General features: G+C 75.1%; 108 protein-coding genes (1 of these 108 cut by a window edge). 57 read left to right on the top strand and 51 right to left on the bottom strand.

Annotated features, from left to right (window positions below):
• The 3 genes in view from Ae331Ps2_RS23405 to Ae331Ps2_RS23395 are tightly spaced (at most 55 nt apart) and all read left to right on the top strand, a layout consistent with a single transcriptional unit that may run on beyond the window.
• On the top strand, positions 1-199 hold the end of the coding sequence (locus tag Ae331Ps2_RS23405) for a CaiB/BaiF CoA-transferase family protein (protein ID WP_075329795.1). Its footprint begins 986 nt before the window's first position; the window shows 199 of its 1185 coding nt (coding positions 987-1185); the start codon falls outside the window, past its left edge; its stop codon occupies positions 197-199.
• 55 nt (positions 200-254) lie between these two features.
• Entirely contained in the window at positions 255-737 is a 483-nt protein-coding gene (locus Ae331Ps2_RS23400; protein WP_075306533.1) for a DUF4188 domain-containing protein, read from the top strand.
• Positions 738-780: 43 nt separating this feature from the next.
• Complete coding sequence (locus tag Ae331Ps2_RS23395) at positions 781-2178, top strand: sugar porter family MFS transporter (protein WP_075306534.1); 1398 nt, start codon at positions 781-783, stop codon at positions 2176-2178.
• Here the strand turns inward: Ae331Ps2_RS23395 and Ae331Ps2_RS23390 are convergent.
• Positions 2168-4462, bottom strand: a complete 2295-nt coding sequence (locus Ae331Ps2_RS23390; RefSeq protein WP_249265566.1) for a molybdopterin-dependent oxidoreductase — start codon at positions 4460-4462, stop codon at positions 2168-2170. The two genes, Ae331Ps2_RS23395 and Ae331Ps2_RS23390, sit on opposite strands and share 11 nt — an antisense overlap.
• Before the next feature lie 63 nt (positions 4463-4525).
• Here Ae331Ps2_RS23390 and Ae331Ps2_RS23385 point away from each other — a divergent pair, with 63 nt between their 5' ends.
• Both Ae331Ps2_RS23385 and Ae331Ps2_RS23380 read left to right on the top strand, forming a co-directional pair.
• Positions 4526-5041: a DUF664 domain-containing protein gene (locus Ae331Ps2_RS23385; RefSeq protein WP_075306536.1), complete on the top strand. Its 516-nt coding sequence runs from the start codon at positions 4526-4528 to the stop codon at positions 5039-5041.
• 27 nt (positions 5042-5068) lie between these two features.
• Positions 5069-5992: a LysR family transcriptional regulator gene (locus tag Ae331Ps2_RS23380; protein WP_075306537.1), complete on the top strand. Its 924-nt coding sequence runs from the start codon at positions 5069-5071 to the stop codon at positions 5990-5992.
• 24 nt (positions 5993-6016) lie between these two features.
• Here Ae331Ps2_RS23380 and crcB read toward each other — a convergent pair whose 3' ends face one another.
• The 8 genes from crcB to Ae331Ps2_RS32730 all read right to left on the bottom strand — a co-directional run bounded on the left by crcB (position 6017) and on the right by Ae331Ps2_RS32730 (position 11766).
• On the bottom strand, positions 6017-6385 hold the full coding sequence (crcB, locus tag Ae331Ps2_RS23375; RefSeq protein WP_075306538.1) for a fluoride efflux transporter CrcB: 369 nt from the start codon (positions 6383-6385) through the stop codon (positions 6017-6019).
• Positions 6382-6771, bottom strand: a complete 390-nt coding sequence (locus Ae331Ps2_RS23370; protein WP_233147533.1) for a CrcB family protein — start codon at positions 6769-6771, stop codon at positions 6382-6384. The genes crcB and Ae331Ps2_RS23370 overlap by 4 nt, the downstream gene beginning before the upstream one ends.
• The gene (locus Ae331Ps2_RS23365; RefSeq protein ID WP_075306539.1) at positions 6768-8003 is read right to left on the bottom strand and encodes an MFS transporter; all 1236 of its coding nucleotides are present in this window, start codon (positions 8001-8003) and stop codon (positions 6768-6770) included. Before Ae331Ps2_RS23365 ends, Ae331Ps2_RS23370 begins: the two co-directional genes overlap by 4 nt.
• Positions 8000-8440 carry a MarR family winged helix-turn-helix transcriptional regulator gene (locus tag Ae331Ps2_RS23360; RefSeq protein WP_020626519.1) on the bottom strand — a complete coding sequence of 147 codons (441 nt, stop codon included), beginning with the start codon at positions 8438-8440 and terminating at the stop codon, positions 8000-8002. The genes Ae331Ps2_RS23365 and Ae331Ps2_RS23360 overlap by 4 nt, the downstream gene beginning before the upstream one ends.
• 84 nt (positions 8441-8524) lie before the next feature.
• On the bottom strand, positions 8525-8992 hold the full coding sequence (locus tag Ae331Ps2_RS23355; protein WP_075306540.1) for a MarR family winged helix-turn-helix transcriptional regulator: 468 nt from the start codon (positions 8990-8992) through the stop codon (positions 8525-8527).
• Positions 8993-9338: 346 nt separating this feature from the next.
• On the bottom strand, positions 9339-9848 hold the full coding sequence (locus Ae331Ps2_RS23350) for an SRPBCC family protein (RefSeq protein WP_170918282.1): 510 nt from the start codon (positions 9846-9848) through the stop codon (positions 9339-9341).
• A gap of 61 nt (positions 9849-9909) precedes the next feature.
• Positions 9910-11007, bottom strand: a complete 1098-nt coding sequence (locus tag Ae331Ps2_RS23345) for a hypothetical protein (RefSeq protein WP_075306541.1) — start codon at positions 11005-11007, stop codon at positions 9910-9912.
• A gap of 48 nt (positions 11008-11055) precedes the next feature.
• Positions 11056-11766 carry an IclR family transcriptional regulator gene (locus tag Ae331Ps2_RS32730; RefSeq protein ID WP_083695894.1) on the bottom strand — a complete coding sequence of 237 codons (711 nt, stop codon included), beginning with the start codon at positions 11764-11766 and terminating at the stop codon, positions 11056-11058.
• An 85-nt stretch (positions 11767-11851) separates the two neighbouring features.
• On the opposite strand from Ae331Ps2_RS32730, the gene Ae331Ps2_RS23335 reads away from it, so the two are divergent.
• Genes Ae331Ps2_RS23335 through Ae331Ps2_RS23320 form a run of 4 tightly spaced genes read left to right on the top strand, consistent with a single transcriptional unit; the run spans position 11852 to position 15894 of the window.
• Entirely contained in the window at positions 11852-13042 is a 1191-nt protein-coding gene (locus Ae331Ps2_RS23335; protein ID WP_075306543.1) for a CaiB/BaiF CoA-transferase family protein, read from the top strand.
• The gene (locus Ae331Ps2_RS23330; RefSeq protein ID WP_075306544.1) at positions 13039-13773 is read left to right on the top strand and encodes an acetoacetate decarboxylase; all 735 of its coding nucleotides are present in this window, start codon (positions 13039-13041) and stop codon (positions 13771-13773) included. The genes Ae331Ps2_RS23335 and Ae331Ps2_RS23330 overlap by 4 nt, the downstream gene beginning before the upstream one ends.
• Position 13774: 1 nt before the next feature.
• Entirely contained in the window at positions 13775-14677 is a 903-nt protein-coding gene (locus tag Ae331Ps2_RS23325) for a 3-hydroxyacyl-CoA dehydrogenase NAD-binding domain-containing protein (RefSeq protein WP_075306545.1), read from the top strand.
• Positions 14674-15894: an acyl-CoA dehydrogenase family protein gene (locus tag Ae331Ps2_RS23320; RefSeq protein ID WP_075306546.1), complete on the top strand. Its 1221-nt coding sequence runs from the start codon at positions 14674-14676 to the stop codon at positions 15892-15894. Before Ae331Ps2_RS23325 ends, Ae331Ps2_RS23320 begins: the two co-directional genes overlap by 4 nt.
• Here the strand turns inward: Ae331Ps2_RS23320 and Ae331Ps2_RS23315 are convergent.
• Entirely contained in the window at positions 15848-16765 is a 918-nt protein-coding gene (locus Ae331Ps2_RS23315) for a hypothetical protein (protein ID WP_075306547.1), read from the bottom strand. The two genes, Ae331Ps2_RS23320 and Ae331Ps2_RS23315, sit on opposite strands and share 47 nt — an antisense overlap.
• Before the next feature lie 107 nt (positions 16766-16872).
• Here Ae331Ps2_RS23315 and Ae331Ps2_RS23310 point away from each other — a divergent pair, with 107 nt between their 5' ends.
• From Ae331Ps2_RS23310 to Ae331Ps2_RS23285, 6 genes are all read left to right on the top strand, one after another.
• Positions 16873-17202: a hypothetical protein gene (locus tag Ae331Ps2_RS23310; RefSeq protein WP_020626529.1), complete on the top strand. Its 330-nt coding sequence runs from the start codon at positions 16873-16875 to the stop codon at positions 17200-17202.
• A 44-nt stretch (positions 17203-17246) separates the two neighbouring features.
• Positions 17247-17642, top strand: coding sequence for a hypothetical protein (locus Ae331Ps2_RS23305; protein ID WP_075306548.1), 396 nt, complete (start codon positions 17247-17249; stop codon positions 17640-17642).
• Between the two features lie 234 nt (positions 17643-17876).
• Positions 17877-19034: a polyprenyl synthetase family protein gene (locus Ae331Ps2_RS23300; RefSeq protein WP_249265567.1), complete on the top strand. Its 1158-nt coding sequence runs from the start codon at positions 17877-17879 to the stop codon at positions 19032-19034.
• 84 nt (positions 19035-19118) lie between these two features.
• A complete protein-coding gene (locus tag Ae331Ps2_RS23295) occupies positions 19119-19877 on the top strand; it encodes a class I SAM-dependent methyltransferase (RefSeq protein ID WP_083695892.1) in 759 nt (252 codons plus the stop codon).
• Positions 19874-21511 carry an FAD-dependent oxidoreductase gene (locus Ae331Ps2_RS23290; protein WP_075306549.1) on the top strand — a complete coding sequence of 546 codons (1638 nt, stop codon included), beginning with the start codon at positions 19874-19876 and terminating at the stop codon, positions 21509-21511. Before Ae331Ps2_RS23295 ends, Ae331Ps2_RS23290 begins: the two co-directional genes overlap by 4 nt.
• Before the next feature lie 20 nt (positions 21512-21531).
• The gene (locus tag Ae331Ps2_RS23285) at positions 21532-22539 is read left to right on the top strand and encodes a DUF5914 domain-containing protein (protein WP_020622461.1); all 1008 of its coding nucleotides are present in this window, start codon (positions 21532-21534) and stop codon (positions 22537-22539) included.
• Here the strand turns inward: Ae331Ps2_RS23285 and Ae331Ps2_RS23280 are convergent.
• A complete protein-coding gene (locus Ae331Ps2_RS23280) occupies positions 22536-23333 on the bottom strand; it encodes an enoyl-CoA hydratase/isomerase family protein (RefSeq protein ID WP_249265316.1) in 798 nt (265 codons plus the stop codon). The genes Ae331Ps2_RS23285 and Ae331Ps2_RS23280 overlap by 4 nt on opposite strands.
• Before the next feature lie 70 nt (positions 23334-23403).
• Positions 23404-24456: an AraC family transcriptional regulator ligand-binding domain-containing protein gene (locus tag Ae331Ps2_RS23275; protein WP_075306551.1), complete on the bottom strand. Its 1053-nt coding sequence runs from the start codon at positions 24454-24456 to the stop codon at positions 23404-23406.
• 118 nt (positions 24457-24574) lie between these two features.
• Between Ae331Ps2_RS23275 and Ae331Ps2_RS23270 the strand changes: the two genes are divergently transcribed.
• The 5 genes from Ae331Ps2_RS23270 to mtnA all read left to right on the top strand — a co-directional run bounded on the left by Ae331Ps2_RS23270 (position 24575) and on the right by mtnA (position 30569).
• Complete coding sequence (locus Ae331Ps2_RS23270; protein WP_075306552.1) at positions 24575-26179, top strand: NAD(P)/FAD-dependent oxidoreductase; 1605 nt, start codon at positions 24575-24577, stop codon at positions 26177-26179.
• The gene (locus Ae331Ps2_RS23265) at positions 26179-27066 is read left to right on the top strand and encodes an SDR family oxidoreductase (RefSeq protein ID WP_075306553.1); all 888 of its coding nucleotides are present in this window, start codon (positions 26179-26181) and stop codon (positions 27064-27066) included. The genes Ae331Ps2_RS23270 and Ae331Ps2_RS23265 overlap by 1 nt, the downstream gene beginning before the upstream one ends.
• A complete protein-coding gene (locus Ae331Ps2_RS23260) occupies positions 27063-27950 on the top strand; it encodes an alpha/beta fold hydrolase (protein WP_075306554.1) in 888 nt (295 codons plus the stop codon). Before Ae331Ps2_RS23265 ends, Ae331Ps2_RS23260 begins: the two co-directional genes overlap by 4 nt.
• Positions 27951-28059: 109 nt before the next feature.
• Complete coding sequence (locus tag Ae331Ps2_RS23255; protein WP_075306555.1) at positions 28060-29412, top strand: sorbosone dehydrogenase family protein; 1353 nt, start codon at positions 28060-28062, stop codon at positions 29410-29412.
• A 101-nt stretch (positions 29413-29513) separates the two neighbouring features.
• Positions 29514-30569 carry an S-methyl-5-thioribose-1-phosphate isomerase gene (gene mtnA / locus Ae331Ps2_RS23250; protein WP_083695889.1) on the top strand — a complete coding sequence of 352 codons (1056 nt, stop codon included), beginning with the start codon at positions 29514-29516 and terminating at the stop codon, positions 30567-30569.
• On the opposite strand, the gene Ae331Ps2_RS23245 is transcribed toward mtnA, so the two are convergent.
• Positions 30487-31164 carry a class II aldolase/adducin family protein gene (locus Ae331Ps2_RS23245; RefSeq protein WP_075306556.1) on the bottom strand — a complete coding sequence of 226 codons (678 nt, stop codon included), beginning with the start codon at positions 31162-31164 and terminating at the stop codon, positions 30487-30489. The two genes, mtnA and Ae331Ps2_RS23245, sit on opposite strands and share 83 nt — an antisense overlap.
• A 190-nt stretch (positions 31165-31354) precedes the next feature.
• Here Ae331Ps2_RS23245 and Ae331Ps2_RS23240 point away from each other — a divergent pair, with 190 nt between their 5' ends.
• Positions 31355-31666 (top strand): hypothetical protein, encoded by a 312-nt coding sequence (locus tag Ae331Ps2_RS23240; protein ID WP_075306557.1) that lies wholly within the window; start codon positions 31355-31357, stop codon positions 31664-31666.
• A 7-nt stretch (positions 31667-31673) separates the two neighbouring features.
• Here Ae331Ps2_RS23240 and Ae331Ps2_RS23235 read toward each other — a convergent pair whose 3' ends face one another.
• The 3 genes from Ae331Ps2_RS23235 to Ae331Ps2_RS23225 form a co-directional block, all read right to left on the bottom strand.
• Positions 31674-32522 carry a CBS domain-containing protein gene (locus Ae331Ps2_RS23235; RefSeq protein ID WP_083695886.1) on the bottom strand — a complete coding sequence of 283 codons (849 nt, stop codon included), beginning with the start codon at positions 32520-32522 and terminating at the stop codon, positions 31674-31676.
• Positions 32523-32562: 40 nt separating this feature from the next.
• Positions 32563-35973, bottom strand: a complete 3411-nt coding sequence (locus Ae331Ps2_RS23230) for a bifunctional proline dehydrogenase/L-glutamate gamma-semialdehyde dehydrogenase (protein ID WP_075306559.1) — start codon at positions 35971-35973, stop codon at positions 32563-32565.
• An 81-nt stretch (positions 35974-36054) separates the two neighbouring features.
• On the bottom strand, positions 36055-36732 hold the full coding sequence (locus tag Ae331Ps2_RS23225) for a maleylpyruvate isomerase family mycothiol-dependent enzyme (RefSeq protein ID WP_233147531.1): 678 nt from the start codon (positions 36730-36732) through the stop codon (positions 36055-36057).
• A 183-nt stretch (positions 36733-36915) separates the two neighbouring features.
• Here Ae331Ps2_RS23225 and Ae331Ps2_RS23220 point away from each other — a divergent pair, with 183 nt between their 5' ends.
• Positions 36916-37608 carry a DUF4190 domain-containing protein gene (locus tag Ae331Ps2_RS23220; RefSeq protein WP_083695885.1) on the top strand — a complete coding sequence of 231 codons (693 nt, stop codon included), beginning with the start codon at positions 36916-36918 and terminating at the stop codon, positions 37606-37608.
• 26 nt (positions 37609-37634) lie between these two features.
• Here the strand turns inward: Ae331Ps2_RS23220 and Ae331Ps2_RS23215 are convergent, their stop codons facing one another.
• Entirely contained in the window at positions 37635-38822 is a 1188-nt protein-coding gene (locus tag Ae331Ps2_RS23215) for an SGNH/GDSL hydrolase family protein (protein WP_075306560.1), read from the bottom strand.
• A 107-nt stretch (positions 38823-38929) separates the two neighbouring features.
• On the opposite strand from Ae331Ps2_RS23215, the gene Ae331Ps2_RS23210 reads away from it, so the two are divergent.
• Positions 38930-39697 carry a PIG-L deacetylase family protein gene (locus Ae331Ps2_RS23210; protein WP_075306561.1) on the top strand — a complete coding sequence of 256 codons (768 nt, stop codon included), beginning with the start codon at positions 38930-38932 and terminating at the stop codon, positions 39695-39697.
• Between the two features lie 27 nt (positions 39698-39724).
• Here the strand turns inward: Ae331Ps2_RS23210 and Ae331Ps2_RS23205 are convergent, their stop codons facing one another.
• Positions 39725-40687 carry an MEDS domain-containing protein gene (locus tag Ae331Ps2_RS23205; protein ID WP_075306562.1) on the bottom strand — a complete coding sequence of 321 codons (963 nt, stop codon included), beginning with the start codon at positions 40685-40687 and terminating at the stop codon, positions 39725-39727.
• Positions 40688-40885: 198 nt separating this feature from the next.
• Here Ae331Ps2_RS23205 and Ae331Ps2_RS23200 point away from each other — a divergent pair, with 198 nt between their 5' ends.
• On the top strand, positions 40886-41107 hold the full coding sequence (locus Ae331Ps2_RS23200; protein WP_139318721.1) for a hypothetical protein: 222 nt from the start codon (positions 40886-40888) through the stop codon (positions 41105-41107).
• A 38-nt stretch (positions 41108-41145) separates the two neighbouring features.
• A complete protein-coding gene (mdlC, locus tag Ae331Ps2_RS23195; RefSeq protein ID WP_075306563.1) occupies positions 41146-42735 on the top strand; it encodes a benzoylformate decarboxylase in 1590 nt (529 codons plus the stop codon).
• 25 nt (positions 42736-42760) lie between these two features.
• Here mdlC and Ae331Ps2_RS23190 read toward each other — a convergent pair whose 3' ends face one another.
• Complete coding sequence (locus Ae331Ps2_RS23190) at positions 42761-44563, bottom strand: ABC transporter ATP-binding protein (RefSeq protein WP_020623806.1); 1803 nt, start codon at positions 44561-44563, stop codon at positions 42761-42763.
• A gap of 75 nt (positions 44564-44638) precedes the next feature.
• Here Ae331Ps2_RS23190 and Ae331Ps2_RS33865 point away from each other — a divergent pair, with 75 nt between their 5' ends.
• The gene (locus Ae331Ps2_RS33865) at positions 44639-45094 is read left to right on the top strand and encodes a MarR family winged helix-turn-helix transcriptional regulator (protein WP_020623805.1); all 456 of its coding nucleotides are present in this window, start codon (positions 44639-44641) and stop codon (positions 45092-45094) included.
• 126 nt (positions 45095-45220) lie between these two features.
• Here the strand turns inward: Ae331Ps2_RS33865 and Ae331Ps2_RS23180 are convergent, their stop codons facing one another.
• A complete protein-coding gene (locus Ae331Ps2_RS23180; protein ID WP_075311832.1) occupies positions 45221-46492 on the bottom strand; it encodes an APC family permease in 1272 nt (423 codons plus the stop codon).
• Positions 46493-46546: 54 nt separating this feature from the next.
• Between Ae331Ps2_RS23180 and Ae331Ps2_RS23175 the strand changes: the two genes are divergently transcribed.
• Both Ae331Ps2_RS23175 and hchA read left to right on the top strand, forming a co-directional pair.
• Positions 46547-46834, top strand: a complete 288-nt coding sequence (locus Ae331Ps2_RS23175; RefSeq protein WP_075306564.1) for a YrhK family protein — start codon at positions 46547-46549, stop codon at positions 46832-46834.
• A gap of 133 nt (positions 46835-46967) precedes the next feature.
• Entirely contained in the window at positions 46968-47846 is an 879-nt protein-coding gene (hchA, locus tag Ae331Ps2_RS23170; RefSeq protein WP_075306565.1) for a glyoxalase III HchA, read from the top strand.
• A 9-nt stretch (positions 47847-47855) separates the two neighbouring features.
• Here hchA and Ae331Ps2_RS23165 read toward each other — a convergent pair whose 3' ends face one another.
• The 3 genes from Ae331Ps2_RS23165 to Ae331Ps2_RS23155 are packed head-to-tail and all read right to left on the bottom strand — an operon-like array spanning position 47856 to position 52775.
• Complete coding sequence (locus Ae331Ps2_RS23165; protein ID WP_075306566.1) at positions 47856-50579, bottom strand: molybdopterin-dependent oxidoreductase; 2724 nt, start codon at positions 50577-50579, stop codon at positions 47856-47858.
• Positions 50576-51382, bottom strand: a complete 807-nt coding sequence (locus Ae331Ps2_RS23160) for an FAD binding domain-containing protein (protein WP_075306567.1) — start codon at positions 51380-51382, stop codon at positions 50576-50578. Before Ae331Ps2_RS23160 ends, Ae331Ps2_RS23165 begins: the two co-directional genes overlap by 4 nt.
• 4 nt (positions 51383-51386) lie before the next feature.
• A complete protein-coding gene (locus tag Ae331Ps2_RS23155; RefSeq protein WP_075306568.1) occupies positions 51387-52775 on the bottom strand; it encodes an 8-oxoguanine deaminase in 1389 nt (462 codons plus the stop codon).
• 93 nt (positions 52776-52868) lie between these two features.
• Here Ae331Ps2_RS23155 and Ae331Ps2_RS34010 point away from each other — a divergent pair, with 93 nt between their 5' ends.
• Positions 52869-54422, top strand: a complete 1554-nt coding sequence (locus tag Ae331Ps2_RS34010) for a PucR family transcriptional regulator ligand-binding domain-containing protein (protein WP_075306569.1) — start codon at positions 52869-52871, stop codon at positions 54420-54422.
• On the opposite strand, the gene yidC is transcribed toward Ae331Ps2_RS34010, so the two are convergent.
• From yidC to Ae331Ps2_RS23135, 3 genes are all read right to left on the bottom strand, one after another.
• Positions 54379-55329, bottom strand: a complete 951-nt coding sequence (gene yidC / locus Ae331Ps2_RS23145) for a membrane protein insertase YidC (protein ID WP_075306570.1) — start codon at positions 55327-55329, stop codon at positions 54379-54381. The two genes, Ae331Ps2_RS34010 and yidC, sit on opposite strands and share 44 nt — an antisense overlap.
• 96 nt (positions 55330-55425) lie before the next feature.
• A complete protein-coding gene (locus Ae331Ps2_RS23140; RefSeq protein WP_212611720.1) occupies positions 55426-55764 on the bottom strand; it encodes a DUF6412 domain-containing protein in 339 nt (112 codons plus the stop codon).
• Between the two features lie 86 nt (positions 55765-55850).
• Positions 55851-57797 carry a solute carrier family 23 protein gene (locus Ae331Ps2_RS23135; RefSeq protein ID WP_075306571.1) on the bottom strand — a complete coding sequence of 649 codons (1947 nt, stop codon included), beginning with the start codon at positions 57795-57797 and terminating at the stop codon, positions 55851-55853.
• Positions 57798-58046: 249 nt separating this feature from the next.
• Between Ae331Ps2_RS23135 and Ae331Ps2_RS23130 the strand changes: the two genes are divergently transcribed.
• From Ae331Ps2_RS23130 to Ae331Ps2_RS23105, 6 genes are read left to right on the top strand one after another with little or no spacing between them, the layout of a single operon-like run.
• Positions 58047-58349, top strand: coding sequence for an urease subunit gamma (locus tag Ae331Ps2_RS23130; protein ID WP_020622559.1), 303 nt, complete (start codon positions 58047-58049; stop codon positions 58347-58349).
• Positions 58346-58672 (top strand): urease subunit beta, encoded by a 327-nt coding sequence (locus Ae331Ps2_RS23125; RefSeq protein WP_075306572.1) that lies wholly within the window; start codon positions 58346-58348, stop codon positions 58670-58672. The genes Ae331Ps2_RS23130 and Ae331Ps2_RS23125 overlap by 4 nt, the downstream gene beginning before the upstream one ends.
• Positions 58669-60384, top strand: a complete 1716-nt coding sequence (locus tag Ae331Ps2_RS23120) for an urease subunit alpha (protein WP_075306573.1) — start codon at positions 58669-58671, stop codon at positions 60382-60384. Before Ae331Ps2_RS23125 ends, Ae331Ps2_RS23120 begins: the two co-directional genes overlap by 4 nt.
• Positions 60381-61061 carry an urease accessory protein UreF gene (locus Ae331Ps2_RS23115; protein WP_075311836.1) on the top strand — a complete coding sequence of 227 codons (681 nt, stop codon included), beginning with the start codon at positions 60381-60383 and terminating at the stop codon, positions 61059-61061. The genes Ae331Ps2_RS23120 and Ae331Ps2_RS23115 overlap by 4 nt, the downstream gene beginning before the upstream one ends.
• Positions 61051-61779 carry an urease accessory protein UreG gene (gene ureG / locus Ae331Ps2_RS23110; RefSeq protein ID WP_075306574.1) on the top strand — a complete coding sequence of 243 codons (729 nt, stop codon included), beginning with the start codon at positions 61051-61053 and terminating at the stop codon, positions 61777-61779. The genes Ae331Ps2_RS23115 and ureG overlap by 11 nt, the downstream gene beginning before the upstream one ends.
• 1 nt (position 61780) lies before the next feature.
• Entirely contained in the window at positions 61781-62536 is a 756-nt protein-coding gene (locus tag Ae331Ps2_RS23105; RefSeq protein ID WP_075306575.1) for an urease accessory protein UreD, read from the top strand.
• A 19-nt stretch (positions 62537-62555) separates the two neighbouring features.
• Here the strand turns inward: Ae331Ps2_RS23105 and Ae331Ps2_RS23100 are convergent, their stop codons facing one another.
• The gene (locus tag Ae331Ps2_RS23100) at positions 62556-64205 is read right to left on the bottom strand and encodes a cytosine permease (protein WP_139318722.1); all 1650 of its coding nucleotides are present in this window, start codon (positions 64203-64205) and stop codon (positions 62556-62558) included.
• A 410-nt stretch (positions 64206-64615) separates the two neighbouring features.
• Here Ae331Ps2_RS23100 and uraD point away from each other — a divergent pair, with 410 nt between their 5' ends.
• Genes uraD through Ae331Ps2_RS23080 form a run of 4 tightly spaced genes read left to right on the top strand, consistent with a single transcriptional unit; the run spans position 64616 to position 67898 of the window.
• Entirely contained in the window at positions 64616-65122 is a 507-nt protein-coding gene (gene uraD, locus Ae331Ps2_RS23095) for a 2-oxo-4-hydroxy-4-carboxy-5-ureidoimidazoline decarboxylase (protein ID WP_075306576.1), read from the top strand.
• Positions 65119-65424 (top strand): hydroxyisourate hydrolase, encoded by a 306-nt coding sequence (locus Ae331Ps2_RS23090; RefSeq protein WP_020623896.1) that lies wholly within the window; start codon positions 65119-65121, stop codon positions 65422-65424. Before uraD ends, Ae331Ps2_RS23090 begins: the two co-directional genes overlap by 4 nt.
• Before the next feature lies 1 nt (position 65425).
• Positions 65426-66340 carry a factor-independent urate hydroxylase gene (gene pucL / locus Ae331Ps2_RS23085; protein WP_020623895.1) on the top strand — a complete coding sequence of 305 codons (915 nt, stop codon included), beginning with the start codon at positions 65426-65428 and terminating at the stop codon, positions 66338-66340.
• Between the two features lie 34 nt (positions 66341-66374).
• The gene (locus Ae331Ps2_RS23080) at positions 66375-67898 is read left to right on the top strand and encodes a nucleobase:cation symporter-2 family protein (protein WP_075306577.1); all 1524 of its coding nucleotides are present in this window, start codon (positions 66375-66377) and stop codon (positions 67896-67898) included.
• A 45-nt stretch (positions 67899-67943) separates the two neighbouring features.
• On the opposite strand, the gene Ae331Ps2_RS23075 is transcribed toward Ae331Ps2_RS23080, so the two are convergent.
• From Ae331Ps2_RS23075 to Ae331Ps2_RS23055, 5 genes are all read right to left on the bottom strand, one after another.
• Positions 67944-68840 (bottom strand): type IV toxin-antitoxin system AbiEi family antitoxin domain-containing protein, encoded by an 897-nt coding sequence (locus Ae331Ps2_RS23075; protein WP_075306578.1) that lies wholly within the window; start codon positions 68838-68840, stop codon positions 67944-67946.
• Between the two features lie 323 nt (positions 68841-69163).
• The gene (locus Ae331Ps2_RS23070) at positions 69164-69985 is read right to left on the bottom strand and encodes an IclR family transcriptional regulator (RefSeq protein ID WP_075306579.1); all 822 of its coding nucleotides are present in this window, start codon (positions 69983-69985) and stop codon (positions 69164-69166) included.
• A gap of 9 nt (positions 69986-69994) precedes the next feature.
• Positions 69995-71422: an allantoinase AllB gene (gene allB, locus Ae331Ps2_RS23065; protein ID WP_233147530.1), complete on the bottom strand. Its 1428-nt coding sequence runs from the start codon at positions 71420-71422 to the stop codon at positions 69995-69997.
• Positions 71419-72153 carry an aspartate/glutamate racemase family protein gene (locus tag Ae331Ps2_RS23060; RefSeq protein ID WP_075306580.1) on the bottom strand — a complete coding sequence of 245 codons (735 nt, stop codon included), beginning with the start codon at positions 72151-72153 and terminating at the stop codon, positions 71419-71421. The genes allB and Ae331Ps2_RS23060 overlap by 4 nt, the downstream gene beginning before the upstream one ends.
• Entirely contained in the window at positions 72153-73691 is a 1539-nt protein-coding gene (locus Ae331Ps2_RS23055; RefSeq protein WP_075311840.1) for an NCS1 family nucleobase:cation symporter-1, read from the bottom strand. The genes Ae331Ps2_RS23060 and Ae331Ps2_RS23055 overlap by 1 nt, the downstream gene beginning before the upstream one ends.
• Positions 73692-73916: 225 nt before the next feature.
• Here Ae331Ps2_RS23055 and Ae331Ps2_RS23050 point away from each other — a divergent pair, with 225 nt between their 5' ends.
• The 6 genes from Ae331Ps2_RS23050 to alc are packed head-to-tail and all read left to right on the top strand — an operon-like array spanning position 73917 to position 79967.
• Complete coding sequence (locus Ae331Ps2_RS23050; protein ID WP_075306581.1) at positions 73917-74309, top strand: amidase; 393 nt, start codon at positions 73917-73919, stop codon at positions 74307-74309.
• Between the two features lie 37 nt (positions 74310-74346).
• The gene (locus Ae331Ps2_RS23045; protein ID WP_075306582.1) at positions 74347-75135 is read left to right on the top strand and encodes a hydroxypyruvate isomerase family protein; all 789 of its coding nucleotides are present in this window, start codon (positions 74347-74349) and stop codon (positions 75133-75135) included.
• Entirely contained in the window at positions 75132-76028 is an 897-nt protein-coding gene (locus Ae331Ps2_RS23040) for an NAD(P)-dependent oxidoreductase (RefSeq protein WP_075306583.1), read from the top strand. Before Ae331Ps2_RS23045 ends, Ae331Ps2_RS23040 begins: the two co-directional genes overlap by 4 nt.
• Entirely contained in the window at positions 76025-77815 is a 1791-nt protein-coding gene (gene gcl, locus Ae331Ps2_RS23035) for a glyoxylate carboligase (protein WP_075306584.1), read from the top strand. The genes Ae331Ps2_RS23040 and gcl overlap by 4 nt, the downstream gene beginning before the upstream one ends.
• Entirely contained in the window at positions 77812-78978 is a 1167-nt protein-coding gene (locus Ae331Ps2_RS23030) for a glycerate kinase (RefSeq protein WP_075306585.1), read from the top strand. Before gcl ends, Ae331Ps2_RS23030 begins: the two co-directional genes overlap by 4 nt.
• Positions 78975-79967, top strand: a complete 993-nt coding sequence (alc, locus tag Ae331Ps2_RS23025; RefSeq protein WP_075306586.1) for an allantoicase — start codon at positions 78975-78977, stop codon at positions 79965-79967. Before Ae331Ps2_RS23030 ends, alc begins: the two co-directional genes overlap by 4 nt.
• 31 nt (positions 79968-79998) lie before the next feature.
• On the opposite strand, the gene Ae331Ps2_RS23020 is transcribed toward alc, so the two are convergent.
• The 4 genes from Ae331Ps2_RS23020 to Ae331Ps2_RS23005 form a co-directional block, all read right to left on the bottom strand.
• The gene (locus Ae331Ps2_RS23020) at positions 79999-80484 is read right to left on the bottom strand and encodes an STAS domain-containing protein (protein ID WP_075306587.1); all 486 of its coding nucleotides are present in this window, start codon (positions 80482-80484) and stop codon (positions 79999-80001) included.
• A gap of 342 nt (positions 80485-80826) precedes the next feature.
• Entirely contained in the window at positions 80827-81345 is a 519-nt protein-coding gene (locus Ae331Ps2_RS23015) for a hypothetical protein (protein WP_075306588.1), read from the bottom strand.
• Positions 81342-81542 carry a hypothetical protein gene (locus Ae331Ps2_RS23010; protein ID WP_075306589.1) on the bottom strand — a complete coding sequence of 67 codons (201 nt, stop codon included), beginning with the start codon at positions 81540-81542 and terminating at the stop codon, positions 81342-81344. The genes Ae331Ps2_RS23015 and Ae331Ps2_RS23010 overlap by 4 nt, the downstream gene beginning before the upstream one ends.
• Positions 81543-81820: 278 nt before the next feature.
• The gene (locus Ae331Ps2_RS23005) at positions 81821-82360 is read right to left on the bottom strand and encodes an oxaloacetate decarboxylase (protein ID WP_233147529.1); all 540 of its coding nucleotides are present in this window, start codon (positions 82358-82360) and stop codon (positions 81821-81823) included.
• A gap of 134 nt (positions 82361-82494) precedes the next feature.
• On the opposite strand from Ae331Ps2_RS23005, the gene Ae331Ps2_RS23000 reads away from it, so the two are divergent.
• The 4 genes from Ae331Ps2_RS23000 (at position 82495) to Ae331Ps2_RS22985 (ending at position 87096) form a co-directional block, all read left to right on the top strand.
• Positions 82495-83442 (top strand): acyl-CoA desaturase, encoded by a 948-nt coding sequence (locus Ae331Ps2_RS23000; protein WP_043281069.1) that lies wholly within the window; start codon positions 82495-82497, stop codon positions 83440-83442.
• Between the two features lie 163 nt (positions 83443-83605).
• Positions 83606-85603, top strand: a complete 1998-nt coding sequence (locus Ae331Ps2_RS22995) for an MFS transporter (protein WP_233147528.1) — start codon at positions 83606-83608, stop codon at positions 85601-85603.
• Positions 85596-86222, top strand: a complete 627-nt coding sequence (locus Ae331Ps2_RS22990) for a TetR/AcrR family transcriptional regulator (protein ID WP_075306591.1) — start codon at positions 85596-85598, stop codon at positions 86220-86222. The genes Ae331Ps2_RS22995 and Ae331Ps2_RS22990 overlap by 8 nt, the downstream gene beginning before the upstream one ends.
• Positions 86223-86253: 31 nt before the next feature.
• Positions 86254-87096, top strand: coding sequence for an alpha/beta fold hydrolase (locus Ae331Ps2_RS22985; protein ID WP_075306592.1), 843 nt, complete (start codon positions 86254-86256; stop codon positions 87094-87096).
• 76 nt (positions 87097-87172) lie between these two features.
• On the opposite strand, the gene Ae331Ps2_RS22980 is transcribed toward Ae331Ps2_RS22985, so the two are convergent.
• The 11 genes from Ae331Ps2_RS22980 to Ae331Ps2_RS22930 form a co-directional block, all read right to left on the bottom strand.
• The gene (locus tag Ae331Ps2_RS22980; RefSeq protein WP_083695883.1) at positions 87173-88027 is read right to left on the bottom strand and encodes an ABC transporter permease; all 855 of its coding nucleotides are present in this window, start codon (positions 88025-88027) and stop codon (positions 87173-87175) included.
• Between the two features lie 4 nt (positions 88028-88031).
• Positions 88032-88898 (bottom strand): ABC transporter ATP-binding protein, encoded by an 867-nt coding sequence (locus Ae331Ps2_RS22975; protein ID WP_075306593.1) that lies wholly within the window; start codon positions 88896-88898, stop codon positions 88032-88034.
• Positions 88899-88945: 47 nt separating this feature from the next.
• Positions 88946-89977, bottom strand: coding sequence for an ABC transporter substrate-binding protein (locus Ae331Ps2_RS22970; RefSeq protein ID WP_075306594.1), 1032 nt, complete (start codon positions 89975-89977; stop codon positions 88946-88948).
• The gene (locus Ae331Ps2_RS22965) at positions 89974-91137 is read right to left on the bottom strand and encodes an amidohydrolase family protein (RefSeq protein ID WP_075306595.1); all 1164 of its coding nucleotides are present in this window, start codon (positions 91135-91137) and stop codon (positions 89974-89976) included. Before Ae331Ps2_RS22965 ends, Ae331Ps2_RS22970 begins: the two co-directional genes overlap by 4 nt.
• Positions 91134-92264, bottom strand: coding sequence for an amidohydrolase family protein (locus Ae331Ps2_RS22960; RefSeq protein ID WP_075306596.1), 1131 nt, complete (start codon positions 92262-92264; stop codon positions 91134-91136). Before Ae331Ps2_RS22960 ends, Ae331Ps2_RS22965 begins: the two co-directional genes overlap by 4 nt.
• Entirely contained in the window at positions 92261-92701 is a 441-nt protein-coding gene (locus tag Ae331Ps2_RS22955; protein ID WP_075306597.1) for a Rieske (2Fe-2S) protein, read from the bottom strand. The genes Ae331Ps2_RS22960 and Ae331Ps2_RS22955 overlap by 4 nt, the downstream gene beginning before the upstream one ends.
• Positions 92698-93150: an aconitase X swivel domain-containing protein gene (locus tag Ae331Ps2_RS22950; protein WP_020626400.1), complete on the bottom strand. Its 453-nt coding sequence runs from the start codon at positions 93148-93150 to the stop codon at positions 92698-92700. Before Ae331Ps2_RS22950 ends, Ae331Ps2_RS22955 begins: the two co-directional genes overlap by 4 nt.
• Entirely contained in the window at positions 93147-94427 is a 1281-nt protein-coding gene (locus tag Ae331Ps2_RS22945; RefSeq protein ID WP_075306598.1) for an aconitase X catalytic domain-containing protein, read from the bottom strand. Before Ae331Ps2_RS22945 ends, Ae331Ps2_RS22950 begins: the two co-directional genes overlap by 4 nt.
• A gap of 57 nt (positions 94428-94484) precedes the next feature.
• Positions 94485-95792 carry an FAD-dependent oxidoreductase gene (locus tag Ae331Ps2_RS22940; protein ID WP_075306599.1) on the bottom strand — a complete coding sequence of 436 codons (1308 nt, stop codon included), beginning with the start codon at positions 95790-95792 and terminating at the stop codon, positions 94485-94487.
• 85 nt (positions 95793-95877) lie between these two features.
• Complete coding sequence (locus tag Ae331Ps2_RS22935) at positions 95878-96837, bottom strand: LysR family transcriptional regulator (RefSeq protein ID WP_020624605.1); 960 nt, start codon at positions 96835-96837, stop codon at positions 95878-95880.
• Positions 96838-96931: 94 nt separating this feature from the next.
• Positions 96932-97915, bottom strand: coding sequence for an AraC family transcriptional regulator (locus tag Ae331Ps2_RS22930; RefSeq protein WP_075306600.1), 984 nt, complete (start codon positions 97913-97915; stop codon positions 96932-96934).
• Between the two features lie 82 nt (positions 97916-97997).
• Here Ae331Ps2_RS22930 and Ae331Ps2_RS22925 point away from each other — a divergent pair, with 82 nt between their 5' ends.
• A complete protein-coding gene (locus tag Ae331Ps2_RS22925) occupies positions 97998-98432 on the top strand; it encodes a pyridoxamine 5'-phosphate oxidase family protein (protein WP_075311844.1) in 435 nt (144 codons plus the stop codon).
• Here Ae331Ps2_RS22925 and Ae331Ps2_RS22920 read toward each other — a convergent pair.
• Positions 98321-99025 (bottom strand): hypothetical protein, encoded by a 705-nt coding sequence (locus Ae331Ps2_RS22920; protein ID WP_075329793.1) that lies wholly within the window; start codon positions 99023-99025, stop codon positions 98321-98323. The two genes, Ae331Ps2_RS22925 and Ae331Ps2_RS22920, sit on opposite strands and share 112 nt — an antisense overlap.
• A gap of 314 nt (positions 99026-99339) precedes the next feature.
• Between Ae331Ps2_RS22920 and Ae331Ps2_RS22915 the strand changes: the two genes are divergently transcribed.
• On the top strand, positions 99340-99912 hold the full coding sequence (locus Ae331Ps2_RS22915; RefSeq protein WP_075306601.1) for a L,D-transpeptidase: 573 nt from the start codon (positions 99340-99342) through the stop codon (positions 99910-99912).
• Positions 99913-99991: 79 nt separating this feature from the next.
• Here the strand turns inward: Ae331Ps2_RS22915 and msrA are convergent, their stop codons facing one another.
• Complete coding sequence (gene msrA, locus Ae331Ps2_RS22910) at positions 99992-100504, bottom strand: peptide-methionine (S)-S-oxide reductase MsrA (protein WP_020624599.1); 513 nt, start codon at positions 100502-100504, stop codon at positions 99992-99994.
• Between the two features lie 125 nt (positions 100505-100629).
• On the opposite strand from msrA, the gene Ae331Ps2_RS22905 reads away from it, so the two are divergent.
• Together Ae331Ps2_RS22905 and Ae331Ps2_RS22900 are read left to right on the top strand one after the other, a co-directional pair.
• Positions 100630-101814 carry an acyl-CoA dehydrogenase family protein gene (locus Ae331Ps2_RS22905; RefSeq protein WP_075311846.1) on the top strand — a complete coding sequence of 395 codons (1185 nt, stop codon included), beginning with the start codon at positions 100630-100632 and terminating at the stop codon, positions 101812-101814.
• Positions 101815-101895: 81 nt separating this feature from the next.
• On the top strand, positions 101896-104490 hold the full coding sequence (locus Ae331Ps2_RS22900) for an HAD-IC family P-type ATPase (RefSeq protein WP_075306602.1): 2595 nt from the start codon (positions 101896-101898) through the stop codon (positions 104488-104490).
• On the opposite strand, the gene Ae331Ps2_RS22895 is transcribed toward Ae331Ps2_RS22900, so the two are convergent.
• Both Ae331Ps2_RS22895 and Ae331Ps2_RS32205 read right to left on the bottom strand, forming a co-directional pair.
• Positions 104475-105818 (bottom strand): AI-2E family transporter, encoded by a 1344-nt coding sequence (locus tag Ae331Ps2_RS22895; RefSeq protein ID WP_075306603.1) that lies wholly within the window; start codon positions 105816-105818, stop codon positions 104475-104477. The genes Ae331Ps2_RS22900 and Ae331Ps2_RS22895 overlap by 16 nt on opposite strands.
• A gap of 236 nt (positions 105819-106054) precedes the next feature.
• Positions 106055-106903 (bottom strand): hypothetical protein, encoded by an 849-nt coding sequence (locus tag Ae331Ps2_RS32205; RefSeq protein ID WP_158071489.1) that lies wholly within the window; start codon positions 106901-106903, stop codon positions 106055-106057.
• A 158-nt stretch (positions 106904-107061) separates the two neighbouring features.
• Here Ae331Ps2_RS32205 and Ae331Ps2_RS33530 point away from each other — a divergent pair, with 158 nt between their 5' ends.
• The 4 genes from Ae331Ps2_RS33530 (at position 107062) to Ae331Ps2_RS22870 (ending at position 111428) form a co-directional block, all read left to right on the top strand.
• Complete coding sequence (locus Ae331Ps2_RS33530) at positions 107062-107598, top strand: dimethylamine monooxygenase subunit DmmA family protein (RefSeq protein ID WP_075306605.1); 537 nt, start codon at positions 107062-107064, stop codon at positions 107596-107598.
• Positions 107595-108533: a PDR/VanB family oxidoreductase gene (locus Ae331Ps2_RS33525; RefSeq protein WP_075306606.1), complete on the top strand. Its 939-nt coding sequence runs from the start codon at positions 107595-107597 to the stop codon at positions 108531-108533. The genes Ae331Ps2_RS33530 and Ae331Ps2_RS33525 overlap by 4 nt, the downstream gene beginning before the upstream one ends.
• A complete protein-coding gene (locus tag Ae331Ps2_RS22875; protein WP_075329792.1) occupies positions 108530-109495 on the top strand; it encodes a heme-dependent oxidative N-demethylase subunit alpha family protein in 966 nt (321 codons plus the stop codon). The genes Ae331Ps2_RS33525 and Ae331Ps2_RS22875 overlap by 4 nt, the downstream gene beginning before the upstream one ends.
• A gap of 211 nt (positions 109496-109706) precedes the next feature.
• On the top strand, positions 109707-111428 hold the full coding sequence (locus Ae331Ps2_RS22870; protein WP_075306608.1) for a DUF222 domain-containing protein: 1722 nt from the start codon (positions 109707-109709) through the stop codon (positions 111426-111428).
• The last annotated feature ends 181 nt before the right edge of the window (positions 111429-111609 follow it).

Here is a 111609-nt window from a genome sequence, read left to right as displayed (position 1 = left end):
CAACACCGTCGACGGCGGTGTCGCCCTCGCCGAGGAGCTCGGGCTCGACCCGGTCGTCCGGGCCGACGACGCCGCCGCGATCCCGACCGTCCGCAACCCGGTCGGCTGGTCGGCCACCCCGCCGTCCTACCGCCGCTCTCCCCCGCCACTCGGGGCCGACTCCGCCGAGGTCCGGGCCTGGCTCGACCGCGACGGATGACCCCGCTATCGGATAGTGTCAGTATCCATAGCCCGCCGCACGAGGGAGTGGACCGATGGCGCCCTACACCCGCACGACCAACCAGCCGACCGAGGACCAGGTCGTCGTGTTCCTGATCGGGATGCGCTTCAACCGGCCCTGGAAGGTCCGGGCCTGGCTCCCGGTCGTGACCGCGATGGCCGGGATGCTGCGCGAGCTGGAACGGGAGCCCGCCCACGGGCTGCTCGGGACCCGCTCGGGGATCGGCCCCGGCGGTCCGCTGCTCGTCCAGTACTGGCGCGACCGCGAGTCCCTCTACGCCTACGCGAGCGACACCACGGCGACGCACCGGCCGGCCTGGGCCGCGTTCAACCGGCGGGCCCGCCGCTACCCCGGGGCCGTCGGCATCTGGCACGAGACCTTCGTCGCCGGGGAGTTCGAGACCGTCTACGGGGACATGCCGGCATCGGGGCTGGCGAAGGCGCTGGGGGTCCGGGAGGTCGACGCCGCGACCGACGACGGACGCCGCAGGCTGGACGCCTCCCGGCACGCCACCTGACCCTCCTGTTGCGGCCCGCAACACCCCGCCGGAGGATCGGCGGATGAGTTCGGGGGCAGGGACGGCGAAGCGGCCGTCGCAGTGGGCGATCTGGTTCTTCGGGGCACTCGGCGGGATCCTGTGGGGGTACGACACGGGCGTCATCTCCGGGGCGATCCTGTTCATCCCCGACGACATCCCGCTGTCCTCACTGGAGCAGGGCACCGTGGTGTCCGGGCTGCTCGTCGGCGCGATGCTCGGGGCGGGTGTCTCCGGCAAGCTCGCCGACACCCTCGGCCGGCGGCCACTGATCCTGCTCGGCGGCATCGTGTTCGTCGTCGGCACGCTCGGCGCGGCCCTCGGGGTGAACGTCGCGATGCTCGTCGGGTTCCGGTTCGTGATGGGCGTCGGCGTCGGGATCGTGTCGGTGGTCGTGCCGATGTACCTGTCCGAGCTGGCCCCGGCCCGGATCCGCGGGCGGCTCACCTCGCTCATGCAGCTGCTGGTGACCGTCGGGATCTTCCTCGCCTACGTGGTCGACTACGCCTTCGCCGACGCCCGGGACTGGCGCTGGATGATCGGGCTCGGCGTGATCCCCGCGGTCGTCCTCGCGATCGGCATCTACACCCAGCCGGAGAGCCCCCGCTGGCTGGTCGCACACGGACCCGGCAGTGACGAGGACGGTGTCACCACGGCCCGGGCCGTCCTGGAGCGGCTGCGCGGCACCCCGGAGGCGGCCGAGGCCGAGCTGTCGGAGATCCGGGAGAGCGTGCGCGTCGAGCGCGAGCACACCGAGAAGGTCGCGATCGGCACGCTGTTCTCCCCGCGGCTGCGGCGGCTGACCCTGATCGGGATGCTCCTGGTGTTCTTCCAGAACTTCGTCGGCATCAACACGATCATCTACTACGCGCCGACCCTGCTCACCGACGTCGGGTACGGGGCGACCGACGCGATCGGCGCCAACGTCGCCATCGGCGCGGTGAACATGCTGATGACGCTGCCCGGGATGTGGCTGATCGACCGCGCCGGGCGACGCCCGCTGCTGCGGTGGGGCGCGGTCGGCATGTGCCTGGCGATGATCGTCCTGGCGGTCACGAACCTGGTCGGCCTGGAGCAGGGACCGCTGCTGCTCGGCCTGACGCTGGCCGGGATCGTCGTCTACATCGCCTCGTTCTCGATCTCCTGGGGCCCGGTGCAGTGGGTGCTGCTGCCTGAGCTGTTCCCGCTGCGGGTCCGCGCCGGCGCGGTCGCGTTCTGCGTGACGTTCAACTGGCTGTTCAACATGACCGTCGCGCTGCTGTTCCCGTCGCTGCTCGAGGCGTTCGGGGCGGGCTGGAACTTCCTGTTCTTCGCGGTGACGACGGCCGCCGCCTACCTGTACGCGACGAGGCTCCTACCGGAGACCAAGGGCCGCAGCCTCGAGGAGATCGAGAAGGACCTGGCGGGCCCGGTCACCGCATGACCGGCGGGACGTGCGCGGTGACCTCCGGGGCGTCGTACCGGTACCGCTCGACGGCGACCGCGCACAGCTGACCGCTGCAGCCCTGCGCGAAGCTCGACGTCCCGCGGTCGCGGGTCACGGCGTTCGGGTTGCCGTGCACGCAGAGGCCGTCGTCGCCGAACTCGGGACGGTCCGGGTCGGGGCGCGGGTCCCACCACGCCCCGGTCGGCAGCTGCAGCACGCCGGGCCGGATGTCGTCGGTGACCCGCGCCGCGGCCAGGCAGGCACCGCGGTCGTTGTGGATGCGGACGACGTCGCCGTCGCCGATCCCGAGCCGGGCGGCGTCGTCGGGGTGGATGCGCACGACCTCGCGCCCGGAGCGTTTCGCCCCGGCCGAGTGGGCGCCGAAGTCGAGCTGGGAGTGCAGCCGGGTCGCCGGCTGGTTGGAGACCAGCCAGAACGGGTGCCGGTCGTCGGGGACCTCGGTCGGCTCGATCCACGCGGGGTGGCCGGGGTGGTCGGGCAGCCCGAGCGCGGCGATCGGGCCGGACCCGAGCTGGACGCGGCCGGACGCCGTCGGCAACGGGTGCCGGGCGGGGTCGGCGCGGAAGCGGCCGAGCATCCCGCCGTCGTCGGGACGCCGGGGCAGCTCCAGCTCGCCGCGCTCCCAGAACTCCTCGAACGACGGCGCGTCGAGTCCCCGGTCGGCCAGGCCCTTGCGGGTGCGGTCGTACATGTGGACCAGCCACTCGTGCGACGTCCGGCCCTCGGTGAAGGCCTCGCCGTGCCCGAGCCGCGCGGCCAGGTCGGCGAGCACGTCGTAGTCGTCGCGGGCCTCGCCGTGCCGGGGCACGAGCTGCTTCATCGCGACGACGAGCGGGTCGGAGCTGGTGACGCCGATGTCGTCTCGTTCCAGGGTCGTCGTCGACGGCAGCACGACGTCGGCGTGCCGCGCCGTCGCCGTCCACATCGGGTCGTGCACGACGAACGTGTCGAGCTCGGCGACCGCGCGCCGCAGCCGACGCAGGTCCTGGTGGTGGTGGAACGGGTTGCCCCCGGCCCACCACGCCATCCGCACGTGCGGGTAGGTGTCGTCGACGCCCCGGTATGAGTAGGTCTCCCCCGGGTGCAGCAGCATGTCCGCGACCCGTGCGACCGGGATGAACGAGGTCACCGGGTTCGGCGCCCGGGAGAACGTGGGCACCGGCACCGCGTTGCGCGGGCGCCCGTAGTGCCCGAGCGACCCGAGGCCGTAGTTGAAGCCGCCGCCGGACAGGCCGATCTGGCCGAGCACCGCGGCGAGGGCCGTCCCGCCCCACACCGGCTGCTCGCCGTGCTCGGCACGCTGCAGCGACTGCGCGACGGTGACCAGGGTGCGGCCGTGCGCCATCCGCCAGGCCAGCTCCCGGATCGTCGCGGCCGGGATGCCGGTGATGTCCTCGGCCCACCCCGCGTCGCGCGCCGGGGCGGCGAACAGGTACTCGCGCAGCCGGTCCCAGCCGTCGCAGTGCGAGGCGAGGAAGTCGGTGTCGGCCCGCCCCGCCTCGACGATCGTGTGCATGAGCGCCAGCATCAGGGCGACGTCGGTGCCTGGCCGGATCGGCAGCCAGGTGGCGTCGAGGGCCTCGGACAGGTCCGGGCGCAGCGGGCTGACCAGCACGAACACCGCGCCCCGTTCACGCGCGGCGCGCATCGCCCCGCGCTCGACGTGCCGGCTGACCCCGCCCGCGGCGATCGCGGAGTTCTTCAGCGCCATCCCGCCGAACGCGACGACGGTGTCGGTGTGCGCCGCGACCTGGTCCCAGGTCACCGCGTAGCGGGTCACCGCGTCGAAGGTGCCCAGCACGTGCGGCAGGACCACCTCGGCGGCACCGCCGGAGTAGGTGTTGACCGAGCGGGTGTAGCCCCCGGTCAGCGCCAGGAACCGGTGCAGCTGGCTCTGCGCGTGGTGGAACCGCCCGGCCGACGCCCAGCCGTAGGAGCCGCCGTAGACGGCCTCGTCGCCGTGGGTGGAACGGACCCGGTGGGTCTCCTCGGCGAGCCGGTCGAGCACGGCGTCCCAGGACACCGTGCGATAGCCGTCGCGCCCGCGGCCGGGGTCACGACCGGGGCCCCGGTCCCACCAGCCGCGGCGCACCGCCGGTGCGGCGACCCGGGCGGCGTGCCCGACGGCCGCGGGGACGTTGTCCAGCACCGGCGACGGGTCCGGGTCGCCGGGGTGCGGGCGGACCCGCAGCCTGCTGCCGTCCCAGCGGGCGTGGAACACGCCCCAGTGCGCGCTGTGGGTCCTCACGTTCTCGGTCACCACGGCCCACCGTAACCCGCACGAACCCGCATGCGGAGGCCTGCATACGGGAACGCCTGCCGCATGACGACGACCGCGGAACTGCTGACCGACCACGTCGGCCGGATCGACGAGCTCGTGCGCGAGGTGGTCGACGGCCTGTCCGAGGCCGACCTCGCCCGCCGCCCGGAGGGTGCGGACGGCCCCGGCAACCCGATCGGCTGGCTGGTGTGGCACCTGCTGCGGGTGCAGGACGACCACGTCGCCGAGGCCTTCGACGCCGAGCAGGTCTGGACCGGCGAGGGCTGGGCCGAGCGGTTCGGCCTCGACCTCGACCCCGCCGACACCGGGTTCGGGCACACCTCGGCGCAGGTCGACGCCGTGCGGACGACCGCCGACCTGCTGACCGGCTACGGCGCGGCGGTGCACGAACGCACCGTCGGGCACCTCGCGGGCCTCGCCGACGAGGACCTGTCGCGCGTCCTGCCGCCCACCTGGGGGGAGAACGTGACCCTCGGCGAACGCCTGGTCAGTGTGGTCGGCGACGACCTCCAGCACGCCGGTCAGGCGGCCTATCTGCGCGGGCTGCTGGGAGTGTGACCCCGCCCGCCACCTAGGCTGGCTCCGATGGCCACCGCACCCGCACGCGTCCCCGACCTGACCGCTCTCGCCCTGCTCCGCGACATCGCCTGCTCCGGGAGCATGGCCACAGCGGCCGAGGGGCTCGGGCTGACGGTGCAGGCCGCGTCGGCGCGGATCCGGGCCGCCGAACAGCAGGCCGGCGGGCCGGTGCTCGAACGCGGCCGGCGGGGGCGCCGGTCGAGCAGCCTCACCACCCGCGGCGTCCTGCTCGTGGAGTGGGCGGGCCCGCTGCTGGCCGCCGCGGCCGACCTGGACGTCGCGGTCGCGGCCCTGCGCGACGAGCCGGCCGGGGAGGACGCGGTCGTCCTGGCGGCGAACCCGGTGGTCGCGGAGTGTCTGCTGCAGGGCTGGCTGGTCGAGCTGCGCGACGGCCCGGGCGGGCGGGTCGTGCTGCGTGACACCGCGGACCCCGCCGCGGCGGTCCGGTCCGGTGACGCGGCCGTCGGTGTGGTGTCCACGCCCGGCCCCCTGGAGGACCTGCACGCGGCGACGGTGGCGTCGGACCCGCTGGTGCTCGTCGTCGCCCCCGGGCACCCGTGGTCCGCGGTCGACGGTGTCGACGCCACGGAGCTGGCGGGTACCCCGCTGCTCACCCGGCCGCCCGGTGCCGGAGCCCGGCCCGCGCTGGAGGCCGCGCTCGACGCCGCCGGTGCCGGTGAGCTCGCTGCGCCGCGTCGCGAGTACGCCGCGGACGCCGCCCTGCGTGCCGCCGTCCGCGCCGGCGCGGGCCCCGCGGTGCTGGGGCGTGCGGTGGTCGCCGCCGACGTCGCGGCCGGGTCCCTGGTCGTCGTCGACGTCCGCGGCCTCGACCTGACCCGGGAGTTCCGTGCCGTCTGGCGGGAGGGCACCTCCCCCCGCGGCACCGCCCGTGACCTGCTGCGCATCGCCACCGGCGGCCGCATCCGCTGACCCGGCCGCCGTCTCCCGGCGCGCTCAGCCGGCCACGGCGGTGAGCAGCGCGTGCCCGGCCAGCGCCGCCGCGACACCGACGACGGCACTGGCCGCCGCGTAGCCCACGGCGAGCGCGGTACGACCCCGTTCGAGCAGCGACAGCGTCTCCCAGCCGAAGGTGCTGTAGGTGGTGAACGCCCCGCAGAACCCGGTGCCGAGCAGCGCGGCGAACCCCGCCCCGGCCGACGGGGTCAGCGCCACCACCGCACCCAGCACGAACGACCCCACCACGTTGATCACCCAGGTGCCCCACGGGAACGCCGACGGCGTCCGCGCCTTCACCGCGGTGTCGACCAGGTAGCGCAGTGGCGCCCCGACGGCCGCACCGAGGGCGACGAGCAGCGCCGTCATGGGGCTCCGCCCCCGGCGAGCGCGCGGGTCAGGCTCGCGCCGAGCGCCGTCGCGGCGACGGCGAGCACCGGGGTGCCGACCATCAGCGCGAGCGACCCCGGTGACCCGAACGCCGGCGCGGCGACGTCGACGGCGTAGGTGGAGAACGTCGTGTACCCGCCGAGCACCCCGACCCCGAGGGCCGGTCGGACCAGCGGGTGGGCGGAGAACCGCCCGGTGACCAGCACCATCAGCATCCCCATGAGCAGGCAGCCGGTGACGTTGATGATCAGCGTCGTCCACGGTGCCGGCGGGCCGACGAGCCCGAGCAGCCAGCGCACCTCGGCGCCCACCACCCCGCCGGCGGCGACGGCCGTGAGCACCGCCGGCCGGCCGGGCGCGCTCACGACGCGGCCTCCGCCCGGGCGGCGCGGCGCGCCGTGGGGAGGCCGATCGCGGCCGCGACCAGGCAGGCCACCGCCCCCAGCGCGAGCCCGCCGCGACCACCCCACTGCTCGCTGACCCAGCCGGCGATCGGGCCGCCGATCGGGGTGGAGCCGAGGAAGGCCACCGACCACAGCGCCATCACCCGCCCCCGCATGTGCGGGGCCGAGGCCAGCTGCAGCGTCGAGTTGCCGCCCGCCATGAACGCGACGCTGGCCATCCCGACCAGCCCCATCGCGACCAGCGCGACCCACAGCGACGGCGCAATCGCGGCGAGCCCCATGACCAGGCCGAACAGCAGCGCGGTGCGCACCAGCATCGGCACCCCGGTGCGCCCGTTCCCGGCGACGACGAGCCCCCCGACGACCGCGCCGACACCCATCGCGCCGGTCAGCCAGCCGTAGGTGCTCGCGTCGCCGCCGAAGGTCTGCGAGGCCACCACCGGGAACTCGTAGGCCAGGCAGCCGATCAACGCCATCATCACCAGCGGGACCCGCAGCTCGGGGTTGTCCCGCACGTGCGCGAGTCCCTCGCGCAGCTGCCCGGGCGCCCGCGGCGCCGGCGCGGTGGGCACGAGCGCGGAGGTGTCCAGGCGCAGCAGCGAGGTCACGACGGCGACGAAGCTGACCGCGTTGACCGCGAAGCAGATCCCGGTCCCGCCCGCGACGATGACCAGCCCGGCGACCGCGGGACCGACCGCGCGCGCGGCGTTGACCAGGACCGAGTTGAGGGTGACGGCGTTGCGGAGGTCGTCGGGGCCGACGAGCTCGTGCACGAAGGTCTGCCGGGCCGGGTTCTCGACGGCCTTGTTCAGCCCGAGCACCGCGGCCAGCACGTAGACGTGCCAGAGCGCGACGGTGCCGGTGAGGGTGAGCACGGCGAGCGCGGCGGCCTGCAGGCCCATCATCGTCTGCAGGCCGATCATCAGCCGTCGCCGGTCGAGCCGGTCCACCCACACCCCGGCGTAGGGCCCGAGGAGCAGCGTGGGCACGGTCTGGACGGCGACGACGGTACCGAGCACGGCCGCGGACCCGGTCAGCTCGTAGACCAGCCAGGACTGGGCGATCGACTGCATCCAGGTGCCGACCAGGGAGATCGACTGACCGCCGACCCAGAGCCGGTAGTTGTGGCCGGACAGCGACGCGAAGGTCCGGGCGAGCGCCCGCCGGGGTGCCTGGTCCGGGCCGGCGGTCACCGTGCGTCCCGCAGGGCCGCGGCGAGCGCGTCGAGCGCGGGCAGCGCGGCCCGCAGCCGTGCGGCGTGGTCGGGGGTCAGGGCGTCGACGTGTGTGCCGAGCAGACGGGTGCGTTCCTCGCGGCGTCGGCGGTGCTCGGCCGCGCCCGCCTCGGTGACCGCGACGCGCACGGCGCGGCCGTCGTCGGGGTCGGTGTCGCGGACGAGCAGCCCCGCGGCTTCCAGCTTGCCGGCCAGACGCGACAGCATCGTGGGGTTGACGCCCTCGACGGTGGCGAGCTCCCCCATCCCGATCGGGCCGCGGACGGCGACGGTGCCGAGCACCGACAGGGCGCTGCGGGTGAGGTCGGAGCCGCGGGTGGCCCGGTCCAGGCCCCGGGCGATCCGGGCCAGGTCCGTGCGCAGCCGCGCCAGCTCGTCGGGGTCGAGGCCGCTCATGCACACTCCATATGATTGCCTGTCGGCAAGCATATACCCGTGCAACGATCCGCGCCGCGGCGCGGACGCGTGGTGCGGCCCCGGTCAGGCCGAGGCGGCCCCGGCCTCCGACGCCCGGAGGCGGGAGGCGAGCCGCTGCAGGTCGTCCCGGAGGCGGAACAGCTCGTCCGTCGACATGCCGGTGGCCTTGATGACCTCGTCCTGTGCGGCGGCGGCCTGGTCCCGCAGCGCCTTGCCCTTCTCGGTGAGCGACACCTGCACGGTGCGCTCGTCGTCCGGGCGACGGGCGCGGGTGACCAGCCCGCGGCCCTCCAGCCGGGTCAGCATCGGCGACAACGTGCCGCTGTCGAGGAACATGCGCTCCCCGAGTTCCCGCTGGGGCACCGTCTCCTCGACCCACAGCACGAGCAGGACCGCGTACTGGCTGTAGGTCAGCCCGATGGCGTCGAGGATCGGGCGGTAGCACCCGGTCATCGCGCGGGACGCCGAGTGGAGCGCGAAACAGAGCTGCTCGTCGAGCGCCAGCGGCGCCACGGTTCCGGGCTCGGTCATTCCCACAGGGTATGCGTTCGGCGTCGGGAGTACATCCGAGCCCGCGGGATCCGGCGTGCCGCGACGGCCCGCCGGGGTGGCCGCGACGAGGAACGGGTCCGGGGTGCGACCACCCCCGAAGCGGTCGCACCCCGGACCCGGGGCCCACGGACCGGAAGGCTCCCCAGCGCCCGGTCCGTGCAGGAGTTCGTGTCGTGCGTTCGTGGCCCCAGGATTCCCCGGCCGTGCGCGGTTCAATCGCAAACAGGTCCGGTTCACCCGCACCGCCCAGTGCCGGCGCGCACCGTGGCCCGGTCGTCGGCACCGCGCTACGACAACGGGGTGACAGCGGGGTGACGGCGGACCGCTACGACGGTGGTACGGCGACCACCGGTGCCGGGAACGTCTGCACGGTCCGGGCGAGGATGCCCAGGGTCGCCCTGAGCGACGCCGCGGAGATCACCGGGAACAGGTCGGAGTCGCGGTACTGCGGGTGGATGTCGGACCAGTCGCACCACGAGACGACCCGGGTGCCGCCGCCATCGGCCTGGTCGACCGGCTCCAGCCGGTAGCCGTACACGTGGCCGACCGGCGGGCGCATGACGCCGACGATGGTCCAGGAGATCTCGCTGTCCGGCACGTAGCTCGCGATGTGCACGGTGACGTCGTAGCGCCCCATCGGACGGTCGCCGAGCGACTCGCGGTCCATGTGCACGACGAAGGTGTCCCCGGCCGCCGAGACCGGTTCGCCCTCGGCCGACATCAGCATGCCGGAGCTGTCGATGGCCACGTGCCCACGCGGGTCACGGAGCACGGCGAAGATCTCGGCCGGGCTCGCGTCGACGATGCGGGAGGTCTCGATCCGCTGGTCGCTCATGGAACCGATCATGCCCCGTCCCGGCCGGTACGGCCCGGGACGGAGCACGACGGTCGCGGGCTCAGGCGGCGGGACCGACCGGGAAGCGCAGGACGGCGCCGACACCGTCGGTGAGCGAGACCTCGTCGTCCGGGTGGACCAGCACGACGGCAGCATCGGTCGCGGCGGCCGCCCGGACGAGCACGTTCGCGGCCGGGCCGGACAGCACCGGGGTGTCACCGACGAGCTCGTCGGCCTTCTCCCCCACTGCCGCCGGGTCGGTCCCGGCGACCAGCTCGGTCCCGGGCACCGCGGACGGGTCGACCAGCAGCGTCTCGACGGCGTGCGCACGGGTGGCCCCGACGACGTCGCCGAGCCCGGTGACGGCGAGCCCGTCGTCGCGGCCGGAGGCGGTCGCGAAGCCGGCGACGGCCTCGCCGCGGCGGGCCTCGCGGACCTCGTCGGCCGCGGCGCGGACGGTGTCGTCGACCTGCTCGGGCGCCGTGCCGCCGGTGTTCTCGATCTCGGCCATGATCCCGGCCGAGGCCGGCGGGAGCTCGTCGCGCAGGCGGGCCCGGGACTCCGCGTCCCCGGCGACGACGAGCAGGTCCGCGTTGCCGCCGCGGACGACCTTGTCGACCCGCTCGGCGACGGCCCGGGCGTTGCGCTTCCAGGTCTCCTCGACCCGGGCGTCCGCGGAGCCCTCGCCGGGGCCTGCGACGTTCGCCTTGTGGACCGGGCCGCCGGAGTCGGTCGACACCTCCTCGACGGTGCCGTCGACGCCGCGGATCCGACCGCCGGTCCGGTCGAGCGCGACGACGACGGTCGCCACGTCCTCCCCCACCGCGCCGAGCACGCCCAGCAGGTCCGGGACCGCACCCCAGGTCGCGGTCCCGCGCTCGGGCGGGACCTCGGTGTGCCGGTCGAGCAGCACCCGCGTCGCGTCGGCGACCAGTACCCGCCCGGCCGTGCCGTCGGGGGCGTCGGCGGCGGTCACGGCCTCGTCGAGGACGGCGAGCGCCGAGGAATCGGCGCCGGAGTCGGCGAGGCGCTCACGCAGGTCGCGCCAGCGCAGGCGGTACTGCTCGGTCGCGTCGGCGGTGTCGTGCGTGGCGTCGAGCACGACGGTCGCGAAGGGGCCGTCGCCGTCGTTCAGGGCTCGGATCCAGTCGGTACGCATCGACCGCCGCCTTCCCGGCACACCGGTCGGCAAACGTCGCGCGGCGGCTCAGGTCGACCACGCGTCGGCGGCGTCGGCGAGAGCGTCGGCGACCCCGCGGGGCAGCGGTCCCAACCCGCGGTCGGCGGCCGAGAGCGCCCCCGTGACCCGGCCGTCGTGGCGGAGTGCGACCGCGACGGCGACCGCCCCGGGCAACAGGGCGCCGCTCGCCCCGCGTTCGAACCCGTCGGTGCGGATCCGTGCACAGGTGTCGAGCAGCGCGGCGGCGGCGCCGGGGTCGCCGTCGTGCGCGGCCAGCGCCACCCGCTTGCGCTCGGCCGGGGCGAGGTGGGCGAGCAGGACCCGGCCGGCAGCGGTGTCGGGCAGCGGCGCGCGGACCCGGGCGGACAACGCCACGTCGAAGCTCTCGTCGGCGCCGGCCCAGTCGAGGTAGACGGCGTCGTCGCCGATCCGGGCGGCGAGGAGCACGGGCAGGCCGGTGTGCCGGGCCAGCTGGTCGAGTGCCTCGTGCGGGATCGCCGGGACGGGTGGTTCTCCCGCTCTCGCCGCGAGCATCCACGGCGCGGGCCCCAGGGTGTAGCGACGGTCGCGTTCGTCGAGGTAGCCGGTGGCGACGAGACCGTCGACGAGCTTCTGCACCGAGGACACCGGGGCACCGACGCGCCGGGCCAGCGCGGAGAGGGTGCTGCCGTCGGGGCGGCGCGCAGCGGCTTCGAGCAGACCCGCGACCCGGTCCACCGTCCGGTGGTGCTTACGCATATGGGTAAGGGTAGCTCGCAGGAGCGAGAGAAGTTAGCCATGCTCATGGAGAACGTGATCGCGGACCGACCGGAGGGAGCACGACATGGGTGGCGCACTGGACGGGCTGCGGGTGATCGACCTGGCCTCGGTGGTCATGGGCCCCTACGCCTGCCAGATCCTGGGTGACCTGGGCGCGGAGGTGATCAAGATCGAGCCGCCGGCCGGGGACATGACCCGCCGGACGCTGCCCCAGCGCCACCCCGGCATGGGTGCGCTCGCGCTGAACGTGAACCGCAACAAGCGCTCGGTCGCCCTCGACCTCAAGACCGACGCCGGGCGGGCCGTGCTCGACGATCTGCTCGACACCGCCGACGTGCTCGTCACGAACATGCGCCCCGGTGCGCTGGAGCGGCTCGGGCTCGATCCCGGGCGGGTCGCCGAACGCTTCCCGCGTCTGGTTCAGGTGCGGGCGCAGGGCTTCCGCAGCGACTCCGAGCTGGCCGACCGGGCCGCCTACGACGAGATCGTGCAGGCGTCCTCGGGGATGGTGGACCTGATGCGGCGGGCGACCGGCACCCCGTCGTACGCGCCGACGATCCTCGCGGACAAGGTGTGCGCGCTGACCATCGCCTACTCCACGCTGGCCGCGGTGATCCACCAGCGGGCCACCGGTGAGGGGCAGCTGGTCGAGGTCCCGATGACCGACACGCTGCTCGCGTTCAACCTGGTGGAGCACCTGTCCGGGCACACCTTCGTGCCCGCGGAGGGCCCGACCGGGTTCAACCGGTCGATGGCGGCCGGGCACGAGGCCGTCGCGACGAAGGACGGCTGGGCGTGCATCCTGCCCTACACCCCGCGCAACATCGCGGACTTCTTCGACGCGGCCGGCCGTGAGGACCTGGCCGCCGACGAGCGGTTCGCCACCTCGCCGGCGATGGCGGCGCACCAGCCCGAGCTGTACGCACTGATCGGCGAGCTCGCCCCGCAGCGCACCACCGACGAGTGGGCGGCGCTCTGCGCCGAGCACTCGATCCCGTTCGCGCCGGTGCTCGCCGTCGACGACGCCGAGACCGACCCGTACGTCACCTCCGGCGGCCTGCTGACCGAGGCCGAGCACCCCACCGAGGGCCGCTACCGCTCGATCGGCTTCCCGGTCCGGCTCTCGGCCACCCCGGCCGGGATGCGCACCCCCGCCCCCGCGCTCGGTGCCGACGGCGCCGCGGTGCTGCGCGAGCTGGGGCGCACCGAGGACGAGATCGACGCGCTCGTCGCCGAGGGGGTGTTGGTCCGATGAGGGCCGCCGACGTCCTCGCCGCCGGGACCACCCCGCTCACCGCGCCGGCGTTCCCGCCCGGGGCACACCGGTTCACCGACCGCGAGTACCTCAACGTCGTCTACCGCACCGACCCCGACGCGTTCCGCCACGCCCTGCCCGAGCCGCTGGTGGCCGGTGACCCGCTGGTCCGGTTCGAGGTCATGCACATGGGCGACGTCGACGGGTTCGGCCCCTACACCGAGTCCGGTCAGGCGCTGGCCTGTTCCTTCGACGGCGAGCAGGGCGAGTACCTGCACGGGATGTGGCTGGACAACTCGCCGGCCACCTTCGCCGGGCGCGAGCAGAGCGCCTATCCCAAGGCGTTCGGCACCCCGAGGCTGGCCGTGGAGGACGGCGCGCTGGTCGGGACCCTGCACAAGGGGTCGCTGCCGGTCGCCGTCGCCACGATGGCCTACCAGCACGCCCCGCTCGACCCGGCCGAGGCCGCCGCGCAGATCGGCGTCCCGACGTTCATGGTCAAGCTCGTCCCCGGCCGCTCCGGCCCGGTCGACGCCCGCCTGGTCCGCACCCGGATCACCGACCTGACCGTGAAGCGCGCCTTCACCGGCCCGGCGCGGCTGCAGCTGTTCCACCACGTCCTCGCACCGCTGGCGGACCTGCCGGTGCGCGAGGTCGTCTCCGCATCGCACGTGCTCACCGACCTCACCCTGGCGCCGGTCGAGACCGTGCACGACTACCTGGAGCGCTGACATGAGGATCACCGAGATCGGCGCCGGCACGATCGGCGTCTCCTGGACGGTGCTGCTGGCCGCGGCCGGGCACGACGTCGTCGTCACCGACCCGCGGCCGGACCTGGCCGACGTCGTCGAGACCGGGGTGGCGCGCTTCGGCTCGCCGGACCTGCTCGACCGGGTCGTGTGCGAGCCCGACCTCGCCGTCGCCGTCGCGGGCGCCGACGTCGTCCAGGAGCAGGGCCCGGAGGACCTGGCGGTCAAGCGGGAGATCTGGGCGACGGTGGCGGCGCACGCCCCTGCCGGGGCGCTGCTGCTCAGCTCCACCTCCGGGATCCTGCCCAGCGACATCGCCGCCGAGCTGCCCGACGACGCCGCCGCGCGGCTGCTGGTGGCGCACCCGTTCAACCCGCCGCACGTGCTGCCGCTCGTCGAGCTCGTCGCCGGGCGGCGGACCGGGCGGGACGCCGTCGAGCGGGCTGCGGTGTTCCTGCGCGGCGTCGGCAAGGACCCGGTCGAGATCCACAAGGAGGTGTACGGCTTCGTCGGGAACCGGCTCCAGTCGGCGCTGTTCCGCGAGGCCGTGTCCCTGGTCCGCGACGGCGTGGTCTCCCCCGCCGAGCTCGACCGCGTCGTCACCGGGGCGCTCGGCCCGCGCTGGGCGACCGGCGGGCCGTTCCTGTCCTTCCACCTCGGCGGCGGTGACGGCGGCCTGCGCCACCTGCTCGAGCACCTCGGCCCGGGCATGGCGCGCCGCTGGGCCGACCTGGGGAACCCCGCACTCGACGCCGACACCGTCGAGGCGATCAGCAGCGCCACCGAGGACGCCTACGGCCCCAGCCGCGAGGCACTGACCACCGGACGCGACCGCGCCGAGACCGCCGTGCTCGCCGCCCGCGACGACATTCTGGAGCAGTCATGACCGCACCTCTGCCCGCCGACCTCTTCGGCTACGTCGACCTGCTCGGCCCGCAGGAGCGGGAGATCCTCGCCCGGGTCCGCGAGTTCGCCGAGACCCGGATCGCCCCGATCGCCGACGACTACTGGGACCGCGCCGAGTTCCCGTACGAGCTCATCCCCGGCTTCGCCGAGCTCGACGTCGTCGGCCTGGCCCGGGAGTGGCCGGACCGGCCCGCGTACTCGCGGCTGCTCACGTCGTTCGTGTCGATGGAGCTGTCCCGCGTCGACCCCTCGATGGCGACCTTCTTCGGCGTGCACGCCGGGCTCGCGCTCACCTCGATCGACCTGTGCGGCTCGGAGGAGCAGAAGCAGCGCTGGCTCCCCGCCATGCGGCGGATGGAGCTGATCGGGGCGTTCGCGCTGTCCGAGCCGCACGGCGGTTCCGACGTCGCGGGCGGGCTGGAGACCACCGCGCGGCGCGAGGGGGACGGCGCCGACGCGGTGTGGGTGATCGACGGCGCGAAGCGCTGGATCGGCAACGGCACCTTCGCCGACCTGGTGGTCGTGTGGGCGCGCGACGTGACCGACGACCCCACCGGCGGCCCGGTGAAGGGCTTCGTCGTCGAGAAGGACATGCCCGGCTTCACCGCGACGAAGATGGAGGGCAAGCTCGCACTGCGCTCGGTGCAGAACGCCGACCTCACCTTCGACGGTGTGCGGGTGCCCGAGGCGAACCGGCTGCCGGGCGCGGAGTCCTTCCGCGACACCAACCGGGTGCTGCGGGTGACCCGCGGCGGGGTCGCCTGGAACGCGGTCGGCGCGATGGCCGGGGTGTACGAGCTGGCCCGCGACTACGCCGTCGAGCGCGTCCAGTTCGGGCAGCCGATCGCGTCGTTCCAGCTGGTGCAGGACCATCTCGTGTCGATCCTGGGCGACGTCGTGGCCTCGCTCGGGATGGCGGTCAAGGTCGCGCAGATGCAGGACGACGGCACCTTCCGCGACGAGCAGGCGGCCCTGGCCAAGCGGCAGGCGACGATCATGCTGCGCGACGCCGTCGCGCGGGCCCGGGAGGTGTTCGGCGGCAACGGCATCCTGCTGGAGAACAAGGTCGGCCGCTTCTTCAACGACGCCGAGGCCCTCTACTCCTACGAGGGCACCAAGGAGATCAACACCCTGGTCGTGGGGCGTGCGGTCACGGGGATCGGGGCGTTCGTGGGGCGGAAGCCGGCGAAGCACTGAGCCGGCTCCTCGGCACGGCCGGCGAAGCACCGAGCCGGCCCCTCGGCACGGCCCGTGGAGCACCGACAAGCGCCACGGCGTCGCGCAGGGCCCGCAGCCCGGCGACGACGGGGTCGGCATCGGGCAGCGCCGCGAGGTGGGCGTCGACGCACTCCCGGTAGAGCCCCGCCAGGTGGTCGGTCAGCAGCGACCAGGCGGCGACCCGGTCGCCGAGCGTCCCGCCGCGCCACCGCAGGGCCGCGGTCACCAGAGCGCCGTGCTCGCCGTCGTAGGACGCGACGGCGGCGTCGTTGCGGCCGATCTCCCCGGTCGTGAGGGTGTGCAGGAACCGGACGGGGAACAGCACCGTCTTGGTGACCGCCCGCGGCCCGCGGGACAGCAGTGCCGCCGGGTCGGCGATCCCGGCGAGCCAGGCGTCGTCGACCCGCTCGACGAGGAACCCGGCCGAGCCGCGGACCAGCTCGTCGTGGGTGGGTCGCACGGCGCCGTCACGCACGTCGGTGCCGTGGCGCAGCACCCCGGAGTCGAGCAGGTCGAGCCGGTCGACGGCGGGCAGCCGGGCCGGCCGGTCACCGGGGCCGTGGCGGACGGTGTGCGGGTCGGCCCAGAACACCGAGAGCCGCTCGGCCAGCCCGTCGGTGCCCGCGGCGGCGTCCCGCGCCGCGGCGACGACGTCGTGCACCCGCGACGCCGTGCCGCCGCCGGTCTCCGACAGCACCAGGGCCAGGTCGACGTCGCTGACCGCGGGGGCGAACCCTCCGTGCGCGAGGCTGCCGAGGGTGTAGGCCGCCACCAGGTCGTCACCGAACTCCCGGCGGGCCGCGTCGGTCGCCGCGCCCAGCACCGCCTCGCCCCGAGCGTCGTCCGTCACCGGTCCAGCCTGCCACGCGGGACCGGTCGGCGACCGCCGGGCGAACCGGGGCGCCCTCCCGGCCCCCCGGCGTTGCGCACGTCCGGCTCCCGGGGAGGATCACCGACGTGCTCTACATCGGACCGGTGGAGATCCCCGGGTCGGACGACCACGAGGGTTTCGTCAGCGCGGACACCGCCGACGGTCGCGCGACGGGGATCTGGGCCGACGCGCGTCGCGCACCGGCCGTCGCCTACCGCGCGGCCTGCGAGTGCGGCTGGCGTGACGACGTGGCGTACGTGCCGGGCCCGTGCGGCCACTCCGCGGCGCTGCGCGCGTTCGTGGACCACCACTTCGTGCCGGTCACCGGCGTCCGGGCGCTCGACCCGGCGCGGCACTTCCTCCCGGCGTGGTCGGCCGTCGTGGGCGTGCGGGCACTCGCACCTGCGATGGCGTGAACGCCCGGTTCGTACACCTGCGGCCGGTTCGGCAGACTGGAAGAATGACCGTCCCACACCGCCACGCCGCACCCGACGCCGTCCGCTCCACGCCCGTCCTGGCCCTGCGGGTGCTCGCCACCGCCTCGGTCGTGGTCCTGGCCTGGCAGTTCGTGACAGCCGCCGGCCTGTTCACCGGCGGCGACGTCGGTCCGCACGGCGCCGGGGCGATCGTGCTGCACGTCGTCACCGGGCTCGCCGCGGCGGCCGCGGTGTGGCTGCGGGTCGTCACGGCCGGGTCGTGGTGGCCGTCCGTGCTCGCCGTCGCGGTCTTCGCGTTCACCTTCGTCCAGGCGTGGTTCGGGAGCATCCCGGGCCTGGTCGTGCACGTGCCCGGGGCGATGGCGCTGGTCGCCGGATCGGTGTGGCTGGCCGCGTGGTCGTTCCTCCGCGCCGGCTGACCGGCCCGGGTCGGTGACGGGGGTCACCCGAACCATGCGGACGCGTCCGTCCGAACACTACCGGGGTGGTCCGTCCGGTTCGGCGCGCGCGATGACGGTACCCCCCATACCCTCGACAGGACCCGGCCCGGCGGCGCCCTCGGCTCCCGACCGGGTCCGGACGCCGACGTCCGGCCGCCCACCACCCCAGGCGACCCGACGGGAGGCCGCGTGACGTCCGTGAAGAGCACGTCGGTGACGACCACGTCCGTGCAGACCGGCTCTGTGAAGACCACCTCCGTGCAGACCAGACAGCCCGGGCGCCCCGAGCTCGTCCCCACCCATCCGGGCTGGGCGGAGGAGATCCGCGACCGGGTCCGTGAGCAGGTCGCGGAGACGGTGCGCCGTCGCTGCGCCGAGCACGTCCACTCGATGCGCGGGGCGGACGTCGTGACCGGGGTGCTGAGCGACTTCGTCGGTCTCGGCAAGTACCTGCGCTCGATGTTCGGCTACCTGGGCTGGCGGGCCGCCGCCCCGGACTCCCCCGCCGCGCTGGCCGCGGTGTCCGGGCTGGAGCTGCTGCACGCGTTCGCGCTGCTGCAGGACGACGTCATGGACCGCTCGCAGCTGCGTCGCGGCCGGCCGACGGTGCACGTCCAGCTCGCTTCCTGGCATCGCGGCCAGGGCATGTCCGGCTCCGCGGAGCGGTTCGGCGAGTCCGGCGCGGTCCTGCTGGGCGACCTGTGCCTGGTCTGGGCCGAGCAGGCGATGCGCGAGAGCGGGCTGCCGCGCGCCGCGCTGGACCGCGGCTGGCCACGCTACGACGAGATGCGCTCCGAGCTGGCCGTCGGCCAGTTCGCCGACCTGCTCAACGAGGCCCGCCGCGTCCCCACCCTCGACGAGGTGATGGACGTGCTGCGTCGCAAGTCCGGCAACTACACCGTGCGCCGCCCGCTGGAGCTCGGTGCCGCGATGGCGGGCGCCGGGCCGGAGCTGCTCACCGCCCTCGGCGACTACGGGACGATGGTCGGCGAGGCCTTCCAGATGCGCGACGACGTGCTGGGCGTGTTCGGCACCGACGCCACCGGCAAGACCGCGGGCGACGACCTGGCCGAGCGCAAGGCCACCAGCCTGGTCGTGCTGGCCCGCGAGGTCGCCGGGCCGGCCACCCGGGACACACTCGACGCGTTGCTGCACGGCTCCGACGAGACCGACGGTCCGGTCGACGTCGCCGCGGCGCGGGTCGCGATCGAGTCCACCGGCGCCCGCCGCCGCATCGAGGAGCTCATCGCCACCCGGGTGCAGGGCGCGCTGCGGCTGGTGGACGGTGCGGTCGACGGCGGGCTGCTCGGCGACGACGTCGCCGCGGTGCTGCGGGGGATGGCCGTGCGCTGCGCCGACCGGGTCTCCTGACCGGGCCCGCCCCGCGAACGGCTGCGGTGCACCAGGATGCGACCCGACGCGCCGGGCGCCGTGGGCGGTCCTAGGCTCGCGGACATGGCCGACCGTTCCCCGTCCCGCCCCACCCGCCCCGGAACCGTCGGCCGTGCGGGTCTGCCGCGCGAGCAGGTGCCGTCGCACTTCGACGACGGCGCAGCCGACTACGACCGGCTGGTCGGGATGAACCCCGGCTACCACGACCACCTGCGCGCCTCCGCGGCCCGGATGCGGCTGCCCCGGGACGGCGCCGGACTGCGGCTGCTCGACGCGGGCTGCGGCACCGGGGCCTCCACCGCGGCACTGCTCGGGGTCGCCCCGCGCGCCGAGATCGTCGCCGTCGACGCCTCGGCCGGGATGCTGGAGCGCGCCCGCACCAAGCCGTGGCCGGCGTCGGTGCGGTTCGTGCACTCCACCGCCGAGGCCCTCGCCGAGAACGGGGTCGAGGGCCCGTTCGACGGGATCCTCGCCGCCTACCTGCTGCGCAACCTGGACGACCCGGACGCCCAGCTGCGCCGCTTCCACGACCTGCTGCGCCCCGGTGGGGTGCTCGCGCTGCACGAGTACTCGGTGGCCGACTCGCCCCGCGCCCGGCTGTCCTGGCACGCGGTCTGCTGGGGGATCATCGTGCCGCTCGGCCGGATGACCACCGGTGAGACCGCGCTGTACCGGCATCTGTGGCGCAGCGTGAACACCTTCGACGGCATCGGCCGCCTGCGCGACCGGGTCCGCGGCGCCGGGTTCGACGCCGTGCACTCCGAGACCATGACCGGCTGGCAGAACGGCGTCGTGCACACCGTGCTCGGGACGCGGTCGTGACCGCCCGCCCGACCGACCCGCGCCGGGTCCGCCACGAGCCCGCCGGCGGCCTCGGCGACGCCGGGCAGCTGGGGCGGCGACCGCGGGTGGTCGTCGTCGGCGGCGGGATCGCCGGGCTGGCCGCGGCGACCGGGCTCGCCGAGCGCGGGGTCGTCGTCGAGCTGCTGGAGCGCGAGCCCTACCTGGGCGGGCGGGTCGGCGGCTGGTCGGAGCCGCTGCCCGACGGCACCCCGGTGTCGATGAGCCGCGGCTTCCACGCGTTCTTCCGCCAGTACTACAACCTGCGCGCGCTGCTGCGCCGGGGCGACCCCGGGCTGGAGCGGCTGGTGCCCCTGGAGGACTACCCGCTCGTCGACGCCGACGGGCGCCGGGACACCTTCCGCGGACTGCCGCGCACCCCGCCGTGGAACGCGGTGCTGTTCGCCCTGCGCAGCCCCACCTTCCGCCCGTCGGACCTGCTGCGCCTCGACGCCCGCGCCGCCGCGCCGCTGGCCGCGGTCAGCGTGCCCGGCATCTACGAGGCGATCGACCACGTCGACGCGCAGAGCTTCGTCGAGTCGATCAACTTCCCGCCCGCGGCCCGGCACCTGGCGTTCGAGGTGTTCTCCCGCAGCTTCTTCGCACCGCCCTCGACCATGTCGGCCGCCGAGCTCGCGACGATGTTCCACATCTACTTCCTCGGCTCCTCCGAGGGCCTGATGTTCGACGTGCCCGACGCGGGCTTCGACACCGCGCTGTGGGAACCGCTGCGCCACTACCTGACCACCCGCGGCGTCACGTTCCGGACCGGGGTCACGGTCTCCTCGGTCGAACGATCCCCGGCAGGACGCTCCCCGGCGGACGGTGTCGGCAGTGGACGGTTCCACGTGAATCATCACGACGGCGGCGGCACCGGCGGCAGCAGCGAGGCGGACGCGGTCGTGCTGGCCCCGGACGTGCGCGGGTTGCGCGACATCGTCGCCGCCTCCCCCGGTCTGGGCGACCCCGTCTCGGCCGTCGACGGGCCGGACGCGCTCGCCCGCTGGCGCGCCGACGTCGCCGCGCTGGGCAGCGCCCCGCCGTTCCTCGTGCAACGGCTGTGGCTCGACCGGCCCGTCGACGCCGCCCGCCCGCCGTTCCTCGGCACCGGCGGGCTCGACCCGCTCGACAACATCTCCGTGCTGGACCGCTACGAGCGCGACGCCGCGGGCTGGGCGGCCCACCACGGCGGGTCCGTCGTGGAGCTCCACGCCTACTCCGCGGCGCCGCCGCCGGGCACGGGCGAGGACGCCTGGACCGCCGAGCTGCGCCGTCGCACGGTCGCCCGGCTGCACGAGCTCTACCCCGAGACCGCGGGTGCCGGGGTGGTCGGCGAGCTGGTGCAGTGGCGGGCGGACTGCCCGATGCTCGGCATCGGCGACTTCGCGCGGCGGCCCACGGTCGCCACCCCCGTCGACGGCCTGGTGCTGGCCGGCGACGGCATCCGGATCGACCTGCCCGTCGCGCTCATGGAGCGGGCGGCGAGCACAGGCTGGCAGGCGGCGAACCGGCTGCTCGCCGGCTGGGGTCTGGCCGGCCACCCCCTCGAGACCGTCCCCACCAGCGGCCGCCTCGGCCCGCTGCGGCGCGCCGCCGAGTACGCGATGCGCACCTGACCTCCGAAGGACACCACGCCATGACCCTGCTCTCCCGGCTCACCGAGAACTGGCCGTCCCACTGGCCGCTGCAGCCGCTGCCGTCGCAGCGGTGGGCGGCGCAGAAGCCGACCTACGCCGGCGCGGACCCGAAGCTGATCTCGGCCGCGCTGGAGCGGGCGCAGGCACGTCCGTCGGGGAACTGGTTCGTCGTCGCCGCGAGCCGCGAGATCCGCCGCGACCGGCCGCACGGCGTCCGGGTCGGCGGGACCGAGCTCGTCGCGTGGCGGGAGGAGGACGGCACGGTCCGGGTGGGTCCCGGCGCCTGCCCGCACCTCGGTGCGCCGATGGCGCTGGCCGCCGTCGACTGCGGCGAGCTGGTGTGCCGCTGGCACGGGCTGCGCCTGGGCGCACGGTCCGGCCCGGGCTGGGCGGTGCTGCCCGTCCACGACGACGGGGTCCTGGTCTGGGTGCGGCTCGACGACCTCGGCGGCGAGGAGCCGACCGACGCCCCCGTCGTCCCGGCCCGACCGGCCGGCGCGGTGCTCGACGCCGTCACCACGCTGACCGGGGTGTGCGAGCCGGAGGACATCGTCGCCAACCGGCTCGACCCGTGGCACGGCGCCTGGTTCCACCCGTACTCGTTCCAGCGGCTGACGGTGGACTCCGCGCCCGCCGTCACCGACGTCGCCCCCGACGACGACCGGTTCCTCGTGAGCGTCACCTTCAAGGTCGGGCCGGGGCTCGGTGTGCCGGTGCGGGCGGAGTTCGTGTGCCCGGAGCCGCGCACCGTGGTCATGCGGATCGTGGAGGGCGAGGGTGTCGGGTCGGTCGTCGAGACCCACGCGACCCCGCTCGGCCCCGGCCCCGACGGGCGGCCGCGCACCGCGGTGATCGAGGCCGTCGTCGCCGGGTCGGACCGGCCCGGTTTCGCGGTGGCGACCCGGCTCGCCCCGGCGATCCGCCCGGCGATGGCCGCGGCCGCCACGAAGCTGTGGCGCGACGACCTCGACTACGCCGAGCGCCGCTACGCGCTGCGGGCGCGTTAGGTCCGCTCGAACCGCCACCGCCCGTCGAACCCGGCGTCGCGGCGCTCGACGAACGCGGCGATCCCCTCGGGGGCGTCGGTGACGAAGTTGATCGCCTGCGAGGTGGCCTCGGCGTCGAGTGCCTCGGCGAACGACGACCGGGTCGCGGCGTGCAGCATCGCTTTGTCCCTGGCCAGCGCGACCGGCGGTCCGTCCGCGAGCCGGCCGGCGATGTCGGCGACGAACGCGGGCAGCTCGTCGCCGTCGACGACCCAGGTCACCAGGCCGAGCGCGTGCGCCTCCTCGGCGCCGATCGTCTCGGCGAGCAGCGCGAGCCGCTTGGCCTGCTGCATCCCCACCAGCCGGGGCAGCAGCCAGGTCCCGCCGAAGTCCACCGACAGGCCGCGGCGGGCGAAGATCTGGGAGAACCGCGCCGCGGGGGTGGCGACGACGAGGTCGCAGCCCAGCGCGAGGTTCCACCCGGCACCGACGGCGACACCGTCGACGACCGCGACGGACGGCACCGGCAGCTCGTGCAGCGCCAGCGCGACGTCGTTGATCCGCCGCATCAGCCGGGTCGGGTGCTCGGCGTCCGCCCCGCGGGCAGCCGGGTCGAGGTCGGCGCCGCCGCAGAAGGCACCACCGGCGCCGGTGACGACGACCGCGCGGACCGCCTCGTCGACGGTGGCCCGGTGCAGCGCCTCGCCGAGGGCGTCCCACAGCGCCCGGTCGATCGCGTTGCGCCGGTGCGGGCGGTTCAGGGTGAGGGTGAGCACCGGGCCGTCGAGCCGGGTGAGCAGCACCGCGTCGGACACGCGTACCCCCTTCGTCGGGCCCATCGTCGGGCGACCGTGGTGAGCACCCTGCCACCCCCGCGGATGATGGTCACCCGTGGGCGGCCGGCACCGGGGGCGCCGGCAGCCCGCCCGGGCCGGCCCGGCGCAGTGCGCGGGGCGACTCGCCGAACCAGCGCCGCGCCGCCCGCGACAGCGCGGACTGCTCGGCCAGCCCCACCATGGCCGCGACCTGGGTGAACGGCAGGTCGGTCCGCAGGATGAGCCGCTCGGCGGTGTCCCGACGCGCCTCGTCGACGACGGTCTCGAAGGTCGTGCCCTCGGCCGCGAGGTGGCGTTGCAGGGTCCGTGGGTGCACCCGCAGCAGCCGGGCCACCGAGCCGATGCGCACCGGCCCGGTGCCCAGCGACCGGTCGACCGCGGCTCGCACCCGGTCGGTGACGGTGCGGCCTGGGCGCGCGAAATGGGTCTCCAGGTACTCGATCGCGATGGCCCGGACGGTCTCGTCCCCGCCGGCCACCGGCCTTCGCAGCAGGTCGCCGGGCACCCGCAGGACCGCGGCCGGCCGGTCGAAGCGGACCTCGGCCCCGAAGAACTCGCGGAACCGCTCCGGGGCAGGCGGTGCCTCGTGCGGCAGGTGCACCGAGCGCAGGCCGTAGGGCCCGCCGGCCAGCAGGCTCACGATCCGGTGCAGCACCCCCGTGCCGAGGTCGGCGACCTGCGGCGGGAGCGGCTCGGTGCTGCCGTACGCCACGCCGGTCACCCCCGGCACGCCCTCCGGGTCGGGCACCGCGCCGACGGTCAGCACCGGGCTGTGCACGTAGAGGTAGCGCGAGGCGCAGTCCAGGGCGGCCCCCAGCGTCGGGGACGCCTCGACGGCGACGGCCAGCGGGCCGAGGATCTCCGGGCCCTGCCGCTGCGCGAGGCGCAGCCCGAGGTCGCCGCAGCCCAGCTCGGCGGCGGCGGTCTCCAGCACCCTGGCGACCGAGCGGGTCGGGACCAGTGCGTCCGGGTCGTTGCCCTCGACGGCGTCGATCGGGATCCGGAACCGGGCGAAGAGCTCGGCGCCGTCGCCGCCCAGCTCCCCGACCAGCGCGACGAACCCGCGCAACGCCCTCGCCCGGGTGAGTGATCCGGTTCCCATGTCGCCCGAGGGTAAGTTGTTGTCGCGCCAGGTCAAGTTACTCCGGGTAGGTTTGGGGCACACTGGACCCCGGTCGACAGAGGTAGTCAGCGCGGACGCGCCCGATGAGGAGGACCACATGACCCAGGCCGGTACGACACCCGCTCCGGACGGCACCGCCGTCGAGCACCGCGACGTGATCATCGTGGGGGCCGGGCTCTCCGGTATCGGTGCGGCGGCCCGGCTGCACCAGGAGCTGCCCGGCAAGGACTACGTGATCCTGGAGGGCCGCGAGAACATCGGCGGCACCTGGGACCTGTTCCGCTACCCGGGCATCCGCTCGGACTCGGACATGTTCACCCTGGCCTACCCGTTCCGGCCGTGGCGCGAGCCGAAGTCGATCGCCGACGGCGCCGACATCCGCCGCTACATCACCGAGACCGCCCGCGAGTACGGCGTGACCGAGCGGATCCGGTTCGGCACGAAGGTCGTCGACGCCTCCTGGGACTCCACCACCGCGCGGTGGACCGTCGAGACCACCACCGCCGACGGCCCGAAGCGCTACACGTGCTCGTTCCTGTTCATGTGCTCGGGCTACTACGACTACGACCGGGGCTTCCAGCCCGAGTTCCCGGGCCGGGAGGACTTCGCCGGCACCTGGGTGCACCCGCAGTTCTGGCCGGAGGACCTGGACTACACCGGCAAGAAGGTCGTCGTCATCGGCTCCGGCGCCACCGCCGTCACCCTGATCCCGTCGCTGGCCGCCCGGGCCGGGCACGTCACCATGCTGCAGCGCTCGCCGTCGTACCTGACGGTGCTGCCCAGCAAGGACCCGGTCGCCGACCAGCTCCGCCGCTTCCTGCCCGCGAAGCTCGCGCACGCCATCCTGCGCCTGCAGTACGTGACGCTGACCCAGGCGTTCTACCAGCTCGCCCGGCGCCGCCCGGAGCGGGTGAAGAAGGTCCTGCGCGGGCTCGCCCTGAAGTTCCTCAAGGACGAGGCCTACGTCGACCAGCACTTCACCCCGAGCTACGACCCGTGGGACCAGCGCCTGTGCGTCATCCCGGAGGGCGACTTCTACAAGTCGATCAACCGTGGGGACGCCTCGGTCGTCACCGACCACATCGACCGGATCACCGCCAACGGCATCCGGCTGCGCTCCGGCGAGGAGCTGGAGGCCGACGTGATCGTGTCGGCGACCGGGCTGTCGCTGAGCCCGCTGGGCGGCATCACGATCCACGTCGACGGCGAGCAGGTGGACATCGGCAAGACCGTCACCTACCGCGGCCTGATGCTCTCGGGCATCCCGAACCTGGCGTTCTGCATCGGCTACATCAACGCGTCCTGGACGCTGCGCGCCGACCTCGTCGCCCGCTACGTGCCGAAGCTGCTGGCGCTGATGGACCGCGAGCGGATCGCGATCGCCACCCCGGCCCCGACCGTCTCGCCGGACCGCCCGCTGCTCGACATCGAGTCGAACTACGTGAAGCGCTCCGAGCACCTGTTCCCCCGCCAGGGCCGCAAGGACCCGTGGCGGCTGCACCAGAACTTCTTCCTCGACGCCGTCGGGCTCGGCCGGGCCGACCTCAAGCGGGACATGATCCTCACCCCCGCCTCGGCGCTGGGCGCCCGCGAGGCCCGCGTCCCCACCCCGACCGCGGCCGGCATCGCCGCCGACGCCACGACCGGCACCGGATCCGGCACCGCCGCCCCGGCTGCCGCACAGCAGGAGGTGGCTTCCTGATGGCCCGCTCACCGTTCCGTTTCGCCGAGGGCACCGCCGTCGTGACCGGCGCCGCCGGTGGCATGGGCGAGCACGTCGCGAAGCTCCTGGGCGAACGCGGCAGCGACCTCGTGCTCGTCGACCGCGACGGCGACCGGCTCGACACCGTCGCCGCCGCGATCCGCGCGAAGCACCCCGGCCTGTCGGTGACCACCGAGACCGTCGACCTGGCCGACCGCGAGGCCGTCGACGCGCTGGCGGCCCGGATCCTGGCCGGTCACCCGGAGATCAGGCTGCTGGTGAACAACGCCGGCGTCGCGCTCGGCGGGGACTTCGCCCGGCTGACCCTCGACGAGTTCGACTGGGTCATGGATGTCAACTTCCGCGCCCCGGTGCGGCTGACCCACGCCCTGCTGCCCGCGCTGACCGCGCGCCCCGGCGCGCACGTGGTCAACGTGTCCAGCCTGTTCGGGCTGATCGCCCCGCCGGGGCAGTCGGCGTACTCGTCGTCGAAGTTCGCGATCCGCGGCTTCTCCGAGGCGCTGCGCGCCGAGCTCGCCCAGGTCGGCGCGAGCGTCACCACGGTGCACCCGGGCGGCATCCGGACCGGGATCGCCGCGAGCGCCCGGGTCGGGGTGAACATCCCGGCCGAGGAGGCCGAGCGGGGGAAGAAGGACTTCGAGAAGCTGCTGACCTTCCCCGCCGAGAAGGCCGCCGAGCTGATCGTCGACGCCATCGAGAAGCGCCGCCCGCGGCTGCTCATCGGGATCAGCGCCAAGGTCCCGGACCTGCTGGCCCGGCTCGCCCCGGCGAACAGCATCCGGATCTTCGCGAAGATCGTCGGTGCCTCGGGGAACGCGAAGGCGGCGAAGTCGGCGAAGTCGGCGCGATCGGCGGGGGCGCGATGACCGTCCCGCAGCCCCGCTTCGTCGACGTCGGGGGCACCCGGATCCGGGTCCGCGAGTCCGGTGACCCGGCCGGTGAGCCGGTCCTGCTGCTGCACGGGATCGGCCGGAGCCTCGAGGACTGGGACCCGCAGCACGAGTTCCTGTCCCGGTACCGGGTGGTCGCGGTCGACCTGGCCGGGTTCGGTCACTCCGACCGGGTGCCCGGCCCGGCGACGCTGGAGAAGCTCGCCGACACCGCGCTCGCCACCCTCGACGCGCTCGGCGAGACCCGGCCGGCGCACGTCATGGGCAACTCGCTCGGCGGCGCCGTCGCGCTGCTGATCTCCACCCGGCACCCGGAGCGCGTCGTCTCGCTGGTGCTGGCCGACCCGGCCGGGTTCGGGGCCGAGGTGACGCCCGCGCTGCGGGTCATCGGGGTGCCGCTGCTCGGCCGGTTCCTGCTGGGCCACCTCGACGCCGCGGCCGCCCGACGCTCGGAGCGGTCCCTGTTCGTCGACGGCTCCCTGGTCACCGACGAGCGGGTCGCCCGCGCCGTGGAGATCGCGCGGCGGCCGGAGTTCGCGCAGACCTTCGCCGAGGTCGCGGCCGAGCTGGGCACCGTCCGCGGCGTCCGCCCGGGCTGGCGGCGGGCGCTGCTCGACGCGTTCGCCCGCGCGCCGAAGCCGACGCTGGTCGTGTGGGGCGAGCGGGACCTGATCCTGCCCGCGGCCCAGCTGCGGGCGGCGAGCCGGCTCCCGCAGGTCACGACGCACGTGTTCGGCCGGGTGGGGCACATGCCCCAGATCGAGGTGCCCGCCGCGTTCGCGACGCTGGCCCTGGACCACCTCGCCCGGGCGGGACAGCAGGCCGGCATCCCCGGCGACACCCGCGCCGGCACCCGGTAGCCCGGGCCCGGGCCGGTCGGGCCCGGGCCCGGTCGGCCGGGTCCGGGCTCGTCCGGCGGCCGCGCGCCCCGCCGCGCGACGGACCCGTTCCGGCCGTAGCGTCGGGTTCATGCGGATCGCCCCCTGGCTGGCCGCCCTGGTCACGCTGCCCCTGCTCGCCGCCTGCGACACAGGCCCCAACCCGGTGACCAACGCGTTGTCCGGCGCCGAGGCCCCGGTCGCCGCGGCGGGTGCGGGCCTGGTGCCGGTCCCGGTGTCGGTGCCGCCCGGGGCCGCGACCGCCCCGTTCGACGAACCCCGCGACGCACTCGTCCCGGCCGGCTGGACGATGTCGGTGTTCGCCCGCGTCCCGAACGCCCGGCTGGCCGTGTGGAGCCCCGACGGTGAGCTGCTCGTCTCGGTGCCCGACGACGGCCGGGTGCTGGCGCTGTCGCGCACCGGTGCGCAGCGGCCGCTGCTGACCGGGCTCACCCAGCCGCACGGGCTGGCGTTCTCCCCGGACGGCACGACCCTCTATGTCGCCGAGTCGAACCAGGTGTCCGCCTTCACCTGGGCCGGCGGCGCGGCGACCGGGCGGCGGGTCGTCGTCCCCGGCCTGCCCGACGCCAACTCCCCCGACCTGCGCGGCGCCTACGGCCACGAGCTGAAGTCGGTCACCGTCGGCCCGGACGGCGCGGTCTACGTCTCGGTCGGCTCGACCGGCAACATCTCGGTCGCCGACCGCGACGCCACTCCCCCGCGCGCGTCGATCCTGCGGATGCCGCCCACCGGCGGGCCCGCCGCGCCGTTCGCGACCGGCGTCCGCAACGGCACCGGGCTGGCCACCGCCCCCGACGGCTCGGTCTGGACCGCGGTGAACGGCCGCGACAACGTGCCCTACCCCTACGACCGGCCCTACGGCGACGACACCGGCTCGTCCTTCGGGAAGGTCGTCGACGCCTACGTGACCGACCACCCGGCCGAGCCGCTGGCCCGGCTCATCCCGGGCCGCGAGCTGGGCTGGCCGTTCTGCAACCCGGATCCGGACACCGACCCGGGTGTCGCGGGGTCCGCGCAGGACTTCACCGACGTCGCACTGGTCGCCGACGCCGAGCTCAACCCCGGCGGGCGCGCGATGGACTGTGCGGCGCTGGCCCCGATGGAGCAGTCGTTCCCGGCGCACTCGGCTCCGCTGGGGCTGTCCTTCACCGAGGGCGTACTGCCCGCGCCGTACGCGGCCGGAGCGCTGGCCGGGGTGCACGGCTCCTGGAACGCGGACCCGCCGCGGGCACCGGAGGTGTCGTTCTTCCCGTGGCGGGACGGTGCCCTGGGCGCGCAGCAGACCCTGGTCGGCGGGTTCCAGGACCCGTCGGGAGCGCGCTGGGGCCGGCCGGTCGCGGCCGTCGCCGGGCCGGACGGAGCGGTCTACGTGACCGACGACGACGCCGGTGCGGTCTACCGGGTGGCCCCGCCCGGACGGTGAGTGCCCGCCGTGACCGGGGCCGCAGTCGGCCCCGGCCGTCTCCGGCACCGCGATAGGTTCTGCCGGGCACCCGAGGGCGGATGCCCGGGGGGTGCGGGCGGATGCGGATCGTGGACTGGGCCGGCGACGACGAGGGCGGCCCGACGGTGGTCCTGCTGGACCAGCGCGCGCTGCCCGCCGCGACCCGGCACCTGTACCTGCGCACCGTCGACGAGCTGATCGAGGCGATCCGGTCGCTGGCCGTGCGCGGCGCCCCGAGCCTGGGCATCACCGGCGCCTACGGGGTCGCGCTGGCCGCGCACCTGCACGGCACCGCGACGCCGGTCGCCGTCGCCGCGGTACGGGCCGCGGCCGAGCGGATCGCGGTCGCCCGGCCCACCGCCGTCCCGCTGGGACTGGGGGTCGCGAGCGCCCTGGAGGCGCTCGACGGCGGACCGGCCGCGGTGCTGGCACGGGCACGGGCCGTGGCTGCGGAGGCCGCCCGGGTCAACGCCGCGGCGACCGACCGGGCCGCGGACCTGGCGCAGGAGCTGTGCCCGGACCGCCCACTGCGGGCGCTGACCGTGTGCAACACCGGCCCGCTGGCCACCGGCGACGGCGGCACCGCGCTGGGGGCGATCCTGCGGCTCCACGAGCGCGGCGCGCTGGCCGAGGTGCTGGCGTGCGAGACGCGCCCGCTGCTGCAGGGCGCGCGGCTGACCGTGTGGGAGCTCGCCGCGGCCGGGGCGCCGCACCGGCTGTGCGTCGACTCGGCGGGCCCCGCGGCGATCGCCTCGGGACTGGTCGACGCGGTGTTCGTCGGGGCCGACCGGATCGCGGCCAACGGCGACGTCGCGAACAAGATCGGGACCTACATGCTGGCCTGCGCCGCGGCCCGGTCCGGGGTCCCGTTCCTGGTGGTCGCGCCGGAGGAGACGATCGACCCGCACACCCCGACCGGCGCGGACATCGTCGTCGAGCAGCGGGGAGCCGACGAGGTCCGCGAGCACGGCGGCACCCTGCTCACCCTGCCCGGGACCCCGGTCTACAACCCGGCGTTCGACGTGACGCCGTTCGACCTGGTGACCGCGATCGTCACCGAGGAGCGGGCGTGGGGGCCGGGGTCGTCGCCCGCACCCTCGCCCGCTGGGCGGCGAACCGCCGGCGCACCGCGCTGATCTCGGCGTCGGGCAGCAGCCGCGGCTCGCCGACGGCGCGGGCGCGCAGCCAGACGTCGCAGAGCCACTCCAGCTGGCGGGCGCCGTCGTAGGCGGCACCGAGGGTCTCGCCGAGCACGAGCGTGCCGTGGTTGCCGAGGACGACGGCGGTGGACTCCCCCAGCGCGGCGAGTGCGTTGTCGACCAGCTCGCGGCTACCGAACGGCGCGTACTCCGACACCCGCACGCCCTCGCCGAACATCGCGAGCTGGTAGTGCACGGCCGGGACGTGGTCGGACAGTGTCGACAGGGCGACCGCCGCCGGGGAGTGGGTGTGGACGACGGCGCCCGTCCCCGGCCGGGCCTGCGCGGCCACGTGCAGCCCCAGCTCGCTGGTCGGCTCCCGGGTGCCCGCGACGACCGTGCCCGCCCCGTCGACGAGCACGACGTCCGCCGCGGTCATCGTCTCGTAGTCCACTCCGGACGGGGTGACCGCGATCAGGTCGCCGGTGCGCAGCGACAGGTTCCCCGAGGTGCCGACGACCAGGCCGTCGCGGACCATCCGGCGGGACCACGTGCACAGCAGCTCGCGGGCGGGGGTGTGGTCGTGGGGCACCCCGCCACGATCCCACGCCCACCCCGACCGGGGGTCACACCTCCGGGTCGATCCGCCCTCGTCGGGGCGCGCCGGGTGGCCGCGGGGCCGCACGATCGTCGCACCGCGGACACCGGCCGGGCCGGGACGCCACGCGGAGGGCGGTAGGACCCCGACCGCGCCGGTTCCCGGCGCAGGAAGCGAGCACATCGTGAGGACCGCCCTGCGTGCCGCCACCACCGCGGCAGGCGCCGTCGCCGCCGCACTCGCACTGGCCGCCGTGACCGCCGGGACCGCGTCGGCGCAGCCCGCCCCGCCCACCGAGCCGCCGCTGACCCCGGCCGACCAGGCCGCGCAGCTGGCCTGTCTGCAGAAGTACCTGGACTTCGGGGCGCTGCCGGCGCAGTCGCTGGCGGACCCGGTGGCGTTCTCGGCGCTGGTCACCAAGGCAGCCCAGGAGTGCGACGCCGTCCGCGCACCGGCCACACCGGCCGCGCCCACCGCCCCGGTGGCGGGGGCCTGACCGCGGGTCAGAGCAGGTCGCTGCGGCTGAGCACCCCGACCAGCACGTCGTCGGCGTCGACGACCGGGACGACCCGGAACCCGCGCCGGGACAGCAGGTCCTCGGCGTCGGTGAGCGGGTCGTCCGGCTGCACCGTCTCGACGTCGCGGGTCATCACCTCCGACACGGTGCGGGCCCGCAGCCGCCGGCCCCCGTCCAGGGAGCCGTGCATGAGGTCGGCCTCGGAGACGATGCCGAGCAGGTGGTCCCGGTCGTCGACGACCGGGACGGCGGTGAACCGGTAGGACAGCAGGACCTCGGCGGTCTCGTCGAGGGCCAGCTCCGGCGGGATCGCGACCAGCCCGCCGTCGGTCATCACGTCCGAGACCCGCAGCGACGACGTCGGCCAGCCGCCGACCCGGCCGGCCCCGCGCGGGGCCATCGCCTCGGGCAGCGGTGCGACCGGGAGGACACCGCCGATCCGGCGGGCGGTGCGCCGCAGCCGTCCCCCGGAGTGCCGGTGCCGCAGCAGGTCGCTGCGGGTGATCACGCCGACCAGGACTCCCTTGTCGACGACCGGGACGAGCCGCAGCTCGCCGTAGACGCGCATCCGGTGCGCGACGATCGAGACGTTCGTCGTCGGGAGCACCGACACGACCTGCTCGGTCATCGCGTCGCCGACGACGGCGTGCGGGTCGTCGCGGTGCCGCAGCACGTCCACCAGCGAGATCACCCCGACCAGGGAGAACCGGCGGTCGACGACGGGCAGGGCGGAGAACCGGGACTCGGCCATCCGCTCCTGCGCCCGCGCCAGCGGTGCGTCCGCCCAGATCGTGACGACGCGTTCGGTCATGACATCACGAGCACGCACCACCATGGACGCACCGTAACCACGGCGGCGTCGCGTCCGCCATCGTTCACCGTTCGAGGTGGCCGAACCGGTGCCGGGTGCGACTGACCGCCTGCTCGCGCAGCACGGTGAGCATCTCCCGGCGGCCGTCGAGCACCACCGGGGTGTCCACGACGGAGGCGCCCACCTCGGCGGCGGCCGCCCGCAGACCCTCGGGCACGGTGCCCAGGGCCCGGATCCGCTCGCCCGCGACGGGGACGAGGCCGTCGCCGCCGTGCACCCCGCCGGGGACCTCGCCCGGCGGGATCCCCGGCCCGTGCAGCCGTACCGGCACCCCCGCCGTGGCCGCGGCGAGCAGCACCCGCAGGACGTCGGCGCGGGCGGTGCCGGTGCCGCACCACAGCGTCGCCGACGGGGCGGGCCGGTAGCGGAACACGTTGGACTCCGCGGCCAGCCCGGTCGGGTCGTGCTCGACCCCGAACTCGGTGTCCCACGCGCGGGCGTCGGCGGCGGCGGCGCGGGCGAGACGGTCGCGGGCGGCCGGGTCCAGGTCGGCCGCGGCGGCCAGCACGCGGTCGGCGGCCGGGCCGGAGGTCGGGCCCGGTGCGGGGAGGTCGCCGTCGTGCCAGGTGCCGAACTGGGCGACGTAGTTCGGTCCGCCGGGCTTGGCGCCCGGGCCCAGCACCGAGCCCTTCCAGCCGCCGAAGGACTGGCGCTGCACGATCGCGCCGGTGATGTGCCGGTTGACGTAGGCGTTGCCGACCTCGACGCGGTCGAGCCAGTGCGCGATCTCGTCGTCGTCGAGGGAGTGGATGCCGCCGGTGAGACCGAAGCCGGTGTCGTTCTGCCAGGCGATCGCCTCGTCGAGGTCGCGGGCGGCCATCAGGCCGAGCACCGGGCCGAAGCACTCGGTGCGGTGGAACCAGCTGCCCGGCGAGACCCAGGCCCGCACGCCCGGCGTCCACACCGTCTCGGAGACCCGGCGTGGGCGCACCAGCCACCGCTCCCCCGGCTCCAGCGTGGTGAGCGCGCGGTGCAGCTTCGCCGAGGGCGCCTCGATCAGCGGGCCCATGGTCGTCGCGAGGTCGGTGCCGGGGCCGACGCGCAGGGTGCTGACGGCGTCGACGAGCTGACGGCGCAGCCGCCTCCCGACGGCCGAGCCGGTCGCGGCCGGACCGACCAGGATGGCCAGCGACGCCGCGGAGCACTTCTGCCCGGCGTGGCCGAACGCCGAGCGCACGAGGTCGGCGACGGCGAGGTCCGGGTCGGCGGCGGGGGTGATGACCAGCGCGTTCTTGCCGCTGGTCTCCGCGAGGAGGTTCAGGTCCGGCCGCCAGGACCGGAACAGCGCGGCGGTCTCCGAGGAGCCGGTCAGCACGACCCGGTCGATCGCGGGGTGGGTGACGAGCCGGCGTCCGGCGTCGGCCTCGTCGGTGGGCAGCAGCGCCAGCGCGGCGCGCGGGATCCCGCCGCGGTGCAGCGCGGCCACCCCTGCCTCGGCGCACGCGCGGACCTGCGGGGCGGGCTTGAGCAGCACCGGGGCGCCGGCGGCGAGCGCGGCCAGGCAGCCACCGAGCGGGATCGCGACCGGGAAGTTCCAGGGCGGGGTCACCGCGACGACCCGGTCCGGGGTGAACGCGGCGCCGTCGAGCTCGGCAGCGCGCTCGGCGTAGTAGGCGGCGAAGTCGACGGCCTCGGAGATCTCGGGATCGGCCTCGGCGACGGTCTTGCCCGCCTCGTGCAGCATCACCGACAGCAGCGTCCCGCGGGCTGCGGCCAGTGCGCGGGCGGCGCGGCGCAGCGTCGCGGCCCGCTCCGCGGCGGGGACCTCGCGCCAGCCGCAGGTGCGGGCGCGCTCGACCGCGGCGTCGACCGCGGCCGGGTCGGTGACGACCGGGACCTCCGAGCGCGCGACGACGGTCGTCGCGGCGCGGCGGGCCCACTCGCGGTTCGCGGGAAGCGACGGGTCGGTGTCGGGCTCGGCGCGGAACCCGCGCGGCACGGGGTCCCCCGGCAGCGGGCCGTCGGTACCGACCGGCGCGGACACGGTGCGGTCCTGGGTGCGGCGCGGGGTGGCGGCGACGGCGTCGCGGTCGCGCACCGAGGCGAGGAACCGCTCCTGGTAGCTCGCTGGGCCGCCGGAGTCGGGGGCGAAAAGTGTGTACAGGTATCCCTCCGGCGAGGCGTTCTCCTCCAGCCGCCGGACCAGGTAGGACACCGCGGTGTCGAAGTCACCGCGGTGCACGACGGGGGTGTAGAGCACCAGCTGCGAGCCCGGCCCGGACTCCGGCAGGTCACCCGCGACGGCGTCGGCGAACGCGGGGGCCATGCCCTGCAGCATCTCCAGGTCCAGCTGGGGCCGGACACCGCGGGCCTCGGCCAGTTCCAGCGCGAGCGCGACGTGGTGGAGGTGGTGCGACGCGATGCCCAGGCGCATCCCGTCGGCGTGCGGGCCGCCGATGCCGCGGTCGAGGAGCCGGACGTAGTTGGCGTCGACCTCGGCCTTGGTGGCGTAGGGGGCCTGCGGCCAGTCGTGCAGCTCGGCGTCGACCCGTTCCATGGCCAGGTTCGCGCCCTTCACCAGACGCACCTTGATCGGGGCTCCGCCCGCGGCGGCGCGGCGGGTGGCGAACTCCCCGAGCTCGTCGAGCGCGGCGACGGAGTCGGGCAGGTAGGCCTGCAGGACGATGCCGGCGGGCAGGTCGTGGAACTCCGGGCGTGCCAGCAGCGTCGTGAACAGCGCGATGGTCAGATGGAGGTCCTTGTACTCCTCCATGTCGAGGTTCACGAACACGCCGTGCTCGCGGGCGGCCCGGTAGAGCGGCAGCAGCCGGTCCACGAGCAGGTCCCGGCTGCCCCCGAGGTCCCACGGCACGAGCTGCGCGACGACCGAGGACGCCTTCACCGAGACGTGGTCCACGCCAGGCCGGCGCACCAGCGCGATCGTGCGGGCGAGGCGACGGTCGGCCTCGTCGCGGCCGAGGACCGCCTCGCCGAGCAGGTTGAGGTTCAGCCGGTGTCCGTCGCGGCGGGCCGCGGCGAGCCGCCGGTCCAGGCCCCGCCCGCCGGCGTCGACGATCAGGTGCCCGACCAGGCTGCGCAGCCGCGACCGCGCCGCGGGCACGACGACGTGCGGCAGCGCCGTCGCCAGCCGGCCGCCGGCCCGCAGCAGCAGCCGGTCGGTACCGGCGACGAACGCCGGCAGTGCGGCGCCCGCCCCGGCGAGCCGGGCCAGCTCGCGGGCCGCAACCCGGTCGTCGGCGGGACGGGCGACGCGGTCGACGAAGCGCAGGGTGAAGTCGACGCCTGCGGGGTCGTGCATCAACGCGGCCAGCCGCTGCGTCGGGTCGGTACCGCGGCCGGCGCCGGTGGACGGGGAGGTGCCGGTGCGCGCGGTCCAGCGGCGCACACGGTCGACGGCGCGCGCGGTCAGCGCGTCGTCGAGGGCGGGGACGGGGTGGGTGGGGTGCACGCTCACCGGCCCAGTCTGGACCCACTGTCAGGACCGTGTCACGTCGACGGTGCTGACCGGTGCCGGCCCCTTCGGTGACGACCGCGGTCAGGACTCGGTGAGGTCGGTGTCGGGCAACGGCCCGAGCAGGGCGAACGCGTCCAGGTAGGGCTCGACGTCACCGCGCTCGGTCCAGGCCCGCAGCTGCGCCGCCGACCGGCGGGTCATCAGGGCCCTGGCCAGCTCGAAGTCCGGGGCCCGCACGACGACCGCGGCCCCCGCCTCGTCGCCTGCGGACACCCAGCGGCGGCCGTCGCCGATCAGCGCGATCGGTGCCCGGTCGCCGAGCGCGGCGGCGAACCGGTCCAGGAACCGGTCCATGACCGCGTAGAGGCCGGGGGTGTGCTGTCCGCCGGGCTCGCGCAGCGCACCGCGCAGGTCCTGCTCGTGGATGATCACGTCGCCGAGCGGGCGGGTGGTGTTCGCCGCCATCCAGTCGCGCAGCGGGCCGGTCAGCGACTCCCACTCCGCGACGAGTGCGGTCACGTCGTGGTCGCGCCGTTCCCGCACCTGCCGGCTCGTCCACTCCTCGTTGTGGTCGTCGGGCTCGTCGCCGCGCACCACGTCGGCACCTAGACCGACCATGTGCGAGAACAGGTCGCGCACCGTCCAGTCCGGGCAGGCCGGGACGGTCAGCTCCGTGCGCTCGGGTGGCAGGTCCCGCACCAGGTCGACGACCCGGCGCTGCGCCCGGGCCCACTCCTCGATCTCGTCGATGCCGCTCACGGGCACCGATCCCATCACGACCGGGGTTCCCGCGCCGCTCCCCTGGGTGTTTTGCCTGGACCGGACACGGGCACCTGGGGATCATCGAACCGGACACGACGGCGAGGACGGTCACGGCGACTCCGCCGGACGACACCGCCGGCATCGGGGACCACCCGGTGCGTCGGTGAGGAGAGGACGAGCGTGAGCAGCCCACCCCCGTACCCGGGTCAGCCCGGGGACCCGCAGGACCCGAACAACCTGGACCAGCCGACCCGGCAGAACCAGCCCTACGACGGGCAGCCCCACGGCGAGCACCCCGGCGCCCAGCCCCACGGCGGGCAGCAGCAGAGTCAGCAGCAGTACGGCCAGCAGCCGTACGGGCAACAGCCCTACGGCCAGCAGCAGTACGGTGACCAGCAGTACGGCCAGCAGCCCTACGGCGCACAGGGCCACGACCAGGCCGCCTACCCGGACCGCCCGGCCGCCGGGCCCCCGGGGTGGCCGCAGGGCGGGGCGCCGGCGACCCCACCGCGCAACGGCGTCGGGATCGCCGCGCTGGTGCTCGGCATCCTGGCCGTGCTGCTCGGGTTCTTCCTGATCGGTGCCCTGTTCGGTGTCGTCGCGGTCGCGCTGGGCATCCTCGGGATCAGCCGGGCGTCCAAGGGCGCCGCCACCAACCGCGGTGTCGCGATCGCCGGGCTCGTCCTCGGCGTCGTCGGCATCGTCATCGCGATCGCCGTCGTCGCGTTCGGCGTGAGCGTGTTCAACCAGGTCGGCGGTAGCGAGTACGTCAGCTGTGTGCAGCAGGCCGGCAACGACCAGTCCGCGATCGCGCAGTGCCAGCAGGACTTCGAGGGCCGCCTCGAGGGGCAGTTGGACCAGGACGGCAACTGAGCCCGTTCCCGCGGGCCCCCGGCCGGTCACCGGTCAGGCGGGCCCGCGGTTCGCGGTGTGGAACGCGCCGCCGCGTGGAACGCACCCCCCGCACCGAACGCCAGCCGGGCGAACCGCTCCCCCATCCGCACGTGCGCCTCCGGACACGGGTGCAGCCGGTCGGGCAGCGGCAGCTCGGCCGCGTCGTCCTCGCCGTAGAGCTCCCGGCCGTCGAGGAGGGCCAGTGCCGGGTCCTCCGGGGTGCGGTCGGCCACGATCCGGGCCAGCTCCTCGCGGATCACCGACAGCGTCAGCTGCCCCGCCGCGACCCCGGCCGGGTCGCCGGTCGCGCGGAACAGCAGCCGCCCGTCGACGACCTCCGGCGCCCCCGGGCCCGGGGTGTGCTCGTGGATCGGGCACAGCACCGGCGACACCACCAGCAGCGGGGTGTCCGGGTGGCCGTCGCGGATCGTGTCGAGGAACCCGTGCACGGCCGGTGCGAACGCACGCCGGCGCATGAGGTCGGCGTTGACGATGTTGATCCCGATCTTGACGCTGATCATCGCGGCCGGGGCGTCGCGCAGAGCGCGGGCGACGAACGGGTCCAGCATCGCGCTGCCGGAGAACCCCAGGTTGACCAGCTCGACACCGGCGGCGCGAGCGGCGAGCGCCGGCCAGGTGGTGCTGGGCCCCGCGGCGTTGCTGCCCTGGCTGATCGAGCTCCCGTGGTGCAGCCACACCGGGCGCCCACCGGGCGGGACGACGGCGACCGGCGCGTCGGTGCGCAGCGCGACGACCTCGGTGATCTCGTTGTGCGGCAGCCAGATCTCGACGATCGCGTCGTGGCCGGGCAGGGTGAACCGCACCGGGCCGGGTGCGCCGTCGGTGACCGTGACCTGTCCGGTCGCCGGGTCGGTCATGAGGAGCTTCCCGCCGGAGGTCGTGGCACTGCCCATCGGCCGGCCGTCGACGAGCAGGTCGTAGGCGCCGTCGGGCCGCAGCGGGGCTCCGACGAGCCCGATCCGGGTGCGCAGGGTCTCCAGCTCGACCGTCCGCGCGGCGGTGCGGAACACGACACGGACCCCGGACGGCTGGCTCTGCGCCCCGGCCAGCTGCGGGTCGCCGTTGCGGGCGCGGGCGGGGGCGGGGAGCCGCTGCGGGAGCAGGCCACGCTCGCCGTCGACGGCGTCGAGGACGCCGTGCAGCAGCTCGGGCCCGATCGGGGTGGTGATCACTCCGGCAGCCTGGCACGCACGCGGCCGCCGTTCATCCCGGAATCGGACGGCGCCCGTGGAGGGGTCCTGCCGGTGACCGCCCCGGGCGCGTGACCCAGGATGACCGGGTGACTGCGACCGAGGACGAGCGCACGGCGGCCGACGACCGCGCGCACACGGGGGTGGAGCGCGTGCTGGTGATCGCCGCGCACCCCGACGACATCGACTTCTCCTGCAGCGGCACCGTCGCGGTGTGGACCGCGGCCGGCGTCGCGGTGACCTACTGCCTGGTGACCGACGGCGACGCGGGCGGGTTCGACCCGGCCGTGCCGCGCAGCGACATCGCGGGCATCCGCCGGGCCGAGCAGACCGCCGCGGCCGCCGTGGTGGGCGTCTCCGACCTGGTGTTCCTCGGCCACCCCGACGGGCGGCTGACCGTCACCCTGGAGCTGCGCCGCGACCTGGCGCGGGTGATCCGGCAGGTCCGCCCGGACCGGGTCCTCGTGCCGCAGCCGGTGCGCGACCTGCGCAGCATGTACGGCAGCCACCCCGACCACACCGCGACCGGCGAGGCCGCCCTGTGCGCGGTCTACCCCGACGCGCGCAACCCCTACGCCTTCCCCGAGCTGGCCGAGGCCGGGTACGAGGCGCACACGGTCGGCGAGGTGTGGATCATGGGCCCGGCCCCGGCCGACGACCCGGAGGGGGCGCGGCACGTCGACATCACCGACACCATCGACGTGAAGATCGCGGCGCTGCGCGCGCACGAGAGCCAGACCGCCCACATGAACGACCTGGAGGACATGATCGGGCAGTGGTCCGAGTCGCTGGCGAAGCGGGCCGGGTTCCCGCCCGGTCGGCTCGTGGAGTCCTTCCACGCACTCGACACGCGCTGAGGCCACCGGGGCCCAGGGGCCGGTCGGTCAGATCGCGGCCGCCGTGTCGGCGCCGGGCGTGGACCGGTCCGCTCGCTGGGCCGCACCCGCCGCGAGGTCCAGCGCCTCGGCGGGGCGCAGGGCGTGCCGCTCGCGGATGCTCATCTCCAGCTGCGGGGCGAACCCCGCACCGCAGCGTTCGAGCAGCCGGGCCACACCCGGGCGGAGGTTCACCAGCCGCAGCCGCACACTGGCCGGGAGCTCGTCGGCGGCGTGCACGAGGCTGACCGCACCGGCGACGTCGACGAACCGCAGCGCGGACAGGTCCGCGGTCAGCGTGCCCTCCCCGACGTCGCCGCGCACGACCTGGTCGATCAGTCCGGCCAGCACGCGGCGGACCTGGGGGCGGTTGGCGTGGTCGACCTCGCCGGCCAGCCGGATCCGGGCCGGCCCGGTCTCGGTGACGCGCAGCAGGCTGTCGTCGTGGAGCGGGGTGGCGGTCAGCTCGGCGGGGTGCCGGGCGCGCATCGTCGCGATGAGCTCGTCGGGGTAGCGCAGGTGGTCGTAGACGCACAGCACGCGCAGCGGCTGGTCGCGGACGGCGTCGTCGAGCCTGCGGTCGTACTCGTCGAGCACCTGCCCGCCGGGCCGGCGCAGGCCGTGGTCGGTCTGGCCGCTGACCCGCAGCCCCGCCCAGCCGTCGTCCAGGGCGGAGGTGAGGTGGTGCGCCACCAGCCCGGTCAGCTCCTCGAGCGGGCCGCGCAGGGCGGCGCGGGTGACCTCGCCCGGGACGAGCCGGAACTGCCCGGACCGCAGCGGGCCGGTGACGTCGACGCCGTCGTCGGTCAGGCGGGAGAGGACCAGACCTGCGGTGTCGTCGTCGAGGTAGACGACCCGCTCCCCCGCCGCGAGCCCCTCGGCCAGGAACGCGGCGACGTCCTCGGCGAGCTGCTCGTCGCTGACCGGCACGGTCAGCACGTGTCGGTGCGGGACCCGTACCGGTGCGGTCACACATCACCCCCGTCATGGCGTCCCCTCGGTCCCCCGGCGGGTGTGACGCTGCGTGCACGATAGGTGATCACCGATCCCGTGGCGACCCGACGCTGTTGTTCAGGCGTGCCGAGGCGTAGAGTTAGCCGGACCGAACTCCAGGGTTCGGGGCGTACTGTGCGAGTCGGTGGCACGGGCGCCGACCAGGAGGTGGACGCCATGTTCCGAGCCGCTCCGCAGTCGCGGACGACCGAGGTGCGCGCGGTCGTGCTCGCCGGGGTGCTGATGGTCCTGCTGGCCGTCGCCACGATCGTCTCGGTGTCGCTGGCCCCCACCTCCGTCACCCTGGTCCTGGCCGCCGCCGCGCTGGCCGTCCGGCCGCTGGTCGTCGCCCACCTGCGGCGCAGTGCCCACGACGAGCGGGTCGCCGCGCGCCGCTGAGGCGACCTACGGTGGGGGTCCGCGACCCGAGGAGCCCCATGACGACCGTCGGTGAAGCCGGCTGGCAGGTGCTGACCGCCCACGGCATCGACACCGTGTTCGGCAACCCCGGCTCCAACGAGCTGCCCTTCCTGGCGGCGATGCCCGACGGGGTGCGCTACGTGCTGGGTCTGCACGAGGGCGCGGTGCTGGGCATGGCCGACGGCTACGCCCTGGCCTCCGGCGGCCCGGCCCTGGTCAACCTGCACGCGGCGTCCGGGTCGGGCAACGCGATGGGCGCGCTCACCAACGCCGTCTACTCCCACTCCCCGCTCGTGCTCACCGCGGGCCAGCAGGTGCGGTCGACCGTCGGCCAGGAGGTCATGCTGACCAACGTGGACGCCACCGCCCTGCCGCGTCCGCTGGTCAAGTACTCCGCCGAACCCGCGTCGGCCCAGGACGTCCCGCGGGCGCTGTCCCAGGCGGTGCACACCGCGCTGCTGGCCCCACGAGGCCCGGTCTACCTCTCGATCCCCTACGACGACTGGTCCCGCGAGGCCGGCCCGGACGCCGCGCACCTGCCGTCGCGACGCACGACCACCGCCGCCGAGCTGGGTGAACGGGCGGTCGCCGAGCTGGCCGGGGCACTGGCCGGGGCGGCGAACCCGGTCCTGGTGCTGGGTCCGCAGGTCGACGCGGACCGGGCGAACGGCCACGCCGTCGCCCTGGCCGAGCGGCTCGCCTGCCCGGTGTGGATCGCGCCGTCGGCGTCGCGCTGTCCGTTCCCGACCCGGCACCCGGCGTTCCGCGGGATCCTCCCGGCGTCGGTGCGCGACGTGTCCGACCGGCTGGCCGGGCACGACGTCGTGCTCGTCGCGGGTGCGCCGGTGTTCCGCTACCACCAGTGGGTCCCCGGTGACCTGCTGCCGGCGGGCTCCCGGCTGCTGCACCTGACCGCGGATCCGGCCGAGGCCGCGCGGGCCCCGATGGGCGAGGCCTGGGTCGGCCCGGTCGGTCCGGCGCTGGCCGCGCTCGCCGGGCGGGTGCCCGCCTCGGGGCGGGTGCCGCTGCCGCCCCGGCCGGCACCGCCCGCCCCGCAGGGCGCCGCGGACCACGTCCCGCCGCAGCAGCTGTTCGCGCTGGTCCGGGACGCGGCACCGGCCGGGACCGTGCACGTGTGCGAGTCCACCTCGACGATCGACGACTTCGTCACCCAGGCCGACCTGACCGAGCCGGGCAGCTACCTGTTCCCCGCGTCCGGTGGTCTCGGGTTCGGGCTGCCCGCCGCGGTCGGCGCGCAGCTGGCCCACGGCGACGCGCGCCGGGTGGTCGCACTCGTCGGCGACGGGTCCGCCAACTACGGCATCACCGCGCTCTGGACGGCGGCGCAGTACCGGGTGCCGGTGGTCGTCGTGATCCTGCGCAACGGGACCTACGGTGCGTTGCGCGGCTTCGCCGAGCTGCTGGGCACCGGCGAGACACCGGGCCTGGACGTCCCCGGGATCGACTTCGTGCGGATCTCCGAGGGCTACGGCGTGCCCGCGGTGTCGGTGCGGGACGCCGCCTCCGCCGCGGCGGCGCTGAAGGAGGCCTTCGCCGACGACGGCCCCCGGCTCATCGAGGTCGTGACGGCGCCGGGCGTGGCGTAGGCCGGCGTAGGGCCGGCGCCGTCCCTCACACCGCGGCGAGCGCGGCGTAGCGGCCCGCGTCGGCGAGCAGCTCGTCGTGGCTGCCGGACTCGACGATCCGGCCGTGGTCGACGACGGCGATCCGGTCGGCGTCGCGCACGGTCGTGAGCCGGTGCGCGATGGTGATCGTCGTGCGGCCGTGGGCCAGCGCGTCGAACGCGGCCTGCACCGCCCGCTCGGTACGGGTGTCCAGCGCACTGGTGGCCTCGTCGAGGACCAGCACCTTCGGGTCGCGCAGCAGCGTGCGGGCGATCGCGATCCGCTGCTTCTCCCCGCCGGAGAACCGGTGCCCGCGTGAGCCGACGACGGTGTCGTAGCCCTCGGGCAGCGAGACGATCAGGTCGTGGACCTGCGCGGCGCGGGCGGCGGCCTCGATCTCGGCGTCGGTGGCGTCCGGGCGGGCGTGGCGCAGGTTCTCCCGCACGGTGGCGTGCAACAGGTAGGTGTCCTGCCCGACGACGCCGACGATCCGGGTCAGGTCGGCCGCGGCCATGTCGCGCAGGTCGATCCCGTCGATGGTCACCCGGCCCGCGGTCGGGTCGTGCAGCCGGGACACGAGCCCGGCCAGGGTGGTCTTGCCCGACCCGGTCTCCCCGACCAGGGCCAGCGTGGTGCCCGCGGGGACGTCGAGGTCGATGCCGGCGACGGCGGCGGCGTCGCTGCCCGGGTAGACGAAGGTGACGTCCTCGATCCGCACGTGCCCGCGGACGCGGTCGTGGTCGACAGCGACGGGATGCTCGGGCTCGGGCACGTCGGTGGTCAGGTCGAGGTAGGAGAAGATCCGCTCGAACAGCGCCAGCGAGGCGACGATCTGCACGCCGACGCTCAGCATGCCCATGACCGGGCGGAACAGCCCGCCCTGCAGCGCGGTGAACGCCACGAGGGTGCCGATGCTCATCGTCCCGGCGGCGAACGGCAGCCCGGCGGCGAGGTAGATGGCGGCCGGGACGGCGGCGAACACGACCTGGGTGACGGCCATCGTCCAGCGTCCGGCGAGCTGGGAGCGCAGCTCCAGCCCGATCAGCCGGGACGAGGACTCGGCGAACCGGCGGCTCAGCTCCGGGCCGCTGCCCAGGGTCTTGGACAGGGCGATCCCGTCGACGGACAGGTTCTCCTCGACCGCGACGCTCAGGTCGGCGAGCTCGCGCTGCTGGGCCGCGGTGATCGCGCGGCGGGTGCGGGCGACCCGCCGGGTCAGCAGGATCGCCGGGGGCAGCACGACCAGGGACACCAGTGTGAGCTGCCAGGACAACGCGGTCATCGCGACCAGGGTGGCGACGGTGGTGGTCAGGTTCGACGCGACCGAGGTGGCGGTGCTGGTGACCACCGACTGCATGCCGCCGATGTCGTTGGTGATCCGCGACTGCACCTCCCCGGTGCGGGTGCGGGTGAAGAACGCCAGGCTCTGGCGCTGCAGGTGGGCGAAGACGCCGGTGCGCAGCCCGTGCATGACCTCCTGCCCGATGCGGGTGGAGATCCAGGTCTGGGCGACGCCGAGGGCGGCGGTGACCGCGGCGACCGCGACCATGCCCGCGGCCAGCCAGGCGAGCAGGGTGACGTCGCGCTCGGGCAGGGCGACGTCGATGACCTCGCGGAGCAGGAACGGCGAGGCCATTCCCACGATCGAGGACGCCACGATCGTCACGACGACGACCGTGAGCGGGCCCCGGTGCGGGGCGAACAGTGCGCCGATGCGGCGCAGCGAGACCGCGCGCGCCTGCTCCCGTTCCTCGGGGGTGGCGGTGCGGGTGTCCGGCCGTCCGGGCCGGTTCGGGGGTCGGGTGTCCAAGGGGTCTCCTCCGGGCCGATTACTGTGGTTGCCTCACTATGAGGCAGCAACAGCGTCCTGCGCTAGTCTGTTCCCGTGCCGGACCGGGAACCACCCAGCCAGTCGCGCGGCGACCTCGTCGACGCGTTCTGGTCGGTCGCGCGCTCACTGCGCCACGCCTCGGCCGAGCGGCTGGCGGCCTGGGGTCTGACGCCGTCGCAGGCGCGGGCGCTGGGCACGCTGGTCCGGCACGGCGAGATGCGCCCGGGCACGCTGGCCGGGCACCTGCGGATCACGCCGCGGTCGGCGACCGAGGTCGTCGACGCGCTGGCCGGACTCGGGCTCGTCGAACGGGCGACTGACCCGGCGGACCGGCGGGCGGTGCTGGTGCGGGTCACGGACGCGGGCGCGGCGACCGCGCGCGACGTGCGGGCCGCACGGGCCGACGGGGCCGAGGCGTTGTTCGCACGGCTGTCCGACGACGACCGCGCCGAGCTGGCCCGCATCCTCGCCGTCCTGCGCGACGGGGCCGACGGGGACCGCCGCTGCTGAGCCCGGCCGCCCACGACCGGAGCAGCCTCCGTCCGGGCCCTGCCGGGGCGCGGGCCGGGGCGGGGGGGGGAACGGTCGCGGCGGACCGAGCGGGCCCGGGGCCACCGCGGGCGGGGCGGCCGCGGCTCACCGCCCGACGGGATCCGTCCGGTCGTCGCCGGTGCAGGTGCCGCCACGGCGGACCCGCCCGGCCCGTACGAGCGCCCGCACCGCCGTCCCGGCCGCCAGGACCACGGCCCCCGCCAGCACCGACACCCGCGGCAGCAGCGTCGCGAGCACCACGCAGCCGAGCAGCCCGAACCCCGACAGGGCGCGGCGCCATGGCCGGTCGCGGTGCAGGGTGAGCGCCGCGGCGTTGGCGACGGCGTAGTACAGCAGCACCGCGAACCCGGACAGGCCGATCGCGGTGACCGGAGCGGCCGTGACCACCAGCAGCAGCACGACCGCGCCGACGGCGAGCTCGGCGCGGTGCGGCACCGCGAACCGCGGGTGGACCGCGGCGAGTGCGCCCGGCAGCTCCCGGTCCCGGGCCATGGCCAGCACGGTGCGCCCCATCCCGGCGACCAGCGCGAGCAGCACCCCGGCCGACGCGACGGCGCCCCCGATGCGCACCAGGGGTGCCGTCCCGTCCCCGGCCGCGGTGGCCAGCGGCGCCGCGGACGCCGCGAGCGCGTCCGGCCCGGCGGCCCGCAGCGCGGCGACGGCGACCACCGCGTAGACCACCAGCACCAGGCCGAGCGCGAGCGGGATCGCCCGCGGGATGGTGCGTGCGGGGTCGCGGACCTCCTCGCCGAGCGTCGCGATCCGGGCGTACCCGGCGAAGGCGAAGAACAGCAGCCCGGCGGCCTGCAGCACCGCGAGCGGACCGGCGTCGGTCCAGCCCTGCAGCGGCGCGGCGACGGCGGGGCGGGAGAACGCGGCGACGACCACCGCCGTCAGCACCGCGAGGGTGCACCCGACCAGGACCCGGGTGGCGAGCGCGGTGCGGGTGACGCCACGCAGGTTCACCGCGACCATCGCGACCACCGCCGCCGCCGCGACCGCGCGGGCGTGGTCCGGCCAGGCGTAGGAGCCCAGGGTGAGGGCCATCGCGGCGCACGACGCGGTCTTGCCGGTGACGAACGCCCACCCGGCGAGGAACCCCCACGTCTCCCCCAGCCGGCGGCGGCCGTAGACGTAGGCCCCACCGGACTCGGGGTGGCGGGCGGCGAGCCACGCCGAGGACATCGCGTTGGCGACCGCGACCGCGCCGGCCACGGCGAGCGCGGGCAGCAGGGCCGTCCCAGCGACGGCCGCGGCGGGCCCGAAGACCGCGAACACCCCGGCGCCCAGCATGGACCCGATCCCGAGGACGACGGCGTCGCCGGTGCCGATCCGGCGTTGGGGCGTCGTGTGCACGTGCTCACCCTTCCCGGCGTGCGGACGGCCGGTCGAGGGGGTACCCACCACGGCATGGGACCGACCCCGCACGACCGACCGCTGACGTTCACCATCGGGCACGAGGAGCTCGTCGTCCGGAAGCGCTACGAGGTGCTCAGCATCGTCAACGACATCCTGGTGGCGCTGTGGTTCGTGATCGGCAGCGTGCTGTTCTTCTCCGAGGCCACCAGCTACGCGGGGACATGGCTGTTCCTCCTCGGCTCGATCGAGCTGATGATCCGACCGGTGATCCGGCTCGCCCGCCGGGTGCACCTGCAGCGGATCACCGGGGCACCGCCGGAGGCGAGCCACGACTTCTGACCCGGACGACGACGCCCGCCACCGTTCACCGCACGAACCGTCCTTCCCACGGCGGGGTCCGGCGGCGCGGTTCGCGGGCACCGGGCGGGGGTAGGCCGCTCGGGCACCGCACGAACGACCCGGAGGCACCCCGATGTCCGACAGCACGCTCAGCAAGGATCCGACCGCGGACCCGGCGGAGCACGATGCGTACTTCCCGTCGCCGTACTCGCTGGACGCCTACACCGCGCCGAGGACGGACTTCGACGGTCTCGCCACCGAGCGGCACGCCTGGTCCGGCGGCCGCTGGAAGGTGCTCGTCCTGGCCACCGACGAACGCTACCTGCGCATGGGCAACGGCACCTTCTTCTCCACCGGCAACCACCCGGTGGAGACCCTGCTCCCCCTGCACCACGTGCTGGAGGCCGGGTTCGGCGTCGAGATCGCGACGCTCACCGGCAACCCGGCGAAGTTCGAGTGGTGGGCCTACCCCGGCGAGGACGAGGCGGTCGGCAGCGCCCGCGAGAAGCTGCTCGCGCAGTGGCGGGCCCCGAAGTCGCTGGCCGAGGTCGTCGACCGCGAGCTGGGCGAGGACTCGGACTACCTGGCGGTGTTCGTCCCGGGCGGGCACGGTGCGCTGTCCGGGCTGCCGTTCTCCACCGACGTCCGCGACACCCTGGAGTGGGCCATGCGCACCGACCGGCTCGTGGTGTCGCTGTGCCACGGGCCCGCGGCGTTCCTCTCCACCCGCATCGGCCGCGGGCGGTCGGTCTTCGAGGGCTACGAGATGTGCGTGTTCCCCGACGCGCTCGACGCCGGCGCCAACATCGACATCGGCTACCTGCCCGGCGAGATGCCGTGGCTGCTCGGCAAGGCACTCCAGGACGAGGGCGTCCGCGTGGTCAACGACGACATGACCGGCCGCTGCACCACCGACCGCAACGTCATCACCGGGGACAGCCCCCTGGCCGCGAACGAGCTGGGCAGGCGCACCGCGACCGCGCTGCTGGAGCACGCCCGCCGCCGCGGCTGACCACGCAGCTCACGGCGCCGTGCCACCGGCCGCGAGCCGCCACACCCGGTCGCGGCTGAACGGCTGGTGGTACGGCCGCACCCCCAGCGCCCGGCGGATCGCGTTCGCGACCGCGGGCGCCACCGGGTTGTAGGGCGCCTCGCTCATCGACTTCGCGCCGTAGGTGCCCAGCGCGTCGTGGGTCCGGGCGTAGCGCACCTCGGTGACCGGGACGTCGGCCATCTGCGGCACCCGGTACGTGCGGAACACCGGGTTGAGGATCTCCCCGGACTCCCCGACGTACACCTCCTCGTAGAGGGCGCTGCCCAGCCCCATCGCGGCACCGCCCTCCACCTGCCCACGCAGCTGCTCGGGGTTCAGGACGGTGCCGGCGTCGACGGCCTGCACCGAGCGCAGCACCCGGACCTCGCCGGTGGCGGTGTCCACCGCGACCCGCACGCCGTGGCAGTTCGCGGTGATCGCCCGCGCGGTGCCGGGTTCCTCCCCCGTCGCCGACAGTCCCCCCGGCGCCGACGCGGCGGCCAGCACCTCGTCGAGGGACCACTCGCCGTCGGGGGTCGTGACGCCGTCGGCGTGCAGCTCTCCGCCGCCGGTCACCGCGAGGATGTGGGCCCGCAGCGCGGTGGCCGCGGCGTGCAGGGCCTTGCCCGCCACGGTGGTGCCCGCCGAGGCGAACGCCCCGGTGTCGTAGCCGCAGGCGTCCGTGTCCCCGTGGTGGGCGTCGACCCGGTCCGCGGTCGTGCCGAGCACGGTCGCGACGACCTGGCGATGGGTCGTCGTGGTGCCGTTGCCGAACTCGACGGTGCCGGCACCGAGCCGGTAGCGCCCACCGGGCAACAGGGTCACCGTGGTGGTGGCGGCGTGGCCGAACGGGGCCATCGTCGTCATCATGCCCAGTGCCGTGCCCTCGCCGACGCGCCACGTCGGACCGTCCGGCACGGGGTCGCCGCTACCGTCGGCCAGTGCGTCCTGCACGAGGTCGAGACACTGGTCCATGCCGTAGCTGGTCCAGTGCAGGTCGTGCTCGGGGTCGCCGTGGTGGGCGACGTGCAGCGGGTCCCCGGCGCGGACCATGTTGCGCCGCCGCAGGTCGAACGGGTCGAGGCCGGCGACGATCGCCAGCTCGTCCATCGCGGACTCGACGGCGAACATCACCTGGCCCAGGCCGTAGCCGCGGAACGCGCCGCTGGGGACGTTGTTCGTGTAGACGACCTCGGCGTCGAGGTGCTTGACGGGGCAGTTGTAGACGCTGACCGACTCGGCGACGGCGTGGAACAGCACCCCGCGGGAGTGGTTGCCGTAGGCGCCGGTGTCGGACAGGACGTCGAGCTTCATCGCGGTGAGCCGGCCGTCGTCGTCGGCGCCGAGCGTGACCGCGACCCGCATCGGGTGGCGCAGCGCGGTGCGGGTGAACTCCTCGGTCCGGGTGAACTCGTGGACGACGGTGCGCCCGGTCCGCAGCACCGCGAGCCCGACGAGGTCCTCGGCGAACATCTCCTGCTTGCCGCCGAACCCGCCGCCGACCCGCGCGGTGTGCACCCGGACCCGGTCGGGGTCCAGGTCGAGCACGCGGGCGAGCTCGGCGCGGGTGAGGAACGGGACCTGGGTCCCCGCGCGGACGACGAGGCGGCCGTCGTCGTCGAGGGAGCCGATGGCCCCGTGGCACTCGAGCTGGGCGTGGGAGACGCGGCTGGTGCGCCAGGTGCCGGTGACGGTGTGCGCGGACCCGGCGAGCGCGGCGTCGACGTCGCCGCCGTGTCCGCCGTGCAGGGCGAGCACGACGTTGCGGGACGCCTCGTCGACGCGGTCGGCCGGGGTCCGGTCCGGGTGCACCAGCGGCGCGCCGGGCCGCCGGGCCGCCTCCGGGTCCAGCACGGCGGGCAGCACCTCGTAGTCGACGGCGATCAGGGCGCAGGCGGCCTCGGCCTGTGCCGGGGTCTCGGCGACGACGGCCGCGACCCGCTGCCCGACGTGCCGGACGACGTCGTCGAGCATCCGGGTGTCGTCGGGGTCGTCGGTGCGGTGCTCGTGCCGGGCGGTGGAGTACCGCAGGTCCGGCACGTCGTGGTGGGTCAGCACCAGCGCGACGCCCGGTGCGGCCGCGGCCGCGGTGGTGTCGATCGACCGGATCCGGGCGTAGGCGTGCGGGGAGCCGAGGATCCGCAGGTGCAGGGCACCGGTGAGGTCGACGTCGAAGGTGAACGGCTCGGCGCCGGTGACGATGCGCTCGGCCGCCGGGGGCCGGGCCGAGCAGCCGACCGTGCCCTCCGCGGCGCGGGGACCGTCGGCGGCGCACCGACGACGGACGCCGGTCTCGATCGCCTCCCGGATGCTGCGGTAGCCGGTGCAGCGGCACAGGTTGCCCTTCATCCGCCGCGGCAGGTCGTCGAGGTCCTCGGCGGTCAGGGCAGACGCGGTGACGATCTGCCCGGCCGTGCAGAACCCGCACTGGTAGCCGAACTTCTCCACGAACGCCTGCTGCACCGGGTGCAGCTCCCCGTCCGGCCCGGCCAGCCCGGCGACGGTGGTGACCCGCGCGCCGTCGAGACGCTGGGCGGGGATCAGGCAGGAGTGCACGGGCCGGTCGTCGAGCAGGACTGTGCAAGCGCCGCAGTCCCCGGCGTCGCAGCCCTTGCGCACCTCCAGGTGCCCGTGCTCGCGCAGGAACGTGCGGGTGCACTGCCCCGGGGCGGGCTCGGCCTCCAGCTCGGTGTCGTTGATGTGCAGCTTCACGACAGCTCCTCCCGGATCTGCTCCAGCAGCACCGCACTGACCCCGTGGCGCCAGTCCGCGGAACCGAGCGGGTCGGTGTACCAGCCGTCGACGGCGTCGACGTCGGCGCGCAGCCGGTCCGGGTCGGGCACCCCGGCCGGGTAGCGCAGGACGGTGGGTGCCTCGGTCGCGGCGGTGATCACGAACGTGGCCGCGCCGCCGTCGCGCGCGGTGTCGACCCGCCCGGTGAGCACGGCGCCGGAGCGGCCGAGCTCGGCGAGTGCGATCTTGCGGAAGGCGGTGCGGGCGCGCAGTGCGGCACCGGGCAGCTCGACCGCGCGCAGGACCTCGCCGGGGCGCAGCGCGGTGGTGCCGTTCCCGGTGACGAGCGTCGCGACCGGGACCCGGTGCTCGGCGCCGTCGGGGGTCCAGACGACGGCGACGCCGTCGAGCGTCGCGGCGAGCGCGACCATCCCGGCGGCGGCGTAGGCACGGCACACGTTCCCGCCGACGGTCGCGGTGTGCCAGATCTTCCACGACGCCAGCAGGGCGTGCGCGCACTGGGCGAACAGCGGGGCCCCGGTGCGCTCCCCGTACCCGGCGAGGTCGGCGATCGGGCAGGTCGCCGCCACCGACAGGCCGCCGTCGGGCAGCGGTTCCAGGGGCTCCCAGCCCATCGTGGTCAGGTCGACCAGGCCGGTGACGCCGGGCTGCGGCTCGGAGAACAGCCAGGTCCCGCCGGCGAGGATCCGCTCCCCCGGCGCCAGCGCCAGGTCGGCGCGCTCGCGGGCGCGCCGGAACCCGGTGACGGTGTGCAGGTCCATCCGCTCACCCGGCCCGCGAGACGAGGTCGCGGTGCACCGCGGCGCACTCGGCGGCGACGGCGTCGGTGTCGACGGTGAGGACCGTGTCCTTCTCCACGACCGGGCGACCGTGCACCAGCAGCAGCTCCAGCGGCGGCGGGGTGCCCAGGACCAGGGCGGCCACCGGGTCGGCGACGTCGCGGTGCCGGAACCCGTCGAGGCGCCACAGCGCGAGGTCGGCGAGCTTCCCGGTCTCGATCGACCCGATCTCGTCCTCGCGACCGAGCACCCGGGCGCCGCCGAGCGTGCCGAGCTCCAGGGCCTCGCGCACCGACAGGGCGCGGGGGCCGCCCGCGGCGCGGGCGAACAGGACGGCGTGCTTGACGTCCTCCAGCAGGTGGGTGCCCTCGTTGGAGGCGGCGCCGTCGACGCCGATCCCGACCCGGGCGCCGGCGTCGACGAGGTCACGGACCCGCGCGATGCCGGCACCGAGCCGGCCGTTGGAGGTGGGGCAGTGCGCGACGCCGGTGCCGGTGGCGCCGATGGTCTTCACCGCCTCGTCGTCGAGGTGCACGGTGTGGGCGAACCACACGTCGGGCCCGGTCCAGCCCAGGTCGGCGACGTACTCGGTGGGCGTGGCGCCGAAGCGCTCCCGGCAGTACGCCTCCTCGTCGTCGGTCTCGGCGAGGTGGGTGTGCAGCCGCACGCCGAGCTCGCGGGCCAGCGTCGCGGACTCCCTCATCAGCTCCGGTGTCACCGAGAACGGCGAGCAGGGGGCCAGCGCGATCCGCAGCATCGACCCCGGTGACGGGTCGTGCCAGCGGGCGACGGCGTCGGCGGAGGCGGCGAGGATCTCGTCGCGGTCGGAGACGACGTGGTCCGGCGGCAGCCCGCCCGCGCTGCGCCCCAGGTCCATCGACCCGCGGGTCGGGTGGAACCGCAGGCCCACCTGCTGGGCGGCCCGGATCTCGGCGCCGAGCACGTCGCCGCCCTCCCGGGGGAAGACGTAGTGGTGGTCGGTGGTGGTCGTGCATCCCGACAACGCGAGCGCCGACAGCGCCCCGGTGGCGCCGGTGTGCACGGCGTGCTCGTCGATGCCGGCCCACACCGGGTAGAGCGTGGTCAGCCACTCGAACAGCGTGTGGTCGACGGCGAGTCCGCGGGTCACCCACTGGTAGAGGTGGTGGTGGGTGTTGACCAGCCCCGGGGTGAGCAGGCAGCCGCGGGCGTCCACCCTGCGGTCGTAGGACCCCGCCGGGGCGGGGCCGGGCCCGACGGCGGCGATCTGTTCCCCCTCGACGACCACGTGCCCGCCGGGGATCTCCTCCCCGGTGACGGTGACGACGTGGGCACCCTCGATGGCGATCCGGCTGGCGACCCGGCTGGCGGTCCGCCCGGCGTTCGGCTGCTGCATGGACCCCAGTGCACCGTGTGACGGTCACCAGGAGAAGGCACCACTGTGACGAATCGGGGTCCCGCCGGGTGCACCGAGTTGTAGGTTCCTCCCATGCTGCTCTCGGAGCTGGTCGCGCGACCGGAGCTGCGGCTGCGGGTCCTGCACGGCTCGGCGGCCGATCTGGACCGGTCCGTGCGCTGGGTGTACCCGACCGACCTGCCCGACCCGTCGCGTTACCTGGGCGGCGGCGAGCTGGTGGTGTCCGGGCTGGTGTGGCGGCGCACGCCGGCGGACTCGGAGCGGTTCGTCGCGGCCGTCGCCCGGTCCGGCGCGGCGGCGCTGGTGGCCGGCGAGGCCGTGTTCGGCGACATCCCGGCCGACGTCGTCGACGCCTGCCGCCGCCACGACCTCGTCCTCATCGCGGTCCCGGTGGACGTGTCGTTCGGCGCGGTCACCGAGGTGGTGATCGGGGCGCTGTCCGCGGCCCGCGGGGACCGGCTCGCCCACACCCTGGGCCGGCACCGGCGGCTGCTCGCCGCGTTCGCCGGCGGCGCGGAGCTGGCCGAGCTGGCCGGGTCGGTCTCGGCGGGCACCGGGCTGGTCTGCCGGGTGCTCACCGCCGCGGGCGGCCTGCTGGCCGGGCCGGCCCTGCCCGACGCCGAGCGCGACGCCGTCGTCGCCGGGTTCCTCACCGCGGGCCGGCTGCCGGTGACCGTCCCGGCCGGTCGGGACGGTGCCGCGCACCTGGTGGTCCCCGCGGCACCGGGAACGGCACGGGCCACCGGCTGGCTGGTCGCCGCGCAGCTGCCGCCGGGCACCGCACAGGCGGGCACCGAGGCCGTCGACGCCGTCGGGGAGCTGGCCGCCATCGCCGCGCTGGACCGGTCCCGGCGCCGCGAGGGCGCGGCGGTGGCCCGCCCGATCGCCGACGACGCGCTGGCCCGGATCGCCGCCGACACCGGCGACCGGCCGGAGACCCGGGTACGGCTGCGCCAGGCCGGGGTGGAGCCGGACGGGACCCTCGCCGTGGTCGTGCTGCGGGCCTCGGGCGTCGCGGACCCGGCCGACACCGCGCACACCGTGCTGCTCGACGCGCTGGTCGGCACCGGCCCGGCCGCGGTCGGGGTGCTGGGTGGCGACGCGGTCGCCGTCGTCGCGGTGCCCGGGCGTGCGGACACCCCGGACCCGGTCGAGGTGGTGCTGGGCGCGGTGCACCGGCTCGGCCCCGGCCTGGCGGGCGGACGGCTGTCGGCCGGGGTGTCGCGGCCGTCGACGGCGGAGGCGCTGTCGGGTGCGCTCGCCGAGGCCGGGCACGCCGCCGGACTGGCGGCGTCCCGGGTCGGCCCGGTGACCTCGGTGCGGGCCGGGGAGATCACCTCGCACGTGGCGCTGCTGGCCGGGGTCCCCGACGACGTCCGGCGCGGCTTCGCCGCCCAGGTCCTCGGCCCGGTGCTCGACCACGACGCGCGGTCGGGCACCGGGCTGGTGGAGACCCTGGAGGTGTTCCTCGACGAGTCCGGGTCGTGGAACCGGACCGCGGCCCGGCTGCACCTGCACGTCAACACCGTCCGGTACCGGATCGGCCGGGTGGCGGAGCTGACCGGGCGGGACCCGTCCTCGTTCACCGACCGCGTCGACCTCTACCTGGCGCTGCGCTCGCGCTGACGGCGGCCCGGCGGCGGGCGCCGGCGGCGCGGCGGCGCACCGGCTTGGCGCCCGGCCGTGGCGCCCGGCTGCGTTCCGGCGCCGGCGGGGCGACGACGACCGGTGGCCTGCGGTCGAGCAGCCGGGTGAGCACGAGCTGCTGGACCAGGGTCGCGACGCTGCCGGTCATCCAGTAGAGCAGCAGCGCGACCGGCGCCGGGTAGAGCAGCCCACCGGCGAGGACACCGACCGGCGCGATCCAGGGCAGGGCCGCGAGGATCCGGGTGGCGCCCTGCGGCACGGCACCCGGGTCGACCCGGGCGTAGCGCATGCTGAGGTGGGTGCAGACCGCGGCGAGCACGGCCAGCACCACCACGACGGCGGCGACCGCCGCCCCGTCGACGGGGGTCCCGCCGAACGCGGCGAGCTGCTCGGCGGGCATCCGCAGCCACGCCGACAGCGGCGCCCCGAACAGCCGGGCCTGCAGGAACGGGGCGACCTGGTCGGGCGGGAAGGCGTAGTTGGCGAGTGCGGCGTTCTGTTCGAAGGTCAGGCCGGGCCGGTTGAACGAGCGCAGCACGTGCAGCAGCGCGACGAACACCGGGATCTGCAGGAACACCACCCCGAGCCCGGCGACCGGCGACGAGCCGTGCGTGCGGTGCAGCGCGGCGGTCGCCTCGGCCAGTGCCCGGGCGTCGCCGCGGTGGCGTTCGCGGAGCCGGGCGACCTGCGGGGCCAGTGCGCGACCGATCCGGGCGGCGCGCATCCGGGTCCAGGCCGAGCGCACCAGCAGCGCCCGGACGGTGAGCACGAGGAACACCACCGACAGCGCCCAGGACAGGCCGGTGGCCGGTCCGAACAGGGCGCCGAACAGCTCGTGCCACAGGCGCATGACGAAGGACACGGGGTAGTACAGGAAGTCGAGCACTTCTCACTCCGGGGACGTCCGAGGGGCAGGACGGGTCCCGGAGCAGGGACGACGACGGGCCGGTGCGCACACCGCACCGGCGCGCGGCGCGGCGCGTCAGGCGGCCGCGACGACGCCGGGAACCTGCTCCGGGTGGAGCGGTCCCGGAGCGCGCGGCCGGGGACGGCCCGCCGCGTCGGGATCGGTCTGGCGGACGATCCCGGCCCGGTGCCGGACCCGGCGGGCCTCACGGACCGGGGTGGTCGCGGCAGTGGCGACGAGGTGGATCGCGCCGAGCTCGCGGTGCCCGGCCCACACGAGGACGGCGAGCGCGACCACGGCGCCGACGAGCCCGGTCTCGACCTCGGCGGACAGCAGGACCGGCACGAGCAGGAGCAGCGACGCGACCAGCAGGGCCGCCCCCGCCCGCGCGCGCCGTCCGATCCCGAGGTCCACGCCGCCCACCGTACCGGCGCCGGACACCCGCAGCGGCCGGCGCGGACCTCCCGCGCCGGCCGCCGGGCCCTGCGCCCGTCACCGGGTCAGCCGGACACCAGGTCGTCGAACCGGCGCCCCGCGACCTTGGCTATCTCCACCAGGGCCGTCGCGTGCTCCTGCGCGGGCGGGTGCTCCAGCCTCCGCCGCGCGGTGGCGAGCAAGGTGCGGGTGTCCCCCGCGTCGCGCAGGCAGACGATCAGCGGGAACCCGAAGCGCTCCCGGTAGGCCGCCGCCACGGCGCAGAGCTCGGCGCGGTCGTCGTTGCCGAGCAGGGCCAGCCCGGCCCGGTCACGCAGCGCCGCCGCGGCGGTGCCACCGACGGGGCCACCGACCGGGCCGACGCCGTCGGGGCGGCGGCGGGGGGCCGGGGCGCCGGAGCCGCCCGCGCCGGCGAGCCCCCCGAGGTCGGGGTAGTGGCCCATCAGCGCCCGCTGCTCCTCGGGCGGCGCGGCGAACAGCTCGTCCTGCACCGCGGCGCGCAGCGCGGTGGCGTCGGCGAAGGGGCCGCGGGCGTGCACCCGGGCGGGCACCGCGGTCGGGCCCTCGAACAGCCGCCCGAGCACCGCGGAGAACTCGCCGGCGTCGGCGGAGGCGAGCCGGTCGAAGGTCACCGTGTCCCCGCCGGGCGTCGCGGGTGCGATGTCGCGGCGGCGCCCGGTGTGGAAGAAGAGCAGGTTGAGCCCGATCGCGACCACGCTGCCCGCGGTGATCCCGGAGCCGAGCACGATGCCCGCCCACTCCGGCAGGGCCTGCGCCACGTCCGGCTGCACGGTCACGAACAGCGCGACCCCGAGCCCGGACCCGACCACGACGACGTTGCGGTGGTCGCGGAAGTCGACCCGCGACAGCGTCTGGATCCCGACGACGGCGACGGTCGCGAACATCGCCAGCGCCGCACCGCCCAGCACCGGGTGCGGCACGGCCGCGACCAGCGCCCCGGCCTTCGGCACCAACCCGATGAGGATCATGAAACCGCCCGCGGCGGCCACCACCCAGCGGCTGGAGACCCGGGTGAGACGGACGAGGCCGACGTTCTCGGCGAAGCAGGTGTAGGGGAAGGAGTTGAGGACACCGCCCAGGGTGGTGGCGGCGCCGTCGGCGCGCAGGGCGCGGGCGACGTCGTCCGACCCGACCTTCTTGTCCACGATCTCGCCGGTGGCGATCACGTCACCGGTCGTCTCGACCGCGGTGATCATCATGACGACGATCATCGACAGGATCGCGGCGATCGAGAACTGCGGCCAGCCGAAGTGGAACGGCGTGGTGACCCCGACCCAGTCCGACTCCCCCACCGCGGACAGGTCGACCAGACCGAACGGCACCGCGGCGAGCGTGCCGAGCACGAGCCCGGCCAGCACGGCGACCGTCGCGAGGAACCCGCGGAACAGCCGCTGGATCAGCACGATCACCGCCAGCGTCCCGAGGGCGAGCCCGAGGTAGAGCGGGTTGCCGGGGTCGGGGGCGTTCGAGCCGCCGACGGCGTCGGTCGCGGCGACCGGCAGCAGCGCCAGCCCGATCACGGTGATCACCGTGCCGGTGACGACCGGTGGGAAGAAGCGCAGCAGCCGCGCGAAGTAGGGCGCGGCGAAGAAGGTCACCAGCCCGGCGACGATCACCGCGCCGTAGATGGTGGTCAGCCCCTGCGTCCCGCCCCCCGCGGCGAGCCCGATCGCGATCATCGGGGAGACCGCGGTGAACGTGACGCCCTGCAGCAGCGGCAGCCGCACCCCGATCCGGCCGATCCCGACCGACTGCAGGATCGAGGCGATGCCGCAGGTGAACAGGTCGGCGTTGATCAGATGGATGAGCTGGCGCTCGTCGAGGCCGATGGCGTTGGCGAGCAGGATCGGCACGACGACGGCACCGGCGTAGAACGCCAGCACGTGCTGCATGCCGTAGACGGCGAGCCGTCCGGCGGGCGGCACCCGGTCGACCGGGTGGACGGGACGGGCGGGATCGGCGGTGGCGCTGGTGGATCGGCGCAGGCGCATCGGTGACCTCGATGAGAGCCGGAGGGGGATGACGGGGCAGGGCGCGCAGAGGGGCCGGATTGCGACCTGCATCACCATGCGCCCGGGCCGGGACCCCCCGGCACCGCCGTCCCCGACGAACCCCGGGCCGCTCGCCGCGGGGCTTTCGTAGGTTCCGACAGTCGACCCGGACATCGGGACCCCGGCGGGACACCGTTCGGAACCTCCCGGTCATCCCGTCGAAACCCGGAACCGGACACAATGCGGGGCATGCACCTCAGCCCGAGCGAGCGCGACAAGCTCCTCGTCCACGTCGCCGCCGACGTCGCCCGCAGGCGCCGCGAGCGGGGTCTGCGGATGAACTACCCGGAGTCGGTCGCCCTGATCACCGAGCACGTCCTGGAGGGCGCCCGCGACGGCCGCACCGTCAGCGAGCTGATGAGCAGCGGCCGGGAGGTCCTGACCCGCGACGACGTCCTCGACGGCGTCCCGGAGATGCTCGACTCGGTACAGGTGGAGGCCACCTTCCCGGACGGCACGAAGCTCGTCACCGTGCACGGGCCGATCGCGTGACCCCCGGCGAGATCCTCGTCGGCGAGGAGCCGGTCGAGCTGCACCCCGGCCGCCCCCGGCTGACCCTGACCGTGGTCAACGCCGCGGACCGCCCGGTGCAGGTCGGCTCGCACTACCACTTCGCCGCCGCGAACCCCGGCCTGCCCTTCGACCGCGACGCCGCCTGGGGGCACCGGCTCGACGTCCCCGCCGGGACCTCGGTGCGGTTCGAGCCCGGGGTGGAGCGCGAGGTGACACTGGTGCCGATCGCCGGGGCACGCCGGGTCCCCGGTCTGCGCCCCGAACGGGCCGGCGCCCTCGACGAGCGGAGCTACGAGCAGTGAGCATCGACCGAGCGCGCTACGCCGACCTGTACGGCCCGACCGTCGGCGACCGGATCCGGCTCGCGGACACGAACCTGCTGATCGAGGTCACCGAGGACCGCTCCCGCGGCCCGGCGTCCGGCGACGAGGTGCTGTTCGGCGGTGGCAAGGTGATCCGGGAGTCGATGGGCCAGGCCGCCGTCCTCGCCGCGGACTGCCCGGACCTCGTGATCACCGGTGCCGTCGTGCTGGACCACTGGGGTGTGGTGAAGGCCGACGTCGGCGTGAAGGACGGCCGGATCGTCGCCATCGGCAAGGCCGGCAACCCCGACACCATGGACGGCGTCGACCCCGCCCTGGTCATCGGGCCCGGCACCGAGGTGCTGGCCGGCAACGGCCGCATCCTCACCGCCGGCGCGGTCGACGCGCACGTCCACTTCATCTGCCCGCAGCTGGTCGAGACCGCGCTCGCCTCCGGCGTCACGACGCTGTTCGGTGGCGGCACCGGGCCCGTGGACGGCTCGAAGGCCACCACCGTCACCCCCGGCCCCTGGAACATCGGCCGGATGCTGGCGGCCATGGACCACCAGCCGGTGAACCTGCTCCTGATGGGCAAGGGCAACACCACGTCGCACGAGGCACTGCACGAGCAGCTGCGGGCCGGAGCGGGCGGGTTCAAGCTGCACGAGGACTGGGGCACCACCCCGTCGGCGATCGACGCCTGCCTGCGGGTGTGCGAGGAGACCGGCGTGCAGGCCGCGATCCACACCGACACCCTCAACGAGGCCGGGTTCCTGCAGTCCACGCTGGCCGCGATCGACGGCCGCTCGATCAACGCCTTCCACACCGAAGGTGCGGGCGGCGGGCACGCCCCGGACATCATCGAGGTCGTCGGCACGGGGCACGTCCTGCCGTCGTCGACGAACCCGACCCGGCCGCACACCGTCAACACCCTCGACGAGCACCTCGACATGCTCATGGTGTGCCACCACCTCAACCCGTCGGTGCCCGAGGACCTGGCGTTCGCCGAGTCCCGGATCCGCCCGACGACCATCGCCGCCGAGGACGTGCTGCACGACCTGGGCGCGATCTCGATGATGAGCTCGGACTCCCAGGCGATGGGCCGCATCGGCGAGGTCGTCATCCGGACCTGGCAGACCGCGCACGTCATGAAGGCCGCCCGCGGCCCGCTGCCCGGCGACTCCGAGCGCGCCGACAACCTGCGTGCCCGGCGCTACGTCGCGAAGTACACGATCAACCCGGCGCTGGCGCACGGCGCCGCCGAGCACATCGGGTCGGTCGAGGTCGGCAAGCTCGCCGACCTGGTGCTGTGGGAGCCGAAGTTCTTCGGGGTGCGCCCCGAGGTCGTGCTGAAGGGCGGGTTCGCCGTGTGGGCGCAGATGGGCGACGCGAACGCCTCCATCCCGACCCCGGGCCCGGTGTACGGCCGGCCGATGTTCGGCTACGCCCACACCCCCGCGGCGCTGGGCTCGCTGACGTTCATGGCCCCCTCGGCCCTCGACGAGGGCGTCCCCGACCGGCTCGGTCTGGCGACCCCCGCGGTGCCGGTGGCCGACACGCGCTCGGTGCGCAAGACCGGGATGCTGCTCAACGACGCGACCCCGGACGTACGGGTCGACCCGGACTCGTTCACCGTGACGATCGACGGCGACGTCGTCGAGCCCGCCCCGGTCGCCGAGCTGCCGATGGCGCAGCGGTACTTCCTGTTCTGATGCTGGCCTCGCTCGTCCTGTCCGACGCCCGGTTCCCCGGCGGCGGGCACGTGCACTCCGGAGGTCTGGAGGAGGCCGCCGACCGCGGCCTGGTCACCGACGTCGCGTCGCTGCACGCCTTCCTCCGGGGGCGGCTGCGCACCGCGGGCCGGGTCGCCGCCTGCGCCGCCGCGGCCGCCGCCGACCTCGCTGCGGGGACTGGCGCCGGGTGGGCGGAGCTCGACGCCGCACTCGACGCGCGGACCCCCTCGGCGGCCCAGCGGGAGGCGTCCCGGTCCCAGGGCCGGGCGTCGCTGCGCGCGGTCCGCTCGGCGTGGCCGTCGGCCGCCCTCGACGCCCTGGTCGCGGTCCACCGGCGGCCGCACCACCCGCTGCTCGTCGGGGTCGTCGTCGGCGCGGCCGGGGAGCCGCCGGCCGCGGCGGCCCGCTGTGTCGGCTACCTCGCCGTGTCCGGGCCCGCGGCGGCGGCGGTGCGGCTGCTCGGGCTGGACCCGTTCGCCGTCAACACCGCCGTCGTCGCCCTCGGCGACGAGCTGGAGGCCCTGGCCGCCGAGGCCGCGGCCCTGGCCGGGGGCGACCCCGCCGATCTCCCGGCGCCCGGCGCGCCGCTGCTCGACCTCATGGCCGAGTCCCACGTCCACCACCACCGCGAGAGGGTGCGTCTCTTTGCCTCCTGAGTCCGCAACGACCGGCCACGGTCACGGCCACGTGATCAGCTTCGACCCGACGGTCACCGACCACGACCACCACGCCCCGGCCCCCGCCGGCGGTCGCGCGGTGCGCATCGGCATCGGCGGCCCGGTCGGCTCCGGCAAGACCGCGCTGGTCGCCGCGCTGGCCCGCAGCCTCGCCGGGCGGGTCCGTCTCGCCGTGGTCACCAACGACATCTACACCACCGAGGACGCCGACTTCCTGCGCCGCAACGCCGTCCTCGCGCCGGAGCGGGTCGAGGCCGTGCAGACCGGCTGCTGCCCGCACACCGCCATCCGCGACGACATCACCGCCAACCTCGACGCCGTCGAGCTGCTGGAGGAGCGTTTCGCCGACGTCGACGGCGGGCTCGAGCTCGTGCTGGTCGAGTCCGGCGGAGACAACCTGACCGCGGTGTTCTCCCGCGGGCTGGTGGACCGGCAGATCTTCGTCGTCGACGTCGCCGGTGGGGACAAGGTGCCGCGCAAGGGCGGCCCGGGCGTCACCACCGCCGACCTGCTGGTGATCAACAAGACCGACCTGGCGCCGCTGGTGGGCGCCGACCTCGGGGTCATGACCGGCGACGCCGCGCGGATCCGCGGGGAGCTGCCGGTGATCGCGCAGTCGCTGGTGGAGGACCCGGGCGCGACCGAGGTCGGGGCGTGGGTGTGCGAGCAGGTCGCCGCCGTCCGCGCCACGGTCTGAGGTGCGGGCACGCGCCGAGCTGGTCGTCGCCGAGCACGACGGCCGGACCGTCGTCCGGCGCCTGCGGGCGCAGTCCCCGCTCGCGCTGATCCCCCGCCGGGGCGCCGCCGGGGCCGGGGCCGACGGTGCGGTGGTGCACCTGGTCGGATCGGCGTCGACCCCGCTGGCCGGTGACGACGTCGAGCTCGTCGTCACCGTCGGGCCGGGGGCGCACCTGACGCTGTGCGGCGTCGCCGCCGCCGTCGCGCTGCCGGGCGGTGGACCCGGCCGACCGAGCCGGACGGTGCTGCGCTGCACCGTCGGCGAGGGCGGCTCGCTGACCCACCTGCCCGAGCCGACGGTGGTCACCGCCCGCGCCCACCACGAGACCGTCCTGGACGTGGAGCTGGCCGCGACCGCGTCGCTGCACGCCCGCGACATCCTGGTCGGCGGCCGCACCGGCGAGCGGCCCGGCCGCTACCGCGGCACCGTGCGGATCACCCAGGACGGCCGGCCGCTGCTGGTGCAGAGCCAGGAGATCGGCGACCCGCTGCTCGACGGCTCCCCCGCCCATCTCGGCGGGCACCGGGTGCTGGGCACCGAGGTGCTCGTCGACGCTCCGGGCCCGGTGGCCGCGGCCACCGGGCCGGGCTGGAGCCTGTCCCCGCTGGCGGTGCGCGGCGTGCTCGCGACCGCCGTCGGGCACGACGCCGTCACCGCGGGCCGCCGGCTCGCGGCCGCCGTGGCCGCCGCGGGTCCGGTCCCCGCGCCGGTGTGACCGCTCCCGGCCGCGGACCTCAGGGCTGCGCGGGCAGCACGTGCTCCTTCGTCCGGTCGGTCGCCAGGCACAGCGAGCAGACGTGCCCACCCGCCGCGCTCGCCGTCATGTCCGGGCGCTCCAGGTCCTGTCCGCACGAGCGACAGTTAAGGACGGCGGCGGAGGGGTTGCCGTGCTCGTCGAACATCGGCTCGTCGATGCCGTCGTCGGTGCGTCGCAGGTAGTAGCGGCCTCGGGTCGCCACCGCGAGCACCGGCGGCAGGACGAACCCGAGGACGATCGCCACCACCGGCGAGAACGGCTGGACCGCGCTGCCGAGCGCGCCGAAGAACGTCGCGATGGACAGCCCGCCCGCCACGACGACCGACCCGAAGCCGACCGGGTTCACCGCGTAGAGCATGCCGCGGCGGAACTCCGGGACCTTCGGCGAGATCTTCAGCAGGTACTTGTTGACGACGATGTCGGTCGCGACGACCACGATCCAGGCGATGCCCATGTTGGCGTAGAAGCCCAGGATGGTGTTGAGGAAGTCGAACATGTTCGCCTCCATCAGCACCAGCGCGATCAGCAGGTTGACCCCGAGGAACACCAGCCGACCCGGGTAGTGCCCGGTGATGCGGGTGAAGGAGTTCGTCCACGCCAGCGAGCCCGAGTAGGCGTTCGTGACGTTGATCTTGATCTGGCTGATGACGACCAGCACGACGGCCAGGGTGATGGCCAGCCAGCCCGGCATGAGGTCCTGGTAGATGAGCAGGAACTGCTGCACGGGCTCGTTCGCGACCTCGGCACCGCCGGCGACGTTGGCGATGAAGTAGACCGCCAGGAACAGCCCGACGACCTGCTTCGCCGCGCCGAACAGCACCCAGCCCGGCCCGGCGAGCAGCGTCGCGGTCCACCAGCGGCGCGCGTTCTCCGGGGTCTTCGGCGGCATGAACCGCAGGTAGTCGATCTGCTCGGCGATCTGGGCGATCAGCGACAGGCAGACCCCGGCGGCGAGCATGACCGAACCGAGACTCGGCGCGCCCATCCCGTCCTCGCCCTGGTAGGCCAGGAAGGTCGACACCGAGTCGGGGTGGGCGAACAGCAGGTAGCCGAAGGGCAGCACCATCAGGACCAGCCACAACGGGGTCGTCCACAGCTGCAGCTTCGACAGCAGCGACATCCCGTAGACGACCAGCGGGAAGATCACCACGGTGGACAGCGCGTAGCCGAGCCAGACCGGGATGCCCAGTCCGAGCTCGAGGCCCTGGGCCATGATCGAGCCCTCGAGGGCGAAGAAGATGAAGGTGAACGTCGCGAAGATGACGTTGGTGAGGATCGAGCCGTAGTAGCCGAAGCCGCTGCCGCGGGTGATGAGGTCGAGGTCGAGGTTGTAGCGCGCGGCGTAGTAGGCCACCGGCGTGCCGGTCGCGATCACCACCAGGGCGAAGACGAGGATCCCCCACAACGCGTTCGTCGTGCCGTAGGCGATGCCGATGTTGGCCCCGATCGCGAAGTCGGCGAGGTAGGCGATCCCGCCGAGCGCGGTCACCCCGACCACCCCGGGCGACCAACGCCGGTAGCTGCGCGGCGCGAACCGCAGCGTGTAGTCCTCGAGCGTCTCGCGCGCCGCGCCGACGGCGGTCGGCGCGCCGTCGGTCGTCGCCGGCGAGCTCATCTCCTGGGTCATCTCCGCTCCTTCGGCAGCCGGGTCGGGGGCCGCCGGGGACGAATGCTCCGTCGCGCACCCGTCGCGCACGGTTGCCCGGATGTGACGACTGTGTGACGGCGCAGACCGATGAACCGGATGTTCCGGACATCACGTGACGAGAGATCACCGGCGGTGACGACTGCGTGACGTTCGGGGCGGGGCGGGTGCGCCACGCCGCCGACACGGGCCACCGTGGAGGCCCGGAGCCCCCTGCGCCCCACCGGGATCCGACGACACCCGGTGCCGGGACCGGCACATCGGGACCTCCACCGTGTCCGGACACCGCACGGTGAGCCTTGACACCGCGTCTTCCCGACACCAACACTGACATCGTTCGGAATCACGATTCCGCATCATGAAATGTGCGGAACCGCACGGAAGCAGGGCCCATGTCGGACGCACTGTCCCTCGATCATCTCAACACCGCGCCGCCGGACGAGCTGCGCCCCGTCCTGCGGGCCTGCGTCACCTCGTCCGCCTGGGCCGACCGGTTCCTCGCCGGCCGGCCCTACGCCCGCGTCGACGACGCCGTCGCCGCGGCGGAGAAGGCGGTGCTCGCCCTCGACGCCGCGCAGATCGACGCCGCCCTCGCCGGGCACCCCCGGATCGGCGAGCGCCCCGGTGGCGCGCACGCCGACGGTGCCGCCTTCTCCCGCTCCGAGCAGTCCGGCGTGGACTCCGGGGCGGACACCGCGGCCCGGCTCGCCGCGGGCAACGCCGCCTACGAGCAGCGGTTCGGCCACGTCTTCCTGATCCGCGCCGCGGGCCGCGACGCGGACCAGATCCTGGCCGAGCTGGAGCGCAGGCTGGGCAACGACCCGGCCACCGAGCGCGCCGAGGCCGCTGGGCAGCTGGCCGAGATCACCGCGCTGCGGATGCGGCAGGTGCTGGCATGAGCAGCTTCTCCACCCATGTCCTCGACGCCGCGGCGGGCCGCCCGGCCACCGGTGTCCCGGTGACCCTGACCGGCGCCGACGGGACCGTGCTGGCCTCGGGCACCACCGACGACGACGGGCGCTGGCGCGCCCCGGACTCCGCCGCGCTCACCGCGGGGGTGCTGCACCGGATCACGTTCACGACGCCGAGCCCGTTCTTCCCGGAGGTGTCGATCGCGTTCCGGCCGGAGCGCACCGACCGCCACCACCACGTCCCGCTGCTGCTGTCGCCCTACTCCTACTCCACCTACCTCGGGAGCTGACATGTCCGTCTCGGTCCACCTCGGCGACAACAAGTACGGCAAGGCGGAGGTCCGCGTGGTGCGGGTCGTGCGCGACACCGCCCGGCACGAGATCACCGATCTCAACGTCACCAGCCAGCTGCGCGGCGCGGCCCTGGAGAGCAGCTACCTGACCGGGGACAACTCGAAGGTCGTCGCCACCGACACCCAGAAGAACGTCGTCTACGCCTTCGCCGCCGAGCACGGGATCACCTCCCCCGAGGAGTTCCTCATGCTGCTCGGGGACCACTTCACCGGCGAGTTCGAGTGGATCACCGGCGGGCTGTGGCAGGCCGAGCTCTACGAGTGGGAGCGGATCGTCGTCGACGGCGCGGGGCACGACCACTCCTTCGTCCGCAAGGGCCGCGCCACCCGGCTCGCCACCGTGCAGAAGGTCGGTGGGGCCACCCACGTCACCGCGGGGCTGAAGGACCTCACCGTGCTGAAGTCCACCGGCAGCGAGTTCCACGGCTTCCCCCGGGACCGCTACACGACCCTGGTCGAGACCGACGACCGGATCCTGGCCACCTCGGTCACCGCGCGCTGGCGCTACCTGCCCGAGGCCGTCGCCGCCGGGATCGACTACAACGCCGCCTACGACACGATCGGCGCGGCGATGCTGTCCGCGTTCGCCACCACCCACTCGCTCGCACTGCAGCAGTCGCTCTACGAGATGGGCCGCGCCGGCATCGAGGCGTGCGACGGCGTCGCCGAGATCCGGTTCGCGATGCCCAACAAGCACCACTTCCTGTCCGACCTCTCCCCGTTCGGCCTCAAGAACCCGAACGAGGTGTTCTACGCCGCGGACCGCCCCTACGGCCTGATCGAGGGCACCGTCGTCCGCGACGGCGTGACCCCGGCGCCGGAGGCGTGGACCGACGTCCCGTCGTCGGTCTGACCCATCCCACCACCTCCGCACCGAGGGGACGCCCATGAGCACCGACGACGCGGACGCGCCGGCGACGACCGGCCGACGCACGACCGCCACGACAGCCCCCCGCCCCGAGGACGACCGGCTCGGCCTCGGACCCACGGTGGGCTACGGCGTACAGCACGTTCTCGCGATGTTCGGCGGCGTCATCGCCGTCCCGATCATCATCGGCGGCGCGGCCGGGCTCGACCCCGCGCAGAGCGCCGTCCTGGTGGCCAGCGGGCTGTTCGTGAGCGGGCTCGCAACGCTCCTGCAGACGCTCGGGCTGCCGTTCTTCGGCTCCCAGCTGCCGCTGGTTCAGGGCACCTCCTTCGCCTCGGTGTCGACGATGATCGCGATCGTCGGCGACGACGGCACCGACGGCCTGCGCGTCGTCTTCGGCGCGGTGATCGTGGCCGCGCTGGTCGGGCTGCTCATCTCGCCGTTCTTCGCGAAGGTGGTACGGCTGTTCCCGCCGGTGGTCACCGGGTCGATCATCACCGTCATCGGGCTGTCGCTGATGCCGGTGGCGACCGGGTGGATCACCGGCCGGGAGACGGTCACGGTCGCCGGCGCGACGGTGCCCAACCCCGCGTTCGCCTCGCTGCCGAACATCGCGCTGGCCGCGTTCACCTTCCTGGTCGTGATCGTCGCCAGCAAGATCCGGGTCGTCTCCCGGCTCTCGGTGCTGCTCGGCCTGCTGGTGGGCACCGTCGTCGCCCTGGTGCTGGGGCTGAGCAGCTTCGCGAAGGTGGGCGAGGCGAGCGTGGCCGCCATCCCGACGCCGTTCGCGTTCGGCGGGCCGCTGTTCGAGATCGGCGCGATCGTGTCGATGGTCATCGTCATCCTGGTGGTCATGGTGGAGACGACCGCGGACATCCTCGCGGTCGGCGAGGTCGTCGGGGCCGAGGTGGACTCCCGCCGGGTCGGGGACGGCCTGCGCGCGGACATGGCGGCCTCGGCGCTCGCGCCGGTGTTCAACTCCTTCCCCGCGACAGCGTTCGCCCAGAACGTCGGCCTGGTCGCGCTGACCGGGATCCGGAGCCGGTTCGCCGTCGCCGCGGGCGGGCTGCTCCTGCTGGTGCTGGGGCTCTCGCCGATGGCGTCGGCGGTGTTCTCGGCGATCCCGCAGCCGGTGCTCGGCGGGGCCGGGATCGTGCTGTTCGGCACGGTCGCCGCCAGCGGCATCCGGACGCTCGCCTCGGTCGAGTACCGCAACACCAACAACATGGTGATCGTCGCGGCGGCGGTGGCGTTCGGCCTGATCCCGGTGGTGTCGCCGGACTTCTGGGCGAACTTCCCGGAGTGGTTCGCGACGATCTTCCACTCCGGCATCAGCTCGGCGGCGATCGTCGCGGTGCTGCTCAACCTGTTCTTCAACGTGCTCGCCCCCGGGCGGCCGTCGGCACCGTCGATCGTCGCCGCGGGGCCGCCGGTGCTCGTGCAGACCGGGGAGATCCGGATCCTGTCCTCCGGTGAGGTGCTGGGCCCGGACTCCTACGAGCCGGTCACCGCCAAGCCGGGGACCCAGGTCCGCGACGAGTGATCGTCTCCTCCGAGGGGTCCGGTGCCGGATCCGGCACCGGACCCCTCAGGCGGCGCGATCACCGACGGCCCGCCGGATCCGCCCCACCGTCTCGCCCGGCCGGTCGTGCACGTCCGACCAGGTGAACCGCAGCACCGTCCACCCGGCCGCGACCAGGGCGTTCTGCTTGCGCCGGTCGGTGCGGAACCGCTCCGGGTCGCTGTGCCAGGCCCAGCCGTCGACCTCGACCGCCACCCGCGCCGCGGGGAACGCGAGGTCGACCGTCCAGGGCCCGAACGGCATCGCCCGCACGAGCCCGGGGAGCCGGGCCTCGCGCAGCAGCCGCAGCAGCCGACGTTCCAGGGCCGAGTCCGCCCGGTCCCCCGCCGCGACGAGCAGCCGCACGGCGGCCGCGATGCCCGGGGTGCCGGCCACCCGGCAGTACGCCGCGTACAGCTCGTCGTGGGACACCCACCGTTGCAGCGCCCGGTCCAGGAACGCGGGCCCGTCGGTGCCACCGAGCGCCGCGGCCGCCTCCAGCACGGTCAGCGGCGTCGCGGTCACGACGATGCCCCGGTGGACGACCCGGTCGGCCGGGTCCAGGCTGCGGCGACGCAGACGCACCCCCGGCCGCCGGGCCCGCTGCACCGTCGGCGGGACGGCGAGCAGCACCTCGGCCGGGGCACCGGGGCGCAGCCCCAGCCAGTACGCGGCCGCGGGCCCGGTCACGACGCAGCGGGCGCCGCCCCAGAGCCACGCCGCCCGGACCCGGGTCTCGTCGGTGACCCGGTGACCGGCGACCAGGTAGACCCCGGGGTGCCGCGCCCGCCAGGCACCGGAGGACACCCGCCGGGCCACGGTCCGGGCCGGGACGCCGTGGGCGATCGCCTGGGTCCGGGTGACCAGGCCGCCCTGCCGGACCAGCAGCCGTTCCAGATCGGTCGGATTGGTCGGATCAGCCATCGGGGCAGGGTGGTGGACCGGCCCGGCTCCCGGAGGCGAACGGCGGCCCCGGTTCGCGGGTGCGAACGGCGAGCCCCGGGGCGGGACACCTGGTGATCGCGACGGGCGAGGGGTCCGGTGCCGGATGTGGCACGGAATCCCTCGCTCGTCGCGATCATGCCGGGGCGCCCGGGGCAGGCCGAGCCGTCGCGCCCGGTCGCGATCATGCCGGGGCGGCCGGAGCAGGCCGGGCAGGCGCGCCCGGTCGCGGCCATGCCTGCTCGGCGCAGCATGCCGGGCGGGCGCCCGGGATGTGCGGCGCCTGGGCCTCGGCACCGGGTGGGTCAGACCCCGGCCGCGTCCTGCCGGGCCAGCTCGGCCACCAGCGCGTCGGCGACGGCCTGCAGCTTCGGCACCGCGGAGTCGAGCAGCGCGTCGGTCATCCGGGTCGTGGGCCCGGAGATGGACACCGCGGCGGGCAGCGGCCCGTCGAGCGCGACGGCCACGCACCGCACCCCGAGCTCCTGCTCGCCCTCGTCGACGGCGTACCCGGCGGCGCGGACCTTGTCGAGCTCGGCGAAGTACTCCTCGGGCGAGGTGATCGTGTTGTCGGTGTGCCGCACGAACTCGGTGTGCCGCAGGATCTCCCGCGCCCGCTCGACCGGCATCCGGGACAGCAGCGCCTTCCCGACGGCGGTGCAGTGCGGCGACACCCGTCGTCCGACCTCGGTGAACATCCGCATCGAGTGCCGGCCGGGCTCCTGGGCCACGTAGACGACCTGGTTGCCCTCCAACAGCGCCAGGTTCGCGCTCTCCCCCAGGTCGTCGACCAGCGCGGCGAGCCGGGGCCGGGCCCACATGCCCACCAGGCGTCCCGCGGTGTCGCCGAGGCGCACCAGGCGGGGGCCGAGGGCGTACTCGCGCGAGGACTGCTGGCGGACGTAGCCGCGCCCGGCCAGGGTCCTGACCAACCGGTGGATGGTCGGCAACGGGAGCCCGGAGGTGGCCGCGAGGTGGGACAAGCTGACCGTCCCGCCCGCGTCGGCCATCGCCTCCAGCAGGTCCACGGCCCGCTCCACGGACTGCACGCTCCCCGAGCGGGCCGGTGCGGCCGCGGCGACGTCCGCGGCGGCACCGACGCGACTGTCGGGATCGTTCTTCCGCATGACGGAAGTCTAGCCCTGCTCGGGCGGTGCGGCCGGGACCTCGGAGGCCTCCGGGGCGCCGGGGGTCTCCGGGGCGCCGGGGGCACCGGTCACCCGCTCCACCGAGCCACGGCGCAACAGCCGCCCGTGCGGCTCGCCGGCCACGTCGACGTCGCGGCCGCCCAGGACGGTGCGCCGGACCACGCCGGACAGCGACCGGCCGGCGTAGGCGCTGACCTTGTTCTTGTGGTGCAGCCGCTCCGGGTCCACCACGTACGCGGCGTCGGGTGCGAAGACGACGAGGTCGGCGTCGTACCCCAGCGCGATCCGGCCCTTGGAGCGCAGCCCGACCAGGTCGGCCGGCTTCGAGGCCATCCACTGCACGACCTGCGCCAACCCGATGCCGCGCCGGCGGGCCTCGCTCCACACCAGCGACAGCCCCAGCTGCAGCGACGACACCCCGCCCCAGGCGAGCCCGAAGTCCCCGGAGTCGAGCAGCTTCAGCTCGGCGGTGCTCGGCGAGTGGTCGCTCACGATGCAGTCGATCGTCCCGTCGAGCAGCCCCTCCCAGAGCAGCTCCCGGTTGGACGCCTCGCGGATCGGCGGGCAGCACTTGTGGGTGGTGGCGCCGTCGGGGATCTCCTCGGCGAACAGCGTCAGGTAGTGCGGGCAGGTCTCGGCGGTGATCCGGACGCCGTCGCGGCGCGCGGTCGCGATCATCGGCAGCGCGTCGGAGGACGACACGTGCAGGACGTGCGCACGCGCCCCGGTCCAGCGGGCCCGCTCGATGACCTCGGCGATCGCCAGGTTCTCCGCGCCGCGCGGGCGCGAGCGCAGGAAGGTGTCGTACTTCGCGCCGTGCGGGGTGGGGGCCTTCTCGATGGCCCGGGAGTCCTCGGCGTGCACGATCATGACGGCGTCGAACGTGGCCAGCTCGGCCATGTCGCGCTCCATCTCGTCCGCGTCGAGCGGCGGGAACTCGTCGACCCCGGAGTGCAGCAGGAAGCATTTGAAGCCGAAGACGCCCTCGTCGTGCAGGCCGCGCAGGTCGCCCAGGTTGCCCGGCACCGCCCCGCCCCAGAACCCGACGTCGACGAACGCCTGGTGCTCGGCGACCTTGCGCTTCACCTCGAGTGCGGCGACGTCGACGGTCGGCGGGATCGAGTTGAGCGGCATGTCGACGATCGTGGTGACCCCGCCCGCCGCGGCGGCCCGGGTCGCCGAGGCGAAACCCTCCCACTCCGTGCGGCCGGGCTCGTTGACGTGGACGTGGGTGTCGACGAGGCCGGGGAGCAGCACCTCGTCCTCGACGAGGTCGATCACCCGGGCACCGTCGAGGCCGTTGCCGAGCGGCTCGATGGCGACGATCCGCCCGCCGGTCACACCGATCTCGCGGGGCTGCTCGCCCGCCGTGGTCATGATCCGCTGCCCGCGGACCACCAGGTCGTAGCTGGTCATGGCATCTCCAGGGGGAATCCGGTGATCTTCTTGGTTCGGGGGGCCGCGTAGGTGCGGGCTTTCGAGGTGCTCAGGCGCAGACGCACCAGCGACTCGGCGACGGTCACCGCGGCCTGCACCCCGTCGACGACGGGCACCCCGGTCTCCGCGCGCACCTTCTCCTCCAGGCCCGCCATGCCGCCGCAGCCCAGGCAGATCACCTCGGCGTGGTCGTGCTCGACGGCCAGCCGGGCCTGCTCGACGATCGCGGCGACCGCCCGGTCCGGGTCCTGCTCCAGCTCCAGCACCGCCAGCCCGGAGGCGCGCACCGAGGCGCAGCGCCGCTCCAGCCCGGCCAGCAGCAGCCGGTCGGAGATCAGCGGCACGGTGCGGTCCAGCGTGGTCACCACCGAGTAGCGGTGGCCGAGGTACATCGCGGTGGTCGCGGCGGCCTCGGTGATGTCGACGACGGGCACGTCGAGCATCTCCTGCAGACCCTCCCGGCCGTGCTCGCCGTAGCCGGCCTGGATCACCGCGTCGAACGACTCGCCGGCCGCGGCGTACCGCGCGACGGCGTCGGCGACCCCGACCGCGGCCAGGTAGCTCTCCAGGTTGCCCTCGACCGACTCGGCGCCGAACCGCGGCGTGAGCCCGACGATCTCGGTGCCGGGCGCGGCGACCGAACGCGCCGAGGCGGCGATGGCCTCGGTGACCGAGGCCGTGGTGTTGACGTTGACGACGACGATGCGCACTAGTGCCCCCCGGTGGGTGCGACGGCCAGGGGCTCCCCGGACACCGCGCGGTAGGTCCGTCCGCGCGGGGCGACGAGCACGGTCAGCAGCGCGGCGAGCCCGGCGCCGAGGAACCAGCTGAACGGGGCGACCGGCTCCAGCGCGGGCACGAACCCGACGGCGACGGCGACCAGCGCGGACGGCACGAACACCGCGACCGCCCGCCGGTTGACCCCGCCCCGGTAGTGGTAGGCCGCCCCGCTCGCCTCGGAGTACAGCGCGGGGACGTCGATCCGGCCGCGCCGCACCAGCCAGTAGTCGGCCATCACGATCCCGAACAGCGGCCCGAGCAGCGCGCCGAGCACACCCAGGAAGTAGGTGATCACCAGCGGGGAGTCGTAGAGGTTCCAGGGCAGGATGACGAGCCCGATCAGCGCGCTGACGACCCCGGCCCGGCGGAAGTCGAGGACCTTCGGGAACAGGTTGGACAGGGCGTAGCAGGGGGCCACGAAGTTCGCCATCAGGTTGACCGCGATCGTCAGGATCAGCAGCGCCGCCGAGGCGAGCAGCAGCAGCGGGGTGTTGGGGATGGTGTTGACGACGTCGGCCGGGCTGGAGATGACCTGCCCGCCGATCCGCAGCTGCCCGCCCGCGAGCACCACGACGACGACGCCGAAGAACAGGGTGTTCGGCAGGATCCCCCAGAAGCTGCCGCGCCGGACCGCGCCGGTGGACACCGCGCCGCGGGTGAAGTCGCAGAAGTTGAGGACGAAGGTGCCGTAGATCGCCGTCCACAACGACGCACCGGCCAGGATCTGCACCCACATCGCGCCGCCGGTCAGTGGGTCGGGCACCGACCAGGCGATCTCCCCGCCGGTCTGCCACAGCACCCATCCGGAGAGCACGGCGAGGGTCACCAGCACGATCGGCCCGGCCACCGCCTCGTAGCGGCGGATGCCGTCCATGCCGCGCAGCAGGATCGCCACCTGCACGACCCACAGCACGAGGAAGCAGATCCAGCCCAGCACCGACAGACCGAGGAACGACACCTGCTCCAGCCCACCGGCCGACGGCGCCACGGCCAGGACCATCACGACGAGCACCTGGGTGGCCAGGTAGGTCTGGATGCCGAACCACGCGATCGCGACCGCACCCCGGACCAGGGCCGGGAGCTGCGCGCCACGGACGCCGAAGGAGATCCGGCTCATGACCGGGAACGGCAGGCCGGTCCGGTAGCCCATGTACCCGGCGACGGTGAGCAGCACGAACAGCACCAGCGCACCGATGCCGAGCGAGACCAGGATCTGCCAGGCGCCGAGACCGAGGGCGAACAGGCCGAGGGCGAAGCCGTAGTTGCCCAGGCTGTGCACGTCGACGGCCCACAGGGTGAAGATGTTGTAGGCCTTCCACGACCGCCCCTCGACGGTGGTCGGCGCGAGGTCGCGGTTGTAGAGCCGTGGGCTCGGTGCGTCCGCGCCGCCCGGCGCGACGGGCACGGCGGTCACCTGGTCGTCGGTCGGGGCTGCTGCGGACCGGTCGCTCGTTCCGGGTCCCGTCATCGGGGCCACCTCGGTTCCCACGTCGTGGCGCGTCGGATGTGACGCGCTGGTTTCCGCGATGTGAAACGGATCTCTTGCGGTGCGGAATCACGCTATGGCGCCTGTCACGCAAGCGTCAAGGGGTCACCGACGACAGCGATGCTTGACACCCCCCGGATGCCGTGGTCCGATTCATGCCGCACAACGGAATCACTATTCCGCATTGCGGAAGGATCGGAGGCTCCGGTGACTGCCCTCTTCTGTTCCGGTGACGCGATGCGCGGCGGCCGGCTCCACCACAACGTGTCCGCCCACCCGTTCCTCGGCCAGGTCCGGACCGCTCCGCACTACCGCATGTACTCGGTGCGCGACGAGTTCCCGGCCCTGCTGGAGGACCCCGCCGGCGGCGTACCGCTGGCCGGGGAGATCTACGACGTCCCGCTCCGGGCGATCCGCACCGACTTCCTGCCCGACGAGCCGCCGGAGCTCGAGCTCACCGTGATCGAGCTCGACGACGGACGCGACGTCCTCGCCGTCGGGCTGCGCCCCGGCGTGCTGGAGCGCCAGCGCGCCGAGCTCACCGACATCACCACCCACGGCGGCTGGCGTGCCTACAAGGGACTGCCCGAGCCCGCCTGAGAACCGCACCGCCCGTCCTCAACGAGGAGGCCCCTTCGTGCGCTACACCGTCAACTGCTCCATCGTCCTCGGTGACCTGCCGCTGCTGCAGCGTCCCGCGGCCGCCGCGGCGGCCGGCTTCGACGCCGTCGAGTTCTGGTGGCCCTTCGCCGCCTCCGTGCCCGGCGACCGCGAGGTCGACGCCTTCGTCACCGCCGTCGCCGACGCCGGCGTCACCCTCACCGGGCTCAACTTCTCCGCGGGCGACATGCCCGCCGGGGAGCGCGGCATCCTGTCCGACCCCGCCCGCACGGGGGAGTTCGCCGACAACGTCGCCGTCGCCGTCGGCATCGGCGAGCGGCTCGGCACGCTGGGCTTCAACGCCCTCTACGGCAACCGTCGCGACGACCTGGACCCGCGCGTCCAGGACGAGACGGCGCGGGGCAACCTCGCGCTCGCCGCCGACGCGGCCGCCCGGATCGGCGCGGTCGCGCTGCTCGAGCCGGTCAGCGGCGTCGACGCCTACCCGCTGCGGACCGCCGACGACGCCGTCGCCGTGCTCGACCGGGTCGGGTCGCCGCACCTGCGGCTGCTGCTCGACGTCTACCACCTGGCCGTGAACGGCGACGACCCCGCGGCCGCGATCGACCGACACGCCGACCGGATCGGCCACGTCCAGATCGCCGACTCCCCCGGCCGCGGCGAGCCCGGCACCGGGGACCTGCCGATCACCGACCTGCTCGCCCGGGTCGTCGCCGCCGGCTACGACGGGCCGGTCGGCCTCGAGTACAAGCCCGTCACCGCCGACCCGTTCGGCTGGCTGGTCGGACAGGGAGCGTCCGCATGAGCAGCACCGACACCCGCACCGTCGCGTTCATCGGGCTCGGCATCATGGGTGGCCCGATGGCCCGCCACCTCGTGCGCGCCGGGCACGACGTCGTCGGCCACAACCGCAGCCCGGGCAAGGCCGAGGCGCTCGCCGCGGACGGCGGCCGCGCCGCGGCGACGGTCGCCGACGCGGTGGCCAAGGCCGAGGTCGTGGCGCTGATGCTGCCCGACTCCCCCGACGTCGTCGACGTCTGCACCCGCGACGGCGGGGTGTTCGACACCGCCGAGCCCGGCACCCTGGTCGTCGACTTCTCGACGATCCGGCCCGACGTCGCCCGGGACCTGGCCGCCCGTGCCGCCGAGCGCGGCCTGCGGATGCTCGACGCCCCGGTCTCCGGCGGCCAGGCGGGCGCCGAGAACGCCGCACTGTCGGTCATGGTCGGCGGCGACGGGGCGGACGTGGCCGCGGCCCGACCGCTGCTCGACGTCGTCGGGAAGACCGTCGTGCACGTCGGCCCGTCCGGGGCCGGGCAGACGGTCAAGGCCGCCAACCAGCTGATCGTCGCCGGGAACATCGCCCTGCTCGCCGAGGCCCTGGTGTTCCTGCAGGCGCACGGCGCCGACCTCGACGCGGCCGTCGAGGTGCTCGGCGGGGGCCTCGCCGGGTCGAAGGTCCTCGACCAGAAGGCGCCGACGATGCTCGCCGGGGACTACGCCCCCGGCTTCCGGATCGACCTGCACCACAAGGACATGGGCATCGTCGCCGACTCCGCCCGGGAGGCCGGTGTGGTCGCCCCGGTGGCCGCGCTCGTCGCCCAGCTCGTCGCCGCGACCCGTGCCGCCGGCGACGGCGGGCTCGACCACTCCGCCCTGCACCGCACCGTCCGCCGCCTGAACGGGGACCTGTCATGACCCGGATGACCGCGGCCGAGGCCGCCGTCCGCATCCTGGAGGCCGAGGGCGCCACGCAGGCGTTCGGCGTCCCGGGCGCGGCGATCAACCCCTTCTACGCGGCGATGCGCGCCCGCGGCACGATCGGCCACGTCCTGGCCCGCCACGTCGAGGGCGCCTCGCACATGGCCGAGGGCTTCACCCGGTCCGGTCCGGGCAACATCGGCGTCTGCATCGGCACGTCCGGCCCGGCGGGCACCGACATGGTCACCGGGCTGTACTCGGCGTCGGCGGACTCGATCCCGATCCTGGCGATCACCGGACAGGCGCCGGTCGCGCGGCTGCACAAGGAGGACTTCCAGGCCGTCGACATCGCGGCCATCGCCGCACCGGTCACCAAGATGGCGATGACCGTGCGCGAGGCCGCGCAGGTGCCGGGCGCGTTCGCGCAGGCATTCCACCTCATGCGGTCCGGCCGGCCGGGGCCGGTGCTGATCGACCTGCCGATCGACGTGCAGCAGACCGTCATCGACTTCGACCCCGACACCTACGCCCCGTTGCCGGTGCACCGTCCGGCGATGACCGGCCCGCAGGCGTCGCGGGTGCTGGATCTGCTCGCCGAGGGCGAGCGGCCGCTGATCGTCGCGGGCGGCGGGATCGTCAACGCCGACGCCTCGGCCGAGCTCGTCGAGCTGGCCGAGATCCTCGGCGTGCCGGTGGTCCCGACCCTGATGGGCTGGGGCACGATCCCCGACGACCACCCGCTCGCCGCCGGGATGGTCGGCCTGCAGACCGCGCACCGCTACGGCAACGCCACGTTCCTGGACTCCGACGTCGTCGTCGGGATCGGGAACCGGTGGGCCAACCGGCACACCGGCGGGCTCGACACCTACCGGCGCGGGCGCCGGTTCGTGCACGTCGACATCGAGCCGACGCAGATCGGGCGGGTCTTCGCCCCCGACTACGGCGTGGTCTCCGACGCCGGGGCCGCGCTGCGCGCCCTCCTGACCGAGGCCCGCCGCCGTCGCGACGCGGGGACCCTGCCGGACCGCAGCGCCTGGGCCGAGTCCTGCCGCGAGCGGAAGGCGACGCTGCTGCGGCGCACCGACTTCCCGCACGTGCCGATCAAGCCGCAGCGGGTCTACCAGGAGATGAACCGGGTGTTCGGCCCGGAGACCCGCTACGTGACGACGATCGGGCTGTCCCAGATCGCGGCCGGTCAGTTCCTGCACGTCTACCGGCCCCGGCACTGGGTCAACTGCGGCCAGGCCGGACCGCTGGGCTGGACCATCCCGGCGGCGCTGGGCGCCGTCGTCGCCGACCCGTCGACCCCGGTCGTCGCGCTCTCGGGCGACTACGACTTCCAGTTCATGCTGGAGGAGCTCGCCGTCGGCGCCCAGTTCGGGCTGCCCTACGTGCACGTCGTGGTCAACAACTCCTACCTGGGGCTGATCCGGCAGGCACAGCGCGCGTTCGACATGGACTTCGAGGTCTCGCTGGCCTTCGACAACATGCACGCCGACGAGGAGCTCACCGGTCTGCCGAAGGGCTACGGCGTCGACCACGTCCGCGTCGCGGAGGGTCTGGGCTGTGTGGGGCTGCGGGTCACCGACCCCGACGAGCTCGCCACGACCCTGCGCCGGGCGTCGCAGCTGGCCCGTGAGCACAAGGTGCCGGTCGTCGTCGAGGTGGTGCTGGAGCGGGTCACGAACATCGCGATGGGCACCGAGATCGACGCCGTCACCGAGTTCGAGGACCTCGCGCAGACCCCCGCCGACGCCCCGACCGCGCTGGCCCACCTCAGGTGAGCGCGATCCTGCTGGCTCCGGACAAGTTCAAGGGCTCGCTGGACGCCGCCGCCGTCGCCGCCGCGCTGGCGGCCGGGATCACCGACGCCGACCCGGGCCGCCCGGTGCGTCGCTGCCCGGTCGCCGACGGCGGGGAGGGCACGGTCGCCGCGGCACTGGCCGCCGGCTGGGAGCCGGTCGCGACCGTCGCGACCGGACCCACCGGGGCTCCGCTGACGGCCGTCTGGGCCCGGGCCGGGGCGTCCGCGCTGGTGGAGCTGGCGTCGACGGCCGGGCTCGCGGTCCTGCCCGGCGGGGTGCGCGACCCGGGCGGCGCGGGCACCGAGGGGCTGGGGACCGTGCTGGCCGCGGTGCTCGACGCCGGGTGCACCGACGTCGTCGTCGGGCTCGGGGGCAGCGCCACCACCGACGGCGGCGCCGGGCTGCTGCGCGGGCTCGGCGCCCGCGTGCTCGACGCCGACGGCGCCGAGGTCGGGCGGGGTGGCGCGGCGCTGGCCCGGGCCGACCGGCTCGACCTGTCCGGGCTGCACCCGCGGCTGCGGGACCCGGCCGTCCGGGTCCGGCTCGCCGCCGACGTCGACAACCCGCTGCTCGGCCCGCACGGCGCCGCGGCCGTCTACGGTCCGCAGAAGGGCGCCGACGCCGGCGGGGTCGCTGCGCTCGACGCCGCGCTGGCCCGCTGGGTGCGCGTGCTCGACGCCGCCACCGGCGGGGACCCGGCCACCCTGGCCGCCGCGCCGGGGGCGGGTGCCGCAGGGGGCGCCGGGCTCGCGCTGACCGCGGTCTGCGGTGCGCGGGTCGTCCCCGGCGTCGGTACCGTCCTGGAGCTGACCGGCTTCGACGACGAGCTGGCCGGCGCCGGTCTCGTCGTCACCGGGGAGGGCAGGCTGGACACCCAGACCCTGCACGGCAAGGCCCCGGCCGGGGTCGCCGCGGCCGCCCGGGCAGCCGGGGTCCCGGTCGTCGCCGTCGCCGGGCAGGTCACGCTGGACGCGGCCGCGCTGCGGACCGCGGGGTTCGCCGGGGCCTACGCCCTGACCGACACCGCGCGCGACCAGCACGACGCCGTCGACCGTGCCGCCGAGCTCCTGCGCCTGCTCGGCGCCCGGATCGCCGCCGACCACCCGTCCCCCACCCGTCCGATGATCAGGAGCAGACCGTGACCGACCCCTCGCTCATCGACCTGGCCTCCCGCGCGCTCGGCGGCTCCGTCGTCGCCGCGAACGACGAGTTCTTCGCCCAGCGCGAGAACCTCATCACCGCCGCGCCGCCCCGCTTCGACCCCGACGAGTTCGGCCTCAAGGGCAAGGTCTACGACGGCTGGGAGACCCGCCGTCGCCGCGAGCCCGGCCACGACTGGGCGCTGGTCCGCCTGGGCGCGCCGGGCGTGGTGGACCACGTCGTCGTCGACACGTCCTGGTTCAAGGGCAACTACCCGCCGGAGATCGCGGTGGAGGCGACCGCCGTCGACGGCCACCCCTCGCCCGACGAGCTGGAGAAGGCGCCCTGGCACGAGATCGTGCCGCGCTCGGCCTGCGCGGGGCACACGGCGAACGTCTACCCGGTGACCGACACCCGCCGGGCCACCCACCTGCGCCTGATCATGCACCCCGACGGCGGGATCGCCCGGTTCCGGGTGCTCGGCCGGGTGCTGCCCGACCCGCGGTTCCTGGAGGGCACCGTGGACCTGCTCGCGGCGGAGAACGGCGGGCACGTCACGGGCTGCTCCGACGAGTTCTACTCCTCCCCCGGCAACCTGCTGCTGCCCGGGAAGGCGCGGCACATGGGCGAGGGCTGGGAGAACGCCCGGCGCCGCGACGGCGGCAACGACTGGGTCGAGTTCGCCCTCGCCGCGGGCGGGGTGCCGCGGCACGTGGAGGTCGACACGACCTGGTTCGTCGGGAACGCGCCGGGCTGGGTCTCGATCAGCACCCGCGACGAGCGCACCGGCGGGTCGTGGACGGTGCTGCGGGACCGCGAGCGGGTGCAGCCCGACACCCGGCACCGGTTCCTGCTGCCCGGCGCCACCGCGGCCACCCACCTGCGCCTGGACGTGTTCCCCGACGGCGGGCTGTCCCGGCTGCGTTGCTGGGGCGAGCTCGACGACGACGGCGCGGCCGCCGTGCGCCGCGCCCACGACGCGGCGGGCTGAGGGCCCCGGCCCGACCCCGGGCCGGTCGCGGTCAGGTGGCGGAGGAGACCGGCCGGTCGTCCGTGCGGTCCCTGCGGTCCCCCGTGCGGTCGTCGCCGGCCCGGCGCGGTCCGGGCACGGTCCCGCCCTCGCCAGCGGCGCCGGGGCGGGCCGCGGTCAGTGTCCGGACGGCGACCTCGGCGGAGGGGAAGGCGCTGCACCGCTGCAGGACCTGGCGGGCACGCAGCGGCAACAGCTCCGCCCGGCCGCCGCACCCGGCCAGGTGCAGCCGCACGCCGTCGGCACGCGAGCGGGCGACGACCGCACCGAGCAGCTCGGTGGCGGGCCCGTCGAAGGCGTTGACCCCGGCGAGGTCGACGACGAGATGGCCCGGGATCCGGCCGCACCGGGTCTGGGCGTCGAGCATCCGGGCCAGTGCCTCCACGCCCGGACGGTCCAGCCACCCGGACACCCGGACCAGCCGCACCCCCGGCCCCGCCGTCTCGACCGCCAGCCCGATCGCCGTCTGCCCCGCCACGTCCGCCTCCTCGCTCGTGCCGGGCCCACCGTGGGACCGGCACCAGCGACCTTCCCGGTGATCCACGGGCTACACGCGCACCGCCGGCTGGATCGATACCGTCGCCCGGTTCGGGGAAAGCGGACCAACCGGGCCACCCCACGTGATATACATCACCTCGCGTGGCCGGCCGGTCGGCACCGGCAGCCTCAGCCCCGTCGCGGGCCACGCAGCCCGAGGACCCACCACCCGTCGCTGGGGAGCGGACGGGTGGTCGCCCCGGCCGGGGCCGGCGGATTCGGGACCGCCGACCCCGGCCGACACGGGCCGCACGGGCGGGGCGATCGCACCGCCCGTCGGGACTCAGGCCGGGCGGTGCCCGGTGCCGGGTGCGGGCCCGCCCACGGCGCGCCGCAGGTGTCGCGGGACACCGGCCGACCCCAGGGCCGACTCCCTGGCCGACTCCAGGGGGTGCAGCCGGTCGGCGCCGACCGCGGGCCGGACCGGCGCCGGGCGCAGCCGGTCGTGCGCCGCGGCCGTGAGCAGCTCGACCACGGCCTCGAACGACGGGTACCGCCCGTCCGGCAGCGGGACGAGCTGCTCGCGGACCAGGCCGCTCACCCCCCACGCCTCGGCCTCGGCGAGGATCTGCCAGCGATGGGCGGGCCAGCGCAGACCGGCCAGCACGCGTCGGAGGTTCTCGCGCAGCCGTTCCAGGTCGGCCGACGACACCGGAAGCGGGTCGGCCGGCGGGAGCACGGTCCGGGCGGGCGGCGCGGTTCGGACATGCGGTGCGGGCCGGCCGGGCGGCACGGTCCGGGCGCGCGCGACCGGCGCGGGGACCGGGCGCAGCGTGCGTCCCGGCACGGGGAGCGCGCTCATGCGACCCACCTCGTCTCCAGCTCGGGCTGCTGCGCCCCGCTGCACGCCGGGTCACCGTCGAGGTGACGGTAGGAGAAGGCGGGCTTCTCCAGCGGCGCGGTGGGGTCGGAGTGCCGGAAGATCCGACAGACCGAGCCGTCCGCGACCGACGACCAGCATCGTTCGCAGATGCGGAGCCGGGGAGTGTTCTGCTGCACGATCCACCGCCTGGGGCGATTCCGGGACCCTGCCGGCGCGCCCCGTTCCGGTCGACGTCCGCAGGTCGGCAAGGTCATCTGCACCAAGTGTGGTGGACGACATATCGCCCCGCCACTCGTGACCGTGTAGTGCCAACCTCTCCGCGGCGGAATGTGTGCGGCGGGCGGCGGCCGGGGAACCGGTCAGCCGCCGTCGGCGCGGTAGCGCTGCTCGAGCTCGCGGACCTCCCCGAGCCCGGCGAGCTCGGCGAACGCGTCGAGACCGCCGAGCCGGTCGATCAGCGACACCGGTGTGCCCTCGGCACGCAGCCGCTCGAGCAGCTCCCGCATCCCGGCCGTCGCCGCGAGCAGGGTGCCCACCGGGAACAGGACCAGGGCGAATCCGAGCTCGGCGAGCCGGTCGCGCGACAGCGGCGGGGTGCGGCCGCCCTCGGCCCGCACCGCTTGGGCATGACCTGGTCCTCCAGGTGCAGCGCGGCGACCCCGGCCCGTTCGTAGTCGCGGACGGTCCGGATGACGTTGAGCGGGTTGCCGTAGCCGGTGTCCGCGTCGGCGATCAGCGGGAGGTCGACGGCGTCGGCCAGCCTGCCCGCGTGCGCGGCCATCTCCGCGCCTCCGAGCAGCCCGACGTCGGGGCGGCCGAGCAGCCCGGCCGTCGTCCCGAACCCGGTCATGTAGACGACGTCGAACCCGGCCTGCTCGACCAGCCGCGCGGACAGCGCGTCGTACGCGCCGGGGGCGAGCACCGGGGTGCCGGCGTCGAGCAGGGCACGCAGCCGGGCCCGCCGGTTCCCGGGTCGGCCGAGGAGGTCCGCCACGGCGAGGTCCCTTCGTCGAGCTCCGATGGTGTCCCGCGCCGGCCCCCGGCCAGACCTGAGAAGTCCTCACTCAGGTTACGTGAGGGGGGTTGTCCCCACTGTCCGTTCTGGTGCGAGCCGGAACCATCGTGGGCGTGACCGACACCCGGCCCGCGCCGCGCTCGGACTTCTCCGACCGGCTCCGCCATCCCGTACCGCACCTGTTCGTCTACGCGTTCGCGATCGTCCCGGCGGTCGCGCTCGTCGCCGCCGTCCCGCTCGCCTGGGGCTGGGGGCTGACCTGGCTCGACGCCGGCCTCGCGCTCGGCCTGTACGTCGTGTCGATGCTGGGGGTGACCGTCGGTTTCCACCGCTACTTCACCCACGGCTCGTTCACCGCGAACCGGCCCCTGCGGATCGCGCTCGCCGTCGCCGGCAGCCTCGCCGTGCAGGGGCCGGTCCGGCACTGGGTGGCCGACCACCGTCGTCACCACGCCTACGCCGACGCCGAGGGCGACCCGCACTCGCCGTGGCGCTACGGCACCTCCCCCGCCGCACTGGTCCGCGGCTTCTGGCACGCCCACATGGGCTGGATCTTCGACCGGTCGCTGACCGACCAGCGCCGCTTCGCCCCGGACCTGCTCGCCGATCCCGACATCGACCGGGTGCACCGCGGCTTCACGGTCCTGACGATCCTGTCCGTGTTCGGGCCCGGCGTCGTCGGCGGCCTGGTGACCTGGTCCTGGTGGGGAGCGTTCACCGCGTTCTTCTGGGCCGGGCTGGTCCGGGTCGCGGTCTCGCACCACGTCGCGTGGTCGACCAACTCGATCTGCCACCTCGTCGGCGAGCGGCCGTACAAGGCACGGGACCGTTCCACCAACGTCTGGCTGCTCGCCATCCCCAGCATGGGCGAGTCCTGGCACAACCTGCACCACGCCGATCCCACCTCGGCCCGGCACGGTGTCGGCCGCGGCGAGATCGACATCTCGGCCGGCACGATCCGGCTGTTCGAGAAGCTGGGCTGGGCGTGGAACGTCCGCTGGCCGACCGAGAAGCGCCTGGCCAAGCTGGCCGTCCGGCCGGACGAGCCCGCCACCGCCTGAGCCCGTCGCCGCCCGGGTCCGCCCCCGGCGCGCGGGCTCCCGGCGCGGAGCTCACGCGGCGGCACGGGCGGCTCGGGCCGACCGGGCCGCATCGGTGCAGAGTGTGCGCCGACGCACGATCGGCAAACTTGCACAGTCTGCATCTTTGCGTCAGAATCGTTGCGTGACGTCAACTACCCGCCCCGCGCGCACCCCCGAGGAGGCCGCGGCCCACCGCCGCGACGTACTGCTCCCCCTGACCGGCCTCCTGATGGCGCTGTTCGTCGGCGTGCTGTCCAGCACGATCGTGTCGAACGCGCTGCCCCGGATCCTGGGCGACCTCGGCGGGACGCAGGCCGAGTACACGTGGGTGGTCTCGGCGTCACTGCTGGCGATGACGGCCTCGACCCCGATCTGGGGCAAGCTCGCCGACCTCTACTCCAAGAAGCTGCTGGTCCAGGCCGCGATCGGGATCTTCCTGGTCGGCTCGCTGCTCTGCGGGCTGGCGGTCTCCACCGGACAGCTCATCGGCTTCCGGGTCCTGCAGGGCCTCGGCATGGGCGGTCTGCAGGCCCTGACCCAGGTCGTGATCGCGGCGATCATCACCCCGCGCGAGCGCGGCCGCTACATGGGCTACCTCTCCGGGATCATGTCGATCGCCGTCGTCGGCGGGCCGCTGCTCGGCGGCATCATCGTCGACTCGCCGCTGGGCTGGCGCTGGTGCTTCTTCGTCGGCGTCCCGCTGGCCGCGCTCTCGCTGCTCGTGCTGCAGCGCACCCTGAACGTGCCCACCCCCGTCCGTGCCGACGGCGAGCGCGTCAGCATCGACTACCTGGGTGCCACCCTCATCGCCGCCGCGGTGTCGGCGCTGCTGCTGTGGACCTCGTTGGCCGGCAAGCAGTTCGCGTGGGCCTCGCCCACCTCGTTCGGCCTGATCGGCGCCGGCCTGGTGCTGCTGGTGGCCGCGATCGTCGTCGAGCGACGGGCGAAGGACCCGGTCGTGCCGCCGTTCCTGTTCCGCGACCGCACCGTCGTGCTCGCCACCGTCGCGAGCCTGTTCGTCGGCGTCGCGATGTTCGGCTCCACGATCTTCCTGTCGCAGTACTTCCAGCTCGCCCGGGGTGCCACGGCCACCGAGGCCGGGCTGCTCACGCTGCCGATGATCGTCGGCATGTTCGGCGCGTCGAACATCGCGGGCCAGCTCATCAGCCGCACCGGTGTCTGGAAGCGCTACCTCGTCGGCGGTGCGGTCTCGCTGACCGCGGGCCTGTCGCTCGGCGCCGCGGTGATCTCCTCGACCGCGCCGTACTGGCTGGTCGCGGTCGCGATGGCGCTGGTCGGCATCGGCGTCGGCAGCACCCAGCAGAACCTCGTGCTCGCCGTGCAGAACACCGTCGCGCTGCGGAACATGGGCGCCGCGAGCTCCACGGTGACCTTCTTCCGCTCGCTGGGCGGTTCGGCCGGTGTCGCCGGGCTGGGCGCGCTGCTCGCCTCCGTGGTCGGCTCCCGGACCGCGGCCGGGCTGGCCGAGGCCGGCGTCGACGGCGGGGCGGCGGTCGGCGGCGGCCAGGTTCCGCACCTGGGCGACCTGCCCGAGCCGGTGCGCTCGATCGTCATGGAGGCCTACGGGCACGCCACCTCGATGATCTTCCTGGTGGCGGCGCCGCTCGCCGCACTGGCACTGCTGGCGATCCTGGCCCTGCGCGAGGTGCCGCTGCGCGACACCCTCGACATCGAGAAGCCGGCCGACCCCGCCGCCGGGGCCACCGTCACCCCGGTCCCGCCGACCGGTCCGTCGGGTCCGTCCGGTCCGGTGCTGCACGGGTTCGTGCGGGCCGACGGAGCCCCGGCGGGCGGTGCCGTGCTGACCGTCCTCGACCCCACCGGCGACGAGCTCGGCCGGACCCGCGCCGACGCCGACGGGCACTACCGCATCTGCGTCGCCACCGGGATCGTGTCCACCGTGTACCGCTGGGAGGGCCGCCCCGCCGCGCGCCGGGTCACCGTCGGTTCGGACGGGCTCCGCCTCGACGTCGACCTGCCGACCGGCACACCCGTCGACGGCCCCACCGACGGCACGGCCGACGGCACGGCACGGACCGGCGGGCAACCGGGCCGCCACGAGCTCGTCTCGGTCATCGAGGCGCCCGAGCGCGAGCGGACCGGAGCCGACCGTGGCTGAGCAGGCCGCCCCCGGGCGTCGCGAGCGCAAGAAGGCCGCCACCCGCGCCGCGCTCGCCGGTGCCGCGCTGCGGCTGTGCAGCGCCCGCGGGCTGGACGCGGTGACCGTCGAGCAGATCGCCGACGCCGCCGACGTCGCGCCCCGCACCTTCTTCAACTACTTCACCTCCAAGGAGGAGGCGGTCGTGGCGGCCAACGAGTCGGCGGCGGACACCCTGCTGACCGCGTTCACCGCCCGCCCCGACGACGAGCCGGTCACCGAGTCGCTGCGGCACGCACTGCGCGCCGTGGTCACCGACCCCGGCTACCTCGACCGGGTGCAGGCGCTGCGGGCGCTGCGGGGGCACCCGACGATCGTCGCGCACCAGCTGGCCGTGTTCGCCGCCCAGGAGCGGGCGCTGGCCGAGGCCGTCGTCACCCGGACCGGGTCCGACCCGGCCCGCGACCTCTACCCGACCCTGGCCGCGGCCGCCGCGGTGACCGGGCTGCGCGTCGCGGTGCAGCACTGGCTGGGCGACCACGGCGTGGACCCGCGCTCGCCGACGCTGCCCCAGCTGGTGGACGAGGTCATGGCCGTGTTCGACGCCGGCCTGCGCGCGCTGGCGGGGGTCCCGGCCTGACCCCGCGGGCGGCCGGGAGAGGATCACCGGCGTGCCCGTCACCATCGTCCTGGACCGTCCGGCCCCGGCCCCGCTGGAGCTGACCCTGCACCCGGTGCTCGACCCCGGTGCGCCCGTGCTGCTGGTCGTGCCCGCGATGGGGCTGCGGGCGTCGTTCTACGCCCCGCTGATGACCGCGCTGACCGACGCCGGTGTCGCCGCCGCGGTCACCGAGCTGCGCGGGCACCAGGCCCGCCCTGCTCCCCCGCCGGGACGCCGCAACGACTTCGGCTACGAGGACCTCGTCGGTGACCTCGCCGCCGCCGTCGAGGAGGTGCGCACCGCGCGGCCGGGCGCGCCGGTGTTCGTCGTCGGGCACAGCCTCGGCGGGCACCTCGCCGCCGCCCATGCCGCACGGCACCCCGACCGCATCGACGGTGTCGCCCTGGTCGCGTCGGGCAGCGTCGACTGGCGGGTCTGGGGGCTCGCGCACCTGCTGCGCACCCAGGCCGTCGTGGCCGCGTCGACGCTGATCGGGCACTTCCCCGGCGACCGGATCGGCTTCGCCGGGCGGGAGGCCCGCGGGCAGATGTGCGACTGGGGCCGGTGGGCCCGCACCGGGCGGCTCGAGTTCGGCACGCCGAGGGTCGACCACACGCCGTCGATCGCCGCGGTGCACCTGCCGGTCCTCGGGATCGGGTTCGAACGCGACGGGTTCGCCCCGCCCGCCTCGGTCGACGCGCTGCTGACCATGTTCGGCGCGGCGACCCGGAGCCGCCACCACCTCGACGTCCCCGGGGCGCGCCCGCACATCGGGTGGGCACGCGAGCCGCAGGCACTCGCCGTCGTCGTGCCGGTGCTGACCGACTGGGCCCGCGACGCCGCCGGGGCGTGACCCCGGCGGCGCCGCCGTGCTGTAGGTGGCCGTGCTGAAGGCCGCCGTGCTCGGGTCGCCGTGCCGCCGCGGCCGGTCAGACCCCGGTGTTCACCGACTCGTGCCACGGGATGACCAGGCGCTTCGCGGTCGTCACCATCATGTAGAGCAGCGACCCCAGCACCGCGAGCAGCACGATCACCGCGAACAGCCGTGGCGCGTCGAGGGCGTTGAGGCTCGACACCACGAGGTAGCCGAGCCCGGCGCTGCCGCCGAGGTACTCACCGACGATCGCGCCGATCACCGAGAACACGATCGCGACCTCGGCGCCGGCGAACACGTACGGCAGGGTCGCGGGCAGCTCCAGGTTCCGGAACGTCGCCCAGCGCGAGGCGCCCAGCCCGGTCATGACGTCGCGGTGCCCGCGCTCGACCGAGCGCACCCCCAGCATCACGTTGAGCATGATCGGGAAGAACGCGAGCAGCCCGGCCATGATGATCTTCGAGGTGGGGCCGAAGCCGAACCAGATCACGAAGATCGGCACGAACGCCACCTTGGGCACGACCTGCAGCGCGACCAGGGCGGGCTGCACCGCGCGGCGCAGCCACTCGATGCGCCCGAGCACCGCGCCGACGCAGACGCCCGCGACGAGCGCGGCGCCGAACCCGACGAGGACCTCCAGCAGCGTCACGCCGATGTGGCCCCAGATCTCCGGGTCGGCCAGCAGCTCCCTCAGCGCCCCGACGACGGCGGCCGGCGCCGGCAGGATGAACTCCGAGACCCCGACCACCGAGACGGTGAACTGCCAGACCCCCACGAGCAGCAGCAGGAGCACCGGTCCGGAGATCCACGGCAGGCGCCGCAACCACGGCGACTCCTTCTCCGGGCCGCCCGGGTCGGTCACGGGGGTGGTGGGTTCGGTCGCCGCGGCGGGACGTTCGGTCGTGGTCATCGGTTCAGTCCTCCCGGTCCAGCTCGGTGCGCAGCCCGGCGACCAGCGCGCCGAACTCCGGTGTCGTCTCGGTCGCCGCGGACCGCGGGCGGGGCAGGTCGATCGCGGTGACCGACCGGATCCGTCCCGGGCGCGGGGTCAGCAGCACGACGCGGTCGGCCAGGAACACGGCTTCGGGGATCGAGTGGGTCACGAACACGACGGTGGCGCCGGAGACGGCGTGGATCTGCTGCAGCTCCAGGTTCATCCGGTCGCGGGTCAGGGCGTCCAGCGCACCGAACGGCTCGTCCATCAGCAGTACCGACGGATCACAGGCCAGCGCGCGGGCGATCGCCGCCCGCTGGCGCATCCCGCCGGACAGCTCGCGCGGGTAGGAGTCCTCGAACCCGCCGAGGCCGACGGTGGCGCACAGCTCCGCGGCCCGGGCCCGCCGCTCGGCGCGCGGCACCCCACGCAGCTTGAGCGGCAGCGCGACGTTGTCGGTGATCGTGAACCACGGGAACAGGTTCGCCTCCTGGAACACCAGCCCGAACTCGGCGAAGACCGCGTCGTCGCGACGGCCGGCGGCCCAGGCGGGCCGGCCACCGGCCTCGACCAGCCCCGCGGACGGGGCGAGCAGACCGGACAGGATCCGCAGCAACGTCGTCTTGCCGCAGCCCGAGCGCCCGACCAGCGAGACGAACTCGCCGCGGGCGACGTCCAGGTCGATCCCCGACAGCGCGTGCACCTCCCCCCGACGGGTCGGATAGACCTTGTCCACACCCGACACCCGCAGGCCGACCGCGCCACCGGTCGGGGCCGCAGGCGTCGCGGACCGGGTGGTCGTCCGCCGGGCCGCCGTCTGCTGCTGGGTCGCCGTCTGCTGGGTCATGTCCGTCTCCTGCTCCGTCGCCGGGGACCGTCGTGTCGTCGGGGTGCTCATGGGGCGCCCTGGGCGCCGTTGAGACCGGCGTCGAGCCACTGCGCCGGGTCCTGGCCGGCGGGGACCTGACCGACCGAGGAGACCTCGTCGTAGGTGGCCTGCCAGCGCTGCGGTTCGATACCGGTCGGGCCCCGGCCCGCCGCGTAGCCGTCGACGTAGGCGGCGAGCGCGGCGCGGGCGACCTCGGGCCGGTCCAGCGTCGAGACCTGGTACTTCGAGCCGATGAGCTGCATCGTCTCGGTGAAGCCGGCTGCCTCGTCGGCGGCGATGAAGGCGGTGGCGTCGGCGATCGCGGCCAGGTAGCGGCGCAGCTTGTCCTGCTCGGCCGGGTCGGCCGCGGTGGCCTTCGAGGTGGCGTAGATCTGCGACCCGGCGGAGATCGCGTCGTTGGGGTCGTAGACCACGGCCTCGGGCCGGGTCGCCTGCAGCAGCATCGCGGTGTCGAGCGAGACGATGAACGCGTCGACGCGGCCGGTGTCCACCAGGTCGAACACGCCCGGGCTGAGCCCGACGACCTGGCGACGCAGCTCGTCGGGGGCGATCCCGGCCGAACCGGCGACCAGGTCCAGGGTGATGGAGCTGGTGCCGCCCTCCGACGGTGTCCCCACCAGCTTGCCGCGCAGCTGTGCGGCGTCGGTGACCGGCGCGCGCTGCGAGGAGACGAGCCGCAGCGGACCGTCGTGCACCACCCCGCCGATCGCGACCAGCGGTGCGCCGCGCTCCCCCGCGGCGACCATCGTCTCGATGTCGCCGATCCGGGAGATCTCCGCGGACCCGGCGAGCAGGGTCTGGATGGCCGGCGCGGAGCCCTGCGTGGCCTCGAAGGTCACGTCGAGACCGTGGGCGGCGAAGAAGCCCTTGGTGTCGGCGACCATCTCGGCGGCGTAGCCGAGCGACTCCATCGGCAGGATGTTGAGGAAGGTGATCCGGTCGCGGCCGTCCTCGCCGCCGCCGCCCGACCCGCATCCGGCGAGGACGAGGCAGGCGGCGAGCAGGACCGCGGCGAGCCGGGTCGTCGTGCGGGTCATCGGGGGACCTCCGGTACGTGGTGGGTCGACGCGAAGGACGGCGACGGTGTGGCGGCGGTGTCCGGGCCGCGGTACCACGCGGTATCGGCGCCGCGGTACCACGCGGTGTCACTGCCGCGGTACCACGCGGTGGCGTTGCCGTGGCGGACCGCGGCCCGGGCGGCCGGGTCGAGGGCGGCGAGCAGCCGGGCCGCCCCGTCGCCGTGGCGGTGCGGGTGGTCACCGGCGTGGAGCAGGATCTCGGCGGCGCCGAGGACGTCCAGGGCGTCGCGCAGCTCGCCGGGGTCGCGTGGCAGATGGACCGGCGCGGTGGTGAACCGGACCTGCTCGCGGACGTACTGCGACGGCATCCGGTCCACCCACGGCACCTCGCGGCGGATGCCGCGCCACTCCTTGTCCAGCCGCCACAGCAGCGGCGGCAGCCAGGACGACCCGCACTCGGCGACGGTCACCCGCAGTCCGGGCAGCGCCCCGAGGGCGCCCTCGGCGACCAGCGACACCAGCTGGGACTGCGCGACCTGCCCGTGGGACAGGTAGTCCTGCAGGTAGGTGTGGGTGAACCCGGTCGTGGTCGGGGCGCTGCCGACCCGGCCCCAGGCGTGCAGGGTGACGACCAGCCCGGCCGCGGCGGCCGCGGCGAGGACCGGCCGGAACACCGGGTGACCCCAGCGCAGGTCGTGGCCGCGCACCGGGAGCAGCACCTGCACGAAGCGCGGGTCGTCCGCCCAGTGCTCGATCTCGGCGACGGCCGCCGCCGGGTCACCGAGCGGCACGGCGACCGACCCGCGGGCGCGGGGCTCGTGGTCGAGGAACCGCTGCGCGACCCAGATGTTCACCGCCCGGCACAGGGCGGCCTCGAACGCGTGGTTGCGACTGACGTCGAACGCGGTGGTGCAGGTCAGGACCGCCGTGGTGACCCGTCCGCCACCGGGGACCGGTGGGTCGAGGACGGCGGCGCGCAGGGTCGCCACGTCGTGCGGGGCGGGGCCCTCGACCATCGCGGGCGGGTAGGCACCGGCCTGGACGGGGTCCACGCGCAGCGCGGCCCCCAGGGCGTAGTCGCGCCAGTAGGGGCTCAGCAGCGGCGAGAGGTCGGCGAACGAGGCCGGTGCGACGTGGGTGTCGGCGTCGAAGAACTCCTCGGCCGGCTCGGCGCTCATTCCTCGCTCCCGGGCAGGGTAAGGCCGTAGAGGCGGGCGGCGTTGGCGGCCGCCATCGGCCGGCGCAGCGCCGCGGGCAGCACCCGCAGCGCGGTGATCGGGTCGTCGAAGTCCCAGTGCGGGTAGTCGGAGGAGAACAGGATCCGGTCGGTCATCCCGGTCTGCTCCCAGGTCGTCGCCAGGTGCGCGGGCACCGGCGGCTCGTCGATCGGCTGGGTGGTGAACCACACCCGCTCGCGCACGATCTCCGACGGGGGACGGGTCAGCCACGGCACGTCGTCGCGGCACAGCTCCCAGGCGTCGTCGAGGCCCCAGAGCAGCGACGGCAGCCAGGACACCCCGCCCTCGACGAGCACGAACTGCAGGTCCGGCACCGCGTCGAGGACTCCGCCGGCGACCAGCCCGGTCAGCGCGACCGCGACCGCGTTGCCGTACCAGGCGTGCTGCTCCAGGTAGAACGACGGCCAGCCGTCGCCGCGGTGGCCCTCGGTGCCGCCGAGGTGGATCGCGACCGGCAGGCCGTGCGCGGCGGCCGCGGCGTAGATCGGCCGGTACTTGGGGTCCGACCAGGGCAGGAACGTGCCGCTGGGGAACAGGACCTGCACGAACCGCGGGTCGTCGGCGCGGCGCTCGATCTCGGCGACGGCCTCGGCCGGCGACTCGTGCGGGATGCAGATGCTGGCCCGCAGCCGCGGCTCGGGGTCGAGCCAGTCGGTGACGAGCACGTCGTTGAACGCCCGGCACAGCGCCGCGGCGAACGCGGGCTCCTCGGCGCCCGCGGTGTGCCCCTGCATCGGGATCAGCACCCCGGCGACGACGTCGTAGGGGTCGAGCAGCTGGCTGCGCATCAGATCGAGGTCGCTGCCGGGCGGCCGGGCGGGGCCGCCGGCCGCGTCGGGGTGGGCGTCGCGGCGCATGCCGCCGTGCCGGACCCGGGGGTAGACCGCGGGCGGCGGCGCGCCGCGCAGCCCGAACCGGTGCAGGCGGCGCCGCCAGGGCTCGGGCAGCGCGGCCGCGAGCCGGTCGGCGGTGACGACCGGGTGGATGTCGGCGTCGACGATCGGGGTCCGGGCGCGGCGCCGGGCCGGGGCCCGGGTGGTGGCCGTGGCGGAGTCGGTGGTGGTCATGACGTCTCCTCGGTGGCGGGGCGACGGCCGGTGTCGACGACCACCCAGCGGTCCTCGACGGTGACCTCGAAGGTCTCGGCGGTGTACGGGCCGGGTGTCATCCCCGGCGGGCCCGGCTCGACCGACGCCGGGAGGCTGCGGGCGGGGGCGTCGCCGGGCTGGTAGGAGCGGCCGGTGCGCACGTCGTACTCCCAGCCGTGCCAGGGGCAGGCGACGAGCACGTGGTCGTCGTCGAGCCGCACGTCGGCCGGGCCGGTCGCCACCGGGGCCCCGGCGACGGAGCCGCGGCACAGCGGGCCGCCCTGGTGCGGGCAGTGGTCGGCGAGGGCGTAGTAGTCGTCGCCGACCCGGAAGACGCCGATCGAGCGGGTGCCCACCCGCACCACGCGGTGCTCCCCGGGGGCGAGCTCGTCGGCGGGGAGCACGGCGAGCCTCATGTCCCCTCCCCCGCCCGGTGCCCGTCCGCCCGCGCGAGGAGCTCGACGGTGCCCGCGGTGGCGTCGAGCCGGATGCGGTCACCGGTGCGCAGGACCCGCACCGGGTCGACGTCGAGGTCGGCCAGTGCGGGGACGCGGGTGACGACGGCGCCGAGCGCGGCTTTCGTCGTGGTGACCGTGAAGATCATCCCGAGTGGGGCGGTGCCGAGCAGCCGGGTGCTCTGGAAGAACGCCGACCAGCCCGAGGAGCCCTTGGCGCCGGGGAAGACCAGGATCCGCCCGGTGAAGCAGACACCCTGCAGCGGGTGCCGGGCCTCGACGATCGTCCCGCTGGCCGGGTCGATGCCGCCCCACCCCGAGATCGTCTCCGGCGAGACCAACGCCTCTCCAGTGACCACACCGGGGACCACGGTCCGGCCGCGCAGGACGGTGCCGACGGTCGCGGTCATCGCAGCTCACCCGACCAGCGACCGGTGACCGCGGCGTGCACGCAGTCCTCGGTGGTGCCGAACCACGCCTCGATCCCGAGGATCGCGGGCAGGTAGTGGGCCTGCTTGGCGGAGTCGGTGGCGAACACCCGCGTGCCCGGCGGGGCGAGGCGGGACATGGCCGGGCACGAGTCGGTGAGCACACGTCCGCCGGCCGCCTCGATGACGGCGGTGTAGCCGCTGCGCTCGGCGACCGCGGCCAGCGCCCGCGGCGCCATGATCCACAGCGAGGTGCCGTGGTGCAGGCGGCGGCCGTCGAGGAGCCGGGCGACGTCACGGATCTGGTCGAGCGAGGCGTGCGGGCAGCCGAGCAGGACGAAGTCGACGGACGCGCTGGTGCCCTGGTCGTTGAGCCGGGCGTAGGTGGCGGCCCGCTCGGCGGCGCCGTAGACGACGGCGTCGACCGGGACGCTGCCGCCGAAGGCGGCCTCGACGGTCGGGGCCTCCGGGGTGACCCCGGGGACGTGGTACATCTCGACCCCGCCGGAGGAGGCGGCCGCGGCGCCGAAGTGCTTGAGGTCGGTGAGGTCGGGCAGGGCGAGGTCGCCGGTGACGACCGGGCGGGCCTCCTGCACGACCTCGCCGGTGAAGTAGCCGAGCAGCCCCCAGTCGAGGAACCCGCCGACCGGGGTGTCGACCCGGACCAGGTGGGTGCCGCGGCGGTGGGTGTCGTGGTGATTGCCCCAGCACGGGACGCGTCCGGTGAGGCTCGCCGCGCCGGTGGACGCGGTGCCCTCGCAGTTGGTGCGGGCGCCGAGCACGGAGTTGGCGTAGACGACCGCGGAGGACTCCATCCAGGCGCAGTGCTCGCCGCGGACCGGGAGGTTGCCGACCTGGTACGGCGTGCAGGTGGCGAGGATGGAGACGCCGCGACGGCCGTAGAAGGTCTCGGCGTCGGCCTGCAGCTCCACGAACTCCGCGGGGTAGGGCGCGACGGCGGCCGCGTCGGCGCCGAAGCCCTGCTGGAGCTGGCAGGTGGGCACCGCCATCGGCGGGATCTCGTGCGTGGTGTCGCTGTCGAGGTTGATGACGGAGAAGGCGCGGTCCCAGCCGCCCTCGGCGACCAGCCGGGCCTTGAGCGGCGAGGGCTGGGTGGCGGTCCCGGCCACGTTGCGGACCGAGCAGAGCCGCTCCGCGTCCAGCGCCTCGGCGTAGCGGGTGAGCAGGTCCATCGCGGCGGCGACGGCGGGACCCTCGGCCCCGTCGAGCATCCTGCGGTCGTCGTCGGTGAGTATCACGGAGCGCCTCCGGGCATCGTTGCCTGTCTCCTCGTGGTGGTGGCGGCGGGGGCCGGGTCAGCCGTCGACGTTCTCCCGGATCCGGTCGGTGAGGGCACCGGCGGGCACGTCGTGCAGGCTGCCCGCCGGTCCGGCGAGGTCGAGGGCGTGTGCGGCGGCGTGGCCCATCGCCGCGCACGGGCCCATGACGCGCACGCTGGACAGGGCGGCGGCGTCGCCGTCGATGCAGCGGCCCGCGGCGACCAGGTTGGACGCGCCGGGCGGCAGCATCGAGCGCAGCGGCACGTAGTGCAGGTGGTCGGCGTCGAAGGTCTCCCAGACGTAGCCGTCGGGGCTGTCGTGCAGCTCGATCGGCCACGCGGTGCGGGCCACGGCGTCGTCGAAGCGGACCCCGGCGCGCACCTCCTCGACGGTCAGCTGGTGGACGGCGGCGATCCAGCGGGTCTGGCGACGGCCGGGCAGCCCGTAGGAGCGCACCGCGGCCTTGCCGAACACCTCGGGGAACTCCGCGCGCAGGAACTCGACGACCCGGTCGGCCTGCGCCTTCCCCTCCAGCTGGGCCTCGGCGGCGGCGAACGGGTCCAGCGGCGCCTCGATGTGGGTCATGTTGAGCACGGCCGTGTCGCGCCCCGGGAAGTAGAAAGCCAGGCCGTCGCGGCGGAGCAGGCCGTAGTCGCCCGTCTTGGCCGCGACCCGCTCGGCGAGCTCGGCCGGCTCGGGGGCGGCACTGGCGTCGAGATGCTCGACGACGAGCTGCTGGCTGCCGTAGATCTCCCGGTCGGGCAGCCGGCACTCCAGGCCCGCGGCCCAGGCGAGCGCGGCGTCGCCGCTGGCGTCGACGAATCCGGCCGCGGTGACGTCGACGGCGCCGTAGCGGGTGGCGAGGCGGGCGCCGAGGACACGGTCGCCGTCGCGCTCGACGCCGGTGAGGGTGGCGTTGGTGAGGACCCTGATGCCGTGGGCACGGACGGTGTCCTCGACCCAGCGGCCCAGGCGCACCTCGTCGTAGCCGACGGTGAGGGTGTGGCCGGAGCGGCGGAACAGGTCGCCGCTCGCCTCGAGCTCGGGGAACAGGGAGTCGAACAGCCCATGGGTCAGCTGCCGGAACTCCGGACCGTTGCCGTAGACCCCGCAGAACAGCCCGATCAGCGAGTTCACCATCTGCCCGCCGAGGACGGGGGCGGCGTCGACGAGGACGACGTCGCGGCCGAGGCGGGCGGACTCGACGGCGGCGGACAGGCCGGCGATGCCGGAGCCGACGACGCAGACGTCGGCGGTCACCGCGTGCTCGGCCGGGTCACCGGCCTGCAGCGGGGCGTCCCGGATCACGGTGTGGACCGGCAGGGGCGTCAGCGGGTGAGGCATGGCTCACACACTAGGAACGGCGCGCACCGTCCCGGAAATAGAACGTTCGCCTGCCGGACCATCGACCGGACGAATAGTCGCAGCTCTACAGGGTGGCCGACAGCTCGACGAGGAGCTCGCGCAACCACTGGTGGGCCGGGTCCGGGTCGAGGTCGGTGTGCCACCAGAGGCGCTCGCGGATCGGTCCGGGGTCCCCGGGGCAGGGCAGCACGACCAGTCCGAGGCCGTCGGCGACCTGGCGGGCGAGTCGCTCCTGCAGCAGCGCGACGCGGTTGGTGCCGACCACCATGTACGGCACCGACAGGTAGCTCTCGACCCGCACCCGGATGTCGGGCTCGACGCCGAGGCGGGCGAGCTGGCGGGTCATCGGCGCCGCCGCCGACATGCCCCGGTCCGGGGCGAACGGGACCACCCAGGGCATCGCGGCGAGCTCGTCGAGGTCCAGGGTCGGGTCCGGCCCGGCAGCGACCGGGTTGGCGGCGTCGACGACGCAGACCCAGCGGTCGTCGAACAGGGCGGTGGAGCGCAGCTCGGGGCGTTCGAAGCGGGCGGCGGGCGGGGCGATGAGCCCGTCGATGAGCCGGATGGTCTCGCCGATGTCGGCGGAGAACGACTCGCGGACCAGCCGCAGCCGCAGCTCGACGCCGGGGGCGCGCCGGGCCGCCGCCGCGGACAGCGCGGGCCCGAGGACGGCGACGGTGTAGTCGGCGACGAGCAGGGTGAACCCGCGCCGGGCCGTCGACGGGTCGAAGCCGTGGCCGGTGCCGAACAGCCGCTCGGCGGCCGAGCAGACGCCCTCCACCTGGTCGACGAGCTGGGCGGCGAGCGGGGTGAGCACGTAGCCGCCGGGATGGCGGGACAGCAGCTCGTCGTCGAAGTGCCGGCGCAGCCGGGACAGGGCCGCACTGGCGGCCGGCTGGGAGATGCCGATCCGGGCGGCGGCCCGGGTGACGTTGCGCTCGCGCAGCAGCTCGCGCAACGAGACGAGCAGGTTGAGGTCGAGGTTCGCCAGCCGGACCGACGGTGGGTGCGGCGGGACCGTCACGACCGGCCGCTGACGGAGACGACGACGGCGGTCACACCGGAGGTGCGGCCGAGGGCGCGGTGCAGGACGGCGACGGTGGTCACGGCGCTGCAGGCTAGCCGCTCACCCCGTCCGGAGCATCCGCCCGCTCGCCGGGCCGCCCGCCTCGCGACCCGCCCCGGCGGAACGCGCTGGGGGTGACGCCGCGGACCCGGGTGAACGCCGCGCTGAAGCCGAACGGGTCGGCGTACCCGACCCGGCGCGCGATGCCGGCCAGCGTCGCGTCGGGCTCGGCGAGCAGCAGGTCCGCGGCCAGGGTCATCCGCCAGCCGGTGAGGTAGGTGAGCGGCGGCTCGCCTACCCGGTCGGTGAACCGCTTGGCCAGCGTCGCCCGGGACACCCCGGTGGCGGCGGCGAGCCCGGCGACGGTCCAGGCCGCGGCGGGGTCGGCGTGCAGCAGCCGCAGCGCCCGCCCGACCACCGGGTCGTGCTGGGCGGCCCACCAGCGCGGGCGGCTGCCGTCGGCCCGGTCGAACCACTCGCGCAGGGTGCAGACCAGCAGCCAGTCCAGGAGCCGGTCGAGCACGACCTGCTGCCCCGGCGCGTCGACGGCGACCTCGGCGGCCACGTGGTCGAGCACCGTGTCCCCGCTGCCCCCGGCGCCGACCCGCAGGACCGGCGGGAGCGCGTCGAGCAGCCGGGCGCCGACCTCGCCCCCGGCCACGGAGGCCGCGGTGATCAGGGTGCTCGCGTCGCCGTCCGGTGCCGGCGCCGGGTCGTGCCAGCCGAGCCGGTGGCGGGTGCCGCCCTGCTCGGGCGTCGCGCAGTCCACACCGCAGACGATCGGCTCGGCCGGGGTGCCGACCTCGTCGACCACGTGGAACCCGGCGGGCCCGCGTACGACGGCGGTCTCCCCCGCGGTGAGCCGCACCGGGTCGGCGCCGGGCACGACGATCCACCCCGCGCCGGTGAGCATCGCGCACAGGGTCAGCGGTGCGCCGTCGACGAAGTGCAGCGACCAGGGCGGGGTCAGGGTGGTGCTGCCGAACAGCGAGCCGTGCGAGCGCAACCCGCGGACGAGGTCGCCGAAGGGGTCCACCGCACCGAGGTTAGACGATCGGACAGGAGATCCGGTGTCTCACCCATGTCGTCGTCCGCGTCGTGCTGGTGTCGTGGACGCCATGCCCACCACCGACATCCGCACGGCACTGACCGACGACGACCGCGCCTTCCTCGCCCGCCCGCTGCACGGCTTCCTCAGTGTGGCGGGCGGCCCGGTGCCGCCGCAGCCCCGCCCGGTCTGGTTCGAGGCGACCGACGACGGCACGGTGCAGCTGTTCACCGGACCGGAGTCGCTGCACATCCGGCGCAGGCGGAAGGACCCGCGGGCCTCGCTCGTCGTCGCCGCTCCGGTCGGGGAACGGGAGCGTTGGATCGCGGTCGAGGGGGGCACGACCGTCGAGACCGACGGGGCGCACGCGCTGGCGCAGCGTCTGGCGCAGCGCTACTGGGACCTCGACGACCCCACGCGGGCCGCGGACCTCGCGGCAATCCTCGCCGAGGACCAGGTGCGGCTGGTGATCCACCCCGAACGGGTACGGCGGCTGATGTTCTGACGCGTCGCCCGGGTCAGGGGGTGCGGCGGCCCGACCACTCGGGCTCGACGGCGGCCCAGTCCTCCGCCCAGGCGCGGGCGAACGTGCGCCCGTTCCAGGCGAAGGCCAGCCGCCCGACGACCAGTACCCCCGCCGGCCCACCCGGCGGCGGTGAGGAACCCGGCCGCGACGGCGACCGTGACGGCGTCGGCCGGGGTCGACGGCGGCGGCGCCAGCCTGCCGTCGGTACCGACCCAGGCCGACACCCGGTCGCCCACGTCGTAGATGCCGGGCAGCGAGCTGCCCCCGGAGTGCGGCAGTCCGTCCGGCCCGGTCCAGCTCAGCGTGAGCGACTGCTGCCCGGTCTGCAGGTCCCCGACCGCGTTCGCCCGCGCGGTGACCGTCGCCTCGACCGGCACGCGCTGCCGGGCCTCGACCGCGCCGCGCTCGAGCACCGTCCCGTGGGCCGCGGCACCGGCGAGCCACGCCACGACGAGCCCGCAGGCGGCGAGCAGCCCGCACAGCACCGCGAGCAGGTCCTCGCGACGGGACGCCCGACGACGGAGCCGGTCGGCAGGTCCCGGCTCGGAGCCCGGACGGTCGGCTGCGCGCATCGTTCCTCCTGGGGTCGGTCACGAGTGGGCGTCCCCACCACCGCGGGTGAGGAGGCGATCACCGAGACCTACCCCCGTTATCGCGCCGTGACATCCCGTCGGGACGGAGATCACGCCCCCGGACGCCGCACGGTCCGCTCCCGTACCCGGGCGGTCGACCGGCCATCGGTCCGCCGCCGGGCCCACCGCCCACCCGTTCGCCGTGCACTGCTGGCCACTCGCCGCCACGGGACGCTCCCGCGCAACCGCGACATCCGGACGGGCGTCTGCCCTGTTGTCACCCGGGTGGGTGATCTGTGGCGTGGGAGGTGGGCATGTCCCGGACCGAGCGGCTCCGTCGCCGTCGCCGTGTGCTGGTGACCGGTCTCGTGCTCGTGGCCGGGGTGGGGCTGGGTGGGACCGCGATCGCCACCGCCGACCCGGAGCAGAGCCGGGTCGCGCAGCAGGCGCACGCCGAACCCGCGGCCCCGGGGACACCGTGCTCGGCGTCGGTGCGCGCCTGCGTGGACCTCGAGACGCGGCAGGCGTGGCTGGTCCGCGACGGCAGGGTCGCCGACGGCCCGTTCCCGGTCACCACCGGCGGCGAGGGGAAGGCCACCCCGGTCGGGCACTCGTTCCGGGTGTACCGCAAGGAGGCCGACCACCGCAGCGGCGAGTACCCGGGCCCGGACGGCCGTCCGGCGCGGATGCCGTGGTCGGTGTTCTTCGCCGACGGCGGGATCGCCTTCCACGGCGGGGACCTCAGCCGGGAGTCGGCGGGCTGCGTGAAGCTCCGCACCCGCGATGCCCGGCGGTTCTTCGAGACCCTGCAGGTCGGGGACAAGGTGCAGGTCGTGAACGGGTCGGTGGAACGCCGGCACCGCGCCGAGGGCCGCGGCCACCTCTGAGCCCTGCCGCCTTCACACACGGGACCGGCCCGCGACGCGTGGTCGCGGGCCGGTCCGTACGTGCTGGGAGCGGAGGGCCTCAGCCCGTGCTGGCCGTCCGCCGCGGCAGCACCCAGTTCGGGCGCGGGAAGTGACAGGTGTAGCCGTAGGGGAACTTCTGCAGGTAGTCCTGGTGCTCCGGCTCGGCCTCCCAGAAGTCGCCGGCCGGCTCCACGTCGGTGGTCGCGCGGCCCGGCCAGAGCCCGGAAGCGTCGACGTCGGCGATCGTGTCCAGGGCGACGGCCCGCTGCTCCTCGGTGGTGTAGAAGATCGCGGAGCGGTAGCTGCGGCCGATGTCGTTGCCCTGGCGGTCCTTCGTCGACGGGTCGTGGATCTGGAAGAAGAACTCCAGGATCTCGCGGTAGGAGATCCGCTCCGGGTCGAAGACGATCTCGACGGCCTCGGCGTGGTCACCGTGGCGCCGGTAGGTGGCGTTCGGGGTGTTCGGATCGCCGGAGTAGCCGACCCGGGTGGAGACGACGCCCGGACGCGCGCGCAGCAGCTCCTGGACGCCCCAGAAGCAGCCACCGGCGAGGATCGCGGTCTCGGTCATGGGGATGAACCTCCCTGTGTCGGGTCTCGGAACCTACAACGGTCCCACCGCCGCGGATGTTCCGTCGCACACGACCGGTCACCCCGGCTCGCGGGGTCCCCGGTCGATGACCGATGCTCGGTCGCATGGACGGGCAGAGCGCCGGGTCGGACACGGGGTTGAGCACCGAGGAGCGGGCGGTCGTGGAGACGGTGCGCGACTTCGTCGACCGGGACGTCCGCCCGGTGGTGCGGGAGCTGGAGCACGCGAACACCTATCCCGAGGGGCTCATCGAGCAGATGAAGGAGCTCGGGATCTTCGGGCTCGCGGTCCCCGAGCCGTGGGGCGAGGCGCCGGTCTCGATGCCCTGCTACGCCCTGGTCACGGCCGAGCTGGCCCGCGGCTGGATGAGCCTGGCCGGCGCGATGGGCGGGCACACCGTCGTGGCGAAGCTGCTGGTCGCCTTCGGCACCCGGGAGCAGCAGGACCGGTACCTGCCGCGGATGGCCACCGGCGAGCTGCGCGCGACGATGGCGCTGACCGAGCCCGGCGGCGGCTCGGACCTGCAGGCGATGACGACCCACGCCCGTCGCACGGACGACGGGTGGGTGGTGAACGGCGCCAAGACCTGGATCACCAACTCGCGGCGCTCGGGGCTGATCGCGCTGATGTGCAAGACCGACCCGACCGCCGAGCCGCGGCACCGCGGCATCTCGGTGCTGCTCGTCGAGCACGGTCCCGGCCTGACCGTGTCCCGGGACCTGCCCAAGCTCGGCTACAAGGGGGTCGAGTCCTGCGAGCTGGCCTTCACCGACATGGCCGTCCCCGCCGACGCGGTGCTCGGCGGAGAGCCGGGACACGGCTTCGCCCAGATGATGAAGGGCCTGGAGACCGGCCGGATCCAGGTCGCCGCGCGCGCACTCGGCGTCGCCGACGCCGCTCTGGCCGACTCCCTGGCCTACGCCCAGGAGCGGGAGTCGTTCGGCAAGCCGATCTGGCAGCACCAGTCGGTCGGCAACCACCTCGCCGACATGGCCACGAAGATCACCGCTGCGCGGACCCTGATCCTGCACGCCGCCCGGAAGTACGAGTCCGGGCAGCGGTGCGACATGGAGGCCGGCATGGCGAAGCTGTTCGCCTCCGAGACCGCCATGGAGGTCGCCCTCGACGCGGTGCGCATCCACGGCGGCTACGGCTACTCCACCGAGTTCGACGTCGAGCGGTACTTCCGCGACGCCCCGCTGATGATCGTCGGGGAGGGCACCAACGAGATCCAGCGCAACGTGATCGCCGCCCAGCTCGTCAAGCGCGGGGGTCTGCAGCGCTGGTGAGCGCTCAGCTCGCGCACAGTCGGCACACATCCCGGCCTGCCACGATCGCCGCACGGGGATCGACGGCGGAGAGGGGACGGTGTGACGACGGCCGAGACCGTCCAGACGGCACCCGACGACGGGCTGACCGCGGCGCAGGTCGCGGCGGCGCGCCGCGCGGGCCGGACGAACGCGCCGGTGAGCGCCGGGACGCGCGGCTACGGGCGGATCCTGCGCACCAACGTCTTCTCCTTCTACAACACGATCCTGTTCGCGATCGGGCTGGCCCTGCTGGTGCTGGGTCGCTACGGCGACGCCCTGACCAGCGTGGGGCTCGGCCTGGTCAACGCCGTCGTCGGGGCGGCGCAGGAGATGCGCGCCAAGCGGAAGCTGGACCGGCTGCAGCTGCTCGACGCCGCGGAGGTCACCGTCGTGCGCGACGGTGTCGAGCAGCGGGTCCCGGCCGCCGACGTCGTCGTCGGGGACGTGCTGGTGGTGCGGGCGGGCGAGCAGGTCGTCGTCGACGGGCCGGTGCTGACCGGGCGGGCCGAGGCCGACGAGTCGCTGCTCACCGGCGAGTCCGACCCGGTCGTCAAGGATCCCGGCGACCTGCTGCGCTCGGGCAGCCACTGCGTGACCGGGACCGCCCGCCAGCGCGCGACCGCCGTCGGCGTCGACAGCTACGCCGGCCGGCTGACGCTGCAGGCCCGCGCGGACACCACCGAGGCGACACCGCTGCAGCGGCGCATCGACTTCGTCGTACGGCTGACGATGGTGCTGGTCGTGCTGATGAGCGGCGCGATCCTGGCCCAGGCGTTCCTGGAGGGGTTCTCGCTGCTGCGGGTCGTGCAGATCACCGCGGTGCTGTCCGGGCTGGTCCCCTACGGCCTGTTCTTCCTCATCGCCGTCGCCTACACCCGGGGTGCGGCCCGGCTCGCCGGGCGCGGCGCCCTGGTCCAGCGGGTCAACGCGGTGGAGGCGGTCACCCACGTCGACGTCGTGTGCACCGACAAGACCGGCACCCTGACCACCGGCGCGCTGCGCCTGGACCGTGTCGACCCGCTCGACGGGACCGAGCCGGGCCCCGCGCTCGCCCGCTTCGCGGCCTCGGTGACCGACCCGAACCCCACCACCGCCGCACTCGCCGCCGCGCTGCCCGGCGCCCCGTCCGAGCTGCGCGACGAGGTCCCGTTCACCTCGTCGCTGCGCTGGTCCGGGCAGGTCACCACCGACGGCGAGGCGTTCGTGCTCGGCGCCCCGGACGTGCTCGCCCCGCACCTGGGCGACCCGGACGCCGTCGCCAACCGGGTGGCGGCACGCGCCGCCGCCGGGCTGCGGGTGCTGCTGCTGGCCCGGTCCGCGCGGCCGGCTGCCGGGCTGCGCGGCGACGACGGCCGTCCCGCCCTGCCCGACCTGGTCCCGGTGGCGCTGGTGGCGCTGTCGGACGAGCTGCGTCCCGGCGTCGCCGACGCCCTGGAGCGGTTCGCCGCGGACGGGGTCGCGGTGAAAGTGCTGTCCGGCGACGACCCGCGCACCGTCGCCGCGCTCGCCGCCCAGGCCGGGCTCGACGTCGGCGAGCCGGTCGACGGGTCGGAGGCCGCGGAGCTCGCCGACTCCACCGAGTCCAGCGACTCCGCCGACTCCGCCGACTCTGCCGACATCACTGCCGACCGCCGGGCCGCGCTCGACGCGCTGGTCGCCCGAACCACGGTCTTCGGGCGGGTCGCCCCGGAGCAGAAGGAGCGGATCGTCGCGAGCCTGCGCCGGGGCGGTGCGCACGTCGCGATGCTCGGCGACGGCGTCAACGACGCGCGGGCACTCAAACGGGCCCACGTCGGCGTCGCGATGCGCAGCGGTTCGGCGGTGACCCGCGACGTCGCCGACATCGTGCTCGTCGACGACTCGTTCGCCGCGCTGCTGCCGGCACGCAGCGAGGGGCGCCGGATCATCGACGGCATCGCGGTGTCGATGTACGTGTTCCTCACCCGGGTCGCCACCCAGGGCCTGGTGATCATGGCCGTGACCATGCTCGGGCTCGGGTTCCCCTACTCCCCCACCCAGGTCGGGCTGACGCTGCTGACCGTCGGCGTGCCGACGCTGTTCCTGACGCTGTGGGCGACGCCGTCCGAGCCGGACCCGGACCTGCTGGGCAACCTCGCCCGCTTCGTGGTGCCGGCCTCGGTGGTGACTGCGGGCGCGGGGACGGTCGTCTACACGCTGCTCTACCAGGGCATCCTGCAGGGCTTCACCAGCGGGCGGACCCCGGAGCAGGTGATCGCCCAGTTCCAGAGCTACACCGGGCTGACCTACGGCACCGACGCCGACTTCGCCGAGGCGGCCGCGACGCTCGGCGCGCAGACCGGGCTGTCGACGTTCGTGGGGCTGGCGTCGTTCGTCCTGATCCTGTTCCTGCTGCCACCGCACCGGTTCCTCGCGGCGTGGACGGCGCCGGTGCACGACCGTCGCCCGGCCTGGCTGGTGCTGGGCCTGACCCTGGTGTTCGCGGGCGTGGTCGGGACCCCGGCGCTGTCGTCGTACGTCGGGCTCACCGGCGCGGCGCCGCCGGTGGTCCTGGTCGTGCTGCCGGCCCTGGTCTGCTGGTTCGCCGTGATGTGGGTGGTGCTCCGGTTCCGGGTGATGGACCGGCTGCTGGGGACCGACCGGCTGCCCGGACGGGTCGGTCAGCCGCCGTCCTGACGGGCGGAGTCCGGCGGGGCGGGCACGGAACCGTTCCCGGGGCCGCTCCCGGCGCCCTCCGTCTCCCGGTCCGGGTCCCCCGCCGTGGAGGTGTCGGCGGGTGCCGCGTCGTGGGCGGCGGCGACCGGCGGGCCCGCGGCGGCGATGTCGTCGACGCCGGAGAAGCGGCGGTCCCGCAGGTCGATCTGCTCGCCGAGGTAGCGCAGCAGCACCGCGACGACGGCCGCGACCGGCACCGCGAGGAACGCGCCGGCGATCCCGGCGAGCGAGCCGCCCGCCGTCACCGCCAGCAGCACGACCGCGCCGTGCAGCTTGAGGCTCTGGCCCTGCAGGAAGGGCTGCAGCACGTTGCCCTCGATCTGCTGCACCGCCACGACCAGCACCACCACCGCGACCGCGGTGCCGAAACCCTGCGTGACCAGCGCGATGAGGACCGCCAGCGAGCCCGCGACGACCGCACCGACGATCGGGATGAACCCACCGATGAAGGTCAGCACGGCCAGCGGCAGCGCCAGCGGGATCCCCAGCAGCACCAGGCCGATGCCGATGAACACGGCGTCGATGAGGCTCACCAGCGCCTGGACGCGGATGAACCCGCCGAGGACGTCCCACATCCGGCGCAGCACCTCGGCGATGTGCCCGCCCGCGCTGCGCCCGGTGATCGAGGTCAGCCACGGCAGGAACCGCGGCCCGTCCTTGACGAAGAAGAACGTCAGCACCAGGGCCAGCACCAGCGAGACCAGTCCGGACGCGACGGTGGACACCCCGGTCAGGACGCCGCCGGCGATGGAGGTCGCGCTCTGCTGCAGCTGCTGGGTGACCTGGGTGATGATGTCGCCGATCTGGCTCTCACCGAGGTTCAGCGGTGGACCGGAGATCCACTGCTGGATCTGGCCGAGCGCCGCGATCACGCCGGAGGTGATCTGCTGGGTCTGCCCGGCGATCGACGGCGCGATGCCCACGAACAGGCCGGTCACCGCGGCGATGCCGACGAGCAGCACCAGCGCCGAGGCGGCCGCGGGTGGGAACCGCCACCGGATGAGCAGCGCCGCGGGCGGACGCAGGACGGTGGCCAGCAGGATCGCGAGCAGCACCGGCCAGACGACGACCCACAGCATGCCGGTGACGTAGCCGAGGATGACCAGCCCCAGGGAGATCAGCGCGACCCGCAGGCTCCACGCCGCCACCCAGGTGAGCCCGTTGCCGATGAGGGTGCCGCGGCTCGCGGCCCCGGCCGTCGGCGACGGGTTCAGCAGTCCGCCCTCCGCCGGGTCCCGCCGCGCCCCACCGTCCTCGGCACGCGCGGCCGGTTGCGCCCCCGAATCCATGACCCACTCCGTTCGTCCCGGTTGACCTGCGGCGGGAACCCTAGCGGCGCAGGGGCTCCGATGCCCGCCGCAACGACACGCCACGCCCGCGCGTCGCGGACAGAGGGGCCTCCGAGAGGACGTCGGCAAGGTGACGGGACTCGGCGGGCCGGTCGTGGAGCACCGCCCACAGGGGCCCGCGAAGCCGATGGAGGGGCGCGGCGGCGCGGACGCACCGGGTGCGGAGTGCCCGCCGCTCAGCCGCCGGACAGCAGCGTGAGCCGGTCGGCGACCGCGCCCAGCTGCGAGCTCATCCCGTTCAGCTCCCGGGCCGCGTCGCCGAGCAGTCCGGGGTCGCCCAGTGACGCCCCCGCGATGCAGTGCCGGGCGGCGTCGGCGCCCGCCGCGAGCCCGTCGCGCCAGTACGTCTGGGCGACGGCGTCGGGGATCGCCGGGTACGCCTGGGCGGAGGCGACCTCGTCGCGCAGGCCGCGGCAGGCCTCGACCAGGGCCGGGATCCCGCCGTCCGACCCTGCCCGGGCGATGTCGCGCAGGGCCTCGGTGATCGCGGTGACGTGCACCTGGCCGCCCGCGGCGCGCCAGTCGCCGACCGCGGCCGTCGCCGTGGCGGCGTCCTCGATCCCGCGGCCCGCCGCCCCCGCGGCGCCGACGACCACCGCGAACACGACGAGCATCCCCGCGATCGCGCCGGCCAGGCCCGCACCGACCGCCAGCGGACGACGGCGGCGCGGCAGCAGCGCGGTCGGGAACCCGGGCAGTCTCCCGTCGGCGCCGGGCCCGGCCGCGGGCTCGACGACGACCGGGACCGGGGTGAACCAGGGCCGCTCGGGCGCCGGGGCGGGCGGTGCGGGGTGCGCGGTGCCGTCCCGGGGCGCCGGGACCGTCGCCCACCACGGACCCGCGCTGTGCTGCTCGTCGGTGTCCGGCCGGGTCTCGGTGTCCGGCCGGGTAACGGAGTCCGGCCGGGTCACGGAGTCCGGCCGGGTCACGGCCTCGGCCCGCGGGGCGCCCCGCTGCGCCGGGACGGCGATCGTGGGCGGGGTCTCACGCAGGGCGTGCCGCGGGCGGTACGGCGTGCCGTCCATGACGTCCCCCTCTCCGACGTGCGGGCGCTTCACGCAGTTCATCGCGCCGGCGCCGAGATCGTGACCGACTCGGCGACAGTTTCACCAGAAATGGCGACCTGCGCATTCGCTGGGCGCCATGTGGTGTTCACGCGACGCCCGTATGATCACTCTCCGTCATGCCCGACCCCGTCCGCCCGCTGCGCACCGGCGCGGCCGTCCCGTCCGTGCACGTCGCACCGGAGTGGACCACGGTGCCGCGTTACGCCGGTCCGGCCGACCGCGGCGGGTCACCGCACCTGGTCGTCGTCTGCGGCTCCGCGCCCGCTCCCGACCTCGGGCCCGCCGACCGCCTGGTCCGGCTCCCTGCCGGCGCGGACGCTGCGACGCTGCTCGACCGGGAGCTCGCGACGCTGGTCACCGGCACCCGGATCCTGGTCACCGGGCCCGAGGCGCTCGTGCAGGCCGTGCGCGCCGCTGCGCTGCACCGTGGCGCCCTCGACGAGGAGCTCGTCCTGGTCCCGACCGACGTCGCCCACGCCACCCGGGACCGGACGGTGCACTGCGGACACTGCCACCGGCACGTCGTCGTGCACGCGGCCGTCGGGGACGCCGTGGCCTGTCCCGGCTGCCGGGTCGTGCTGCACGTCGCCGGGCACCACTCGCGCCGGCTCGGGGCGTTCCTCGGCGCACCCACGCCGCAGCGGGCGCCGTGACCCGGCCGGGGGTGCACCTGCGGGTCGTCGCGGTCACCGACGCCGCGCCCGACGTCCGTTCGCTGGAGCTCGCCGCCGCGCCGGGGACCGGGTCACTGCCCGCGGCGCCGCCCGGCGGCCACATCGGCGTCGAATGGGCGCCGGGCCGCTGGAACTCCTACTCGCTGACCGCGCCGTCCCCCGCACCCGACCGGTGGCACGTCTCGGTCGCGCGGCGCCCGGACTCCCGTGGCGGCTCGGTGTGGGCGCACGGTCTCGTCCCGGGTGACGCGGTCGTGGCGACGACGCCGCGCAGCTCGTTCCCGCCGGTCGACACCGCGCGCCACCACCTGCTCGTCGCGGGCGGGATCGGGGTGACCGCGGTCCTGTCCCACGCCCGCTGGCACGCGTTCTGGGGGAACCCGTACACCGTGCTCACGGTGCACCGCCCCGGCCCCGCACCGCACCGCGACGCGCTGCGCGCACTCTGCGGGGACCGGCTCGTCGAGGCGACCGGCCGCGTCGAGGCCCGGGCCGCGCTGGAGCGGCTGCTGGGCACGGCACCGTTCGGCAGCCACGTCTACACCTGCGGCCCGCCCGGCCTGATCGCCGCGACCGCCCGGACCGCCCGCGCCGCGCACTGGGTCGACGCCCGCATCCACGCCGAGGCGTTCGTCGGCGAGCCCGAGCCCGGCACCCCGTTCCGCGCTGTGCTGTGCCGCAGCGGCCGCACGGTCGAGGTCGGTGCCCACGAGACCCTGCTCGACGCCGTGCACCGAGCCGGGGTCACCGCGCCCGCGATGTGCCGGCGCGGGGTCTGCGGGGAGTGCGTGACCCCCGTCGTCGACGGCGGGGTCGAGCACCGCGACACGGTCCTGACCGCCGACGAGCGCGCCGACCGGATGGCGCTCTGCGTGTCCCGCGCCGCCGGGGCGACACTGGAGCTGGACCTGTGACCGGCGTCGACGACTACCCGTTCCCGCTGCCGCACCCGACCTACCGGATCAGCGCGAACGTCGAACCGGCCGGGGTCGAGCGCCGCAGCGAGGCGGGCTCCTGGGGCGGGCGGATCCTGCACGACGGCCCGGACCGACCCGCCGTCGCCGCCGAGCGCGCGTCGATCCTGGACCGCGAGCCCGCCCGGTTCGTCGCCGCGCCGCACGCCCGCGCGTCCTGCTGGGACGCCTGTCTGTACCTGCTCGGTCGGCTCGCCGCCGAGCAGCCCGGCACCTGCACCCTGACCCGCATCCCCGGCCGGGCCGGCGGGTGGCGGTTCCGTGACACGGCCACCGGCACCGACCGGGAGTTCGTGTTCGGCGACGACGCCACCCTCCCCGAACACCCGTTGCGCTGGGTGTCCCGGCTCGTCGCGGAGGACGTGGTCGTGCTCGGCGCCCGCGACGACGCGCTGTGGCTCGACGCCGGTGCCGTCGCGTTCGCCTCCGTGTGGTCGATCGGGTTCGACGCCGGCATGAGCTTCCGGGAGCTGCACGGGCCGGTCCCCGGGAACGGACCCGGCGGCGTGTTCGAGCGCGCCGAACGCTTCCTGCTGCGGCTGCACCCCGGCGAGGCCTACCGCCGCCTGAACTGGGGTCTGCAGCCCGACGACCACCGCGACCTGTCCCTCGACGCCGCCCCGCACTGGCAGCCCGCCCGGACCCGGCTCGATCTCACCGACCCCGGCCGACAGATACACCTGCGCACCGAGGTGCAGCACCTGGTGCGGCTCCCGCTGACCGGGGCGGTGCTGTTCCTGATCGGGATCCGCCTGCTGCCGCTCGACGGGGTCGCGCAGGTCCCGGCCTGGCGCAGCCGTCTCGCGTCGGTCCTGGAGACGCTGCCGCCGGAGGTCGCGGAGTACAAGGAGCTCGAGCCGCTGGCCTCGATCGCCGCGGAGTGGCTGCGCGCCCAGCTCTGACCAGGGCCGCGCCCGCCCGGGATCGCCTCCTGACCGGGATCACCTCCTGACCGGGAGCCTCCTGACCGGGGGCGCCTGCGGTGGTCGCGACGGGCGTCCGTGCGCGTTCCGCGGAACGCACCCCACAGGCCCGGCCCCACCACGGGTCAATCCGAACTGTCGGACCCCTCAGCCACACTCGTGCGAACACACGTTCGATGAAGGAGCCGTCGTGGAACCGTCCGCCGAGCCGATCACCCCCGCAGCGGACCCGGGCCCGCTGCCACTCGACCTGCACGAGCTCGAGTCCGAGCTCCTCGGTCTCGCCGGCCACATCGCCGCCGCCGAGTGCCGCTTCCTGCGACTGCTCGCCGAGTTCGACGACCGCGGCGGCTGGTGCGGGGTCGGCGTCCGGTCCTGCGCCCACTGGCTGACCTGGCGCGCAGGGATGAGCCTGCGCACCGCGACCGAGCACCTGCGCGTCGCGCACGCACTGACCCGGCTGCCCCGGATCACCGAGGCGTTCGCGGCCGGCCGGATCTCCTACTCCAAGGTCCGGGCGATCACCCGCCTCGCCGGCGCCGAGGACTCCGTCCTCGCCCGCCTCACTCCCACTCCCACACCGGCCGCCATGCCGCACACTCCTGCCCCCTGCACCACAGCGGCGTCGCCCCACCTCGACGCCGACGCCACCACCGACCCTCGACCCGGCGACGACAGCACCACCCGCAGCGCCGGCGACGACCCCGGGACCAGCCCGGTGACCGACTCGCACCAGGGCCTCGTGTCCTCGTCCCCAGCCGGACACACAGACGGCACCGACCCGGCCGTGCATGGCACCGACGACACCCCACCCGCGCCCGAACGCCCGACCGGCGCACCCGTCCCCGGTGCGCACGGCCCGTCGCCGGCATCCGCGCCTCCGCCCGCGGAGCAGGTCCTGCTCGACCTCGCCCTGACCGGCACCGCGAGCCACGTCGAGAGCGTGGTCCGCGCCGCGCGCCGCCGCCTCGCACCGCCCGCGACCACCGCAGCCCTGCGTGGTGTGAGCTGGTACCACGACAGCGACGGCTCGCTCGTCCTGCGCGCCCGCCTCACCCCCGACGACGGCGCGGCCCTGGTCGCTGCGATCGAGGCACACGTCGTCGCCGTCGCCCCCTCGACCGCGGCACCGTCAACCGAGCCCGATCCGCGGGTCGGCCCTCACGAACGGGCCCGCGAGGCCGCCGAGCACGCCCCGGGCGCCGTCGTCGACACCCTGGCCGCGCGGCGCGCCGACGCCCTGCTGGACCTCGTCACGCGTGAGGGTGACGACGAGGGCGGGCCGGTCGTGTCCCGCCCCGGGACGCGGGTCACGGTGGTCGACGACGCCACCACCGGCTCCGCCCGCCTCGACGGCGGACCCGAGATCCCCGCGCCGACGGCCGAGCGGCTCGCCTGCGACGCGCGCGCCCGCGTCCTGCTCACCGACCGCCACGCGAACCACCTCTACCTGGGCCGGTCCCGCCGACTCGCCGGTCCCTCCCAGATCGCCGCACTGAGCGCCGCGGGCGCTGCCGAGGGTCGGCCCGGGTGCCGGTTCCCCGGCTGCGCGCACACCCGGCACCTGCATGCCCACCACGTCCGGCACTGGCTGCACGGCGGCCCCACCGACATCGACAACCTGGTGCTGCTGTGCAGCTTCCACCACCGGCTCGTGCACGACCACGGCTACGTGATCCTCCGCCCGCCCGGTGGGACGTGGACCGTCCACCGCCCCGACGGCACCGTCGTCCGACCGACCGGAGCCCCGCTCGACGGCAGCGCCGAGACACTCCTGGAGATCAACACCCGAGCCCGTCTCCGCATCGACCGCGACACCCTGACCCCCGACTGGTACGGCGACCGCCTCGATCCGGGCCCCATCCTGGACGCACTGCTGCCTCCCGATACGGCATCGACGGCCGCGGCCTGACCCGACGCGCCGGTGCCGCCGCCCACGTTCCGCGGAACGCGACGGCACGGCACCCGGCCCACGGCAGGCGTCCCTGGTCTCCTGCGCGGGTCTCCTGAGCGGCTGGCCCGTCCCCGGGCTCCGGCACGCTCCTGCCACCGCCACCCATATCGGTCCGCCACACGGCCGCACAACGTGCGAC

The sequence above is a fragment of the Pseudonocardia sp. Ae331_Ps2 genome (genome assembly GCF_001932405.1).
Classification (GTDB): Bacteria; Actinomycetota; Actinomycetes; order Mycobacteriales; family Pseudonocardiaceae; genus Pseudonocardia.
The sequence above is the reverse complement of the archived record's forward strand: the minus strand, read 5'-3'. Positions and strand labels throughout refer to the sequence as shown.

What these genes read in the sequence shown, in the direction of transcription:
- Ae331Ps2_RS23400 (WP_075306533.1), top strand. Translation starts at nt 255, where the DNA reads ATGGCGCCCTACACCCGCACGACCAACCAGCCGACCGAGGACCAGGTC.
- Ae331Ps2_RS23395 (WP_075306534.1), top strand. Translation starts at nt 781, where the DNA reads ATGAGTTCGGGGGCAGGGACGGCGAAGCGGCCGTCGCAGTGGGCGATC.
- Ae331Ps2_RS23385 (WP_075306536.1), top strand. Translation starts at nt 4,526, where the DNA reads ATGACGACGACCGCGGAACTGCTGACCGACCACGTCGGCCGGATCGAC.
- Ae331Ps2_RS23380 (WP_075306537.1), top strand. Translation starts at nt 5,069, where the DNA reads ATGGCCACCGCACCCGCACGCGTCCCCGACCTGACCGCTCTCGCCCTG.
- crcB (WP_075306538.1), bottom strand. Translation starts at nt 6,385, where the DNA reads ATGACGGCGCTGCTCGTCGCCCTCGGTGCGGCCGTCGGGGCGCCACTG.
- Ae331Ps2_RS23360 (WP_020626519.1), bottom strand. Translation starts at nt 8,440, where the DNA reads ATGAGCGGCCTCGACCCCGACGAGCTGGCGCGGCTGCGCACGGACCTG.
- Ae331Ps2_RS23355 (WP_075306540.1), bottom strand. Translation starts at nt 8,992, where the DNA reads ATGACCGAGCCCGGAACCGTGGCGCCGCTGGCGCTCGACGAGCAGCTC.
- Ae331Ps2_RS23350 (WP_170918282.1), bottom strand. Translation starts at nt 9,848, where the DNA reads ATGAGCGACCAGCGGATCGAGACCTCCCGCATCGTCGACGCGAGCCCG.
- Ae331Ps2_RS23345 (WP_075306541.1), bottom strand. Translation starts at nt 11,007, where the DNA reads ATGCGTACCGACTGGATCCGAGCCCTGAACGACGGCGACGGCCCCTTC.
- Ae331Ps2_RS32730 (WP_083695894.1), bottom strand. Translation starts at nt 11,766, where the DNA reads ATGCGTAAGCACCACCGGACGGTGGACCGGGTCGCGGGTCTGCTCGAA.
- Ae331Ps2_RS23335 (WP_075306543.1), top strand. Translation starts at nt 11,852, where the DNA reads ATGGGTGGCGCACTGGACGGGCTGCGGGTGATCGACCTGGCCTCGGTG.
- Ae331Ps2_RS23330 (WP_075306544.1), top strand. Translation starts at nt 13,039, where the DNA reads ATGAGGGCCGCCGACGTCCTCGCCGCCGGGACCACCCCGCTCACCGCG.
- Ae331Ps2_RS23325 (WP_075306545.1), top strand. Translation starts at nt 13,775, where the DNA reads ATGAGGATCACCGAGATCGGCGCCGGCACGATCGGCGTCTCCTGGACG.
- Ae331Ps2_RS23320 (WP_075306546.1), top strand. Translation starts at nt 14,674, where the DNA reads ATGACCGCACCTCTGCCCGCCGACCTCTTCGGCTACGTCGACCTGCTC.
- Ae331Ps2_RS23305 (WP_075306548.1), top strand. Translation starts at nt 17,247, where the DNA reads ATGACCGTCCCACACCGCCACGCCGCACCCGACGCCGTCCGCTCCACG.
- Ae331Ps2_RS23295 (WP_083695892.1), top strand. Translation starts at nt 19,119, where the DNA reads ATGGCCGACCGTTCCCCGTCCCGCCCCACCCGCCCCGGAACCGTCGGC.
- Ae331Ps2_RS23285 (WP_020622461.1), top strand. Translation starts at nt 21,532, where the DNA reads ATGACCCTGCTCTCCCGGCTCACCGAGAACTGGCCGTCCCACTGGCCG.
- Ae331Ps2_RS23275 (WP_075306551.1), bottom strand. Translation starts at nt 24,456, where the DNA reads ATGGGAACCGGATCACTCACCCGGGCGAGGGCGTTGCGCGGGTTCGTC.
- Ae331Ps2_RS23270 (WP_075306552.1), top strand. Translation starts at nt 24,575, where the DNA reads ATGACCCAGGCCGGTACGACACCCGCTCCGGACGGCACCGCCGTCGAG.
- Ae331Ps2_RS23265 (WP_075306553.1), top strand. Translation starts at nt 26,179, where the DNA reads ATGGCCCGCTCACCGTTCCGTTTCGCCGAGGGCACCGCCGTCGTGACC.
- Ae331Ps2_RS23260 (WP_075306554.1), top strand. Translation starts at nt 27,063, where the DNA reads ATGACCGTCCCGCAGCCCCGCTTCGTCGACGTCGGGGGCACCCGGATC.
- Ae331Ps2_RS23255 (WP_075306555.1), top strand. Translation starts at nt 28,060, where the DNA reads ATGCGGATCGCCCCCTGGCTGGCCGCCCTGGTCACGCTGCCCCTGCTC.
- mtnA (WP_083695889.1), top strand. Translation starts at nt 29,514, where the DNA reads ATGCGGATCGTGGACTGGGCCGGCGACGACGAGGGCGGCCCGACGGTG.
- Ae331Ps2_RS23235 (WP_083695886.1), bottom strand. Translation starts at nt 32,522, where the DNA reads ATGGTGGTGCGTGCTCGTGATGTCATGACCGAACGCGTCGTCACGATC.
- Ae331Ps2_RS23200 (WP_139318721.1), top strand. Translation starts at nt 40,886, where the DNA reads ATGTTCCGAGCCGCTCCGCAGTCGCGGACGACCGAGGTGCGCGCGGTC.
- mdlC (WP_075306563.1), top strand. Translation starts at nt 41,146, where the DNA reads ATGACGACCGTCGGTGAAGCCGGCTGGCAGGTGCTGACCGCCCACGGC.
- Ae331Ps2_RS23175 (WP_075306564.1), top strand. Translation starts at nt 46,547, where the DNA reads ATGGGACCGACCCCGCACGACCGACCGCTGACGTTCACCATCGGGCAC.
- hchA (WP_075306565.1), top strand. Translation starts at nt 46,968, where the DNA reads ATGTCCGACAGCACGCTCAGCAAGGATCCGACCGCGGACCCGGCGGAG.
- Ae331Ps2_RS23160 (WP_075306567.1), bottom strand. Translation starts at nt 51,382, where the DNA reads ATGGACCTGCACACCGTCACCGGGTTCCGGCGCGCCCGCGAGCGCGCC.
- Ae331Ps2_RS23155 (WP_075306568.1), bottom strand. Translation starts at nt 52,775, where the DNA reads ATGCAGCAGCCGAACGCCGGGCGGACCGCCAGCCGGGTCGCCAGCCGG.
- Ae331Ps2_RS34010 (WP_075306569.1), top strand. Translation starts at nt 52,869, where the DNA reads ATGCTGCTCTCGGAGCTGGTCGCGCGACCGGAGCTGCGGCTGCGGGTC.
- Ae331Ps2_RS23135 (WP_075306571.1), bottom strand. Translation starts at nt 57,797, where the DNA reads ATGCGCCTGCGCCGATCCACCAGCGCCACCGCCGATCCCGCCCGTCCC.
- Ae331Ps2_RS23130 (WP_020622559.1), top strand. Translation starts at nt 58,047, where the DNA reads ATGCACCTCAGCCCGAGCGAGCGCGACAAGCTCCTCGTCCACGTCGCC.
- Ae331Ps2_RS23100 (WP_139318722.1), bottom strand. Translation starts at nt 64,205, where the DNA reads ATGACCCAGGAGATGAGCTCGCCGGCGACGACCGACGGCGCGCCGACC.
- uraD (WP_075306576.1), top strand. Translation starts at nt 64,616, where the DNA reads ATGTCGGACGCACTGTCCCTCGATCATCTCAACACCGCGCCGCCGGAC.
- Ae331Ps2_RS23090 (WP_020623896.1), top strand. Translation starts at nt 65,119, where the DNA reads ATGAGCAGCTTCTCCACCCATGTCCTCGACGCCGCGGCGGGCCGCCCG.
- pucL (WP_020623895.1), top strand. Translation starts at nt 65,426, where the DNA reads ATGTCCGTCTCGGTCCACCTCGGCGACAACAAGTACGGCAAGGCGGAG.
- Ae331Ps2_RS23080 (WP_075306577.1), top strand. Translation starts at nt 66,375, where the DNA reads ATGAGCACCGACGACGCGGACGCGCCGGCGACGACCGGCCGACGCACG.
- Ae331Ps2_RS23075 (WP_075306578.1), bottom strand. Translation starts at nt 68,840, where the DNA reads ATGGCTGATCCGACCAATCCGACCGATCTGGAACGGCTGCTGGTCCGG.
- Ae331Ps2_RS23070 (WP_075306579.1), bottom strand. Translation starts at nt 69,985, where the DNA reads ATGCGGAAGAACGATCCCGACAGTCGCGTCGGTGCCGCCGCGGACGTC.
- allB (WP_233147530.1), bottom strand. Translation starts at nt 71,422, where the DNA reads ATGACCAGCTACGACCTGGTGGTCCGCGGGCAGCGGATCATGACCACG.
- Ae331Ps2_RS23055 (WP_075311840.1), bottom strand. Translation starts at nt 73,691, where the DNA reads ATGACGGGACCCGGAACGAGCGACCGGTCCGCAGCAGCCCCGACCGAC.
- Ae331Ps2_RS23040 (WP_075306583.1), top strand. Translation starts at nt 75,132, where the DNA reads ATGAGCAGCACCGACACCCGCACCGTCGCGTTCATCGGGCTCGGCATC.
- gcl (WP_075306584.1), top strand. Translation starts at nt 76,025, where the DNA reads ATGACCCGGATGACCGCGGCCGAGGCCGCCGTCCGCATCCTGGAGGCC.
- Ae331Ps2_RS23015 (WP_075306588.1), bottom strand. Translation starts at nt 81,345, where the DNA reads ATGAGCGCGCTCCCCGTGCCGGGACGCACGCTGCGCCCGGTCCCCGCG.
- Ae331Ps2_RS22980 (WP_083695883.1), bottom strand. Translation starts at nt 88,027, where the DNA reads ATGACCACGACCGAACGTCCCGCCGCGGCGACCGAACCCACCACCCCC.
- Ae331Ps2_RS22975 (WP_075306593.1), bottom strand. Translation starts at nt 88,898, where the DNA reads ATGACCCAGCAGACGGCGACCCAGCAGCAGACGGCGGCCCGGCGGACG.
- Ae331Ps2_RS22970 (WP_075306594.1), bottom strand. Translation starts at nt 89,977, where the DNA reads ATGACCCGCACGACGACCCGGCTCGCCGCGGTCCTGCTCGCCGCCTGC.
- Ae331Ps2_RS22965 (WP_075306595.1), bottom strand. Translation starts at nt 91,137, where the DNA reads ATGAGCGCCGAGCCGGCCGAGGAGTTCTTCGACGCCGACACCCACGTC.
- Ae331Ps2_RS22960 (WP_075306596.1), bottom strand. Translation starts at nt 92,264, where the DNA reads ATGACCACCACCGACTCCGCCACGGCCACCACCCGGGCCCCGGCCCGG.
- Ae331Ps2_RS22955 (WP_075306597.1), bottom strand. Translation starts at nt 92,701, where the DNA reads ATGAGGCTCGCCGTGCTCCCCGCCGACGAGCTCGCCCCCGGGGAGCAC.
- Ae331Ps2_RS22950 (WP_020626400.1), bottom strand. Translation starts at nt 93,150, where the DNA reads ATGACCGCGACCGTCGGCACCGTCCTGCGCGGCCGGACCGTGGTCCCC.
- Ae331Ps2_RS22940 (WP_075306599.1), bottom strand. Translation starts at nt 95,792, where the DNA reads ATGCCTCACCCGCTGACGCCCCTGCCGGTCCACACCGTGATCCGGGAC.
- Ae331Ps2_RS22925 (WP_075311844.1), top strand. Translation starts at nt 97,998, where the DNA reads ATGCCCACCACCGACATCCGCACGGCACTGACCGACGACGACCGCGCC.
- Ae331Ps2_RS22920 (WP_075329793.1), bottom strand. Translation starts at nt 99,025, where the DNA reads ATGCGCGCAGCCGACCGTCCGGGCTCCGAGCCGGGACCTGCCGACCGG.
- Ae331Ps2_RS22915 (WP_075306601.1), top strand. Translation starts at nt 99,340, where the DNA reads ATGTCCCGGACCGAGCGGCTCCGTCGCCGTCGCCGTGTGCTGGTGACC.
- msrA (WP_020624599.1), bottom strand. Translation starts at nt 100,504, where the DNA reads ATGACCGAGACCGCGATCCTCGCCGGTGGCTGCTTCTGGGGCGTCCAG.
- Ae331Ps2_RS22905 (WP_075311846.1), top strand. Translation starts at nt 100,630, where the DNA reads ATGGACGGGCAGAGCGCCGGGTCGGACACGGGGTTGAGCACCGAGGAG.
- Ae331Ps2_RS22895 (WP_075306603.1), bottom strand. Translation starts at nt 105,818, where the DNA reads ATGGATTCGGGGGCGCAACCGGCCGCGCGTGCCGAGGACGGTGGGGCG.
- Ae331Ps2_RS32205 (WP_158071489.1), bottom strand. Translation starts at nt 106,903, where the DNA reads ATGGACGGCACGCCGTACCGCCCGCGGCACGCCCTGCGTGAGACCCCG.
- Ae331Ps2_RS33530 (WP_075306605.1), top strand. Translation starts at nt 107,062, where the DNA reads ATGCCCGACCCCGTCCGCCCGCTGCGCACCGGCGCGGCCGTCCCGTCC.